Source organism: Gaetbulibacter sp. S0825 (assembly GCF_011777505.1).
In the GTDB taxonomy this organism is placed as follows: domain Bacteria; phylum Bacteroidota; class Bacteroidia; order Flavobacteriales; family Flavobacteriaceae; genus Pontimicrobium.
In genome coordinates, this window is sequence record NZ_JAATJT010000002.1 from 1 (window position 1) to 115,343 (window position 115,343).

A 115,343-nucleotide genomic window follows, 5' to 3' on the forward strand; every position below is an offset into this window, starting at 1 on the left:
TACTACAATCGTGGAAGAGTAGGTCGCCGCCTTTTTTGTACTGACGATAATGTCAGTATTTGTAAAACCCTTACTATTATAGTAAGGGTTTTTTTTATGCCGTTTTGTAAGGGAAAACTAAATATTAGACTAATACATCAATAATTTTTTTATTCAACCTAATTACTTATTTTAGATTTATGAATATTATCATTCAATCTTCCATTTATACTTTAAGCAAATCAAAACAACTTTTATGCTCCCTTTCAAATGAGGATTTAAGTAATCACTCAGTTTCTCCTTATTATTCATGTATAGGTTCACATATTAGACATATTTTGGATTTTTATGACTGCATTATTGATGGAGTAGATAATGCAACAATTGATCTTACTCAAAGAAAAAGAGATGAACGAATGCATACTGATTGCAATTATACACTTAGCCATGTTGAACGAATCATTGACACGCTAAAAAGATTTGACAATTACAGCTTTACTAAACATTATGTGGTTTGTGATGATTTGGGTATAGGAAAGGTTGATATTATGTACACATTAGGTGCAGTACTTGCGCAAGCAAATAGTCATGCAATTCACCATTATGCAATAATAAGTTATATTCTTGATAGATTAGAAATTCCAATGAAAGATGAAAGTTTTGGATATAATCCAACAACACCTAGACAGATAGTTAGTTAGTTAGATTTATTGCTATCAAACATACTGTTCATAATTGTTTGAAGACCTTTGAATGCAAAAAATATAGCTCCAACGCAAATAACAAAACTTATAATCAGAATTGGAATATAAAGAGGCTTTTCTTTATTGGTTGTTGCAATATAAAATAATGTAGGTCCAGTAAACATCATAACTAAAGAAATAGCCATTTTTTTTAAACCTTTTCCTAATACCTCTTTATTTGTTCTTTTAGTTTCCATTCTTATATGCTTTTATAGATGCTCTTACGCTTTGATACTTATCAAGCAGTTTAGATGCTTCTTCAGCGGTAATATTCAATTCATTCATGACCATTTTTACTCCTCTATCAACTAGCTTGTTATTACTCAATTGCATATCAACCATTTTGTTTCCTTTTACTTTTCCCAATTGAATCATAGTAGCAGTAGTAATCATATTTAACACTAATTTTTGAGCTGTTCCAGCTTTCATTCTTGAACTTCCAGTTACAAACTCTGGACCAACAATCACTTCAATAGGACATTTTGCTGTTTGTGATAATGGACTATTATGATTACAAGTAATACATCCAGTTATAATATGATTTTTATTGCATTCTTCAAGAGCCGAAATAACATAAGGTGTTGTACCTGAAGCAGCAATACCAACTACAACATCATTACTTGTAATATGATATTCTTGTAGATCTTTCCAACCTTGAGTAGTGGAATCTTCTGCAAATTCTACAGCTTTTCTAATAGCAGTATCTCCTCCAGCTATAAGTCCTACAACTAGTTCATGAGAAACTCCAAAAGTAGGAGGACATTCACTTGCATCAACAATACCTAAGCGACCACTTGTACCAGCACCAATATAAAATAAACGTCCCCCAGATTTTAATTTGCCAATCACTTGTTCAATCAGTGCTTCAATTTGTGGCAATGCTTTTTCAATAGCAAAAGGAACGGTTTTATCTTCATTATTTATGTTGGTGAGTAATTCTGAAACACTCATCTTTTCAAGATGATTATAGTTAGAATCTTGCTCTGTTGTTTTTGTGAAATCCATTCATCAAAAATAAACAATTTGAGTAGAGTTATTCAACTATATAAATAATTTCATCAACTTCTGATAGTCTAAAATATCCAAAAGGGAAATTGTCTGGATTGGTTTCATTTATACAATTTCCTCTAACTGTTGCTGGTGTTGTTTCAAAAGGACCGCCACCTTCTTCACTATTTTGCTGTAATAGGATAAACATATATTCGTAGAAAGCTTCAGAAATACCATGATTTTTTATAGTTACTTCATGACCTGTGGTTAAATCTTCTTCCGTGTAAAAACCAAAAATTTGGTTTCCATTCGTAAATTCATCATTATATACTTCAAGTGTGGGGTAAGCTGTAAAATTATTACTAAACTCAAAGAAATAGTAATTATCTTCATTTTCAGGGTCTGAATAATATGCCTTTAATTCGGTTTCTTCTCCAGAAAAGCCTCCATCATTTTTTTGTTCAACATAATCAATTGGTACTACAGATTTTAAAGATTCTGTACCTGAATATGTTTCGCCTTTATAATTTATCACAAGAGTATACTCAGCATTTAAAACTGGAATAAACGTATTGTTCTTATAAATTCCAGTTACGCCATCTTCAATGAAGATAAATTCGTTTCCGTTGGTATCGAAAACCGAAACTTGTGCATTATTTGCAGGTGGTGTTTGTATATCGTAAAATGGTGTAGATAATGATAGCTTTATTTCCTGTTCATTTCCGCTAGTTTCTTTGACCCAATTTATTGAAGCTTCAATTATTAATTTAGGTTGTGATGTATTTAAATCTAAATCAATTACATCTTCACATGAATATATTGTTATGCCTATAAGTATTAATATTAGCTTTCTCATGATTTAAAATTTAAAGTTATAAGAAACAGATGGAATGATTCCAAAAAGGGATAGTTTTAATGCTTCATTAGCACCAGTTGTTCTATTTTCTCTAAAGCTAATGGATGAAGCATTTTTTCTATTATATGCATTATACAATCCAAAAACCCATTCGCTTTGCCATTTTTTATCGGAATTTGACTTAGGAATATACTTTGCTGATACATCTAGCCTATGATACGTTGGAATCCTACTTGAATTTCTCGCTTCATATATTGGTATAGATATACCATTATACTCATATTGTCCATTAGGGAATGTTGCTGGTAATCCAGTTTGAAACAAAAAATTTGAGCTAAAACTCCATTTATCGGTTAGTTTATACGATGCTGTTATGGAGATATCATGGGTTTTGTCGTAAGGCGTATTGTACCACAATCCGTTATTAATCCCTATTTCCTCAGGAGTTTTACCTTTTGTTTGTTGTTCAGATTTTGATAAAGTATAAGCTATCCATCCTTGAAAATCACCTTCATTTTTTCTAAACAACACTTCTAAACCATATGCTCGTGCTTTACCATTTAGAATAACTTGTTCAATGGCATTATTGGCAATTAAATCTGCTCCATCTATATAATCAATTCTATTTTTTATGGTTTTGTAGAATGTTTCTATTTCTAGATTATAGGTATTATCATTTATAGTTTTAAAATATCCTAAAGCGAATTGATGCAATATTTGAGGCTTGACATATTTTCCGCTGGGAGTCCAAACATCTAAAGGTGTAGGAGAACTTGTGTTTGATAACAAATGCAAGTACTGACTCATTTTATTATAGCTCATTTTTACAGAACTTTGCTCGTTTAACTGATACGCCAATGCAAGTCGTGGCTCTAAATTGGCAAACGATTTAATTACATCACTTCGTTTGTAACTTTCAGTACCAATTGGTTCTGCTTTTTCGTAAATTTTGAGTTCAGGATTAAAAATTAATGGATTATCATTTTGATATACGTTTAGTTCGTCTTGACCTAATCTTGTAAACGAACTTAAGCGCAATCCATAACTTAATGCCAATTTATCGGTTACTTGGTGTTCTGCATCAACATATATAGCATTTTCAAAGGCATATTTATCAATGAGTTTAAATGGGTTAATTCCAGAAGTTTCTGTTGTTGGTTTAATATCTCCTGGATTGAATTTATAATAAATGCTATTTAACCCATATTGTAACTTAAAATTATTGGATATATAGTGCTTTAAGTCGTATTTGACATTAAAATTTCTTATACCAGATGTCCAATCAAACTCCACAAAATTCAACTTTAAATCGTAGTCATAATCTGAATAGATAAGTGATAAGTTTGAGAATAATTTATCAGAAAACAAATGATTCCATCTAAAATTTATAACGGCGTTGCCATACGCATTTTCAAAACTGTCAGAAATATTAAATACATCTCTACCAAAATAGCCTGACAAATAAATATTATTTCTATCGTTCAATCTATAGCTCAATTTTGTATTTAAATCGTAGAAATAGGCAATGTTATCAATGTCAAAAAGAGGTAAAAATAAATGCGCATAACTGCTTCTACCACCTAGTAAAAACGACCCTTTTTCCTTTTTAAGTGGTCCTTCAGCCAGCAATCTACTAGATACTAACCCAATACCGCCATTCATTTTAAATTCATTACTATTTCCTTCTTTTTGATAGATATCTAAAACTGATGAAACCCTTCCGCCATATTTGGCAGGGATACCGCCTTTATAGAGCTTAATGTCTTTTATAGCATCAGGATTAAACACCGAAAACAAGCCAAATAAATGAGATGAATTAAATATAGTAGCTTCATCTAACAGAATTAAATTTTGGTCAGCGGCTCCACCACGAACATTAAAGCCAGAAGCACCTTCGCCAGCAGTTGTTACTCCTGGAAGCAAAGTAATTGACTTGATTAAATCTACTTCACCAAGCACCACAGGAATTTGTTTGATAGTATTGATTGATAGCGAGTTCAAACTCATTTGTGGCTTCCTAATGTTGAGTTTTTCAACATCTTCAACAATTACTATTTCATCTAAGCTTTGACTGTCTTCTACTAATTTAAAGCTTAAGGTTTGGTCTTTATCTAAATTTATGGTTTGTACAATACTTTTAAAACCTAAATAACTTATTTGAAACTCATAAATCCCTTTATCTAAAGTAATGGAGTAGAATCCATATTCGTTGCTAGTTGTTCCAGTTTGTAGCGAAGGAATAATGATATTGGCACCAATAAGTGTTTCGTTGCTACTCTCATCGGTTATAACACCACTCAAAGTAAACTTTTCTTGTGATATGACGCTTATAGGTAATAATAGTAGTATAAGAAATAAACTATTTTTATAGAATGAATTCATTAGCAATTTTGATAAAAAATATAAAAGCTCTTTAGTTTTTAAAGAGCTTTTACAATATGTCTAACATTATTTTAAAAACATTAAACAAATATAATTATTTATATAGATATTTACTAACTTTTTATAATTTTATTAAGAGTATGACTTGGTCTCATAGCTTGAGAAACTAATATTTCATTTGGCTCGTAATATCCATCTATATTTACTGGAGCACCTTGAATTTTATTTAGTTCATCAACAATGGTAACTTCATTGTTTGTTAATTCTTGGGCAGTTTTTGTAAACTCATTCTTTAGTTCAATATCAGTATTTTGATTTGCAAGTTCTTGTGCCCAATACATTGCTAAATAAAAATGACTTCCTCTATTGTCTAATTCGCCAGCTTTTCTCGATGGCCCTTTTTTGTTTTCCAATAATTTCTCAGTAGCATAATCTAGTGTATCGGCTAATACTTTAGCTTTTGGATTATTTGTTGTTTCTGATAAGTGTTCTAACGACACAGCTAAAGCTAAAAATTCACCTAGCGAGTCCCAACGTAAATGATTTTCTTCTACAAATTGTTGTACGTGCTTAGGAGCTGAACCTCCAGCACCAGTTTCAAATAAACCTCCACCATTCATTAATGGCACAATTGAGAGCATTTTTGCACTTGTACCAAGTTCTAAAATTGGAAATAAATCGGTTAAATAATCACGTAACACATTACCAGAAACAGAAATGGTGTCTTTACCGCTCTTCATTCTTTTTAGGGTGAATTGTGTAGCTTTAATAGGCGACAAAATTTGAATATCTAAACCACTAGTATCGTGGTTTGGCAAATACATTTGTACTTTTTTAATTAATTCGGCATCATGAGCTCTGTCTTCATCTAACCAGAAAACCGCTGGTGCATTTGTAGCTCTGGCTCTTGATACAGCTAATTTTATCCAATCTTGAATTGGCGCATCTTTCACTTGGCACATACGCCAAATGTCACCAGCTTCAACTGTATGTTCTATCAATATATTTCCGTTCGAGTCAACAACTCTAACTGTTCCATTTGAATCAATTTCAAATGTTTTATCGTGAGAACCATATTCTTCAGCTTTTTGCGCCATCAATCCAACATTTGGCACTGTCCCCATGGTTGTTGGGTCAAAGGCTCCATGTTCTCTGCAAAAATCAATAGTTGCTGTATAAATTCCTGCATAACTACTGTCTGGAATCACTGCTTTAGTATCTTGCGATTTTCCTTGTGCATTCCACATTTGACCAGAATTTCTAATCATTGCTGGCATAGAAGCATCTATAATCACATCACTTGGCACGTGCAAATTAGTAATTCCTTTGTCGGAATTAACCATTGCTAAATCTGGATTGTTTTTGTAACAAGCATCAATATCTTTAAGAATTTCATTGCGTTTTTCTTCTGAAACTTCAGCTAAGTTCGCCAACAAATTTCCAAATCCATTATTAACATCAACGCCAATTTCATCTAAAGTTTCGGCATGCTTTTCAAACAGGTCTTTAAAGAATACACGAACTGCGTGACCAAAAATAATTGGATCAGAAACCTTCATCATGGTTGCTTTCATGTGTAAAGAAAACAATACATCTTTGCCTTTAGCATCCAGTACTTGAGCTTCTAAAAAGCGTAATAATGCTTTTTTTTGCATCACAGCTGCATCGATAATTTCACCTGCTTGTAATGCTAAATTTTCTTTTAAAATGGTCGTTTTTCCATTAGCATCAGTATGTTCAATGTTGACTGTTGTTGCTTCGGAAAGCGTTACTGATTTTTCATTGTGGCAAAAATCACCCTCTGTCATTGTTGATACATGCGACTTAGAGTTTGAGCTCCATTTTCCCATAGAGTGTGGATTCTTTTTAGCGTAATTCTTTACTGCTTTAGGCGCACGTCTATCTGAATTCCCTTCTCTAAGCACAGGGTTTACAGCACTTCCTTTAATTTTACCGTATCTAGTTTTAATTGATTTCTCCTCATCATTTTCTGGCTCATCAGGATAATCAGGTAAGGCATAACCTTTTGATTGTAGTTCTTTAATAGCACCTTTTAACTGTGGAATGGAGGCACTAATATTTGGTAATTTAATAATGTTTGCTTCTGGCTTTTTTACTAACTCACCTAATTCTGCCAAAGCATCATTTTGTTTTTGATTTTCGGTAAGAAAATCAGGAAAGTTAGCCAAAATTCTTCCAGCTAATGAAATATCTTTTGTTTCTATAGAAATGTTTGACGACTTTGTAAACGCTTTAACAATTGGTAAAAAAGAATAAGTTGCCAATGCTGGAGCTTCGTCAGTTTTTGTATAAATTATTTTCGACATAGAGTTCGAGTTTAATAGTTATTGAAGGTAAAAAAGAACATTCAAATGCTGTCCGTTTTTTCAGTAAGCGAATATACAAAATTTGAAGCTTAAAGCTGAGTGATATTAGGGCAACTCATAGCAATAATGCTATATTTTATGGCATTTATAAAAAACGTATCTTTTTTTAAGGATTTCGTAAAATTCACTTATAAAAGTTATTCAATTATAATTTGATGTTCAGATAAAAGTCCTTGAATATTATGTTTTGAGAATTTTGCTCCTTTCATTTTATTACTACTTGGGCAAAAACTAAAATCATAAGCTGTAGTAAAGTCTACTGACTCTAAGATGGCATTATCAAATACAGTATTCTTTAAATTACAATTATCAAACTGTGATTTTGATAAGTCTGCTTCGGTAAAGTCTGCTTGCTGTAAACTACAATCTTTAAATTTAGTGCCAACCAACTTTAAATTAATAAATACAGCTAGATCTAAATTACAATTAACGAAGCTTACCGAAAGTAGAAACTCGTTGCACTCATAAAAAGGCATACCTACAAGTTTACAATCTGTAAATGTTGCATCTTTAAAAGTCGTTTCTTTTAATTTGGTATTGGTAAGGTTGCAATTAATAAATTCACACTCCAAAAATTGTAATGTCGACAAATAGGAAGATTCAAAATTACAGTTAATAAATGTACAACCATCGTATTCGGCTTTCTCTAAGCCAGTTTTTGTGTAATCTTGATTACTGAATGTTTTGTCTAGAATAAGTGGAAGCATGGTGCATAAATATAATGCGAAGATATCATTTTTAAGTAAATGGTATATATAACAAAAGCCATATCACTTAGAAATTAATCTATGTTGACATGGCTTTCTTAAAACAGTTTCACATGACCTATTTAACATTGCTGCTAACTTCAATTAAACATCACTTATGTTTGCCTAATCTTTTCAATTCAAGTGTTACCATTTCAAAGAAACATTCTAAATGTAACTTTCAAAATGTATTGACCTGTTACTAAATGTTTCCAGATAATTGTTTTTCTTGATGCTTTATCAATTATATCTCATTTGCATGGTACATAACCTTTAAAGCATTGCTTCCTATTTTAGACATCACTTTCGATTCTTCTATTTTCGGAAACTTTCAATTTTATTAGTTTACTGTCTGCATAACAAACAGTCCTATTTAAAACATCATGATTTATAAAACCCTACATGCATACACATGTTGTCTCAAAATCTCAAAAAACAATTAAAATAAAGAACGTTACTTTACCAAACTAAAGGTATTACTTTCGTAATAATAGCATCAATTTTCATGATGTTTCCCTTAACTCTAATGCTAATTTAAAATAAGATTTCATTTTTGCAAATTTTTCAAGCATTTAGATATCAACCTGTTATAAACTATGGTTATGAACAATTGTTAACAACGAAAAAGCCTTGACAATTAATTGTCAAGGCTTTTATAGATTTTAAAAAGAAAGTGAGACTATCGTCTGCTCTCTTTAATTCTTGCTTTTTTACCAGTAAGACCTCTAAAGTAGAATATTCTTGCTCTACGAACACTACCTTTTTTGTTGATCTCAATTTTTTGTAATGCTGGTAAGTTAACTGGGAAGATACGCTCTACACCAATTGTTCCAGACATTTTTCTAATTGTAAAGGTTTCAGAACTTCCTGTTCCTCTGCGTTGTAAAACTACACCTCTAAAGAACTGTGTACGTACTTTTTCACCTTCTCTAATTTCGTAAAACACTGTAATAGTGTCACCAGCTGAAAATTCTGGTAAGTCTTTTCTTGTTACAAATTCGTCTTGTACAAATTTTACTAAAGATTCCATTTTGATCTTTTTAATAGTTGTCTCGAAACAACGTTCACGATTATCGCCAGAGGTTGACCCGAAATTGGCTGCAAATATACATAAAAAGTAAGAAGTAAAAAGTGAAAAGTGAAAAGTTTTTAATTTACTCTTCTAGTAAGTCTGGTCGTCGCTCTTTAGTACGTTTGTACGCTTGTTCTTCGCGCCATTTTTCTATTTCAGGAAAGTTACCACTAAGCAACACTTCTGGAACTTTCATGCCTTTATACTCTCTTGGTTTGGTGTAAATAGGAGGTGCTAACAAATTATCTTGAAACGAATCGGTTAGGGCAGATGTTTCGTTACCTAACACACCAGGAATTAATCGTATTACGGCATCGCATAACACAGCTGCTCCAAGTTCGCCACCAGACAAGACATAATCGCCAATAGAAATTTCACGAGTTATAAAATGGTCTCGTACACGTTGGTCCACACCTTTATAATGTCCGCAAAGGATAATAATGTTTTCTTTTAATGATATTTGGTTGGCAATACCTTGATTTAAGGTTTCGCCATCTGGTGTCATATAAATAACTTCGTCATAATCTCTCTCAGATTTTAGTTTGCTTATGCATTTATCAATAGGCTCTACCATCATCACCATACCTGCGCCACCACCAAATTGTGTGTCGTCCACACTTTTATAATTACCAGTTGTGTAATCCCTAAGATTATGAAAATGTACTTCTACCAAACCAGCTTCTATGGCACGTTTTAAAATAGAGGCTTCAAACGGGCTTTTAAGTAATTCGGGTAAAACGGTGATAATGTCTATTCGCATATTGCAAAGATGCAATTATTCATTTAGAAAGAAAAGTGTTATTTTTTGTTAAGATTTGCTAATGCAGGGCTATGTGAAGCCACGTTTTGGATTTTAAAAGTAAGCAATTTATTGCATACTTTTAGAATACAAATTAAACGTGGACAGGTTGCATATAGCTATTGATATGTACAGTTTTCCTGGATGGCACCAAAATGTGAATATTAGTTATATACCTATTTCATACGGCGTATGCAATCTGACATAGCCCTGCGATGATGTACATATCTCAAGTTGTGGGAATTGGAGCGTAGCGACAATGTAGCAACTTGAGTTCACCTTTTGGTGAATTGTACATCATCGGTCTAGTGTATGATTTCGTTGCGTGTTTAAGCACTAAAGTTAGCAAATAAATCACAGATAGAAAGTCCGCGAGGACTTTCGTAAGTAGGCTATAACTAGCAATGAATTATACACGTTGTTGTGCTTTCGTTATTTAATTTATTCTTTTTCAAGAATTGATAATATTTTATCTGACGATATTATTAATTCTCCATAAAAATTTTCTAAAGCAACACACTGGTAATATCTCGAAACCAAAAGTGACTCCAAGGTTTTATCCTTTAGAAGTTTAACATCATCAATCGAAGATGTCGGTCTTGGGTCATCCTTGTAAAATGACGCTATAAATTCCCATTCATTATCCTTCTGAAAAATATCAGGATATTCTGTATTTATATAAGGTTCATATTTGCTTTGGATTTGCGTATTTGAAATATGTTCTCTTTCTTCAGTCCTTTCTATTAAAGCGTAATAATTCAGAACAGCATTTCTTAATTCGGTATTTAAGGAAGGTATTTCATTGGATTGGGTGATTGTTTCAATTCCATTAGTATTTGGGCTAAATTGAAATTCTCGAACTAACAATACCAAATATTTCTTCATCGAATTATTGACAGGTATTATAGTTTTTATTTGTGCCATTGAAGAGTCAGCACATTTTATGTTTTCAGTCATATTTTCTTTTAAATTTTGAAGTTGGACTTGGTCTTCAATTAAATTCTGTTTGAGTATTTCAAGATGACTGTTTATTGACTTATCCATTTTATTTTGTTCATTCCAATTATTAATCTGTAATGCAATGAGGATTCCAATAACAACAAGAATAATCTCTCCAATAGCATATTTAAAATACTTTCCAGTTTTTCCTTCTGAAAGTAAATTTTGTCTAATTTTTCTAAAGAATTTAATCATTGGTTATCGGTTTGTCATAATGAAGCACAATGCGATAATATGCAACGTTTCAATGCTTTATATCAGTCGTTAGCGAAGTTATTGTTTTTTTTGTTTAAAATCAATACGTAATTATGCGTATGTGGTTAGTTGTTTGTCCAAAACAAATGTAAGTCAGGGTCTTTTTTAAATCTAACCCGCTGGTATAAATGTTGTGCAGGACTCCTGACTTGGGTTTTAAAGCCAATTTCATATTGCCAAATAGCTTGATAAGTATCACCAAATGGAGAGTTTACCCAAACCAATGCTAAAATAGTAGCACCTAATAATAAAAGCCCACTAAAACTTTCAATTTTAACGAGCTTTTGAAAAGGTGTGAGAATGGTGCTTTTTATCATTGTCTTTATAAGGATTAAGGTTTTCTAGACTAAGTTAGTTTTTTTTTGGTTCTGAAAGCATCTGTCTCTTTTTTTCTAAAAAATCTTTTTCCAGTAAATTGGTTACAGTTGCAAGTGCTTTATCAATTTGTATTAATGCTTTCTCCAACTGATTGGCATTTATGTAATAGTCTGAAAGTGTTCCATAATATAAGTATGCTCGTTGTTGAAAATCATCAGGTGAGATTTGGTCAAGATAGGTTTTGGCTGTTATGTAATCTTGCTGTTGCATGCACACAACTGCCATGGTAAGGATATGCGATGGCATAGGTTTTAAATCGTGTAATTTTTGATACCAAATTAGTATTTTATTCCAATTGGTGTCTTCAAAACTACTGGCACGTATATGCTCAGAGGCAATGGTAGCTTCGTAGTGATAACAAGAGAGTTCTAAATTTTCTACGGCTTTATTCATCATCATATTCCCTAATTCAATTAACGGAAAATACCATTGCGTCCTGTCCTGATGTTTTAAATCGAGGAGCTCGTTATTGGTATTAATTTTTGCGCTCAAGCGTGCAGAGTGAAAACACATTAATGCATACAATGCATAGCTTGCAGAGGTTCTTGTGTGTTTATTTTTTAGTAGCAGTTTGCATAAACGCATGGCTTCACCACATAAGTCTTGACGAATCAGTTCTTCTTTGTTGTTGGAGTGGAAGCCTTCGTTAAAAATTAGGTAGAGTACTTCCATAACGCTTTCCAATCGGTTTGGTAAAGCTTTGCCTTGAGGGATATTAAATTTTAATTGTGATTTTTGTATGGCAGTTCGCGCTCTAAATAGTCGCTTTTTAATGGTGTCTTCTTTAGTAAGTAGTGCAGAGGATATTTCTTTGATGCTAAACCCAGATACTGTTTTTAGTGCAAACGAAATACGATCTGTAGAGTTTAAATCTGGATGACAGGCTGTAAATATCATACGAAGCTGCGCATCTTCAATTTCGGTATCTAAAAAGAGCTTGTTAATTGCTATAGTGACTGTTCCTTTGTGTATTTCTGGTAAATAAGTTTTCTCTTTTTTAAGTTTTCTCAAAATATCAATGACTCTGTTTTTTGCGGATTTAGTAAGCCACGCTTCAGGGTTTTCAGGTTGTTGTAATCGCCAAGAGATGCTAGCTTTTATGAAGGTGTCTTGAACAGCATCTTCAATAATATTTAGATTTGAGAGTCCGAAAATTCGAGTAAGAACAGAGACCATCTTCCCACTGTGATGGCGAAATAGATGGTCTATGTACTTTGATTCCATTAATTGTCGAATACCATGATTTCGCGAATCTCGACAGTGTTTCCTAAATCGTAATCAGGAAAGTCTTTGGCTATTTCTTGCACTTCATCAAAATCTTTTGCTTGGATTAGATAGAATCCACCAACGATTTCCTTCACTTCGGCAGATGTTAAGTCGGTTACTGTACGATTTTTGCCAACGATACGTCTTATTTGAGGAGTTAAAGCTTCACCACCTCTAAGGATGCCAGCTTTTTCCATTTTGTCTCCCCAAGTAAACCATTTCTGCATTCGGTTTTGCATATCTTCAGGCGATAACCCTAGATCAACATATTCTTTTCCAACAAAAAGCATCATAAAATTTTTCATAATTGTAAGTTTTTTAATTGTTATATATCTATAAGACGTTTGTAGAATTAAAAAGGAGACATTGTTTATTTGTTTTTTTATTTATCTAAAATCATTTGTCCAAAATAAATGTAAGTCTGAATCTTTTTTAAACCCAACTCGCTGGTATAAATGTTGTGCAGGATTCGTGACTTCGGTTTGAATACCTAAGCCTTTATAACCCTTTTCAATGCATAAATTTTTAGCGGCTTGAATGAGTTGTTGACCAACACCCTTGTTTCTAATACTCGCATCTACATATAAATCGTTTAATAAATAGATGGGTTGCATAGAAACCGAAGAGAATAAAGGGTATAATTGTGTAAACCCTACGGCTTTATTATTTAAATAAGCGATGTAAATAACAGATTCGTTATTCTTAATTCTATTAGTTAAAAACGCTTTAGCTTTGTCGAGGTTAGCGTCTTGTTTGTAGAACTGTCTATAACCATCAAATAAAGGTACTAAGTCGTCGAGGTGCTTTAAGGTAGCTTTAGTTATTTCCATAAAAAAAATCTGTAAAACGAATTTACAGATTTTATATTAAACATTGTTATTAAGTACTTCAATGCTTGGACAGTGCAAAGCATGACTTGTTCGGGAAAATCGAAGTGATAAATTAACTAACGCCTTTTTGTTTGTTAATTTCGTCTTGTAATTGTCTGCGTACTTTTTGTTCTCTTTCTAAAGCTACTCGACGGTGTTCTTCAAATTCGGTTTCTACCTCTGTAAGTGCGTTTTTAGCAGATTTTGTTATGGAATTACTGTTTTTAAATTTATAAATAAAAACTAGTAAAAAAGTTAACAAACCTGCAATAATAGACCACATTAGTATATTGTAACTGGTTTTACTCATTTGCATACCAAATAGCGACATGCTGTCTTTTTCGGTATTTGTAACAGACAATGCGTTTTGCGTTTTTTCAAGATTGGTTTTTAACTCGTCTATTTCTTTTTGCTGTGCAGTTACAGTATTTCTTGTAGTGTTTAATTTTCCTTCAAGCGTATTTAAAGAGTCAATGGTATGGGCTTGTAGTGTTAATAACATACTACGCTTTACAGCTTCATAAGATTGTCCATTTGTACCTTTGAAATTACCTGATTTTCTAAGTAAAAATTCAAACTGTTGGTCTATGGTACCTTCGTTAATAGATTCTGTTTGCTCTTGAGCCTGAAGTGTAAAGGCGAATGCGGTAAGTAAAGTAAAAAAAGTAACCTTTAAAGTTTTCATTGTTATGGTTGATTTGTGTGGTTGTTTGTAAAGATAAAAAAATAAATTTTTAAGCCTCACAAATTTGTGAGGCTTAAATATATACGATTATAACAAAAAAATAGATGTTTTATTATACTAATAATAAGTAAAACGTCTCACTTTTGAAATGTGTTTTGCTAGCCTAATTACTTGGTGGCTGTAACCATATTCGTTATCGTACCAAATATAGAGTATGACATTTTTACCGTCAGCTCTTACAATAGTTGCTTTGCTATCGTAAATTGAAGGAGCAGAACTTCCAACAATATCACTAGAGACTAACTCGTCACTTAATTCGTATTTAATTTGCTCAACTAAGTCGCCTTCTAAGGCATATTTTTTAACCACAGAGTTTACACCATCGATAGATGTTGCATTTTCTAACTCAAGATTTAAAATTGCCAAAGAACCGTTTGGTACAGGAACTCTAATAGCATTAGATGTTAGTTTACCTTCAAGATTTGGTAATGCTTTTGCTACTGCACTTCCAGCGCCAGTTTCGGTAATTACCATGTTAAGTGCTGCGGCTCTTCCTCGTCTGTATTTTTTATGAAAATTATCGACTAGGTTTTGGTCGTTAGTGTAAGCATGAATGGTTTCTAAGTGTCCACTTTTTACACCAAAAGAGTCTTCCATAACTTTTAAAATAGGTGTTATGGCATTGGTTGTACATGATGCTGCTGAAAAAATATCAATCTTTTCTGGGCTATTCTCAAATTGATTAACACCATGAACAATATTAGGCACTCCTTTACCAGGAGCTGTTAATAATACTTTATCTACACCTTTTGCTTTTAAGTGACGACCAAGCGCTTCTTTATCTCTAAACGCACCAGTATTGTCAATTACCAAAGCATTGTTAATGCCATAAGCTGTGTAATCAATATCTTCAGGTGCATTAGCCGAAATAATATTAACGGTTGTGCCATTAATTATTAAAGCTTGACTTTTTAAATCAACTGTTACAGTTCCAAGAAAGTCTCCATGAACTGAATCGTTACGTAATAATGATGCTCTTTTTTCTAAAACAGTTTCATTAATCTCACCTCTTGTTACAATGGCTCTTAAACGAAGTTGGCTACCTTTACCAGTTTTAGTCATTAATTCTCGTGCTACCAATCTACCAATACGACCAAATCCATAAAGGATAACGTCTTTAGGTTCGATAGCATTATTTTTACTGGCATCTTTTAATTTGTCAGCAACAAAAGCAATGGCATTACTGTACTTATCATCTTCTAAATGATATTCATAAGTCAATTTACCAATATCTAATTTAGCTGGTGGAATGTCTAATGTTTTAATTGCTTGAGCAATTTCTACAGAATCAAAAACAGAAATTGGTTTTTGTACAAATTCTCCAGCATATTCATGAAGATTAAGTATTTCGCTAACATTTCTGTCTATTAATGGGTTTCTAAAAAGCACTAATTCGATAGACTTGTCGTACCAAAGGTCACTTATTATTTTAATAAATTCTACGGTAGCTCTTCTACGATCTGCTTGAAATGCTAACTCTTTCTCATAAGTTTCATTAAAACTCATTGTAATGTGGTTTAGTGTGTTGTTAAATTTTTTGCAAAAATAGGATATTTCAAACGTTTTCGTAGCCAATTTTTGCAAAAAAATAAAACCCTCAAATCCAATAATTTAGATGAGGGTTTTATTCTCTGTTTAATTAAAAATTATCTAAACCTATAGTTTACTTTTTCACCGTTATTTTTAACAATTTCTATTTTATAAATTTTTTCTGAATATTTTGACATTACCGAATTTACATCATCGATAGAGTTTATTTTAACACCATTTATTGCAGTTACAATACTACCATTATCTACACCATCTGCTTTCCACTCGTCAATATAACTACCACTTAAATCAGTAATTTTTAAACCGTAATCAACCTTCATTTTTTTTAGGTCACTTTTAGAGGCTTCTTTTAAAGTTCCAATTATAGGAACTCTAACAGAAGTTAACTTAGCTAAGGTAACTGGTAGCGTTTTTTCATTGCCATCTCTTACAACAGTTACATAGACAACATCATTAGGGCTTTTAGTGTTTAAAAAACCTTTTAAATCTGAGAATTTTGAAATCTTTACATTGTCTAATTGTTTAATAATATCGCCCTCCTTTATACCAGCTTTTTTTGCGCCAGAATCTTCTTCAACAGTACTTACATAAAAACCTTCGGTATCATTAACACCCAGTTCTTTTGCACTTGCGCTATTTAGTGAGCCACCAGTAACACCTAAAATTCCATTTTGTACATTACCAAACTCCATAATATCTTCAACAACTTTTTTGGCAATATTACTTGGTACTGCAAAGGAATATCCAACATAAGAACCCGTTTGAGATGTAATGGCTGTGTTAATTCCAATAAGGTCGCCATTGGTATTTACTAAAGCGCCTCCAGAATTTCCAGGGTTAACAGCTGCGTCAGTTTGAATAAATGATTGTGCTTGATTACCACCACCAGTTAGGTCACGCGATTTAGCACTTATAATTCCTGCAGTTACTGTAGATGTTAAATTAAAAGGATTTCCAACTGCTAAAACCCACTCGCCAACTTTAGAGTTGTCACTATCTCCAAATGTGGTGTAAGGCAGCTCTTCATCGGCTTCAATTTTCAAAAGGGCAATATCTGTTTTTGGGTCAGTGCCTAATAGTTCCGCTTCATACGATTTATTATTGTTTAAAGTAATAGTTATGTTTTCGGCACCATCAATAACATGATTGTTAGTGATAATCATTCCATCAGAAGAGATAATTACACCTGAACCCATACCGACTTGAGGTCTTTGCGAGCGTCTTCCAAAAAATAAATCTTCAAAACTCATCGCTCCAGAACTTGTTGTCGTGTTTCGTACGTGCACTACCGAATGGACTGTTTTTTCGGCAGCTGTAGTGAAATCAATAGCTTCACCAGCAGCTAAATTAGTATTAACAGTTTTATAGTTTACTGGAATAGTAAAAGGAGAGGTGTCGATTTGCTGGTGAGCTACACTCTCATCTTTTTCAATAAACAGTTTGTAGGTTCCTAATGTAAGAGCTCCACCAAGAGCTGATACTAAAACAAGTGTAAAAATCTTTTTCATGATCTTCGTGTATTATTTAAAATTGTTTTACGATTTGATAACGATTAAAATTAATAAAATATTGAAAATTGAAACTCATTTTAACTAATTTTTGTATCATTTTTAACGATGATTTAACAACATAAAAAACTGTTTAATATTTCTATCTTTGTCATTCAAAATGAAACATACATTTTATAAATATCAAGGTACAGGAAATGATTTTGTGATTATAGATAATCGTGAAGGCATTTTTGATAAAGAAGACACTAAATTGGTAGCCAATTTGTGTGATAGGCGTTTTGGTATTGGAGCCGATGGGTTAATACTCTTGGAAAATCACGAAGACTTAGATTTTAAAATGGTGTATTACAACTCTGATGGCAACGAAAGTACCATGTGTGGAAATGGAGGACGTTGTTTAGTAGCATTTGCAAAAGAGATTGGCGTTATAGATAATGAAGCTACCTTTTTAGCAATTGATGGTTTGCATCATGCTAAAATTGAAGGTAATATTGTAAAGCTTCAAATGCAAGACGTATCAGGTATTAAGATGTATGATAAACACGTTTTTCTAGATACTGGGTCACCGCATCATGTTGAGGTCCGTGAAAATATTGACAAGATTGATATTAAAAAAGAGGGTGCCTCGATTAGGTATGGACAACCTTATTACGAAGAAGGAGCTAACGTTAATTTTGTAGAGAAAATTGAAGACTCAATTTTTTCCGTGAGGACATACGAAAGAGGGGTGGAAGGAGAAACATTTTCTTGCGGTACAGGAGTAACAGCGGTTGGAATTGCTATGAATGCAACAGGTGTGACTAAGAATAACCTTATCATTTTACAAACAAAAGGAGGGAAGTTAAAAGTATCTTTTAAGCAAGAGGGTCAACAATATAAAGATGTATGGTTAATTGGACCAGCTATTTTGGTTTATAAAGGGGAAATTGCATGGTAACTTTAAAAGGCGAACATATATTTTTAAGAGCTTTAGAGCCTGAGGATCTCGATTTTATTTATGAGATAGAAAACAATCAAGATATTTGGGAAATAAGTAATACAATGACACCTTATTCTCGATTTTTAATTAAACAATATCTAGAGAATGCTCATAAAGATATATTTGAAGTAAAGCAACTGCGTCTTGTTATCTCGACTTTTGAGAATAATACTATTGGGTTGATAGATATTTTTGATTTTGACTTTCATAATAAACGTGCAGGAATAGGTGTTTTAATTAAGGATTCAATTAACAGAGGTAAAGGTTATGGAGCTGAAGCATTACGATTATTAATTGATTATTGTTTTGCACATTTAAACCTTCATCAGTTGTATTGTAATATTTCAGAAGATAATGAAGCGAGCATAAAGCTTTTTAAACGTCATAATTTCAAAGAAATAGGACTCAAAAAAGACTGGAATATTGTAAATGGAGCTTATAAAAATGAATATTTGTTTCAACTAATAAATAACTAATGTATTTTAAAAAAATCTTACTTGCTATTGCATTAATTGGTTTAGTAATAGCTGCATATTTTGCATATTATGTGTATTCGGCAATGTTTGTACCCAATACGGCCTTTAATAACAATGAAGCTTATGTGTATATTGAATCTGACACAGATTATAATAAGGTAAGAGAAAGTCTAATACCATTACTTAAAGACATAAATACATTTGATGCACTTGCTAATCGAAAAAAATATACAACTAATGTTAAAGCTGGTAAGTATATTATTAAGAAAGACATGACCAATAATGATATTATTAATTCCATAAGAAGTAATAATATTCCAGTAAAGGTGTCTTTTAACAATCAAAATTCGTTAGAGCTTTTAGCAGGGAGAATTGCTAAACAGATTGAAGCAGACAGTACCTCACTTTTAGAAGTGTTTAATGATTCAAATTTTTTAGAGAAGAATGGTTTTAATGAAGCTACAGCATTAGGGATGTATATTCCTAATAGTTATGAGTTTTTCTGGAATACTTCAGCCGAGAGTTTTAGGGATAGAATGCTCACAGAGTATAATAAGTTTTGGAACGACACAAGGTTGGAAAAAGCTCGTAAAGCCAACTTAAACCCAGATGAGGTAGTGGCACTAGCTTCAATTGTACAAGAAGAATCCAAACAAAAAAGCGAACAACCAAGAATTGCAGGTGTTTACATTAATAGATTAAAAAATAATTGGCCTTTACAAGCAGACCCAACATTAAAGTTTGCTGCTTATAAATTACCTAAATACCAAGGTACATTAATTAAACGCGTACTTAATGTACACAAAGAAATAAACTCACCCTATAATACATATAAGAATGTTGGTTTGCCACCAGGATTAATTGCAATGCCAGATATTTCTGCTATTGATGCGGTATTGAATTTTGAAACCCACAATTATTTCTACTTTGCTGCCGATGCTAAAAAACCAGGGTTCCATAAGTTTGCTAGAACTTTGTCTCAGCATAATCAAAATGCAAGAGAGTATCAGCGTTATTTATCGCAACAAGGTATAAGACGTTAGGTTTTGATTCATAAAATTAAACTCTTTTTACTATTATTTTTTATAGGTATATCTGGTTTTGGTCAACAATTAAACACGTTTCTCAAGCCAAGTGATACTTTAAATATTAAAAGAAGAAATGCGGTAGTCGTTTCTGAAACTGCTTTAGGAGCTTCGGCATTGATTGGTCTAAATGCATTGTGGTATAAAGATTATGACCGTTCTAAATTTCATACCATAAACGATTTGGATGAATGGATGCAAATGGATAAAATTGGCCATGCATTTTCATCTTATCAATTGGCTAGAGTAGGAGCAGATGTTTTTAATTGGAGCGGTGTAAGTAAAAAAGACCAGCTTATTTATGGTGCTACATTTGGATTTACGTTTCTGTCGGCTGTCGAAATTTTTGACGGTTTTTCTAAAGAATGGGGTTTTTCTTGGTCAGATATTGGAGCTAACGCGCTTGGAACAGGATTGTATATTGGTCAAGAATTACTTTGGGAAGAACAGCGTTTGCAATTAAAATATTCATTTCACCAAACTCCTTATGCTGCAATGCGTCCTGAAAGATTGGGCAATTCCTTCATAGAACAAATGTTTAAAGATTATAATGGTCAAACCTATTGGTTAAGTGCGAATTTAGATGCCTTTTTTAAGGAGGCGAACTTCCCTAAGTGGTTGAACATTGCAATTGGATATAGCGCAAACGGCATGTTAACTGGTGAAAATGAACCTGTTAATAATATGTTTACAAGTCAAGATAGATATCGGCAGTTTTATTTAAGTTTTGATGTAAATTTGACCAATATTAATACAAAATCCAGGGTTTTAAAAACCATTTTTTCTGTATTAAATGTTATAAAAGTACCGCTCCCTACAATCGAGTTTAATAGCAAAAATAAGGCTGTATTTCATCTTTTGCTCCATTAAGAAATACACTTAAACGAGTAATTTTGAAAATATCAAGAATTTGTGTAATTTTGCACGCTGAAATTTTGAGTATATAAATGAATCATTTTGCCCTCGTAAATTTTAAATTATGTATAAAGGATTAGTAGCATATTCGATTATTCCAGTTGTAGTGTTTTTAGCATTTTTTACTGCTTTTGAAACTACATATATTTTGGACGAAGAGATGTATTCGATTGAAGGCTTAGAGCTTGCTTACAATTCTCCCAGTAAAGCACCTAAAATTGAAACCCCTAAAAAAGTAGACTATTATTTACCAACCCTTGGAAAATGTTTTGTTGGCTTTAAAGAAGCATTGGCTTTTAAGGAGTCTAGAGGAAATTACTTTTCTGTAAACACTTTTGGTTATATGGGTAAATATCAATTTGGCAGAAACACACTCAAGCTTATTGGTATTTATAACACTAATAATTTTTTGAATACCCCTGAACTTCAGGAAAAAGCTTTTATTGCAAATGCTATGCGTAACAAGTGGATATTGCGTCGTGATATTAAACGTTTTGTTGGAAAAACTATCGATGGTGTTTTAGTGACTGAATCTGGAATTCTTGCTGCAGCACATTTAGCAGGTCCTGGAAGTGTTAAAAAGTATTTGCGAAGTTATGGAGCAATTGGTTTTGCAGATGCTTATGGAACTACCATAAGAAATTACATGAAAAAGTTTTCTGGTTACGATACATCTTTTATAGAAGCAGATAAAAAAGCAAAAGCTACTTTACTTTAATCTTTGTGTATTATAAATATTGCTGGCCTTTTATGAAGGTCAATATTTGCTAATTTCCACTCACTTACCATTTTGGTTTTTATATACTCGGTTGCCAATGTAATATCACAAGCAATGCACACTCTAGTGTTTTTGTTTAGAGATGAGCAAATGTCCTCTAACATTTTATTGTTTCTATAAGGTGTTTCAATAAATATTTGTGATTGGTTTTGCTCAAAAGATATACGCTCTAACTTTTTTAAGCTAGCCTTACGTTCGTGTTTATCTATAGGTAAATAACCATTAAAAGTAAAACTTTGCCCATTCATTCCGGAACTCATTAATGCTAGCAATATAGAGGAAGGTCCAACTAGAGGTACAACTTGAATGTCCTTTTCATGAGCAATTTTAACAACATCGGCTCCAGGATCGGCTATTCCTGGACAACCAGCTTCAGACAATAACCCAACAGGTTTTCCTTCCATGCATGCATTTAGAAAATCTGGTAGTTCGTTTTCTTCAGTATATTTATTTAGTATATGAATCTTAAGTGATTGTTGAGATTTTCCAGAACTAATTTTTTTAATAAAACGTCTTGCAGTTTTTTCATTTTCAACGATGTAATCATCAACTTGTTCAATTATTTTTTTTATGGAAATAGGCAGTACTTCTAAAGGCTGATTTTCGCCTAATCTGGTCGGAATTAAATATAGTTTTCCTTTGACTTCACTCATGTATTAATTAATTATTAGCTTAATATTTGAAAGTAGACTATTCGCTTTAAAAACAGATACAATATACAATCCTGAAGCTAGATTTTTGGTTGAAACTGGAATAATATGATTAGAAAAATTACTTAAAGTCTTAATATGTTTACCAGTAAAATCATAAAAAGCAATCGAGAAAGGAATTTCATTCTCATCAAAAACAAAAAACACTTCTTCCCTTGCTGGATTAGGATACATTAAGTAGCTAAACCCTACGTCATTAGTTTCAATGATACCATCACAATTTTCATCTATGTCATTATTTGGAATTTCGGTAGCAATAGGATTTATATTTGGGTTTGTATCATCGCAATCGGTATTATCACTAACATAGCCAATAGGTTGAGTTGTGGCAGTTTGACTTACATCAGGATTTCCAAAAGTATCATTATCAGCATCTTCGTACCAAGTTTTTAAATCAAAGCCATCACAGTTTTCATCTATGTTATTATCTGGAATTTCTGTGACGTTCGGATTTATATTTGGGTTTGTGTCGTCACAATCAGTATTATCAGCGACATAGCCATTTGGCTGGCTGGCAGCTGTTTGACTTACATTAGGATTTCCAAAGGTATCATTGTCGGCATCTTCATACCATATTAACTCATCTAAACCGTCACAATTTTCATCAATGTTGTTATTCGGGATTTCAGTAGCGTTCGGATTTATATTAGGGTTTGTGTCATCACAATCGGTATTATCACTAACATAGCCGCTAGGTTGAGTTGTAGCTGTTTGGCTTACATCTGGATTTCCAAAAGTATCATTATCAGCATCTTCGTACCAGGTTTTTAAATCAAAGCCATCACAGTCTTCGTCAATGTTGTTATCTGGAATTTCTGTAGCGTTAGGGTTTATATTTGGGTTTCTATCGTCACAGTCGGTATTATCGGCAACATAGCCGCTAGGTTGAGTTGTAGCTGTTTGGCTTACATTAGGATTTCCAAAGGTGTCGTTGTCGGCATCTTCATACCAAGTAGAATTAGAAGTGTCTGTATCAATAATTCTATAGATTGTACCAGAATTTAAGCCAGCAATATAAAGTTCGCCATTAATATCTTCACCAAAAGCAACCCAACGATTCCCATTAAATTGGTCGCTAAATGACATATTCCATGAACTTCCGCTGTTTTGTAAAAAACCAATTTCGTCACTGCAATAATCTGCAAAAAAGTATAGTCCAGAAAAATTTGGAAACTGAGAACCTCTGTATCGATAGCCACCAGTTATGGAGCATTTAAAATTTCCACTATTTGAATGTGAATATTCGCCAACAGGGAAGGTAAGTGTGCTTGCATCTGGACATCCAGTATCGTTAAATGTGTTATTTCCTTCATAGCAACGCCACCCATAATTTAAACCAGCAGCTGTAGGAGCAGCCATATTAATTTCTTCATATTCGCCTTGACCAACATCTGCAATCCAAATATCTCCAGTTTGGCTATCAAAAGAGAATTTCCATGGATTTCTTAACCCATAAGCCCAAATTTCATCAAGTGTATTGACATCACCATCGTTATAGAAAGGATTATCGCTTGGAATTGCGTAATTATTTCCATTAGCTGTGTTGTTCACATCAATCCTTATCATTTTTCCTAGTAATGTACTAAGGTTTTGAGCTCTATTTTCGGGATCTCCACCTGCACCTCCATCTCCAGAAGCAATATATAAATAGCCATCTGGACCAAAAGCCATATCGCCTCCATTATGGTTACTGTATGGTTGTGCAATATTAAGGAGGGGTAGCTCGGAACTTGAGTTTGCAATATTTGCATCTGAAATGCTAACTTCAAACCTAGAAACTACAGTGTCCCCATTATTATTAATATAATTAACGTAAAAAAAACCATTGTTACTGTAGTTGGGATGAAATGCTAAACCAAGCAATCCTCTTTCGTCTCCACCACCACTAATATCAATAACAAGGTTGTTAATGTCTAAAAAAGGTGTCGCATTTACAGAACCATTGGTATTAACAATTCTAATATAGCCTCTTTGTTCAACAACAAAAAGTCTGTCATCGCCTGCATTTTTAATATTTACAGGCATATCTAGTCCTGTGGCAAAGCTTTGTATATCTATTGTTTGGGAAAAAGAATAGGTAAAAAAGAATAAACAAAAGCTTAATATAAATGTATTTTTACTTTTCATAGCGTACTTTGTTTAATAAATGTACGAATAAAAAGGTAGAATTAGATGTAATAATTACTTGATAATTAGCTTGTTTTGAGATTTCTCACCTTTATTTGTAATAGTTTCAATGACATATATTCCCGAAGAAATATTTGCAAATTCTATTTTTGCTGTTGTTGAATTAATGGTTTCTATTGTTGCGCCAATCTTTTGTCCTTGAAGATTAATAGCGTTTACTTCTTTTAAAGATGTTGCTTTGTTAAAATTTAAAGCCACAACATTGTCTTCTGTTGGATTAGGTATAATGCTAAACTTATAATTTAAATTCGTTGAAGTAGTCGACATGGTATTTGCTTTAATCTTGTATACTTGACCATTATTGCTTAACGGGTTGCTGACCACAAATAACTCACCATTGTTATCTTCAGCAAAAGCGACCCAGCGTCTACTACTAAATGTTGTTGGATGATTAGTTCTATTCCAACCTCCACTGCCATCTGGCGTTATCATAAATATTTCCCCACTGCACCAATCTCCGGCAAAATAGGTGCCAATTAGATTGGGATATGCGGACCCTCTATAGCGATAGCCACCAGCAACAGAACATCTAAATTTTCCATCACTTTCAAAATGGTTATACTCATGAGCTGCAAACTCTAAATTACCAATAGGTGGACAACCACCACTCATATTAAATTCAGAAGAACCTTCGTAACATCTCCAGCCATAGTTTAAACCAGGGACATTACCTGCGTTTAAATTTATTTCTTCAATATCTTCTTGACCAACATCGCCAATCCATAAATCACCATTGGCGCTATCAAACGAAAATTTCGCAGGGTTTCTAAAGCCATATAGCCATATTTCTGCTAATGTATTTGGATCGTCTGTTGGTGTTTCAACAAATGGATTTCCTGCAGGAATGCTATAGTTGTTTCCGTATGTATTTCCATTTGTAGGATTGTCAACATCAATACGAAGAATTTTACCGTGAATCTCAGCTAAATTCTGAGAACGATTATCAGGATCTCCTTGATCTGTTCCACCATCACCTTTAGAAATGTATAAATAACCATCTGACCCAAAAGCCATATCGCCTCCATGGTGTGCATCGTAAGGATGCGGAATATTCATTATCACTAACTCTGAATTGACATCGGCAATATCTGGATTTGCACTTACAGAAAATCTAGAAATTATATTGTTACCAACTTGGTCAATGTAATTCACATAAAAGTAACCATTGCTAGAATAGTTTGGATGAAAAACCATGCTTAACAAACCTCTTTCCCATTCTACCTGGTAATTATCGTAAACCAAAGCATCAATGTCTAGAAAAGGTGTTGATGGTGTGGTGCCGTCAGATTTTATAATCCAAATAAACCCATCTTGTTCTAAAACAAACATTCTACTGTCTCCAGCATTTGCAATATTTGTTGGGTAATTAAAAGTTGGTCCAAATGCTTCCAGAGAAATAGTTTGAGCATTTAAAGGCAATGAAACAAGACAAAGCATTACTAATGCAGTTGAGTAGAGTTTTTTCATGTTAGGGTGTAATTAGATTTCTAAATTACATTATTCATGAAATATTTTTTAATACTTTAATGTATATTCTATCACAGGCTTGATTTAATAGTTGAAATACATTTTCGAAACCCGAATCACCTCCATAATAAGGATCTGGAACATTAATTAATTCATTATCTAGCTCATTTAGAATCAATTCTACTTTTTTTTTATCACCATCATTTCGAGCTAAGGCTATGATATTTTTATAGTTAGAAGTGTCCATAACATAGATGAAATTAAACTCGTCAAAATCTGATACTTTGAATTGCCTTCCTCTTTGATTTGTAATATCGATACCGTGTTTTTTAGCAACTTCAATCGATCTTTTATCTGGAAGTTCTCCAATATGATAATTGCTGGTTCCAGCAGATTCAACTATAAAATTATGTTTTGGGAATTTATGCTTTAAAATGCCTTCGGCTAATGGGGATCGACATATATTGCCTAAACATACCATTAGAATTTTTGTCATTTTTAAGTATTTATAATGAAAGCTTTTTTGAAAGGTCCTCTACGTATTTTCTAAATTGCTTATCGGTAGAAGATAAATTATCAACAGTTTTACAAGCGTGTAATACAGTAGCATGATCACGCTTACCAATTTGTGAGCCAATACTTGCTAAAGATGCTTTTGTAAATTTTTTGGCAAAGAACATCGCTAATTGTCTTGCTTGTACGATATGTCTTTTTCTAGTTTTAGATTGAAGTGTATCCACATCCATTTGGAAATAATCTGATACTACTTTCTGGATATAATCTATAGAAACCTCACGTTTTGTATTCTTTACAAACTTCTCAACAATATCCTTTGCAAGTCCTAAAGTAATCTCTTTTTTATTAAAAGATGATTGAGCAATTAATGAAATTATTGCACCCTCAAGCTCTCTAACATTCGTTTTAATATTCTTAGCAACGTAATCTATAATGTCATCAGGCATTTCTACACCATCTCTATATAGTTTGTTTTTAAGAATTGAGACTCTAGTTTCAAAATCTGGGTTTTGTAACTCAGCTGAAAGTCCCCATTTGAACCTTGATAATAAGCGTTGCTCAATATCTTGCATATCTACAGGCGCTTTATCACTTGTTAAAATAACTTGCTTGCCATTTTGGTGTAGATGATTAAAAATATGGAAGAATACATCTTGAGTCCCTGTTTTTCCAGAAAGGAATTGCACATCGTCAATAATAAGTACATCTATTAATTGATAGAAATGTATAAAATCATTTCTATTATTCTTTTTAACCGAATCAATATATTGTTGTGTAAATTTTTCAGCTGAAATATATAAAACCGTTTTTTCTGGGTATTTATCTTTTATATCAACACCAATAGCGTGAGCCAAATGAGTTTTTCCTAAACCAACGCCACCAAAAATCAGTAATGGATTGAATGATGTGCCTCCAGGCTTGTTAGCTACTGCTAAACCAGCATTTCTTGCTAATCTGTTAGAATCGCCTTCTAGAAAATTTTCAAAGCTGTAGTTAGGGTTTAATTGAGATTCAATCTTAACATTTCTAATTCCAGGAATCACAAATGGATTTTTAAGCTCAGGGCTTTTATTATTAAAAGGTACATCTACATCTTGCGATTTTAGACCTCCTCTGTTTGAACTAGGTATTTTCTCAGTGAATGGTTGTTTGTTGCCATAAGTGTTTTCCATTTTTATGACATAAACCAATTTTGCGCTTTCGCCAAGTTCTTTGGTTAAGGCAACTTTTAATATTTTTACATAATGTTCTTCTAGCCATTCATAGAAAAACTTACTAGGAACTTGGATGCTTAAGGCATTTTCAGTTAGCTTAACTGCAGAAATTGGTTCAAACCATGTTTTGTATGCTTGCGGTTGAATGTTATCCTTTATGAATTCAAGACAGTTATTCCATACCGATTGCGCAGTTACACTCATTATCCTTTGTAAAATTAATAGTTTGTTAGTTGGTTGGTAGAAAATTAAAGAATAGGGGTTTTCTCTGTTTGTTTTCTACACGACAAATATGTGAACAAAATTCTAAAAAAAAAAATAGATGTCTATTGAATTTTCAGTTTTTTTTTCGCATGTTTAAATCCGCATGAAAATACAAAATTATTTTTAAAACATCCTCTTATATTTTATGAAAAGCTACGAGACAAAAATTCGTATTAGATATGGTGAGACAGACCAAATGGGTGTTGTCTATCATGGTAATTATTCAAACTTTTTAGAGATAGGAAGGATAGAGTGGCTGAGGTCTCTTGGTGTGTCTTATAAGCAGATGGAGCTAGACGGAATCATGCTTCCGGTGATTTCGTTATCTTTAAAATATAAAAAATCGGCGTGTTATGATGACGTGATTTGTGTAAAAACAATTTTAAAAAAATCTCCAACAGCAACGATAGAATTTGATTATGAAATCACAAATGAGGCAGGAGAAATTTTAACTTTAGGGAACACAATTTTGGCTTTTATTAATATGAAGACGAATCGCCCTACAAGATGCCCAAAATTTATTTTAGACAAACTGCAAAATTAATCGTTAAACTCACTTATCTTAACCTCAAATATTTGGTTAAAAACATTAAAAATTGCTTTTGCTTCTTTTTTTCTTACCGAAATATGAATTTGACAATCTAATTCTAGTTTTTGATTGACAATTTTTAACTGTTTTTCTTTTATAACTCTCATCACTTTGTCCATATTTTTATAATCAAACTTAATGAGGTAATCTATATTTATTGTTTTTGTCACAATTTTTGAACTCTCTAGAGCAAGTTGAGCAGAAGTCTTATAAGCGTTTATCAAGCCTCCAACGCCTAGTTTTACACCTCCAAAATATCTAACAACCACAACAAGCACATTAGTAACATCAAACGATTGTATTTGTCCATAAATTGGCATTCCTGCGCTGTTATTTGGTTCGCCATCATCATTAGCTCTGTAGGAAATGTTTTGGGTGCCAATTTGATATGCATAGCACCAATGTCTTGCCGAATGGTGTTGTTTTTTTAGTTTTTCTATTATTGACTTAACTTCTTCTTCTGAAGTCACAGGAAAAGCATATCCAAAAAACTTGCTATTCTTGTCTTTAAAAAGCACTTCTTGCGATGGCCTTGTGATTGTTTTATATGTGTCGTTTATTTCCAACTTACGCCAAAGTTACTAATAGAATGGAAACAATTGCTAAACTTATACCTATCCAATTCTTTTTTGATATGGATTCTCTAAACAAGAACAAGCCTACAAGTGTTGATACCATTACTATAGCAACATTATTAACTGTAAATAGTGTTGAGCTTTCTAAGCCTTTAAATTGTAATGCTTTTAATAAGAAAACAATGGAATAGTAATTAATGATGCCTAGAATAATACCACCTATGACATTTTTTATTTCAAATTTAATGGATTGTTTTATTGTGTTATATACTAAGATAAGTAAACCAATAATTGCTGCACACCCAAATATGGTTGCTGAAAATATTGGAATACCATTTTTAGGCACATATGTTGTTTCAAGATATTTTATGGAGGCATCAATAACTCCAGAACCTAAGAAGAGTATAAAAGGAAGGAATATTCCTTGCCTAAGACTAATGGATGATTTGGCTTTTATTGCTGTAAGATAGACTGCAATAAGCGCTAAAATAATTCCAAATACTTTCTGAAAACCAACACTCTCATTATAAACATATAATCCAAAAATAACTGGAATAACCACACTCATTTTACTAGCAACTGAAGCTACCGATAACCCATTGCGTTGAGCGGTTAATGCCATTAAGTTAAAAACAGAGATAAATAGAAAGCCTAATAATATAGCGCCTAAAAACCATTTTGAGTTAAAAATTTCAGATGTATTTATTGGAGATTTATAGCTAATAAGTCCGCAAATGCAAGCAGTTACGTAATTAGCAACAATTGCTTGAAACGTATTTATTCTAAAACGATTAAATAGCTTGAATACCACAAAAATTGCAGTTGATGCTAGAATGCTGAGTAAGAGATATATCAAAATAAATGCTTCTTAATGGAAAATAAATGGATGATATCATCTTTTTCTGGAATCAAATTCCAAGTATGAATGCCTAGTTTTGATGCTGACTCTGTGTTTTCTTTTAAATCATCAATAAATAAACATTCATTTGGATGTAAGTTGTTTTCATTTAAAACAAATTCATAAATAGATGGACTGGGCTTGCTTAAATGAATTTCTTGTGATAAATAAAATTTGTTAAAACAATTTTTAAACTTTTCATAACGCGGCAAACTCATGTTCTCGATAACCTGTTCAATATGTAAATCGTTGGTATTACTTAGTAAAATAAGGTTGTATGTGTTTTTAGAAGCAAGGTTTTCAATAAATTGAAGTCGATGCTCTGGAAAATCAAGAATAATACTATTCCAAGCTTTTATAAAATCTTGAGTGGCGATACTTGGAAATTTCTTATTGAAATAGTCAATTAATTCGTCAGTTGAAATCAATCCTTTTTCATATTCTGAAGCTATATGATACATGTCTAAACTTATAGCTTCGGGTATTCCTAAGCTAATGAGCTCTCTTTTAATGGCTGGTTTATCTAAATTGATAAATACATCGCCAAAATCGAATATAATGGTTTTAATTATTGACATATATTTTTAATGTATCATCGAGTATTTGTTTTTCTGAAATCAAATTTCCTGCAAAAACGGGGGCTTTTATACCTTCTTTAAATGTGTTCTTGCCAGTAAATACTCTGGCCTCATCCCAAAGACCCGAATTAATAAAAAGCTTCAAGGTTTTTGCACCTCCTTCAATAATTACAGAGTTGATATCTGCTTCATATAACTTATTGCAAATTCCTTTGGCTGAGTTGTCGTTAATTATTAAGGTTTTAGCTTTGTTATCAAATACTTTAAATTCTTTTGAGAGTATATTGTGTTTATCTAAAACAATGCGAATCGGATTCTTTCCATCCCAATCTCTTGTGGTTAAACTTGGGTTGTCTTCTAATACAGTATTTGTGCCAACTAAAATGGCTTGTTCTTCAGCTCGCCATTTGTGAACCAATTGCCTCGAGTGTGTATTGGTTATCCAAACAGGTTGTTTTTCTTTTTTATGTAATGGAGCAATAAACCCATCAGCAGTTTCTGCCCACTTTAATATAATATAAGGACGTTTTTTATTGTGAAATGTAAAAAAACGTTTGTGGTGCTCTTTACATTCCTCCTCTAAAACACCAACTTTAACATTGCAATCAGCTGCTTTAAGTTTAGCAATACCCTTTCCTGCAACTTTTTCATTATCATCGAGACAGCCAATAACTATATTTGGAATGCCATGTTCAATAATCAAATTACTGCAAGGAGGCGTTTTTCCAAAATGAGAGCAAGGTTCTAATGTGACATATAAAGTGGCTTCTTTTAAAAGCGATGTATCCTTGACTGAGTTAATGGCATTCACTTCTGCATGAGCACCACCATAAGGACATGTAAAGCCTTCTCCAATAATTGTTGAGTTGTAAACAATCACACAACCAACCATTGGATTTGGTGCAGTTGTGCCTAATCCATTTTTAGCAATCTCTATACAGCGAGATATGTATTTTTCGTGTATCTTCACATCACAAAAATACTATTAAATAATCGGTAATTATAACATGATTATTAGAGAAATAAAACCCGAAGATAATCTCTCAATAGAAGCAATTATGACCAATTGTTTTAAAGAGTATGGTTTGCCAGTTTCTGGTTCTTCACTTGAAGATGAAGACGTTAAAAGCATGTATGAAGGTTTTCAAGGAGAAAGAGCTGTTTATTATGTTGTTGAAGAACAAGGAAAAGTACTAGGTGGAGGAGGTGTTAAGCAATTGCAAGGAGCAGCAAAAGATACTTGCGAATTGCAAAAAATGTATTTTCATCCTGACGCTCGTGGAAAAGGTTTTGGTAAGAAGATGTTTGATTTGTGCATGAAAGCAGCAAAAGAGTTTAATTATAAATATTGCTATCTCGAATCAGCTTCGCAACTTAAATCTGCTATCAAATTATATGAGAAAAACGGCTTTAAACACTTAGATAAACCATTGGGGAATACAGGTCACGTTATTTGTGGTGTATACATGCTTAAAAAACTACTATGATACTAAAATCATTACGAACTTATTTTAACAACGCGCTTTTAGGTTATTACCCTGAAACTGAAATCGAGTCGTTTTTTCACTTACTTTCAGAGAGAATATTAAAGCTAAAGCGCATAGATATTTCTCAAAGTTTATATGCTGTTGTTTCTGGTAAGAAATACGATAAGTTTGAAAAAGCTATAGATAGACTAAAAAAATACGAGCCCATTCAATATATACTTGGTGATACTGAGTTTTATGGATTAATAATTAAAGTAAATCCTTCAGTATTAATCCCCAGACCAGAAACCGAAGAACTTGTTGATTGGATTATTAAAGATTGTAAAGACAAGAAGAGTATTTCCATTTTAGATATAGGAACAGGAAGTGGTTGTATTGCTATAGCACTATCTAAGAATTTACCAAATGCTTCCATAGTAGCATTAGATGTTAGTAGCGACGCTTTAAAAATAGCTAAGCAAAATGCCATAGATAATGAAGTTGAAATTGAATTTGTCGAAGCAGATATTTTAGATTGGGATTCTACCAATATGCAATTTGATGTTATTGTATCTAATCCACCTTATGTTCGTGAGCTTGAAAAACAAATGATGAGCGCAAATGTATTAGACCACGAGCCACATTTAGCATTATTTGTTGAAGATGATGATGCCTTATTGTTTTACAGAAAAATCACCGATGTAGCTGCTAATATTTTGAAGCCAAATGGTCAATTGTATTTTGAAATAAATGAAAACTTAGGCGAAAGCACCAAAGAATTACTGACAGAGAAAAGTTTTAACGAGATAGAATTAAAAAGAGATTTTTTTGAGAAAGATCGAATGATTAAAGCCATAAAATCATGAATGATTTAAAAGCTATAGCTGTATTTTGTGCGAGTAGTGAAGGAAATGATACTAAAATAATTTCTGAAGCTGAAACATTAGGAAAAACTTTGGCAAACGAAAATATTACTTTAGTCTATGGTGCTGCAAAAATTGGTATCATGGGAAAAATTGCCCAGGCATCATTGGACAATCATGGAAAAGTGATTGGGGTAATTCCAGAGTTCTTAAAACTAAAAGAGGTCGTGCATTTAGGGTTGACAGAACTAATAACCACAGACAATATGCACGAACGTAAACTGAAAATGCATGAGCTGTCGGACGGATTCATTACGCTTCCTGGAGGTTTTGGTACGTTAGAAGAATTGTTTGAAATTATTACTTGGGCACAATTAGGCTTGCACCAAAAACCAATTGGTTTATTAAACATCAATGGTTTTTATAATGATTTGATAAGCATGTTGGAAACCATGGTTGCTAAAGGACTACTAAAAATGGCAAATTTTAAGCTATTGATTGTTGAAGATGATATTAATAGGTTGCTCGATAAAATGAGACACTATAAACGGCAACCTGTTCCTAAGTGGTTAAAAGCTGATAGAACTTAGTTTATAAAATTATTCAATGTTTTAATCTTCAAATCGTTTAAGGTTTCGGCTTCTGTTGTAAAGTCAATTTCTAGAATTTTATTTGGTAGTAAATCAAAGAAGTTATCACTAAAATGACCTTTTTCTTTAGTAAAAAGAAATACATCCTTTTGTAGAGTAGAGCTAGATAGTTTTACCTTAAATCCAGATGAAGTTTTTGTAATTTCTTTAGTTATTTCTGCTTGTTGAAGTTTTAAGTCTTTAGGCTTTGCTAAAAAATATGTTGAGGTTGTATTGTTGAAGCTCGATACGAGAACAGCATTCTTTTTGTCAATGCCTTCTAGATTTAGTTCATGCATTAAATCGCTACTGTTTTCTAAAGCAGTTACTTCTTTTGAAAATGACCACAATTCTTTTCCAGAGAAATCAATCAATTTTAAATGAAGCGTATCGGTTACAGTTAGATTGTCATTAATAACAAATGTTTTAAGCACATTATCTTTAATCGTTGGAGACACTAGCACATTCTCAAAACTCTTTTTAGCCTTGTAATGTAATGCTTTCCAGTTTCCAAAAAAGTCTATGCTAGACCATGAAATAGATGGCCAACAATCATTTAATTGCCAAAACAAAGTTCCCATATTATAAGGTTTTGCACGTCGTTGTGCTTCGAGTCCCTTAGTAATGCCATAGGCTTGAACTACCTGACTCATGTAAACGTAATCTTCAGCTTGAGTTGGGACAGGAAAATCACGCTGCATGTACTCATCAATTAACTGAAATCCTCGAACATGTTTTTGATGATTTTTAAACCCTTCTGAAGTAATCTCTAAGGAATCACTTTGGTTGATATAATTAATCACCTCATAACTTGGAAACGATTGCATTCCGAATTCACTCATAAATCTTGGTACACGCTCTTCCAAATGCTCAAAAGGATAGCCATCATGCCAAATCCACCAATCGTGAGCGTCACCTTCAAATTCGTATTTCGGATTGCCGCGTCCATATTTTGGAGACGATTCCCAATAATATGTATCAGTTAATTTAGCGACTGTATTCGGTAAAATAGAATCAAACACCTTTAAATAATTACTCCAAATCTCTTCTTTTTCAGATTCTGAACGACCATCTTGCCAACCCCAACGATGCCAACCTTCACTATTTTCATTATTGCCACACCACAATGCAATACTTGCGTGATTTCTTAGGCGTTTTAGATTGTCAATGGCTTCTTGTTGTACATTTTGCAAATAGTCTTTATCTCCAGGATACATGGCACAGGCAAACATAAAATCTTGCCAAACTAAAATGCCCTTTTTGTCGCATAGGTCATAAAAGATATCATTCTCATAAATACCTCCTCCCCAAACTCGCAGCATATTCATGTTGGCATCAACTGCATCGTCAAGCAATTTTTCATAATGAGCATCTGTGACTTTGTTTTGCATGCTATTTTGCGGAATATAATTGGCTCCTTTAGCATACACAGGAACATCATTGACTTTAAAATAAAACGATTCGCCAACGCTATCTTTTTTGGTGACGAGTTCTATTGTTCTTAAGCCTATTTTTGTGGAGATGCTGTCTAAAATGGCATTTCCTTTTTTAACTACAACTTTAATATCATACAAATATGGTTCTCCTAAATTGTGAGGCCACCAACGTTTAGGGTTTTTGATTAGAAGCCTTGTAGCCCAAGTATGGCCTTTTAAAACTTCACTTGAAGTTTTGTAAAGGAGGTCATTTATATATATATTATATGTTAAAGACTTATCTAGTTCTATGGAGGAGATTTTCTTAATATCCAATACTAAATCAGCAATAGAATCATTTAATTTCAATTGCTTTACATAAAAATCATCAATCTTAAAATCATTCCAAGCCACCAATTTCACAGGTCGCCAAATTCCGCTAGTATTTAATTTTGGTCCCCAATCCCAACCATATTGAAACTGCGCTTTTCTGGTAAAAATACGGTTGCCTTCTGGTAGAGAATAACCTAGCTTTGCTTTTTCTTGTTCTTCAAATTTCGTAGTGTTCTCAAATAAAATTCGTAATATATTCTCAGTTTTCAATAATGGTTTCACATCAACTTGAAATTCACGAAAGGCATTGTTGGTTTTTAAAATTAAACTGTCATTTAAAAATATAGAAGCATAGGTATCTAGACCTTTAAAATTAAGTTCTATATTTTGCTTTTGAAGTGTTTTCTTATCCACTGAAAAGGTGGTTTTATATTCCCAATCGGTTTCCGAAATCCATTGTAAATCGTGCTCATTGTTTCCAATAAAAGGATTTTCAATAAGGTTATTTTCTAATAAATCGGAATGCACATTACCTGGAACAGTAGCAGAATTCCAATTGGAGTCAGTTACTTTTTTGAATTCCCAATTGTTGTGTAACTCAATTGTTTGAGGGACATCATGCTTGGTTTGACAACTCAAACAAACGAGAATTAAGAGTAATAGACTATATCTCATCTAAAAGGGCTTTGATTTTTTTTGTGTCAGAATAGGTGAGTGATGTTGAAAATAATGAGCCATTACATTCTATTTCTGTTGAAGCAGAAGCATGAATTTCATTAAAACCAACTTCTTTAAACAGTTTGGCGTTTTTAGAGTTAATGCCACTTCCTGCTAAAATAGTTATCCTTCCATTTGCTTGTTCTTGCAATTGTTTTAGGAGATTTAATCCTTTTTCTGCTGAGGTTTCCAAGCCGGAATTAAGTATTCTATCAACACCTAAGGCGATTAATTGTTCTAAGGAGTTTTTAGGGTCTTTAACACAATCAAAAGCACGATGGAATGTAAACTGCAATGGCCTAGAAAGTTCTAACAATTCTTTGGTTCTTTCTATATCAATCGTATTGTCTTTATTTAAAATACCAGAAACGATTCCAGCACAACCTAAATTTTTGCATAGTTGAATATCTTGTTTCATGATGTCAAATTCTTCTTCTGTATAGACAAAATTTCCACTTCTTGGTCTGATTAATACAAACACAGGAATAGAAAGGGTATCTGTGACTTGTTTTAATAAACCATAACTTGGTGTTATACCACCAACTGACAATTCTTGACATAACTCTATACGATGTGCTCCTGCTTCTTGAGCATTTTTGGCGGATTGATAGGAGTTGGTACAGATTTCTAAAAGCATGTTAATTCACAATTATTTCATCAATAAACGTCCAAGCTTTGTTACCAGCACCTTGTTTGCCTTCTGGAATGATGCCATAGTTTGGGATTTTTAAAGTGATAGCCTTGATTTTTACATTCATATCTTCTGGGATTGATAATTCATAATCGAGAATTAAAACCTTATCATTATGTTGACTGTTTAAAGAAACTTTATTTGAAAGAAAAGAATCATCGTCTAGCTCAAAAATAAAGTGTATTTCCTTTGGCGCATAAATCCACTGCCCATTCCCATTATGAAATCTTGTTTCAATTGAATTAACTTCTATTTCTTCACCTAAATCAATGGTAATCTCGATATCTTCTCCCCAAAACCCTAACCATTCCTTGTCGCCATAACGTGAATCACTTCCGGAAATGCCATTGACTAATCCTGCTGCTCCACTTCCTGGATAGGATTTGTGTGGTTCTTTGTTTATGGTAATCTTTTTTCCAACGGCTTTATGCAAATTAATATCCTGAGAAAATGTAGTTCCTAATTTTTTATCTGAATTAAATACAGATGCTTTTATACTGACACTTTCAGTAATTGTAATAGGTTTAGTATAGGCTTCTGAATTTATAGTTGGCTCTGAGCCATCTAAAGTAAACCGAATCGTTTTACCACTGGTTAAGGTTTGTAATTGATAGCTCAATCCATTATCATCAGAAAGTAACTCGCCTTCAATTTCATACAAATGATTTGCATAATTAATGTTTAAAGCATCCAATCTTTTGTGAAAATTTTCAACGCGTTTTACAAAATCTGCATAGTTTTTATTTTCCTGTTTCGACCAAACCACCTCACTCATAGCAAGTATGCGTGGAAACGCCATGTATTCGACATGTTCTGAAGTTTTCATATACTCTGTCCAAATATTGCCTTGAGCACCAAGTACATATTTTGATTCCTCTTCGTTAAGTTCCTCAGGAATAGGATTAAAACTGTACACTTTTTCTAAGGGTAGGAAACCACCAATAGCAATGGGTTCGTTGTCATTTTCGCTTTGATAATAGTCAAAATAACAATGCGATGTTGGTGTCATAATCACATTATGATGTTGTTTTGCTGCTTCAATAGCTCCATTTATGCCTCGCCAAGACATGACTGTGGCATTTGGAGCTAAGCCACCTTCTAAAATTTCATCCCAACCAATAATTTGTCTTCCTTTACCATTTAAGTATTTTTCGATTCTAGAAATAAAATAACTCTGCAATTCGTGTTCGTCTTTTAAGCCTTCCTTTTTAATAAGAGCCTGACAATGGTCGCAATTTTCCCATCTCGTTTTTGGAGCTTCATCGCCACCAATATGGATGTATTCACTTGGGAATAAAGCTAAAACTTCATCTAACACATCTTCTAAAAAGGTAAATGTTTCCTCTTTTGGACAGTAAATTTCTTCATAAACGCCCCACTTTGTTACAACTCCAACCTGTTCTCCAGTACAACCTAATTCAGAATAGGCTGCAATGGCAGCTTGTGCGTGTCCAGGTAATTCAATTTCTGGAATCACTGTTACAAAACGGTTCTGTGCATAAGCAACGATGTCTTTAACTTCTTCTTGCGTATAAAAACCACCATATTTTTTGCCATCAAATTGATGTGGTTGGTCGCTGTAATGTCCAATTAAGGTTTCATTTCTAAAGGCAGCAACTTCTTGAAGTTTTGGATATTTTTTTATTTCAATACGCCAACCTTGGTCTTCGGTTAAATGCCAATGAAAGGTGTTCATTTTTAACATAGCTAAGGCATCAATATATTTTTTGATAAAATCTACCGAAAACATATGTCTGCCAACATCTAGATGCATGCCACGATATATGAATTTAGGTTCATCCTTAATAGTTGTACATGGTATTATAACTTCATCATCTTGAAAAGTGCCATTTTCGAATTGAGGTGGTAGAAGTTGTCTTAATGATTGTACCGCATAAAAAGCACCTTGGTCTGTTTTTGCTTTGATTTCTATGGTGTTAGGAAGGATTTCAAGCGAATAACCTTCATCTGTAAGAGCATCATCCTTAATAAAGGAAATTTGGTTACTACCTTCCATTGAAATGTCGCTACCTTCTTCTATATATGATTTTAAAAATTCACCAGAAACTTTAAAATTTTCATCATAATTAATACCTGTAGAACTATTTAGAACGAATTGACCATTGTTGATTTTTTTTTCTGATGGTTGCGGAATTATTAAAACGTCTGAGGTTAATGTTTCTTCTTCTTTGCAGTTGAATAAAATGCTCATAAAAAGCAGAGCAACGAGTATTTTCTTGTAATGCATTTTAGTATATTAGATGCTTTAAATATAGCCTAAAAAGATAACTTTTTCTTAAATTATTTAATGGATATTCAACAACAAATAAAAACACTAAGCGAAGAACTTCGTCAGCATAACTATAATTACTATGTGCTTGATAACCCTACCATAAGTGATTACGAATTTGATATAAAGTTAAAGAAGCTTCAAGAACTTGAAGCTAAACATCCAGAATTTGCTGAAGCGGATTCTCCTACAAAACGTGTTGGAGGTGAAGTGACTAAAAACTTTGAGACTGTTGTTCATGAACACCGAATGTATTCATTGGATAATTCGTATTCCAAAGAGGACTTATTAGATTGGGAAACACGTATCAAAAAAATGATTGATGGTGATGTGCAATACGTATGTGAACTAAAATATGATGGCGCATCTATTAGTTTAACTTATGAAAATGGGGCTTTATTAAAAGCTGTAACTCGCGGAGATGGAACTCAAGGCGATAATGTGACTGCTAATATCAAGACGATTAAGTCAGTGCCTTTAAAATTAAAAGGGAATTATCCACCAAAATTTGATATACGTGGTGAAATCGTGTTGCCATTTGAAGGCTTCAACAAAATGAATGAAGAACGTATAGAAATTGGAGAAGAACCATACAGAAATCCAAGAAATACAGCATCAGGAAGTTTGAAATTACAAGATAGTGCTGAAGTGGCTAAACGACCTTTAGAATGTTTGTTATATAATATTACAGGCTCTAATTTAGGAATTAACACACAGTTTGAAAGCTTAGAACTTGCAAGGCAAATTGGTTTTAAAGTTCCTAATGCTGCAAAACTGGTCAACTCCATTGATGAAGTTTTAGAGTTTATTGACTATTGGAATGTACACAGACATGATTTGCCATATGAAACAGATGGTGTTGTGATTAAGGTGAATAATCTGCAACAACAAGAAGAGCTTGGTTATACGGCTAAAGCACCACGTTGGGCCATGGCTTATAAGTTTAAAGCAGAACAAGTTTCAACACGATTAAATGAGATTACTTATCAAGTTGGTCGTACAGGAGCTATTACACCAGTTGCCAATCTTGAGCCTGTTGAATTAGCAGGAACTACTGTAAAAAGGGCATCACTGCACAATGCAGACCAAATTGTAAAATTGGATATTAGAGTAGGAGATGAGGTGTTTGTTGAAAAGGGAGGGGAGATTATCCCTAAAATAATTGCTGTAGATTTAACCAAACGACCAGCAGATTCTCAACCAACACAATATATAACACAATGTCCAGAATGCAATACCGAATTGGTACGACAAGAAGGCGAAGCACAACATTATTGTCCGAATTATAATGGTTGTAAGACACAAATTATTGGAAGAATTCAGCATTTTATTTCCAGAAAAGCTATGGATATTGAAGGTTTAGGAGGAGAAACTGTTGCCTTGTTGGTTAATGAAGGTTTGATATCTAATTATTCTGATTTGTATGAATTGACTAAAGAGGAAGTTATGCCATTAGAACGAATGGCAGAAAAAAGTGCTGAGAACTTAGTAAATGGAATTGAGGCGTCTAAACAAATTCCTTTTGAGCGTGTGCTATTTGCATTAGGAATACGCTATGTTGGTGAAACCGTAGCTAAGAAGTTAGCTAAGCATTATAAAAACATTGAAGCTTTATCACAAGCTACTATGATAGATTTAGTAACTGTTGATGAAATTGGTAATAGAATAGCTGAAAGTGTTGTTGACTTTTTTACTTCTGAAGAAAATAGGCATATAATAGATAGATTAAGAGGATTTGGATTGCAATTGTCTCTATCTGAGGATGTTTTAGCAAATCAAACCGAAAAATTAAAAGGTCAAACCTTTGTTGTTTCGGGAGTATTTGAATCCGTTTCCCGTGCCGAATTAAAGAAGTTTATTGAGGATAATGGAGGTAAGGTGTCCTCATCAATATCTTCAAAAACATCTTATTTAGTTGCTGGAGATAAAATGGGACCAAGTAAACGTGAAAAAGCTGAAGGTTTAAATATTCCTATAATTAATGAAAAAGACTTCTTACAGTTAATTATTTAGAACAATTATAAATAAAGCTTTTTATCGATAAAAAGCATGTTTTATACGTTCAATTGTAATATTTTGTTATATTTGTCTGACAAATAGATCCCAAATCTATATGCAAAAGACAAAACTACTATTAGGCGTTATAATAGTGCTTACTATTACATTTCTTGGTTTCCAAATTTTTGGATTGCAGGATGCTGGTAATTTAGTTAGGCCTTTATTATTGCCATTATTAACAATTTTGTATTGTATATCTAACAAATGCAAGAAATCTTACTTCTTCTATTTTTTGATATTATATTCTATTTCGGAGTTTTCAGGAGTCTTTTTTCCTTTAGCCGAAAACTCTATTTTAATTGATAATATTCTTTATTATGGAGGAAACTTATTATATATAGCTGCTTATTGTTGTTTAAGTGTTGGTATATTAAAAACAATGAATTTGCATAGCATATTTAATCGCTTTCCTTTTCATATCATTATATTAATCGCTTTAGATATCTATAGCATTATATTGGTTACCGATACAGCTTATCAAAGTGATTTTTTGTACGGTATTATTGATTATTTAATTGAATTACTTTACAATACGTCAATTATGTTCTTGTTAACTGTAGCATTGATAAATTATATAAGCAGGGATTCCAAAAAAGCAATGAACTTGTTGTTAGGAGCTATTTGTATTGTGTTTTCTGAAGTAATTCAAGTAGCCTATTTCTACGTTTCTGAGAAAAACATATTGAGTATTGTTTACTCAATTTTGCTGGTTTTTGCATTTTGCTTTTTCTACATTCAATCTAGTATGAGTTATATGAAAGCCAAAAAATACGAAGTGCTTGAAAAATTAAAAGCTTAATTTTTTGCCTATTATAGGAATTTCTTTTCGATACATATAAAGCACAATTGCAGACAAAATAAAAGTAACAACAGCAGTAATAAATAGCAAACCTCCATCATTTTTCACTTCAATACCTAATTGTATTAAATGCATCATTATAGCTCCACCAATAAGCCCAAGTGTTAATAATGCTCCAGCCCAAACAGTTTTAGGAATTAATAATAAAATACCAGCAATAAGTTCTAAGATGCCTATTCCAATTCTTCCATATGGCTCTAAACCAACGGTTTCAAAAATATAAACACTGTCTTCGTGCGCAGTAAATTTAAAACGCAGTGTTTGAATTAGAATAACTGCAATAACTATTCTTAAGATTAAAGGAATATGTTTTTTCATAATTATAAGTGTAAAGTCTTTTTAGACGACTAAAAACAAAACACTTACAATTAGAACGAAATTAAACGATTATTGTAGTACCATCTGCCGATTTATTTTTATCGCTATCAAAGTAAAAATCTATTTTACCTAAATATAAACCATAACAACCCACTTGATTAACTAATACATTTTTGCCAACACTATTTTTTTCAATAGTTGGTTTAGGTAAAAAAGTATGTGTATGCCCTCCAATGATAAGGTCAATGTCTTTTGTGGCTCTGGCAAGTGTTAAATCTGATGGTTTATTAGGGTTATTTCTGTAATTATACCCTAAATGTGATAAGCAAATTACTAAATCACAGCCTTCTTCTTCTTTAAGGATACGGCTCATATCTTGAGCAATTTCTGTAGGGTTAAGATATACAGTTTCTTTATATAAATCTTTAGTTACTAAGCCATCCAATTCAATTCCTAAACCAAAAACACCAATTTTGATACCATCCTTAACAAACGTTTTATAAGGTTTCACATGCGTGTTTAAATTGGTGTTGGAGAAATCGTAATTAGCAGAAATAAAGTCGAATTTAGCATGAGGTAATTGTGCATATAAACCATCAATACCGTTATCAAAATCATGGTTTCCAATTGTCGCTGCATCATATTTAAGCATGCTCATGAGTTTAAATTCAAGTTCACCTCCATAATAATTAAAGTAAGGGGTTCCTTGAAAAATATCGCCTGCATCAAGTAATAAAGTGTTAGGATTTTCTGTTCTTATTCTTTCAACCAAACTAGCTCTTCTTGCAACACCTCCTTTATTAGCATTTCTACCATCATCAGGGCCAAAAGGATCAATATGACTGTGAACATCGTTAGTATGTAGAATGGTAATTTTTTTCTGAGTAGTACTATTAAATGACGATAATGTTAGACCTCCTAATCCAATTAGTGCGGTACTTGCTGCTGTTTGCTGTAAAAAATCTCTTCGTTTCATTTTGGCTAATTGGTTTTAATAAATCTGTTGTCAGCTCTTAAATCAAGAGTATCTACTTTTTTGAAATAATCTATAAGTACGTTTCTAATTTTATAGTCAAGGGTATGTAATGAATCACCTTCTCTAAAAAAGCTCATATTATCACCACCATTATATAAATAGTCGTTTGTAGCTACATAATACGTTTTGTTGTCCTCTATCACTTCTCCATTAACATTAGCTTCTAATAATTCAAAATCAACATTTAATTTTATACTCATACCCGAAATTGGGTGTGCTCGTTTAGCTTTTTGGAGGTAGTTAATCATCTTTTTTACTGAAGTTCCTTTTAATCCAGTAACAACCACACTGTTTTCAAATGGCATAATTTGGTAAGCGGTTCTGCTTGTTACATCTCCTTTTGACAGAATAGACCTAATACCACCATGATTTAACATAACAATGTCAATATTGTTTCCTGTTCGGGTTTTAAATACTGGACCTGCCATTTCTTTAACAGCATCTGCCATAAAATTACCTATGGCAGTATTTAATTCGCCATCGTTTTTAGTATAAGTATCAACAGAGTAGGCTATAACACTATCTAAATCGTTATTTACATGCTCTCTAAATGGTTTAATGAAATTTTCAATGTCTTGATTTCCAGAAAGTGAGTCGTTTATTTCAATCCTTTCTCCTTCAATTCTAGTAAGATGCATTTCCTGCTTACATGACGTTATTAAGACTAACGTTAGTAAGATTATAAAATATTTCTTCTTCATTAATATTTTGTGTTAATTCTGTTACAACTTCTTACAAATATGTTATTTGTGTCACAAATGCTTTGAAAGAATATGATTCTTATAGTTTTAATCTTGTTGGTTTACTACATTTGTATAAACGCATAAATATAAATGTTTTTAAAACGATTTAAAGAAAAATCAAACCAAAAATATATTAACAATATATTAAATTCAAGGAGTGTTGTTGTAGATTCTCGAAAGATAGAATCGTTAGGTATTGTACTTTCTTTTGATGAATTTAATAATTATGAAGCGTTTAAAAGCCTCTTTAAAGAACTGAGTATATTAGAGAATAAAGTAAAATTTATCGCTTTTATTACAGATGAAAAATTAACACCAAATAGTTGGGATGCCTATTTTAATCCCAAAAATTTTGGTTGGAAAGGTAAAATTGAAAATGTGGAACTTGAAGAATTTGTAAATACAGAATTTGATGCACTTATTAGTTATTATAAACAAGATTGTTTAGAGTTGAATTTGGTAACGGCATTATCCAAAGCAAATTTTAAAATTGGTATTTCAGGAAATGATGAACGACTTCATGATTTTATAATAGATGTTACAACAGATCAAATAGAGCTTTTTAAAATGGAATTAATTAAATATTTAAAAGTACTTAATAAAATATAATGAGCACATTAATAGGAACAGGAGTTGCTCTGGTAACGCCTTTTAAAGATGATTTAAGTGTTGACCATGAGGCACTTTCAAATATTGTAAAATTCAATATTGATAATGACACTAATTATTTAGTGATAAGCGGAACTACTGGAGAAAGTGTGACAATTTCTAAACAAGAAAAGCTCGATATAATCACAACTGTTAAAAAAACCAATGCTGGAAAGTTACCCTTGGTTTTAGGTATTGGTGGTAATAATACAACAGCAGTAATTGACGAAATTAAGAATACAGATTTATCAGATTTTGCAGCTATATTGTCTGTAGCACCTTATTACAGTAAGCCAACTCAAGAAGGGTTCTATCAGCATTTCAGAGCTATTTCGCAAGTTTGCCCAATTCCAATTATATTATATAACGTACCTGGACGTACAGCTAAAAATATGTTACCAGAAACCACCTTACGATTAGCCAAGGATTTTGATAATATTGTTGCAGTAAAGGAAGCTGGAAATAATCAGCAACAGTATTTAGAGCTTTTGAAAGATAAACCAAAAGACTTTTTGATAATTTCTGGTGATGACGATTTAGCATTAGGAGTCACTCTAGCAGGAGGTTCAGGAGTTATTTCGGTATTAGGACAAGCATTTCCTAAAGATTTTTCAAGAATGATACAATTAGGCTTAGAAGGAAAAGCAGCCGAAGCTTACCAATTGCACAAGAGGTTTATTAAAATTACCAACTTAATATTCGAGGAAAACAACCCTGCAGGTATTAAAGCGGTTTTAGAAACCTTGAACTTGTGCAAAGACATAGTTAGATTGCCTTTGGTGCCAGCTACTAAAGATTTAAAACATAGAATTAATAATTACGTAGAACAGTATTAAATTACTTAAAAGTTAAATATTACTTAAACCTTATTCAATAGGGAAATGTCGTTATATTTTAGCTCAAAATAATTGTTTTTAAAATACGTTATAAATGTTTACTTTTGCATTCTGTTTAAAATCTATGAAAAGACTTGTTTACATATTTATTATCGCTATAATATTTAGTTCTTGTAGCGAATTTCAAAAAGCCATAAAATCTGAAGACATTGCTGTTAAGTTTTCAATGGGAACAGAACTTTATGATGCTGGTAAGTATAGAAAAGCACTACGTTTGTTTGAGCAAATTGCTCCTAAATACAGAGGAAAACCTCAAGCGCAAAAGTTAATGTTCATGAAAGCCATGGCACATTACAATGTTGGTGATTATTATACTTCAAATTATGAAATGGAGCGTTTTGTGAACTCATACCCAGAAAGTGAAAAAGCTGAAGAAATAGCTTTTTTGGGAGCAAAAAGTTACTATCACCTTCCTCCAATTTACAGTAAAGAACAAAAAGAAACGGTTGAAGCGATAGAAAAAGTACAAACATTTATAAACACGTATCCAAATTCAACATACTTAGAAGAAGCCAATAAAATGGTTAAAGAACTAGATTTTAAGTTGGAAAAGAAAGCATACGAAATTGCAAAACAATATCACACTTTAGGACCTCATAATAGAGATTTTGAAGCTGCTATAAAAGCTTTCGATAACTTTATACTAGATTATCCAGGAGCTACTCATAAAGAAAAAGCAATGTTTTACCGTTTAGACTCAGCTTATAAATTAGCTGTAAATAGTGTGGAATATAAAAAGAAAGAAAGAATAAACACAGCAATAGAATATTACTATTCGTTTAAAAATAGATTTGCAAGTTCAGAGTTTATCGAAAAGGCAAATGAAATGAATGCAGAATTAGTAGAATTACAAAAACAATACGAAAACAAAGGTTAATTATATAAAGATGGATTTAAAGAAAGTAAATGCTCCAGTAAACACAGAGACGTACAATAGAAATGAAATTGATTCGCCTACTGGTAATATTTATGAAGCAATTTCTGTTATTGCTAGAAGAGCAGAACAAATAAATACTGAGATAAGAAAAGAACTTATCGATAAGTTGGAAGAGTTTGCTACATACAATGACAGTTTAGAAGAAATCTTCGAAAACAAAGAACAAATTGAGGTATCAAAATTTTACGAAAAATTACCTAAGCCTCATGCATTAGCTGTTCAAGAATGGCTAAACGAAAAGATTTACTACAGAAATACTGAGCAAGATTCTCAAGAATAATTAGTGATGTCTATTTTAAGTGGCAAGAATATACTTCTAGGCATAACTGCTGGTATTGCCGCTTATAAAACAGCGTCATTAGTAAGATTATTTATAAAAGCAGGCGCGCATGTTAAAGTGGTCATGACGCCTGCTTCTAAAGACTTCATTACCCCTTTAACCTTATCAACATTATCCAAAAACCCTGTTATCACTTCGTTTACAAATGACGAAGATGAAAACGACGTATGGAATAACCATGTGGAGTTAGGCTTGTGGGCAGACTTGTTTTTAATTGCTCCAGCTACAGCTAATACACTTTCTAAAATGGCTTCAGGTAACAGCGATAACATGCTTTTAGCAACCTATTTATCAGCAAAGTGTCCAGTATATTTTGCACCAGCTATGGATTTGGATATGTACAAACATAAGTCTACTAAAAACTCATTAAAAAAACTTCAAAGCTTCGGGAATGTAATGATTCCAGCGACTAGCGGCGAATTAGCTAGCGGACTGGTTGGCGAAGGTAGAATGGCAGAACCAGAAGATATCGTTTCATTTATTGAAAACCATGTGCTTTCGGGACTTCCATTGCATCACAAAAAAGTATTAATTACCGCTGGACCAACGTATGAAGCTATTGATCCTGTTCGCTTTATTGGTAATCATTCAAGCGGAAAAATGGGTTTTGAAATTGCCAAAGCTGCATCACAGTTAGGAGCTGAGGTTATTTTAATTACTGGGCCAACACATCAAAAAGTTAACAGTAATTTGATTAAGGTTGTTCCTGTGACTAGTGCTCAAGAGATGTATAATGAAGTTCATAATAAATTTTCAGATTGCGATATTGCTATCTTATCAGCTGCAGTTGCAGATTATAAACCAAAATTTGTAGCCGATAAAAAAATAAAAAAGAAAGATTCTACGTTAACCATAGAGTTAGAAAAGACGAAAGATATATTAGGTTCATTAGGAAAAATAAAAGAAAAGCAACTATTAGTTGGGTTTGCTTTAGAAACAAATAATGAACTTGAAAATGCAATTGGAAAGCTAAAATCCAAGAATTTAGATTTAATTGTATTAAATTCGTTAAATGATGAAGGTGCTGGTTTTGGTGGTGCTACCAATAAAGTGACTATTATCGATAAGAATGAAAATAGTGTTAATTATGGCCTAAAATCTAAAGCCCAAGTTGCTATAGATATTATGCAAGAAATATTAAAACAATACCATGCGTAAACTACTACTTATAGCCTCAGTTTTTTGTTCGTTTGTTACAACATCTCAAGAGTTAAATTGCGATATTATTGTTAATGCACAACAAACTGGTAACGAAAATGTTCAGCTATTTAAAACTTTAGAAAATCAGTTAAAAGAGTTTGTAAATAATACAAAGTGGACAAGCAAGAATTTTTCTCAAAATGAGCAAATTAATTGTAGTATGGTCATAAACATAACTAGCTACAATAGTGATGTTTTCCAAGGCTCAATTCAAATAAGATCGTCAAGACCTATTTTTAACTCATCGTATAGTACACCAATTTATAATTTTAACGATAAAGATTTTTCGTTTAGGTATCAAGAGTTTCAAAACATAACCTACAACCCTAACCAATTTCAATCAAATTTAGTATCTGTTTTGGCATTTCATATTTATGTAATATTAGGTATGGATGCAGATTCTTTTGCATTAAATGGAGGAGATGAATATTACCAACAAGCAAGAACAATTTTAAGTTATTCTCAACAAAGTAATTTTAAGGGTTGGAAGCCAGAAGATGGTTTACAATCGAAGTTTGTGTTAATAGACAATTTGTTATCGCCAACATATAAAGAGTTTAGAAGTACATTATATAACTATCACATAGGAGGTTTAGATACGATGCATTTAAACCAAAAAAATGCAAAACAAAAAATTTCTGATGCCATTTCTGGGCTAGAAGCGATAAATAGAAGAAGACCAAGTTCGTTTATTATGCGCGTGTTTTTTGATGCTAAAGCAGAAGAGATTGAAAACATTTTTACCGATGGACCAAGCATTAGTATTACAGATTTGGTAGCATCTCTAACAAAGATGGCGCCTAACCACTCCAATAAATGGAGAAACATTAATTACTAAGCTCACATTACCATTTTATATTTAAATTTGTATATCATTTCTTGAAAGAGATAATGAAACTTTTTTAACCCTTAAAGTAATTATTTTTGCTAACAGCCTTATCTATAAAAAATTACGCTTTAATTGAAGATTTACAAATATCTTTCAATAATGGTTTAAGCATTATTACTGGTGAAACTGGTGCTGGAAAATCAATCCTTTTAGGAGGTTTATCTTTAATTTTAGGGAAGCGAGCAGACATTGGTAGCGTAAAAGATACTTCAAGAAAATGCGTGGTTGAAGCTACATTTGATATAGCTAATTACAACTTAAAGAAATTTTTTAAAGAGGAAGATTTAGATTACGAATCTGAAACAATTATAAGACGAGAAATTTTACCTTCTGGTAAGTCGAGAGCTTTTATTAATGATACACCAGTCAATTTAAATGTATTAGCACAATTAGGAGCTTTTTTAATAGATATTCACTCACAGCACCAAACCCTAGAATTGACGAATGACGACTTTCAATTTCAAATTATTGATGCTTTAGCTAATAATACTGAATTATTGGAAGGCTACAGTGCGGAACTAAAATCTTTTAATGCTATAAAAAACGAATTACAATCATTAAAACTTCAAAAGGCTGAAGCACTTAAAGAGTACGACTATAACTTATTTTTGTTTAATGAATTAGAAGAAGCACAATTAATATCAGGAGAATTTCAAGAATTAGAAAATGAGTATGAAACGTTAAATAATGTTGAAGAGATAAAGGAAGAATTACTATTATCAAATCAATTACTTAGTGAAGAGCAAATAGGAGTACTTAACAGTTTAACATTGCTAAAAAATAGCTTACAAAAACTGTCTAAATTGTCCAAAACGTATTCGGAACTGTTTAATAGAGTAAATAGTGCCTTAATAGAATTAGATGACGTATTTGGAGAGATTGAAAATGCTCAAGGAAATTTAGAAGCCAATCCCAATAGGCTAGAAGAAGTTAATGTAAAACTTCAAAAAATTCACAGCTTATTATTGAAACATTCAGCATCTGATATTGATGAATTAATTGCAATAAAAACGGAATTATCCAATAAAGTTTTTGCAACTGAAACTATTGATAGTCTAATTTCAGAAAAGGAAAACATTTTAAAGGCATTAGAACAATCACTTAATAAACTAGCTGAAGATTTACATAAAAAAAGGAATAAAGCTATTCCAGAATTGTCCAAACAGTTAGAGACTATACTTAAGGATCTTGGTATGGAAAATGCCAAATTCGACATTTCTGTTTTAAAAGAGAATGATTTTTACAACAATGGAAAAGACAAGCTAAGTCTCCTATTTACAGCAAATAAAGGAGGCGAATTTAGACCTTTAAAGAAAGCAGCTTCTGGTGGCGAATTATCAAGAATTATGCTGGCTGTAAAATCAATTTTGGCAAAGTATATTCAGTTACCGTCCATTATGTTTGATGAAATTGATACAGGTGTTTCAGGAGAAATCTCGAATAAAATGGCTGCAATTATGCAGCAAATGAGCAAATCTATGCAAGTGTTTACTATTACGCATTTACCACAGATTGCTGCAAAAGGCGATACGCATTTTAAGGTTTTTAAAGAAGATGTAGATAATAAAACCACTACACAAATGGTAAAATTAAATGCAGATGAACGCATTGTTGAAATTGCTCAAATGTTAGGCGGAAAGGAAATGTCAACATCTGCAATCGCACATGCTAAACAATTATTGAATTAATAGTATCTTTGTTAACTCAAACTAACTAAACATTACAAGATGTCATACAATTTATTAAAAGGAAAACGAGGAATTATATTTGGAGCATTAGACCCTAATTCTATTGCATGGAAAACAGCTGAAAGAGTTCATGAAGAAGGCGGGACATTTGTACTAACTAACGCGCCAATCGCGATGCGAATGGGGCAAATTAACGATTTAGCAGAAAAGACAGGCTCTGAAATCATTCCAGCAGATGCAACCTCACTTGAAGATTTACAAAATTTGGTTGAAAAATCCATGGAAGTTTTAGGAGGTAAATTAGATTTTGTATTGCATTCTATTGGTATGTCAGTCAATGTTAGAAAAGGAAGAGCTTACACAGACCAAAATTACGATTGGACTCAAAAAGGAACAGATGTTTCCGCTATGTCTTTTCATAAAGTCATGCAAACATTATATAAAAATGATGCTATGAACGAATGGGGAAGTATTGTAGCCTTAACTTATATGGCAGCACAACGAGTATTTCCTGATTATAATGATATGGCAGATAACAAGGCCTATTTAGAAAGTATTGCAAGAAGCTTTGGATACTTTTTTGGAAAGGATAAAAAAGTACGTGTAAACACTATTTCTCAATCACCTACCCCTACCACAGCTGGTAAAGGAGTTAAGGGATTTGATGGGTTTATAGCTTATGCCAATAAAATGTCACCCCTCGGTAATGCAACTGCTTTAGATTGTGCTAATTACACAGTTACTTTGTTTAGTGACTTAACAAAACGAGTAACACTCCAAAACTTATTTAATGATGGAGGATTCAGTAATATGGGAGTAAGCGATGCGGTTATGGATACGTTTATGGGAGAAGAGTAAGATTTATTTAAAATATTTTATTAAAGACCCTGATTTTCAGGGTCTTTTTTTGCTTTATTACTACCAGTCTTATTCTAAGCTTTTTGTCGAAATATAGAGCGTTGCTAATCGGTTTAACGTGAATTTTTTATCGTTTAACGAATAATAGTTTACAACTTCCCTTTTTTGTAGTAATATGCACTTGATTTTACCTTAATCAAATAAATATAAACTTAACAAAATTGTAATAGCATGAAAAAAATTACACTACTAGTCCTACTTATGGGGACATCTTTAATTTACGGACAAACTTATTTAAGCGAAGGTTTTGAAGGGTCTTTCCCACCAGCAGGTTGGGCGGATGTTGCTGGATCTGTGTCAGATCCAGGGAATAATTGGGCATTAAGTACTTCTGGAAATGCTAATCCCGATACTAGCGCTTCAAATTTTGGAAGTCAAGCTGCTTTTTTTAATGATTTTACTGGAACTAATGATAGATGGTTAGTTACTCCAGTAATTGATTTATCAGTTGGGGGTGTTGTATCGCCAGAGTTTACTTACTATGAAATGACTCAATATACGTTCTATGCTAATATTGGAGTATATTATTCTACTGATTATGCTGGAGATGCATCGACAGCTACTTGGGTGCCTATCAATGTTCCTGTTGATAAAGGAGCGGATGCGCAAGATTTATGGACCATTAGAGGTGCTTATGATTTATCAGCTTTAGTTGGGAATTCTAGTGTTTATATTGGTTTTAACTATCAAGGAAATGATGAATCAGAATGGTATATTGATGATGTTGTTGTTAGAGAAACCCCAACATGTGTTGAGCCTTCAGCTGCTTCAATTTCGAATATTATGTCTACTAGTGCAGATTTTTCTTGGACATCTGGTCCAGGTGGAATTGAGACACTTTGGGATGTTGAATTAGTTGATTTAACCGCTGGACAAACTCACGATGTAGATGGGGCAATAACTTCTACAGGAAGTAATCCTTATACGTTTACGTCTTTAACACCAGGGAATTCATATGCGGCTTATGTTAGAGCAGATTGTGGTGGTGGAGATAAAAGTATCTGGACTGGTCCTTATGCATTTTCACCAACAGCAAGTAACGATGATGTAGGTCAAGCACAAGTTGTAGTTCAAGACGTTAATACACCTCTTGTAACTGGTGCAACTGATATTTCGGGAACAATATCTGGAGCTAATAATGGAGCAGCCGTTGCTGGTACAAGTGGAGAAACTTGTTCTACCAGTATTACTGAAGTTGCACATTTTGACGTATGGTATGCCTTTGAAGCTAGAACAGATGGTGTTATGGTATCATTGGAAGCTAATTTTGATGCGGTATTAGTTTTATATTCAGGAACTCCGGGAAGTTTAGTACAAGTAAGTTGTGATGATGATGGAGGGAGTTCTCCATTAACGGAAGAGATTTCGGCTTCAGGTTTGTCTGCTGGAACAACATATTATATTAGAGTTCATAAATTTGATGCAGCTTCACCAGGAGACCCATCGTTTACATTAAACGTTTGGTCTTCTGAAACATTATCTAATGATGACGTTGAAGATAATGCGGTTGAGTTTAGATTATATCCAAACCCAGTACAAGACAAGCTTAATTTAAGAGCTCAAGATAATATCGAAAATGTATCTATTTATAATATGTTAGGTCAAGAGGTTTTACGTCAAGCACCTAATAAAAGTTCAAGTGAAGTAGATATGTCTGCTTTACAAGCTGGTTCTTACTTTGTAAAAGTTACTATAGACGGAGTAACTGAAACTAAGCAAGTGATAAAAAGATAATATCTTAATTATATAAAATTAAAAGCCTCGTTTTTCGAGGCTTTTTTTATGCACTATTTTTAGCAATTTAATATCTGTGCTTTCGTTACCTTTGCATCAATATGACTGGAAACAACATATCATTTATAATTCCAATTTATAATAGACCAGATGAAGCTAAAGAGCTTTTGCAAAGCTTTGCTGCTTTAGATGGAGACAAGGATTTTGAAATAGTTATTGTTGAAGATGGCTCTGAGATTAGTTCTGAGTTAGTTGTGCAAGAATATAAATCGCAATTAAACATTTCATATTATTTTAAGGAAAATTCTGGGCCTGGAGACTCTAGAAATTATGGAATGAAAAAGGCAACAGGGAGTTACTTCATCATTTTAGATTCTGATTGTGTATTGCCAAAACAATATTTAATTAAAGTTTTAAATAATTTAAACAATAATTATGTGGATTGCTTTGGTGGTCCTGATGCTGCTCACGACTCGTTTAGTAATATTCAAAAGGCAATAAATTTTGCAATGACCTCTTTTATATCTACTGGAGGTATAAGAGGTAAGGCGTCTAGTATTAACAAGTTTCAACCAAGAAGCTTCAATATGGGAATCTCTAAAAAAGCGTTTGAGGCTACAGGAGGTTTTGGTCGTATACACCCTGGAGAAGATCCAGATTTATCCATTAGATTATGGAAACTTGGTTTTGAAACAAGACTTATTACCGAAGCTTATGTGTATCATAAACGCAGAATATCATGGTCTAAATTTTATAAACAAGTCTATAAATTTGGCTCTGTAAGACCAATTTTAAACAAATGGCATCCTCATACAAAAAAAATAACCTATTGGTTTCCTACACTATTTTGCTTAGGGTTTGTTATATCTTTAGTAGCGTTATTTTTAGAAATAACATTGCTTATGTATTTGGTTTTTGGATATTTAGCTTTAAGCTTTATAATTGCAGTATTTAAGACCAAAAGCTTAGTTGTCGCAGTATTGTCGTTATTAGCAATATTAATTCAGTTTTTTGGCTATGGTTATGGGTTTTTAAAGTCGACTATAAAGCTTCAGTTTTCCAATGGGAAAGCTGAAGAATTATTTCCAAACTTGTTTTTTCGAGATATCTAATGAAAGTTTTTAAGCAAAGCATACTATCGTATTTTAAAAGTAAGAGACTTAATGTTTTCTTGCTGTTTATAGCGTTGGCTTTTTTGTTTTCTGTACTTTCAAAGTTATCTCAGCGATATACTCATAGTTTTACATTTAAAATCAATGCCATTAATGTACCAGAAGAACATGTTGTTTTAAACGATTCAACAAATACAATGACTATTGCTTTAACAACGTATGGGTTTAGGCATATTAAATACTATTTAAGGCAACCAGAAATAGATGTAGATTTTAAGGATTTGGAAAGAACAAAACCCCATTATAAATGGATTGAATCTAATGAGATATCAAAAATAATAAATCAGTTTGCTGCCAATATCACTGTGGAAAATATTACTCCTGATACTATCACTTTTAACTACGATGTTAACTCTGTAAAAATGGTGCCTGTTAAATTAGTGTCAAATATTAAATTTTCTGCTGGATATGATGTTATTGATACATATCAATTAGAACCAGATTCTATAAAAATAATTGGTCCAAAATCAATGACAGACTCTATTGTTGAGGTTAAAACAAAATCAATTGATTTAGAGAATGTTAATGCAGATATCGATCGCATTATTCAGCTAGACATACCAAAAGATTTAGATGAGATTAAAACACCTAAAAGCACAGTTAAAGTAAAAGGACAAGTAGAGAAGTTTACAGAAGGAACTATTGATGTGCCAGTCAATGTTATTAATATCCCTAAAAATGTTAAGATTAATTTTTACCCAAAAACAGTTCCAGTAATTTTTTATACGAGTTTAAGTAGCTTTAAATCTATTTCCTCAAATAGTTTTATTGTTCAATGTGATTTTAATACCATTAGAAATAATAGTACTTATTTAATTCCGAGTATTGTAAAACAGCCTGAAAAAATTAAATCAGCAAAGCTGAATGTAAAGCAAATTGAGTTTGTAATAATTAAGTAATATTAGTAATGAGCAAAATTATTGGATTAACTGGAGGGATTGGAAGTGGAAAAACAACCGTAGCTAATATGTTTTTTGAGTTGGGAGTTCCAGTATATATAGCAGATATTGAAGCTAAAAAGTTAATGAACAGGTCCAAAATAATTAAAAGAAAACTCGTAAAATTATTTGGAGATGATGCTTATATAGATAATGAATTAAACAAGCCTTTTATCGCTCAAAAAATATTTAGCAATAAGGATTTACTTGAAAAAATGAATGCTATTGTTCATCCAAAAGTTGCTACACATTTTAAACGCTGGGTAACGAAACAAACAGCACCTTATGTGATTAAAGAAGCTGCTATTTTGTTTGAAAATAATAACTATTTGCAATGTGATGCCATTATATTGGTTGTTGCTGACAAAGAAACTCGAATACAGCGTGTTATTAAAAGAGATAGTACTTCCAAGGCAAAAGTTAAAGCAATTATGGATAACCAATGGAGTGACGAAAAAAAGATGGAATTATCTCAATTTGTTATTAAAAACGTTACCTTATCAAATACACGAAAAGAGGTAGAAAATATTCACAAAAAGATACTCACTACCATTTGTGAATTTTAAATTTTAACATTTGTGTTAATGTAAGGTTAAATGGTATTCTATCTAAATGTTAAAATGTTAATTTTGAGTGATGGGTAAGAAAATGCTATTCGTCTTGTTAGTAATATTAATGAGTTTGTCACTTGTTGGAATTATTTTTGTACAGGCCTATTTTATTAACAATACGTTTAAAAATGAAGATGAGCAGTTTACATTTAATGTAAAGAAAGCACTTACCTATACATCAAATAAAGTGGTTGAGCTTGAATATGATTTATATGTAGAAAAGCTTGAAGAGATGTTAGCACAAGGCATTGTGCCAGATTCTACAACTATAAGTGGAATTATAGTTAGAAAACAATATGATAATGCAAATCAAATAATTGTTTACAATACAAGTGTTGTAGAAGAAAATTTTAAGATGCCATCGCTCTTTGACATGGGTTTAGATAGTTCTAGTTTTAGTATGTATACAGGGCTTGCAACTAAACAGGTTTTTAGTAATATTGATTTAGATAACGGTCTAACAATAGCACCATCGGAAACTACTAAAAATGTTTTTTCGCTAAATAAATTACAGTATGCAACTTTTGAAGCGCAATATAGAGAAGAAGCTAAAAACACACCTGTTCATTTACGGGTTACAAAAGAAACGATTGAAAAATTATTAAGTAAAAAGTTAACTGAAGATGGTATAGATATTAATTTTGAATATGCCATTTATCATAAAGACTTAGCAACAAAAGTGCAGTCTGCTAATTTTGAACCACAAAAATCTAAAACTATTGGAGTTCCAATTTTTTTAGACAATAATGATGAAAGTGAGTATAAGCTCTATATTAATTTTCCTGATAGAAATAAGTTTATTCTATCATCGATAGTTGGAATGGCAATACTTGCATTAGTATTTACAATCATTATAATTATTGCCTATTCAAGTGCCTTGTATCAATTGATAAAACAGCGTCAAATATCACAAATAAAGACCGATTTTATTAATAACATGACACATGAGTTTAAAACACCAATAGCAACAATAAATTTAGCTTTAGATGCCATACGGAATCCAAAAATTATTAATGATGAAGAAAAGGTAAAACGATACCTTGGAATGATAAAAGATGAAAACAAACGTATGCATGCACAAGTTGAAAATGTGCTTAGAATATCAAAACTAGAAAAGAACGAACTCAATATTAGTAAGGAACGTGTTGAACTACACGACTTAATGCATGATGCAATAATGCACATAGAATTAATTGTTGAGAGTAGAAATGGTTACGTGAAAACACATTTTGATGCTGTAAATTGTGATGTGCTAGCCAATGAAACCCACTTTACTAACGTTATAGTAAATATGTTGGATAATGCTGTGAAGTATTCTAACGATGAACCTAAAATAGATATATATACAGAGAATGTTGGAAATAACATTTTAATAAAGATACAAGATAAAGGTAACGGAATGTCGAAATCCGTTCAAAAAAGGGTGTTTGAGAAGTTTTATAGAGAGCACACAGGTGATGTACATAATGTTAAAGGCCATGGATTAGGTCTTGCATATGTAAAAAGAATAGTAGAAGATCATCAAGGTCACGTATCAGTAGAAAGCGAAAAAGGAAAGGGTAGTACCTTTATTATTAAACTACCATTAATATCATAAAATAGCTATGGAAGAGCAAAACAAAAAAATACTTTTAGTTGAAGATGATCCAAATTTTGGAACCGTGTTAAAAGACTATTTAAACATGAACGATTACGATGTAGTTCATGCTAAAAATGGTATGGAAGGATTTGAAAAATTTAAAAAAGACGATTACGATTTATGCATTCTCGATGTGATGATGCCATATAAAGATGGCTTTACATTGGCGAAAGAAATTCGTGAAAAAAATACCGATGTGCCAATAATTTTCTTGACTGCAAAAGCCATGAAAGAAGATGTCTTAAAAGGTTATAAAGTAGGAGCAGACGATTATTTAAATAAACCTTTTGATAGTGAAGTTCTATTAATGAAAATAAAGGCTATTATGCAACGTAAGGCTACAGATAGTGTTGCAGATAGTAAACAGTTTGAATTTCAAATAGGTGGTTTTCATCTAAACTCAAAACTTCGTTTTTTAAAATATAATGATGGTGAGCCTGTAAAACTATCACCAAAAGAAAATGAGTTATTACGTTTATTGGCTTTACATGAAAACGATTTAATGCCACGTGAGCTGGCTTTAACCAAAATATGGCGTGACGATAATTACTTTACTTCAAGAAGTATGGATGTGTACATTGCTAAACTTCGTAAGTATTTAAAATTAGATGAAAATGTCGAAATATTAAATATTCATGGTGAAGGTTTTAGACTAGTAGTCAATCAAAAAGCATAAGGAAATTATTTAAGTAGTTAATTTAAAATCTGCTATTTTGAGTTTTATCAAAATTTAGCAGATTTTTTTATGCTTAATACTTTTCAAAATCATCAATTGCAAAGGCATTTTTATATATTTTTTCATTAATGGTGTTGTCTTCATTAGAATCGTAATCTACCAATAATTTCCATAGATTATCCTCTTTTACCATTATTACGTGAAACTTGCCATAATACGATTGTTCGTTTGGTAACCCCTCATTTACAGTCAGTTTGTAAATGCCTCTTTCAGACGCTTTAGTATCATTACAAATACGTTCTAAGAACCTAAAAGATATTGTTTGAGGCGTTTTATTGGTTTTCCAACGAGAGGTATAACCATTTATGTAATCCGTTTTGTTTCTTATTAATTTTGAATTGCCTCCAACACGCACCAGTTCTTCTGCATGTAAGCTACCAAATAATTCGTGGTCAAAAGTTTCAAATGCTTTAGTGAAATTTGACCAAACTTGATTATTTATTTCATTTAAACATTTATTTTCTTGAGCTTGAATTTGTAAAGCAAAGACTATACAGACAAATGAGATAAAGGATTTTAAAGTTTTCATAAGTCAATTTGATTTTGTATTTGACTAATAATATAGTCAATATCTGTAAGGTAATCAAACCAAAGGGTCTCTTCATTTTTTTTAAACCAGGTTAATTGTCGTTTAGCAAAACGACGTGTATTTTTTTTAATTTCAGAAACTGCAAATTCTAAATCCCAGTCATCATCTAAATGCTTAAAAAGTTCTTTATATCCAACGGTGTTAAGTGCATTTAGGTGTTGGAAGTTTTTAAGGCTTTTTACTTCGTCTAATAAACCGTTAGTCATCATTGTGTCTACACGCTTATTAATACGTTCATAAATAATGCTTCTATCTGCTTTTAAGCCAACAGAAATAGTTTTAAAATTACGTGGTGTTTTGTCTTTGTTTAAAAATGAAGAATAGGGTTTTCCTGTACCAATGCATATTTCTAATGCTCGAATAACGCGATGAGGATTATCTATTGCAATTGAATTATAAGCTTTTTTATCTAAGTTTTTTAATTGCTTTTGAAGACTCTCAATTCCGTTTAATTCTAATTCTGTGTTAAGGCGTTTTCTAATTTTCGGGTCAACATCTGGAAAGTGGTCAAGCCCATTAATTATGGTATCGACATACAAGCCTGAGCCTCCAACCATAACTACAATATTATGTTTATTAAACAATCCATTCAAACATTCAATAGCATCTTTTTCAAAAGCACCAACGCTATAGTCTTCTTTTATGGATTTATGATGGATAAAGTGATGCGTAACTTGATTTAATTCTTCTTGAGTTGGAGCAGCTGTACCAATGTGCATTTCTTTAAAGAATTGTCTTGAATCTGCCGAAATAATCTCTGTATTAAAGTGTTTTGCGAGTTTAATACTTAAGGATGTTTTTCCAATAGCAGTTGGACCAATAACTGAAATAAGATATTTACTCATTTAATTTATTTCCGCAACTATGACAATATTCCGCATCATCCCTATGATTTTCAGTCATACAATATGGACAAGATTGCGTATTAGTGTGTACGTTGTGTTTATTTATTCTTACAACTTCAGCAGATACAATTCCAGTTGGTACAGCTAAAATTGCATAACCCATTAACATAATAAATGAAGAAATAAGCTGACCAAGAGCAGAGACAGGAGCGATATCGCCATATCCTACCGTTGTAAGTGTGACGATCGCCCAATAGACACTTCTTGGGATACTTGTAAAACCACTATCTTGGCCACTTTCTATTAGGTACATAATAGTACCGAGTATGATGCACAAAATAAAGACGAATAGTATAAAAACAGATATTTTTGCACGACTCGCCTTCATTGCTCTAGTGAGATTTGTCGATTCACCAATATATCTAGCCAATTTAAGTATTCTAAAAACTCTTAATAAACGTAATGCTCTTAATGCTACTAACGATTGTGAACCAATAAAGAAAAAAGATAAATATTTAGGAATGGTTGATAATAAATCAATAATACCAAAAAAACTAAATGCATATTTAAGAGGTTTTTTAACTGTTATAATTCTTGCAACATACTCTAACGAAAAGAGTATCGTTATTACCCATTCTGCTGAGTCTAAAAACTTATGATATTTGGAGTCAATGCTTTCAACGCTTTCTAGCATTACAAAAACAATACTTGCTATAATTACGATAAAAAGCACAATATTGAAGACCTTACCATTGGGTGTGTCGGCTTCATATAGTATTTCATGAAGTTTATGTCTCCAGCTTTTATTTGTATTGTTATCTGACAAGTTATTATTTTTTATAAATGTAGTAAAAGTTTATTGTTTTTTCTTTAGCGCTAATAGCGTCTTTGTTTGGGTGTTTACAATATTACTCATAAATTGCTTTAATGATATATAATAGCCAACTGAATATCTAGTTTTTTTAAGGTTTATTTTTAACGACATAGTTACTATGTTTCCATCGGTGCTTATAGCAAAAGTATAATCTCCTGCATTTTCTGGTAAAGTCATTTTTTTGCTTTGAGGAATTTCAGATAATTCATATTTATCTCCTAAATCTAATTGAAAATTGTACATGTAAGCCATTCTGTAACCAAAATCAATTGGGTAGGTTCTGTCTTGCAATTTAAATGGGTTTGTAGATATAAATTTATCTATGAAAGGGTCTAAATAAAGGGTTTCCGAAGTTGTTTCTAAATCTGGATATTCAATTTGAAATGATTCTTCAAACTTATCATTATTGATTGATTCATTTTTCACCTTATGTTCAATAACCTCCATTTCAACATGGTCGTTTTCAAAATCCTCTAAGTATCTTTTAGGGTTAGGGAAATAGTCTTTTTTCTTGCTTAGAGCAAAATAATTACTATATCTAGAGTTAATAGTGCCATTTAATATATTGTTTTCATTAAATTTTAAATCTACTTGGTATTGAATTAATGAAGAGCTTATACTTACAATATCTATCCATTTGCTACCTTTTTTAAGTGTTAATAACCTTCCGTAATCATTTAAACATCTAAAAGGTAGTTGACCAAAACTTAAATATTCGTCAGTAGCATCTAGCAAGTAAGGAACATCATCTATTGTTACTTGAGTTATTAAATAGTTAAAATCAGACAGTACAGGGTAGAGCGTAGTTGCAAATCCATTTTCTCTTGTCGATAATAATACAGGAGTAGACTCTATATTATTAGCAGTGAGTAAATTGTGCAATAATAAATTTATTTGAGATACATTTCCCGATTTGTTTTTTACTATGTCTTTTATGGATGCATCTGTAAATTTTAAATATTTTTCATTCCATGTATAATTTTCTTGAACAAAATTATAGATGTTTTTTGCCTTTGTTAATTTATCTTTTTCTTGAGAAATGGATGTACCTAAAAGCCCTTTTACATGGCTTTCTCTGTTAAATTGCTTCCCTATAGCTGGATGTGATTTTAGTTCTTTATCAACATCTTTCCAAGTTTTTGTAAACCTTTCTACAACACCATTAAAGCTTGTAGTTTTTTTTAATTCGTAGTCAATTCTAGATAAATAGTTTTTACTTGAAGTCATGTAATCTTCCTCGATAAATGCAGGAATGTTTTTCATGACATAAATAGAGTTTGTGCAATCTGCAGTTCCAGTATTTGTTAAGGCAATTCCACTTGCATTAGGGTTTAGGGATAAACATTTTTTTTCGATTGTACTTTCGTTTATATCTAGTTTTAAAACACCAACGAGTTTAATACCATACTCATAATTCCCTGGAATACTAGTATTATATTGGCTATAAAGCTTTGGGATATCATCCTGAAACTCCCATTCTTTATAATTAAACATAAATGGGGATTCTAGTCTATAGCTATAAGTTATAACGCTACCAGAAGAAATTTTAGGCAATGTAAATTTTACAATGGTATAGTTTTTATTATAAACCTCTCTAAAAACCTCACTATTTCTAATAGGCGTTTCTCTAATTTGCCCATTCTCTAAATTATGAGTTTTAGCAACTATTTTGGTGACTTTCTCTTCACGTCTTTTATCATCACTGTTATATAAATAAATTTCAACTGTAGATTCGTTTTCACCATCCTTATTAAGGATTTTTACTTTTTTTTCAATTTCGGTTATTAACTTATAAGTTTCTTTATGGACATAACTATTACCTTTTTCATAAATAACTAAGGCGTTTGCAGTAGTATCTTTAGCATAAACGTTTGTTTGTAAATCGCCCGTGGTTACCTCAATGTTTGATGAATTAAAATTACTTTGGGCATTTAACTGAAATATAAAAAGAAGGCTAAATAGGTTAAGAATTTGTTTCATGTTGTTTCTCTAAATTAATGATTTTTAATTTATGTCGTTTTCGTCTTAAATATGTTTGAATAATATGTTGCGAATCGCGATTATGCTCCATTGGAGTAATAATATTTTCCAACACCTTCAAGTTATTAATTTGATAATTAAGGTTGTAAAATCCAAAGCCCTTAAACATACCATTTTCAATTAATACTGCACTGCGCTCATCAACAACACGTCCTCTATCCGAAATTACCATGTTTTGTTTGTCAAACTTGTAATAATCAATAACATTTGAAACTTTTTTATTGTAGATTTCAAAAGGTTCTTCATCAATGCATGCACCAAAGCATTGTTTAATTGTATAATTAAAACAATTACTGCTGGTGTTGTGTAACCCTGTGAGTTTTTGACACAAATTGTGTTCATCTACTAAATTTGTAATAAAACTCTTGGCGCTTCGCATGTTAGAAAAAGTAATAATAGGTGTTCCTTTCCTATTTATGTTTGCAACCTTTAAATTAATATATCCACTGTCATCAGTATAGCTAAATAAACCATGAGAAAAGATGTTTTGCTTTAAGGCTCTATTGAAAAAAGGTTTATTTCTCTTAATTTCTTCACTTTCTTTTAACAATGCAACAAGTTCGCTTCCAGTATCTTCATAGGTTACTGTTGCTACTTGTAGTTGCATTTTTTTTGATTTTGGATTACTGCTTGTAAAATGCTGGTTAACGCGCTTTCTAATATTTTTACTTTTTCCAATATAAATAATATCCCCATTTTTATTGTGCATATAGTACACACCAGTAATAGAAGGAAGCGAATCTATAATATCCAACAATTTAGGCTCCATTTGGTATTTGGGTTCTAGCCTAATGGATTCTTTAATAATATTCTTGTTTAGATCTTTTGAAAGTAACATTTTAAACAACTTTACAGTTGCTTGAGCGTCACCAGCTGCTCTATGTCTATCGCTTACTGGAATTCCTAACGACCTTGTGAGTTTTCCAAGACTGTAAGAGTCTTCTTGAGGAATTAAATCTTTTGCAAGTTCAACAGTGCATAAGGTTTCTTTGCTAAAGTCAAAACCTAAACGTCTAAATTCGGTTCGTAATATGCGATAGTCAAATTTCGCATTGTGAGCCACTAGAATAGTGTCTTGGGTGATTTCTACAATACGCTTTGCGATTTCATAAAATTTTGGAGCGCTTCGTAACATATTACTATTAATACCTGTCAAATTAACTACAAAAGGTTGAATATCTCTCTCTGGATTAACAAGTGTAATAAATTGGTCTACAACTTCGTGACCGTCAAACTTATAGATGGCTATCTCGGTGATACCCTCTTCGTTGTACTTTCCTCCAGTCGTTTCTATGTCTAATATTGAATAAATAGGATTGTTTTTAATTTGAATAATTTCTCATTCCAAATATACTACTTCCAACTCGTACCATGGTACTTCCACAATCTACAGCAAGTTTATAGTCACCACTCATTCCCATAGAAATGGTCTCTAATTCACAATTTTTGGTGCTAATTCCTTTAAGAGAATTGAATATTTGGGTTAAAAGGTTGAACTCTTTCTTTAGCTGATTTTCATTATCTGTAAATGTTGCCATTCCCATCAAGCCAATAACTTTTATGTTTTTTAGCTCCGTAAACTCTTCAGAATTGAAAATTTCTTTGGCGTTTTGAGCAGTCATCCCAAACTTGGAATCTTCACTGGCTATTTTAATTTGCAACAAGCAATTTATAACTCTATTGTGTTTTAGTGCTTGTTTATTAATTTCTTTTAGGAGTTTAAAATTATCAACACCATGAATTAACGCCACAAACGATGCCATATATTTCACCTTGTTTCGTTGTACATGACCTATCATGTGCCATTCAATATCTTTTGGCATTAGCTCGTATTTCTCAACCATTTCCTGGATTTTGTTCTCCCCAAAAATGCGTTGACCAGCAGTATAAGCTTCCATAAGGTCACTTACTGGTTTGGTTTTGGAAACAGCTACTAGAGTAACATGCTCTGGGAGTTGAGATTTAATGTTGTTAAGGTTTGTAGAAATACTCATTTTATTATGAAAACTGTTTAGCCACTTTTTCGGCTTTTCTACTTTCAGAATAATCGTAAAATCCTTCACCAGATTTCACACCTAGTTTTCCTGCACTAACCATGTTTACTAATAGCGGACAAGGAGCATATTTCGGGTTTTTAAATCCGTCGTACATCACATTAAGAATAGATAAACATACATCTAAACCAATAAAATCTGCTAGTTGTAAAGGTCCCATAGGATGTGCCATACCAAGCTTCATAACGGTATCTATTTCTTGCACACCTGCAACTCCATTGTATAATGTTTCAATAGACTCGTTAAGCATTGGCATTAAGATTCTATTGGCAACAAATCCAGGATAGTCATTTACTTCTACTGGAATTTTACCAAGTGTGGTAGACATATCCATAATTAGTTTCGTTACCTCGTCACTTGTGTTGTAGCCGCGAATAATTTCTACCAATTTCATAATAGGTACAGGATTCATAAAATGCATTCCTATCACCATGTCTGGTCTTGAAGTAACTGCAGCAATTTGCGTGATAGAAATAGATGAGGTGTTAGTTGCAAGAATAGTGTCTTCTGGACATGCTTCATCCAGCTGCTTAAATATTTTTAACTTTAAGTCAATATTTTCGGTTGCTGCTTCTACTACTAAACCTGCATATTCAACACCTTCAGTGACACTTGTATAGGTTGAAATATTTGCTAATGTTTCTTCTTTTTGAGTTTCTGTGATTTTTTCTTTAGATACCATTCTATCTAAATTCTTGGTAATGGTATCAATTCCCTTTTTTAAAGCAGCATCGCTTATATCTATTAATTGAACTTTAAATCCGCTTTGTGCAAATGTATGAGCAATACCATTTCCCATGGTCCCAGCTCCAATTACTGCAACATTTTTCATTAATCTATTTATTTTTAATTAAAACAATTTATTATTTGATGAGCAACACGTAAAGCTTCTGTCCCATCTTCTAGTGTTACTATAGGTTTTGTATTTGTATTTATGGCATGAGCAAACGTCTCAAGTTCATCTAAAATCGCATTGTTGTTAGAAATTTGAGGATTATCAAAATAGATTTGTTTTTTTATGCCTTCAGCGTTTTGAAGAATCATATCGAAATCACCTGGATTTTCAGGTGCATCTTTCATTTTTACGACTTCGCATTTCTTCTCTAGGAAATCTACCGAGATATACGCGTCTTTTTGAAAGAATCGAGATTTGCGCATATTTTTTAATGATATTCTACTAGCAGTTAGGTTTGCAACACAGCCATTTTCAAATTCAATTCTAGCATTGGCAATATCTGGAGTTTCGCTAATGACAGATACACCACTTGCAGAAACGTGTTTCACTTTGGATTTTACCACGCTAAGAATAATATCAATATCATGAATCATCAAATCTAAAACCACAGGAACATCAGTCCCTCGAGGATTAAATTCCGCTAAACGATGTGTTTCTATAAACATAGGATTAACGATTTGATCTTTTATTGCTATAAAAGCTGGGTTAAATCGCTCTACATGCCCAACTTGCCCTCTTAAATTATGCTTTGCTAAAAGTTTACGAATTTCTTCAGCTTCTTCAACAGAATTGGTGATAGGTTTTTCGATAAAAACATGTTTGCCTTTAGCTATGGCTTTAAGTGCACAGTCGTAGTGTGATAGTGTCGGTGTGACAATGTCAACCATATCCACCGCTTCAATTAAAGCATCAATTGAGCTATAATATTTGTAACCAAATTCCGCTTCAACATTTTTAGCATTGGTCTTGTCGGCATCGTAAAACCCTACAAGCTCATATTTATCAGATTGGTTTAAAAGTCTTAAATGAATTTTTCCAAGGTGGCCTGCACCAAGTACACCAGCTTTTAGCATGTTTGTCGTTTTCAACAAAAATAAGATTTTTTATGCTTTTTTTAGAGGGATTCTTTATTTAAAATTTAATGATATTCTTGTTTTATATCACTAACATTTTGGCTAATTTTAGCAAGCAAAATTATTAGCATTGAAAGATACATTTAAGCATAAAGGACTACGTCAAAAACTTGTTGAAACTATAGCAGCCAAAGGTATAAAAGATGAAGCTGTATTAAAGGCCATAGGTAATATTCCACGGCATTTGTTTATGGATTCTGGGTTTTTAGACCATGCTTATCAAGACAAAGCGTTTCCTATTGCTGCCGACCAAACTATTTCTCAGCCATATACAGTCGCATTTCAAACAGAATTATTGCAGGTGAAAAGAGGTGATAAAATTCTAGAAATCGGTACTGGAAGTGGCTATCAAGCTGCTGTGCTTTGTGAGTTGGGTGCTAAAGTGTATAGTATTGAACGCCAGCAAGAACTTTTTAAAAAAACGAGTAAGTTTTTACCAAGATTAGGATACAGACCAAAAAAACTCATTTTTGGTGATGGCTATAAAGGGTTGCCTGAAGAAGCACCTTTTGACGGAATAGTTGTTACTGCAGGAGCGCCTTTTGTGCCTAAACCATTGTTAGCACAACTAAAAGTGGGAGGTAGGTTGGTGATTCCTGTTGGTGATGATGTACAAGTAATGACTTTGTATATAAGAAAAGGCGCAAAAGAATTTGAAAAACATGAATTAGGTGATTTTCGCTTTGTACCACTTTTAGAGGATAAAAATTAGTTGCTTTGTTGTATAATGACTAGGTGATTTCTAGAATAAATTGCTCAAGAAAAGTTATTAGTCCAACTTTTTTTGTTCTTGTGCAAATACTGGTTGTCATATATTTTTTATCAGCTTTCTGATCCCATAGCCCATAACCGATCTTGGTGTCCTGTTCGTGAGCATAGACTAAATATTTTTTTATTTAAAAAAAAGTTTTTTCCACAATCAGCTCCACCAGCAGTAGAAATTATTGTTATAGTATCTCTGAAATTGAAGTCTTTTTTTCCTTTATGTATATGTTTTATTTCAAAAATGAATTCGTAATGTATAAAGTCTTTAATTTTGTTTGAACCTGTTGTTTTCTCTTTGGTAATTACTTTGTTTATTTCAAGAACCTTGCCTGTAAAGATGAAGTCAGATTGATTTTGACCTTTTAAAATACCTACTCTAATACAGGAGCAAGCTAAGGATTTATGGATAGAAAATATAATAAAAAAAACTGCTAAAAAATATTTCATAATGTAAGTTATTCTAGTTTTTCAAAAATAATTTGATCTTTAGATTTAGAAAACTAACAATGAGTGAACTATACTTCTTGATTAGTTAACATCATGCAATTTATATTTAAATTAGGTTTTTCACCATCCTATAATCATCCATTACAAATCCATTACCAATATCCATAACTATGGAATCTATATTTTTGAAGCCTGATTTTTCGTAAGCTTTAATAGTATTTGTGTTATTCTTATTAACCGTTAACGAGATGGTTTTACATTGATAATTTTTGGCTTTTTCTTCAATAAAATTAAAAGCTGTTTTCCCTATTTTTTTGCCTCTAAATTCTTTAAGAAGATAGATTTTACTTAAAAAAAGATCGTCGTTATTCTTTTTAATTGATAAGTAGCCAACATTCTTATTTTCATGTTTAATGATGTAATATTCATAACCTTCAGTAGCCTGTTGCTGCATTGCTTCAGATGTTTGAAATTTTGCAACCATGTATTCTACTTGAGCCTTTCCAATAATAGGAATATAATGCTCATGCCAAACTATTTTTGCTAGTTTGGCAATTACATTAAAATGTTCTTTAGAATTTGCTAAAACAAAGTCTGTCATTAGTTTTTAAGTGCAGATTCATAGGCTGTAAATCCTCCAACTATTGGCAATGTTAATGAGGTTTCATCTAGTTTTATCGTAAGCTCAGTTCCTGGTTCAGGTTGTAAGGTAAACTCTTTGTCACTAGAAAAAATCATTAAACCTATTTGCTGACCTTTCTTAATAACTTGGTCATCAGGATTTAAGTCAAAAGTAACTGTGTAAAACTTTCCTTTTTGTAAAGGCTCGCTTTCTGTCAATGATTTATAATTTTGCGGATCTGCCCAACCACGATTAATTAGATTGTCGGTTATTTTAGCTCTTCTACCTTCTTGCCAAGGTAGTGACACTAACCAAACAGATAAGTTTGCAGCTGTTTTATTACTTGATAAAGTTACCGTGATTTTTGGTATACCAGAAATATGAACATCTTTACTAAATTTTGGTGTTACATACAACAAACGATGGTTTGTAATGTCTGCTTGTGCTAACCCTGAACCTGAGAATGAATAATTGTCCACTATAGTTTCAGTTGTTCTGGCTTTTAATTGAGTGCTTAAAGAGCCTTTTTTTGGAGCACCTGGGTTTAAAAAAAATGTTACATCTGAAGCCTCAGGATTTGGGTAATCTTTATATGCAGTAGGTTTATCTCGAGCATCATCTTCACGTACAATCCAAGCACGAGCATCGTTTTCAACACCATTATTTATACCGTGTAAATAGTGGGTAAACCAACGATTCATCATGGTCATTGGAGGTGGTCCACCATGACCGTTTTGATGATAATATATTTGAGTTGGTAATCCCATTTCTTTAGCTTTCTTGTAAATTCTATAGCTATGTTCTGGCATTACATTCCAGTCGTTAAATCCGTGAGACATTAATAAGGCAGCCTTCATTGGTGCCATGTCGTTTAAATAATCACGTCCTGCCCAAAACTCATTATAATCTCCAGTTTCTCTGTCCATACCGTTTTTCATTTCGGTATCGCGAACCATAGCATTACTATACTCTCTTTTAGATTTGAATATTTTAGTAGGCATATTAGCATCACTAACTTTTGTGTTTTTCATTGGCGTAAGTGGTTCTTCGCCACCGCTATGAATGAAGTCATAAAGTACATCGATATCTTCACCTAAATAACCACCTGGAGAACGTACTAATCCGTTAGAGCGATAGTAGTGATAATAAGATGTGTTAGGTGCTACTGGAATAATGGCTTCTAAACCATCCACACCTGTTGTAGCAGCTGCTAAAGGAATTGTTCCGTTATATGATGTTCCAGTCATTCCAACTTTTCCAGTTGACCAAAATGCTTGAACAGTTTCATTGCCATATGGTGTGGTGTATCCTTTTGCACGACCACATAACCATTCAACCACCGCTTTAGGTGCTAGACTTTCATTGTCACCACCAACTGTTGGTGAACCTTGTGATAATCCAGTACCAGGAGAGGATGAATGTACTACTATATAACCTCTAGGAACCCAAGTTTTTATTTGCGAATTCGAAATTATTGGACGCTTTCCAATTCTAGTAACTTCAGGGTTTACTCGAGGTTTTGGTGTTTCCCCCAATTCGTGTTTTACATTCCAAAGGATGCCTTCTCCTAAACCAGAGGTTCCTGCGTAATATGGGCTAGATTCGTAAACAACAGGGAGTTTTAAGCCTTCAGTATCGGTTTGTTTTGGTCTAGTTACTGCCACATGCATTCTATCGAGTTTGCCATCACCGTCAGTGTCAAATGAGGTTTCTACCCAAAGGTCGTGACGTATCCAATCATCTGGATTATTAAAAGCTTCAACAATTTGAGCTTCACCATCTTTAAAAACAGGCTTAGCTTTTTCTTGAGCTATCGCTGAAAAAACTAGCGATAGTGTTAATAGGAAAATGTATAAATCTTTTTTGAAAGTAACCTTCATTTTGTATTAATTTTTGTTTGGTAAATATTGTTTCGGAATAGGATTTTCTTCAGATTCCTGTACCCAATAGATATTAATTATCCACCATCTATTACCATCATTAAGTAACTGAATGCTATTAATGCCTCTCATAAATGGTTCTTTATCATTTTTGCTTCTGTAAGATTCGTAGGTGCTAAATACTTGTGTAATATTACCAAAAGTATCTACTTCTCGTTGTAATTCAATTTCATAAAAGCCATTTTCAACTAGAAAATTCCCAGAAGTATTTACATAATCATCAGGTGTCATAAAACGAGCACCTATTTTTCCTTCTCTATTTTTTCCTGATGGTATTAATTTTGCATCTGGATGAAACAGAAATCTGAATAAATCCCAGTCTCTAGCTTCTCCTTTTTCGCCTGAAATTACAGCATATAAAGTTTCAAGAGTGCTGTCTAGTGTTTTTACTTTTTTAGTGTATGTTTCATTGCTTTTTTGGGCAACCAAAGTGGTGCTGAAACAGAAAATAACTCCTAAAATGATTAGTTTTTTCATATTAATATGTTTTAGTTAATTGAATTTTATAACAAAATTCCTTTAAAGATAATAAGATAAAAGAAATACGATTATTATTACTTGAAGTTTTTCTTGATGCGGTCTAAGTTACGCTTGTTATCTCTATCTTTTATGGTGTCGCGTTTATCGTACAATTTTTTTCCTTTTGCTAAGCCAATTTCTAGTTTTGCAAAACCTTTGTCATTAATGAACAATCGCAAAGGAATGATGGTTAGACCAACATTTTTAACTTCTTTTTCAAGCTTTTTTAACTCACGTTTGTTTAAGAGTAGTTTTCTTGTCTCTTTTGGTCTGTGATTTATATAGTTTCCATATGCATACTCCTCAATAGTCATATTGACCACAAAAAGTTCACCTCGATCATTAAACTCACAAAAACTCTCGGCAATAGAGGCTTTGCTATTTCGTATAGATTTAATTTCGGTGCCTGTTAAAACGATTCCAGCAGTGTATTTGTCAAGAATTTCATATTCAAAACGCGCTTTTTTGTTTTGTATGTTTATATGTTTCTGCATGAAGTTCAAAACTACATATTTTATTATTTATAATAGTGTTATTAATTAGCTATTTTTGCGACAAAGCTTAATAAAAATACTAGAAATGAAGCGCATTTTATTTAGTCTTACTTTTATTTTAATTGTTACATCATGTAAACCTGAAAAAACATTAACTACTCAAGATATAGTTGATAAAACTATTATGGTTTCTGGTGGCGAAAAATTTAAAACATCTACCATTTCATTTGATTTTAGAGATATATATTATAAAGCAAATAGAAATAATGGCGTATACCAATATGAACGTGTTTTTAATGATTCTCTTGGAGAAATTAGAGATGTTTTATCTAACGACGGATTTAAAAGATATATTGATGAGACTAAAGTAGCGGTTGTGGATTCTATGACAGCTAAGTATACAAGATCTGTTAATTCAGTACACTATTTTTCAGTATTGCCCTTTGGGTTAAATGACGCAGCTGTTATTAAAGAACTTTTAGGCGAATCTAGTATAAAAGAAAAACTCTACTACAAAATAAAAGTATCATTCAACCAAGAAGGAGGAGGTGACGATTATGAAGATATTTTTGTGTATTGGATTAATAAGGAGAGTTTCAAAGTAGATTATTTAGCTTACTCTTATATGGATAGCCCAACGGAATTAGGTTTGAGATTTAGAGAAGCTTTTAATGAGCGTTATGTAAATGGTTTGAGATTTGTAGATTATAAAAATTATAAGCCAGAAGATGAAACTTTAGACTTATTTATCTTAGACTCTCTTTTTGATTCTGGAAAACTTAAACTACTTTCTAGGATAGAGAATGTAAATATTAAAGTTGACTAAGAGCTAATCAATAACCAAAAGCGTATCCGACTTTTCACCACTTGGAGAAATAGTTACGATATACAAGTTAGCGTTGTTGTTATCATCTATACTATCATATTTTTTAGCCCCTAAAACAGCATTTACAAAAGCAGGAGTAGTATTACTATGTCCAACTACAAGTACTGTTTTTCCTAATGTGTTATTAGCAAATTCTTCAGAAAATAATTGTCTTGGGTCATAAATAGTTACTTCTAGCCCCTTTTTTTCAGCAGTTGGTTGAGCAGTTTGTTTGGTGCGATTATAATTGGTAGAATAGACAGCGTCAAATTCAATGTTTTCTAAAACAAAACTCCATTTTGCAGCTCTTAAAAGTCCCTTTTGAATTAAATTAGGATCTTTGTTGGTCTTGTCGCTTCTATCTTTTTCGGCGTGACGAATAAAGTAATACGTTGTTGTTTTTTCGTTGCTTTTTGAGTCTTGAGCAAATGTTGGCAGAGTTAAAAGTAAAACAATGCAAAGTATAATAAGTCGTTTCATAGTATTGTTTATGTGTATTATCCCAAAGATAGAATAGTTTAGTAACTATCTTATTAATATTTAAAAAAAATCACTTTAATCTAGATAGTATTTTGCAATAATAAAAAAGAATAAAAACTACATTAATACTTAATCTATAAGGTAATTATTGTCGAATTAGTTATTTTTAGGGTTGGAAAAAAGAAAGTGGAAGGCATGACCTCAAATAAAATAAAATCACATAATAAGCGTAATGATGGTATTCCATTTGATGCTAATATATTTAAGGATATTAATATTAATAAAAGCGCTGTTGAAAGGCGTGCTGCAACTTTGAGTGGAAGACGCTCAGTAAAAAAGCAGTGGCAAGCAGCATGGTTGCTTAAAGCATTAAGTTGTATAGATTTAACCACACTTGCAGGCGATGATACTAGAAGTAATGTACATAGATTGTGTGCTAAAGCACAATCACCTGTAAGACACGATTTGTTAAAAGCTATGGAAATGGACGATGCCAATATTACTGTTGCCGCAGTTTGTGTGTATCATAATTTAATAGGAGATGCAGTTGAGGCATTGAGAGACAGTAAAATCCCTATTGCAGCAGTTTCCACAGGATTTCCAGCAGGAAATATTCCTTTAAAAGAAAAAATTAAACAAATAGAATTATCAGTAGCAGCTGGAGCCTCTGAAATAGATATTGTTGTAAGTAGAAATCTAGTTTTACAGTCTAATTGGAAAGCATTATATGATGAGGTTGCAGCATGCAGAAAAGCTTGTGGTGAAGCGCACATGAAAACCATTCTAGCCACAGGTGAAATACCTACCTATAGCAAAGTAGCCAAAGCAAGTTGGGTAAGTATGATGGCAGGATCTGACTTCATTAAAACAAGCACAGGAAAAGAAAGTATTAATGCCACAATTCCTGTGAGTCTTGTCATGATTAGAGCTATTAGAGAATATTATGAACTAACAGGTTATAAAGTAGGCTTTAAACCTGCAGGAGGAATCAGTAAAGCAAAACAAGCCTTAAATTGGTTGATTTTAATAAAAGAAGAATTAGGAGACGAATGGCTAAACTCTGAATTATTCCGATTTGGAGCAAGCAGTTTATTAGGAGATATAGAGCGTCAGTTAGAGCATTACGTTACAGGACGTTATTCGGCATCGTTTAGACACCCAATGGCATAAAATTTATACAATGAAGATTAAAGAGATATACGAAACAATGAGTTATGGTCCTGCACCTGAAAGTGCAGACGAAGCCATTCAGTTTTTAGAATCGCATAAAAGAGAATTTAAATTATTCATTAATGGAAAATGGGTAAAGCCTTCTTCTAATGAGTATTTTGAAACCATAAACCCTTGTACTAAAGAAGTGTTGGCTAAAATTTCTGAAGCTAACGAAACAGATGTAAATAAAGCAGTTACTGCTGCTAAAAAAGCATTGCCAGAATGGGTAAGTATTGGTCCTCACAAAAGAGCTAGATACTTATATGCTTTGGCTAGACAAATACAAAAACACTCTCGCCTTTTTGCGGTTTTAGAATCTTTAGATAATGGTAAACCAATAAGAGAAACCAGAGATATTGATATTCCTATCGTAGCAAGACATTTTTACCATCATGCTGGTTGGGCACAATTAAGAGATACCGAGTTAAAGGACTATAAAGAAGTAGGTGTTATAGGTCAAATCATTCCTTGGAATTTTCCATTAATGATGTTAGCTTGGAAAATTGCTCCAGCCATTGCTATGGGAAATACTGTCGTTTTAAAACCAGCTGAATATACACCTTTAACAGCTTTATTGTTTGCAGAAATTTGCCAGCAAATAGGGTTGCCAAATGGTGTTGTAAATATCATAACAGGACATGGTAAAACAGGTGCAACTCTTGTAGACCACAAAGAAGTGAATAAAATTGCATTTACGGGCTCCACCGAAGTTGGTAAAATTATTCGAAGAGCTACAGCTGGAACTGGTAAAAAGTTATCATTAGAGCTAGGAGGTAAGTCGCCTTTTATTGTCTTTGAAGATGCCGATTTAGATAGTGTTGTTGAAGGTGTGGTTGATGCTATTTGGTTTAATCAAGGTCAAGTTTGTTGTGCAGGGTCAAGGCTACTAGTACAAGAAAGTATTGCAGATAAACTTTATAAGAAGATTAAAGCTAGAATGGAAACCTTGCGTATAGGAAATGCACTTGATAAAAGTATTGATATGGGAGCTGTAGTGGCAAAGGTTCAATTAAAAATAATTACAGATTTGGTTAAGCAAGGTGTAGACGAAGGTAGCACGCTTTGGCAACCATCATGGACGTGTCCAAAAGTCGGTTATTATTATCCACCAACCTTATTTACAGATGTTACACCATCGTCAACCATAGCGCAGGAAGAAATTTTTGGACCAGTTTTAGTGGCTATGAGTTTTAGATCTCATAAAGAAGCTGTTAAGTTGGCAAATAATACACGTTATGGTTTAGCTTGTAGTATTTGGACGGAAAATATCAATTTAGCATTGGATATTGCGCCTCAAATTAAAGCTGGAACTGCTTGGATAAATTGCACCAACGTATTTGATGCTGCTGCAGGTTTTGGAGGCTATCGCGAATCAGGTTTTGGTAGAGAAGGAGGTATTGAAGGATTGTACGAATACCTCAAACCTAAAGTTGATGATTTACTTTCTGATAAGCCAATTAAAGTTGCTAAAAAGACTGCAGCAAAACCAAATAGTAATGGTCAACCTAATGGTATAGATAGAACTACAAAAATGTATATTGGAGGCAAACAAGCAAGACCAGATGGAGGTTACAGTACCGTTATTAAAAGCGAAAACGGTGATTATTTAGGTGAAGTATCTAAAGGAAATAGAAAAGATATAAGGAATGCAGTAGAAGCCGCACACTTAAATTCTAGTTGGGAAGGTAAAACAGGGCATGCTAAAGCTCAAGTATTATATTATATAGCTGAAAATCTTGCTATTAGGAGAGAAGAATTTGCGGACAGAATAGTACAAATGACCAATCAAAATATGGCTTCAGCATTAGAAGAAGTAGATGTGTCAATCGATAGAATTTACTACTATGCAGCCATGGCAGATAAATATGATGGTAAAGTACATCATACTATACATAGAAATGTAACCTTAGCAATGCCAGAAGCTATTGGTGTTATGGGTATTATTTGTCCAAATGAGTCATCTCTATTAGGATTTATTTCAACAGTTATTCCAGCGATTGCTATGGGTAACAACGTTGTAGTTGTTCCTTCAGAAAATATGCCATTTTCAGCGACCGATTTTTATCAAATTTTAGAAACATCTGATGTACCTGCAGGAACAGTAAATATTGTAACAGGTTCTAAGGATGAATTATCCCAAGTTTTAGCAAAACATGATGATGTAGATGGTATTTGGTATTTTGGGACTAAAGAAGGTTCTAAAAATATCGAATTATTGTCAGCAGATAATATGAAAAGAACTTGGGTAAATTATGGAAAACACAGAAATTGGTTAGACAAAACTCAAGGTGAGGGAACTACGTTCTTAAGAAAAGCAAGTCAAATAAAAAATATTTGGATTCCTTACGGAGAATAGATTAAACGAAATAATACAAGAGATGAGTAGTATTCATATAGAAGCTAAAGTTGGAGATATTGCAGAAACTGTATTGCTTCCTGGAGACCCTTTAAGGGCAAAATATGTAGCAGAAACCTACCTGAAAGATGTTGTTTGTTATAATAAAGTTAGAAACATGTTTGGTTTTACAGGGTACTATAATGGTAAAAAGGTCTCTGTTCAAGGAACTGGAATGGGAATGGGAAGCGCTTCCATATATATTCATGAATTAATTAACACCTATAATGCTAAAAACTTAATTAGGATAGGGACATGTGGCTCGATACAAGAAAATATTAATTTGGGTCAAGTGGTATTGGCAATGAGTGCTTCGGGAGATTCTGATGCTAATAGCTTGTATTTTGAAGGCATGCATTACGCAGCCACTGCTGATTTTGATTTATTGTTAAAGGCTTATGAAGCAGCACAAAAACTAAATATAAAAACCTATAAAGGCTCTGTGTTTAGTACTAATACTTTTTACGATGATATACCTAATAGATGGGGAAAATGGCAAAAACATGGAATTTTAGGTGTAGAAATGGAATCACAAATGTTATTTACACTAGCCAAAAGGTTTGATGTAAAAGCATTGTCTATACTTACAGTAAGTGATAACATTGTAACTGGTGAATCAACAAGTTCAAAAGAAAGAGAACAATCGTTTAACGATATGATGAAAATTGCTTTGGAACTAGCATAAAATTATATATTCTTTTGGTAAAATCTAACCAGAATTACTCTTGTAATTCTGGTTTTTTTGCATTTGCTAAATATATAGATAAGATTTTCTTAACTCAAGTATAAAAAAACACTTACAATGACTTCGGTCAGCTTTTAAGGATTATTTCGGATTTATTTTTGCTCAAAATTTAAACCAAATAATCATGAAAAAAACAATTTTAACATTATTAGTAGCTGTAGCATTTGTATTTAATATTCAAGCTCAAGAAGAAAGCCAAGGCTTTAAAGGAGCATGGTGGGGATTAGCAGCAGGTAGTTATACTAACACTGAAGGTTCTGACGCTGTATTTACTTTATTACCAGCTGTAGGTAATTTTATTTCTCCAACTGTAACTGTTGGTGGTGCTTTAGGTTACACAAACGCTATTGGAAATACTGATACTTTTATAGTAAAGCCATTGGCTAGAAAGTATTGGGGAGTTACCGATAAATTCTTCATTTTTGGTGAAGCAAACGTACCTTTATTATTTAATGAAAATTTTAACGGCTATGGATTTAACATCGAGCCAGGTATTGATTATTTTATTGGAGGTAAATGGACTATCGAAGCTAAATTTGGTAGATTTGGTTACAATGTAATTAAGCCAGATGGAGGAGATTCTGTAGGAACAACAAGTTTAGGATTTAATATGTTTGATAGCCAAACTCAAGAAGGTCTAGGTTCTGGTTTAACACTAGGATTAAAGTATATTTTCTAAGAATTTGTTAAAAATAAAAAAAGCCGCTAAAAGCGGCTTTTTTTATTTTATTGTACAGCCAAAACCGTAAATCCAGCTTTTCTAAGGAGTTTAATAACACCATATTCACCAGCTAAATGCCCAGCGCCAACACCAAAGAAAGTAGGTTGAGCTTTAGCATATTCTTCAATTCTTGGAATCCAATTGATATTTCTGTTTTTAAGTAAAATATCTTGATGTTTTGCTGTTGTTTTGTTGTTTTCATCATCCATCATATCTAACATAGCAGTAATGTTTTCTTCTTCATAAATTTTAAACATTTTTGCAAAAGTAGCTTTATCATAAGCTAAGTTATCTTTAGCCATTCTTATTAAGTCTGCGACTTGGTCTTCATAAGGTATAGTTTCAAATACTTGTAATTGATCTTCAATAGTTTCTAGACCGTAAACTTCTTCGTTTTGCTCTTTAGTGGCTTTCATTAATTCCAGTTCGAACGATTCCATTGGGCAATCCATCATTTTTGGATAAAGCATTGATGTTAAAAAAAATGGTTTAATATTTTGCATCATGTTTATGGACATTCCTGCTTGGTTCGTAAATAAAGAATCTATAGCTGAAAATTCTTCATCTGATACGTAATCCTTTAGAGTTTTTCCATCTTTCATGTACATGCCTCCCATCATTTTGCTTTGCATTGTTGGGTCGTCCATATCAAGTTCTAGAACCAGTTGAGTAGTTGCATCTAGAGCTTTTTTAATATCGCTGTCTAATGATGCATCACAGGTAATATGGATGGTTCCAAATAAATAAGATGGTTTTTCTAAACCATTTCCCGAAATTTCCCAAAGTGTTGAATTTTCCAGTTGTTGTGCTTTTGTAGCTGTAATTGAGAAAAAGACGCATAGCAAAAGTGACAATAAGTGTTTCATGAGGTTATTTTTAATTATGCTCTATAAGTAGTTTGTTTATATAAATTGTTACAAAAAAAAGCAACAATCATCGTTTTTTCGAATCATGTTGCTTTTCAACTAACCAACCAAATATAAGACTGTATATAAAACAAATTGTTACATCACTTTAACTAGATTAACTAGGTGTTAACATAGTTTTCGGAAAATTAAGCTACAATTTGTTGATTTATTATTTCTTCCATAATTTTTGCAGAGTGAGTAGTGCCAATTCTATCGGCTCCTACATCTATGTATTTTAATGATGTCTCAATATCTTTAATATCACCAGAAGCTTCAATTTTTGCTAGACCTTTAAGGGTTTTTTTAATCATTTTCACAGCTATAAAAGTTGCTCCGCTTTTTGAAAATCCAGTAGATGTTTTAATAAAATCTGCTTTAGCATCAATACATATTTGACAGATTCTAAGAATTTCATTTTTAGAAAGCTCGCTAATCTCAATAATTACTTTTAACGGTTTTTTACCTATGGCTAATTTCACATCGCGAATATCTTTGTAAACTCCAACATAATTCATTCCCTTAAGCATTCCTAGGTTTATAACCATATCAATTTCATCTGCACCATCTTCTATGGCTTTTTTAGCTTCCATCACTTTTGCTCTTGGAGAAGCGGTACCAAAAGGGAAACCTATAGTAGCACAAACTTTAACATCACTTTTAATTACATTATTTTTTGCAGTGAAAACGTTGCAACTATTTACACACACTGAATAAAGATTATGTTGCTTAGCCTCGTTGCATAATTGTATAATTTCTTTTTTAGTTGCTGTGGGCTTGAGTAGTGAGTGATTGAAATAGGCTTGGAGCTGCATAGAATTTTGTTTTAAGTTTACCCTTTATTTTATATACGGTGTGTTTTAAAAGATAGATTTCAATGCTTTAATATTTATGTTTTATTTAAGATTTTTGACTTAGAAACAGTGATCTTAAAAAAAAGCAACAATCATCATTTTTAATGAATCATGTTGCTTTTTCAACTAACCAACCAATTATGAAAATTCGTGAAAACGAAATTTACATTTCTTCTACCAAATCATTTTGGTTTCTAAATACCAGTTTATCATCAAATGCATCTAAAAGTATAATACTGTCTGTTGTTACAGTTCCAGCTAGTATTTCTTTACTTAAGGCATTTAAAACTTCTTTTTGAATGACTCTTTTAACAGGTCTTGCACCATACTCTGAATTGTATCCTTTTTCTGCTAAATACGTTATGGCTTCTTGTGTGGCATCAAAGGTAATACCTTGTTGTGTGACCATTTTTGTAACCGATTTTAACTGAAGCCCAACAATCTCCACAATATTTTCCTTTGTTAGAGGTGTAAACATAATAGTGTCATCAATCCTGTTTAAAAACTCTGGACGTACACTTTGTTTTAATAATGCCAATACATCAACCTTTGCAGCTTCAATCGCAGAATTTATATCTTTTGTTGCTTCAAATCTGTCATGAATAATACTGCTTCCCATATTCGATGTCATAATAATAATGGTGTTTTTAAAATCTGCAACACGGCCTTTATTATCTGTCAATCTCCCTTCATCTAACACTTGCAATAATATGTTAAACGTATCAGGGTGGGCTTTTTCTATTTCATCTAGTAACACTACAGAGTAAGGTTTTCTTCTAACCGCTTCTGTGAGTTGTCCACCTTCATCATAACCGACATATCCTGGAGGTGCACCTACTAATCTGCTCACAGCATGACGTTCTTGGTATTCGCTCATATCTATTCTTGTCATCGCATTTTCATCGTCAAATAAATATTCAGCTAATGCTTTAGCTAATTCGGTTTTACCAACTCCTGTGGTTCCTAAAAATAAGAAGGTTCCTATTGGTTTTTGCGGATTTTGTAAACCTGCACGACTACGTCTAACAGCATCACTTACAGCCACAATTGCTTCCTCTTGACCAACTACTCGTTTATGTAATTCATCTTCAAGTTTTAGTAACTTTTCACGATCGGATTGCAGCATTTTTGTTACAGGAATCCCTGTCCATTTGGCCACTACTTCGGCAATGTCTTCATAGGTTACTTCTTCTTTGATTAAGGAGTTTTCTTGTTGACTAGAAAGAATTGCCTGTTGCGCTTCAAGCGTTTCTTGAGCTTCTTTTATCTTTCCATATCTAATTTCGGCAACCTTACCATAATCGCCTTCACGCTCAGCACGTTCTGCTTCTAACTTAAAGTTTTCAATATCTTGTTTTGTGTTTTGAATATTGTCTACAATCTCTTTTTCACTTTTCCACTTAGCGTTTAGGTCGTTTCTAACTTCCTTTAAGTTTGCTAAATCCGATCTTAGTGATTTTAATTTAGATTCATCTTTTTCACGCTTAATCGCTTCAATCTCAATTTCTAATTGCATAATCTTTCTATCCAGAACATCTAATTCTTCTGGCTTAGAGTTTATCTCCATACGCAGTTTTGATGCAGCTTCGTCCATTAGGTCAATAGCCTTGTCTGGTAAAAATCGATTGGTAATATATCTAGTAGACAATTCTACTGCGCCAATAATAGCCTCGTCTTTAATACGTACTTTATGGTGTGTTTCATATTTTTCTTTAATACCTCTAAGAATAGAGATTGCACTTTCGGTATCTGGTTCGTCAACCATCACTTTTTGAAAACGACGCTCTAATGCCTTATCCTTTTCGAAATATTTTTGATATTCATCTAAGGTTGTTGCACCAATGGCACGTAATTCTCCTCTTGCCAAAGCTGGTTTTAAAATATTAGCAGCATCCATAGCACCTTGACCACCACCAGCACCAACAAGTGTATGGATTTCGTCTATAAATAATACGATATCTCCATCGCTAGTAGTTACCTCCTTAATAACTGCTTTTAAGCGCTCTTCAAACTCACCTTTGTATTTTGCACCAGCGATTAATGCTCCCATGTCTAGAGCGAATATTTGCTTGTCCTTGAGATTTTCAGGAATATCACCATCAATAATACGGTGTGCTAACCCCTCAGCAATAGCTGTTTTACCAGTTCCAGGTTCTCCAACCAAAATAGGGTTGTTTTTGGTACGACGTGATAAAATTTGAAGAATTCTTCGTATTTCCTCATCACGACCAATTACAGGATCTAATTTCCCGTCTTTTGCTAATTGGTTAAGATTTTTGGCATATTTATTTAAAGAATTATAGGTGTCTTCTTGACTTTGCGAGGTTACTCTATCACCTTTTCTTAATTCATCAATAGCAGCTTGTAAACCTTTTTCGGTAACACCTTGATCTTTTAGCATTTGTGCTATTTTACTTTTTGTTTTAAATATTCCAAGGATTAAATGCTCGATAGACACATAATCATCGTTCATTTTTTTAGCAATTATTGATGCTTCGTTTACCGCTTTTCCAGCATCGCGAGATAACATTATGTCGCTACCAGATACTTTTGGAAAACTATCTAGTTCCTTGTCTAAAATTTGTTGTAAAAGCGGAACGTTTACATTTAATTTTTTTAAAATGAATGGTACTACGTTTTCATCAACATCGAAAATAGCTTTAAAAATATGCTCGTTTTCTATTTGTTGATGCCCAAAACCTTGAGCAAGTTGTTGCGCTTGCTGTATGGCTTCTTGTGATTTTATTGTAAAATTATTTAAGTTCATTGTATGATATTTTTCTTTTCTGGTTAGTTTTGTTCAATAATCTTACCAATGCAATTTAAACGACATTTTGTCTGTAAGGATTAGTGATAATGCGACTTTTAGTCAGTTTGTAAGGTTAAATAATTAGAGCGACTTACATTTTATGGGAATATTTAAGAACATTTTTAAGCCTTCTGAACCAAAGGAAAAAAAATTACTGCCTTGGATTAATTTGAGTGCATTGCATCAATTAGATGATATTTTAGAAAAGTCTAAAACTAAAACGCAACTTATTTTCAAGCATTCCACACGTTGTGGAATTAGCCGAATGGTGATGAACCAATTTATCGATGCTTATAATATTGACGCTAATTTAGACTTGTATTATTTGGACTTACTAAACTTTAGAGACGTATCTAACGAAGTTGGTTTTAGGTTTCAAGTGATGCACGAATCACCTCAGTTACTCATAATTAAAAATGGTGTCGTGGTTGCCCATGCATCTCATGGTGCTATTAATGATTTGGATTTAAAATTATATATTAGTTAAAGTATTTATAAAGTATAAATTAGAATCACGAAAAGTATTTCTAAATTGATAGTTTTACTAAGACTATTAATAAAAATATTTTATGAAAAACAGAACCCTGTTTGTAATTATTGCTTTTTCTTTTTGTAGTACTATTATTTCTCAAGTTAAAGGAACAGAAATAAGTATTGGTACTAATTATATCATTTCTTCAAAAGTTTTAAATCAAGATAGAGACATCCAAGTTTACCTTCCAGATTCTTATAATTCATCAGAGCAAAATTATGATGTTTTGTATGTTTTAGATTCTCAATGGTATTTTTCTAGTGGTGTATCTGTACAAAAGGCGTTACGTACTCCTGGAGCAATTCCAGAAATGATTGTAGTAGGTATAAAAAACAGCAATCCTATGAGAAGAACATTATTTGGTGATGAAAGCGATAAATTTACTTCTTTTTTAAAAGAAGAAGTCATCCAATTTATAGATTCTAATTATAGAACAACAAAAGAGCGGATAATTTTTGGTTGGGAAGCAGCTGCATATTATATAAGTGAGCTAATTTTACAAGAAAAAAAATTATTTTCAGGAGCCATTATTACTGATGGGGGATTTGCATCTGAAGAAATAGTAAAAGGATTTTCATCACCCTCAAATGTTTATTTGTATATGGCTAATTCTAAAAAAGATATTTACTATGTAGGTTCATCTGATGCTTTTAATGAGATATTACTTAAATATAATCCCAAAAATCTAATTTGGAAATATGAATTGTTCAATAATGAAGTGCATGAAACCTTGGCTCATTTAACAATGTATAAAGGAATACGTTATTATTATCACAATTATGATTCGTTAGTTTTTGAGAGCTTAAAAGCATATGAAGATTTAGGAGGGATGCAGTATCTAAAAACATTTTTTACAGAAAGAGCAAAGCGTTTTGGAGGTGATGGTAACATTGATAATAGTACGAAAAACTCATTAATTTGGTTAGCATGGAATAGAGATAATTTTAAATATTTCAGTTATTTTATGGAAGAATTTAAAGATGTGTTATCTACTAAGAGATATGCGTCGGCTTATTGGCAAAATAGATTTGGTCAGTTTTATTTAAAACATAAAGATTATAAAAATGCTATTAAGTATTTTGAAAATGGAATTTCGACTTATCCAAACTCGACATTTGATGCTTCTATGAAAAAAGGACTAAAAGAAGCAAAAATTAATTAATACCTTATGGTTTAAAATATATCTTATGAAAAAAATTCTTCTAATAATTAGTTTTCTTTTTATTGCACAATTAAGTGCTCAAGAAAATAAGAATGATTTAATAATTGATTTAGTAAATAATAAGTTAGATGAGCTTTGGAAAGATTCAACAGCTCCAGGAATATCATTATCAATTGTATTGCCAGATGGAAAAGCAACGACATTAACAAGAGGTTATGCGAATATTGATAAGAAAACAGAAATGTCTCCTACTACTAAAATGCTTGGAGGAAGCACTGGAAAGGTGTTTTATTCGGTAGTGGCACTTCAATTAATTGAAGAAGGTATAATTAAACTCGATGAACCAATTTTTAATGCCATGTCAAACTATACTTGGTTTGAAAGGATACCCAATGCCAAAAATTTAACAGTTCGTTCATTGATGAGGCACGAAACAGGTATTCCTAGATATGTGTTTAGCGAAGCATTTCAAGTCGATATTTTGAAAGATGCAGATAGAGTTTGGAAGCCAGAAGACTTACTATCATATGTTTTTGATGCAAAACCAGAATTTGAAGTAGGAGCTAATTTTGCCTATTCAGACACAAATTACATTGTACTTTGCATGCTTATTGAGAAACTAACAGGAAATTCTATATATGATGAGGTACAAAAAAGAGTTTTAAATAAAGCTGGACTTAATAATGTAGTTCCTCAAACTAAAAGAATGTATAAAAATCTTGCTCAAGGTTATAATGCGGATGACGATCCATTTTTTCCAGGTGTACAATTTGATGAATCTGGTAAAAGTCGTTATAATTTACAATTTGAATGGGCTGGTGGAGGTCTTGTAATTACTACACATGATTTAGCAGTATTGGCAAAGAAAATATATGAAGGTAAAATGTTTGATCCTAAACTTCTTGATGAATACTTTAAAGGTATAGATGCTGGTAGGATGGGTGGTACTTGGGGATTAGGAGTTCATATTCGAGATACACCTAACGGTAAAGTATATGGACACAGCGGTTTTATGCCTGGATATGTCACAAACATGATGTATTATGCTAAGGATAAATTTTCAATTTGCTACCAACTAAATACTTCGGAAAGGGCAAAAACTTCTATTATGAGATATCTTCCATCTATTGGAAAGTTAATTAGCGAAGAATTAAATAAATAAATTAAAAAACTCCCAATAATTATTGGGAGTTTTTATTTAGTTTAATGCATAAGAATTAATAATTTTTTTGAGCTGCATTTTTAAATCTTCGCCTGTATCGTAAATCATTTGTTCTTCATTAGGAAATGGTACTGCACGTCTTTCTAGAAAAGGCATTAAATCTTTTTCTAAAGCTCTTCTATCTCCTCTAGATGTCGCATAAATATGCTCAAAAATAAACTCACTTGATAACGGGAAATTATCTAAGAGTTGTTTCGTGCTCAAATTAAAGAATTCTACGTTTCCAACAACTTGAGTTGCTTTAAACTGCTTAAATTCGTAGTATTCACAACGTATATTTTTTAATTTATCAACTTTAATAATTTTTCCAAGACTATCTTTTACTACTTGACCATCTTCGTCTAATAAGTTCTTTTTACCGTCTACAATTTGCTTTTCTTTTATAATTTGACGCTCTTTAATTTGCTCTGGAGAAATATTGATTTCTCTTAGCTTAACTTGCATATTATAGTCATAGTCAAGGTTATCTTGAGGTGTACCATGATATTCTACCCAAAAGTTATTAAGTCCATAACTACTAAAGTTTAGTAAATCGCTTTCAAGACGCTCAGGAATAACCTTTCTAGAGTCATTAATCATATCAACCAAAACAAAATCGGTGCCTTTATGGTGAGCTACGTCCATAAGCTGGCGCACATCTTTATAATTTGGATTTATATTTTCAATTTCACTTAAGTCATCATAAGCATATCTATAATCTAATTTGTTATTAGAATTTAATAGTGCTTTAGCGTTTTGATACAATTGCTCGGATGCATTATTCTTATAAGTTATTATTTGATTTGAATAATTTTGAAAATCGAATTTAGCTTCCTTGCCACTAACATACAGTGGAAGTAATGGCTTAATACGTTCTTGTCTGTTTTTTAAAACAACATAAGCATCGTATATACGCAGATAATTTTCTGGATTATTTTCTTTTTTTAAAAAATCGATATTTTGTAAATCACGCTGGGTAACTTTACCAAATGCTTCTTCAAGCATTAATATATAATCCGATTTTCTTTTTTTGTCTTTATTGGTCCTTAATTTACCAATAGCATCATTAATTGCTTGGTCATAATTTCCAATATTTAGACTTTTTTCAATTTGCTTACTGGTGCTACAAGAAAGCACAAAAAAAGTAATAACTATTAATAGTAGTAGTTTTTTCATCTGATATAAATTTGGGCAATTGAAACCTTTATTTCAACTGTGGTGCAAAATACATACGATATGGATTAAATGCAAATAAACACGATAAAATGTATAATTTATAAATATATCGTAGGAATAATCTTTAATTTCTTGTGCTTAACAGAAAAACTCCCAATGTAATTGGGAGTTTTTGTTTAACCTCTTAAACTATATGAATTAATAATCCGCTTAAGTTTTTGTTTTAAGTTTTCACCAGAGTCATATACCATTTGCGCATCTGTTGGAAAATGCATTTGCCTTTGGTTTACCAAAGTTCTGTCGTGATTGTTTAAAGCTCTTTTGTCGCCTCTAAACCTCGCATATCTGTTTTCAAATACAAATTCTGTATCAATTGGAAATGCATCCAACACTTGATTCGATTTTAGGTCTGTATATACAATATCTGCTAAAATTTGAGTCGATTTAAATTGACTAAACTCAGCCAATCGCGCTCTAATATTCACAATACGGTCAATTTTAATATCGTTACCTAGGCTATCTTTCATTACATTTCCGTCTTCATCTAGCTTATAATCCCAACCATCAACAATTTGCTTTTTTCTAATTAATTGTCGCTCTCTAATTTCTTCAGGCGAAATATTAATTTGCTTTAATTGTAATTGCATGGTATAATCGTAAGCAATAGTTTCGTTTTTCACAGAATGGTAAACTGTCCAAAATTGATTTAATCCGTAGGTATCAAAATCTAATAAATCTTGCTCTAAACGATGTGGAATAATTTGATGCGTCCTGTTTTCAATATTCACAATCACATAATCTATTCCTTTTTGATGTGCCTCGGTTAGTAATTCCCTAACTTCTTCAAAATTTGGATTAATACGTTCTATATATTTAAAAATACTATAGGCTTCTCTGGCATTATACTTATCATCAGAATCCAACAGGTCAATACCTTTATCTATTAAATAGTCAGATGCCTTGTATCTATAATCAACTAAATCATCGGTATAGTTATTAAATTCTAGATTTAAATATTTATTTCCAATTTTTAATGGAAGTACTGGCTTAATAGCTTCTTGACGTGCATCCAAATCGGCATAAATCTCATAAATAGTTTTATAATGCTCTGGATTGCCATCTTTTTTAAGACGCTCAATAATTTTTAAGTCACGCTCTACAACTTTGTAGTAAGCATCCTCTAGCAACACAACAAATTTTTCTTTTCGCTTTTTGTCTTTGTTGTTTTCAAGTTTCTTTAAAGCATTAGTAATGGCAACGTCGTAGTTGCCAGAGTGCAATTGCTTTTCAATTTGCTTTCTTCCACCACAAGATACTAGTACTGAAAGAAGGACTGTTAAGAGTAGTAATTTCTTCATAATCTTGTGTTTTTAATTGATTCATATCAATAGAATTTCAATTATGATGCCAAACAAAAAAATAACCTTCAATAAATAATATTGAAGGTTATAAGTAATTGTTCTATAATTGTTTACTATTTTTTCTTTTTTGAATTAAAAACAGGAAGTAATTCAGTTTTTACTTGACCAAACCCAATACGAACATCATCATTTTCACAATAACCACGCATAATCACAGTGTCATTATCATTAATAAATTTACGCTTTGTACCATCTTTCATTTTTATTGGTTTTTCACCTCGCCAAGTCAATTCTAGCATTGAGCCATAAGAATCTTCGGTAGGACCAGAAATAGTTCCGCTTCCCATCATATCTCCCGAATTAACAGGACATCCATTACTAGTATGATGTGTTAATTGTTGCGCCATATTCCAATACATATGCTTAAAGTTGGTGCGAGACACTACAGTTTCTTTGGCACCTTTTGGTTTTATAGCAGCTTCTAGATTAATATCAAAACTCTTTTTTCCTTTTGACACAAGGTATTGTAATGGTTTTGGATCTTGTTTTGGAGACTCTACCCTAAAAGGCTCTAATGCATCAAGCGTAACTATCCAAGGTGATATAGTAGAGGCGAAATTTTTTCCTAAAAAAGGACCTAATGGAACATATTCCCATTTTTGAATGTCTCGAGCGCTCCAATCATTAAATAATACTAACCCAAAAATATAGTCTTCTGCCTCCTCAATTGGAATAGGCTCTCCTAAATCATTGGCATCAGTCGTTATAAAAGCCATTTCCAATTCAAAATCTACTAATTTACTTGGTCCAAAAACAGGTTTGCTTGCGCCTTCAGGTAAAGTTTGTCCTTGAGGTCTATGTATTGGAATGTGAGTTGTTACTATAGAAGAGCTTCTTCCATGATATCCAACAGGTAAGTGTAACCAATTTGGCATTAATGCATTTTCCTTACCACGGAACATGGTTCCTACGTTTGTAGCATGTTCTTTACTAGCATAAAAATCAGTATAATCTCCTACTAATACAGGCATTTGCATTTCGATTTCATCTAGCCTAAAGCATACAATTTCTTTATGCTTTTTATTGTTTTTAAGTGTTTCGTTATCAGCATCAAAAATTTCGGCTATTCTATTTCTAACTGCTCTCCATGTTTTTCTCCCATCTGCAATAAAATCATTCAAAGTATCTTGAAGAAAGATATCATCAGTTAAAGGAATACCATCAAAATACCCTAATTGATGCAATGCTCCTAAATCTATGGCTGTGTCACCAATTCTTGTACCAATAGTGATAACATCTTCTCTTGTTAAAAAGACGCCGAAAGGTATATTTTGGATTGGGAAATCGGAATGTTTATTGACGTATAACCATGATGCTCTATTTGGGTCATTTGCTGATATAGACATAGTATATATTTTGATTGGTTTTTAATAAATGTTAGTTCAAACCTACATAATTTTTTAATAATAGATGTGATTTTTAAGTTAAAATGTAGGTTCAATCACACTTAATAAGTGGTTAATAAATTGCTAAGTAAATATATGTTTTTTACGCAATTAAACTAATGTATTTACTATTTTTGAGTTTAATAATCACATAATTAAAATTTATGCAACGCGATAAACAAATTTTTGAATTAATAGAAGCAGAAAAGGAACGCCAATTACACGGTATAGAATTAATAGCTTCAGAGAATTTTGTAAGCGAACAAGTAATGGAAGCTGCAGGATCTGTATTAACTAACAAATATGCTGAAGGATATCCTGGAAAACGCTATTACGGTGGCTGTGAAATTGTAGATGAAGTCGAGCAATTAGCCATTGATAGAGCCAAAACCTTATTTGGTGCAGAATATGTAAATGTACAACCACATTCTGGAAGTCAAGCAAATACAGCTGTTTTTTTTGCATGCCTAAACCCAGGTGATAAAATATTAGGCTTTGACTTATCTCACGGAGGACATTTAACTCATGGCTCTCCTGTAAATTTTTCAGGTAAATTATATAATCCTGTTTTTTATGGCGTAGACGAAGCTACTGGAGAATTGAATTATGATAAAATGGAAGCTATTGCAAAAGCAGAACAACCAAAATTGATTATTGCTGGAGCATCTGCGTATTCACGTGATATGGATTTTAAACGTTTTCGTGAAATCGCTGATAGCGTTGGAGCAATTTTAATGGCAGATATTTCACATCCAGCAGGATTGATTGCTAAAGGGATATTGAATGACCCTTTACCACATTGCCACGTTGTTACTACTACAACACACAAAACATTAAGAGGACCAAGAGGAGGGATGATTATGATGGGAAAAGATTTTGAAAACCCATTTGGTCTAACGTTAAAATCAGGGAAACCAAAAATGATGTCATCATTGTTAAACTCCGCGGTTTTCCCAGGGAATCAAGGTGGTCCATTAGAACATATTATTGCTGCTAAAGCCATTGCATTTGGTGAAGCATTGACAGACGATTTTATGCATTATACTTTACAAGTAAAGAAGAATGCCGATGCTATGGCAAAAGCTTTAGTTGATAAGGATTATCATATTATTTCTAATGGAACAGATAACCATATGATGCTCATTGACCTTAGAAATAAAAATATTACTGGAAAAGATGCAGAGCAAGCATTAGTAAAAGCTGATATCACAGTTAATAAGAATATGGTACCTTTTGACGATAAATCACCATTTGTAACTTCTGGTATTAGAATTGGTACACCAGCGATTACCACTAGAGGTATGAAAGAAGAAGATATGGCGCCAATTGTGGAGTTAATTGACGAAGTAATTATGAACTACGAAAACGAAGCTGTTTTAGAAGCTGTCAAAGAAAAAGTATTTGCTATGATGGCACATAGACCATTATTTGCTCAAAACGAATATCAAGCATAATAAATAAAAACGCCTGCAATCAGCAGGCTTTTTTTATTCTATTTTTCTAAAGGACCTTCCCAAATTACTTGTTCAATCATCCATTTGTCACCACGCTTAGAGAGTAAAACATAGTCAATTCCCCAATATGCAGTAATTTTAGCCGATGCAATAGTATTGCCAATGTCTAAGATTTCTACTTTTTTTGGTGCATCGTCTGCAGCAAATTCTTTTTTGTCTTTTACGTTTTTGGCAAAGGCTAAGGCTTTTTCAAATGACATATGACCTACTTGTCTATAATTATCAGAGTCTTTGTCTTTCCAGAATCCAAATTTATTTAAACTAGGTTGTAAGCTTTCTTTAAGTTTAGCTGTGTCACCTTCATAAAATCCTTCTAGATAATTCATACAGGCTTTTTCTACACCAGCTTTATTGGAGGTTTGTGCTTGGGATAAACTGAATGCTAATACACATAGCAATATTGTAATTGAACGTCTCATGAGTTTGTGTTTACTGTTTTTTTTGATTTTCAATGCCTTAAAGTAAATAAAAGCATGATATGTTATAGTTAAAAAGACGTTAATTGTCTTCAAACTCAACACTTTCGTAAGCCCCTAAATCTGGAGTGACACTTCTAGTAGTGTTTAGAATATCTGTTGATAAATTACCAAATACAATTCCAAAATTATCTACGGGAGAACCATTTGGAATTTTTAACTTGTTGTTATTTGGGTCTAGAAATCCTGGATCTTGATTAAAAATAACATTCTCGTATAATAAACTGTTATTAAAGTCGTACAAATCACCAGTAAAATTATTGTTTGAGTTATCGAATTTTATCAAACTATTGGTGAATTTAAAGTTGAAGTCATCAGCTGGGTCTCTGTCTAAAATCAACTCAGGGTTGTCATTTCCATAAACAATGCAGTTCGTGAAGTTAGCTTCATCTAATGGATTTGTGAATACAGTATTGTCTTCATCAATGATGAAATTATTCAGTAACACCGACGGGAACTGTCTAAAGCTATTGTTCCAATAGTTAGCAAAGGTTGTATGTACAAAGTTATAGGATCCTCCGTAAGTGCCAGCAAATGATGATTGTCCACTATTGTTTACCACAACATTTTCCCCATAAATAGAGGTGCCTCTACCTAAAATACCGAAATTACTGGAATTGTAAATTTGTGAATTTGTAAGTGTAAATTTTGTTGGGTCATCTTGATTTCCATCACTTAAAACGCCTATAGTGCCGTTTTTTATAGTAGCATGATTAATAACATTATCTACACTATTGTTGAATAGCCAAATAGTTTGCCACTGTCCAGGAATATCAGCAAAAGCAGGTTCTAATCGGTCACCTTCAAAAATCACTTCACCTTCCATAAGTTCTTGATCTAAACTTGGTACACCATTAACTTTTAGCGATGCTCCATCGGTAATTAACAAGCCAGAGTTGGCATGAAAATGTACTCTTGCACCAGATTCAACAGTGAGTGTTTTGCCATCAGCAACTGCTGCATAACCATAAATTACATAAGATTTCTCGTTGGTAAAAGTGAGTTCACTATCATCGAGAAAACGACCTTCAATTGTGGTTTCGTCCTCCATTCCATCACCATCTACATCAAAGGTGAGTGTTTCAGTTATATATTCGCCTTCAGAATTTAAAAAACGTTGCGGATAAATAAAATTGGCATCTTTTACAAGGGTTACCAATTCTACTTTTTGAAGGTTATCTCCAGAATCAAACTCAATAGCATCTGTATATAAAAATTGTGTTTGTGAAGCCGCTAAGTCTTGGATATCTATAGTAGTTTCAATAAAAATATACATACTGTCTTTTGCCAACATTTCAATATTTTCGAACACTTTACCAATAGCTTGGTTAGAACCTCCTTCAAGACCAGTAGTGCCATCAATAGTCATTCGGTAGTAAGAATTATAACCCTCACTGAGTTTTATTGACGGAATTATAATATCATCATTACTATTATTATAAACTTTTAAGTTGTAAGTACTTGAGCCAATATTGGTAAAAACAGTATCTAGATATACGGTGTCTTTTGAGAATTCTAGTGAGCCAGTACTTGCAGAAAATTCAAAATCTTTACGACAGGAACTCCAAAAAACGAGAATGGTTAGGCTAAGTATAAAATAAGATAGACGCTTCATGTTGTAAAAGTAAACTTTCAAACTATTTAATTCCAATTTTTGAGTTTAAAAAATAGTAGATAATTAAAAATATAACTTTTGATTCTATGAATTAGTATTTATTCGAATAAATCGGCTATTTCTTCAGTAATCCGAGTTGGACGATTTGTTGAAGTACTCAACAAACACCAAACAGTTTCCGCCTTCACAAGTAATGTAGTGTCCTTGTACATTTCTACAATACGAGTGGAAGTAACACCTTTAGATTTAGTGACATACGTTTTAATTAAAATCAGGTCATTTAAAAATGCTGGAGACTTATATTCTATAAAATGATTTACAACAACCCAAAAGAAAGAGTCTTTAATGTCTTGTGTTACATTTTTTTCCCAATGTGCTTTAGCAATATCTTGAATCCATTGTACATAACGTACATTGTTTACATGATTGAGTTCGTCTAAATCGTCTTTAGTAATTTTAATGCGTTGTTCATAAACCTGCATACAGTTTAGTTTTCAACAATTTCTATTTCAAAAAGTTTGTCCCAGTGTTTTCCTGTTACAAATATTGTTTTAGTATCTGGATTGTAGGCGATGCCATTTAAAACATCTAATGTTGGATGTTGCTTTACTTTTTTCTTTAATGATGAAAAGTTAAGCAAACCTTCTACGGCACCATTTTTAGGGTTAATTATAGCAACACCATCGTTTTGATAACTATTAGAATATATTTTGCCGTTAATCCATTCTAGTTCATTCAAATTTTCAACTTTTCCCTTGTTTCTATATACTTGAATATGGTCTTTTTCAACTAGAGTTTCTGGGTCTAAAATCCAAATATTTTCTGTACCATCACTTTTATAAAGTACTTTTCCATCATTGCAAAGCCCCCAGCCTTCTTTACTTTTTCCGTATTTAAAATTGCTCTTTTTCTCAAAAGTATTGACGTCATATACGAATCCAATACCACTTTGCCAAGTGAGCTGATAGATGTTATTATTTAAAATGGTAAGTCCTTCTCCGAAATATTCTTTTGCTAAATCAATATTTTCAAGCACTTCGCCCGTTTTGTAATTTACCTTTCTAAGCTTAGATTTTCCTAGTTGACCAGTACTTTCGTAAAGCTCTCCATTATAAAACTCCAGTCCCTGAGTATAAGAAGTAATATCGTGTGGATATTCGTTAATAATGTTGAAGGTATAGATTTTTGGAGCTTCACTGCTTAAAATAATAATATTGGTTGAAACAGTTTCATTTTTATCATTATAATAAACCGTTGCTTCAATAACCTGCTTTCCTAGTTTACTTCCGCTTAAATCTAGATTATTTTTAATTTTTTGATTGTTCATTTTGTAAACTACAGAATCAATTGCGTAATTCTTTGAGTTTTTAATGGATAGTGTTAAAGTTTCGCTATTAGAAATAGCGTTTTTAGTAGTATTGGTTTCGATTGAAAAGTTCTTCGATTTTTTTTCAGAATTACTACCACATGCAATCATTAATAGTGGTAATACTATGATAGTAAGAATTTTAAGGCAACGCATAGTTTTTGTTGAATTTTTTAGCAATTTATTTATTTAAATTCAGTAAAAAAAATCATTGCGCAACTATTAAAAGATTGTATCTTTGCACGAGGCAAGTCCTACACAACCAGCTCCTGTTGAATCCTCCAGGGCGGGAACGCAGCAAAGGTAAATGGTCGTAGCGGTGTGATGTAGGTAGCTTGCCTTTTTTTGTGCCATAAAGTTTCTTACTTTTGGTTGAATTAATCTTAAAAATTTTATGTCTAAAGTTGTTTTAATTACTGGAGGCTCCTCTGGAATAGGAAAATCTGTTGGAGAGTTTCTAAAAGGCAAAGGTTTTACTGTTTATGGTACTAGTAGAAATCCGCAAAATTATCCTGATAGTCAATTTCCAATTATTGCTTTAGACGTAACCGATAGTGATACTATTTTTAAATGCATTCAAGAAGTAATAAGTGAAGAAGGAAAAATTGATGTCCTTATCAATAATGCTGGAGCAGGAATAACTGGTCCCATAGAAGAAATTCCAGAAGCGGAAATCAAGCGAAATTTCGACACTAACTTTTTTGGACCAATAAATGTCATTAAAGCCGTATTGCCACAAATGCGTGCACAGAATTCGGGACTTATAATAAATGTAACATCTATAGCTGGTTATATGGGATTGCCTTACAGAGGCGTTTATAGTGCAAGTAAAGGTGCTTTGGAGCTTATTACTGAAGCCTTCAGAATGGAAATTAAGGGTTTTAATATAAACATGACCAATGTCGCTCCAGGAGATTTCGCGACTAATATTGCTGCTGGACGATATCATGCGCCAGTAAATAGTAGTTCTCCTTATAAAGAATCTTATGGAAATACTTTAAAACTAATGGATGAGCATGTAGATAGTGGTCAAGACCCTTTATTAATGGCTAAAGCTATATTTAAAGTGATTAACTCTAAAAATCCTAAAGCACATTATAAAGTAGGAGAGTTTATGCAAAAATTCTCCATTGTATTAAAACGCATTCTTCCTGATAAGGTTTATGAAAAATTGTTGATGAATCATTATAAGTTATAGCATTTAAAAGTTGTTAATATGTTTTAATTAAAAAATAATTAGAAGCCTACCTAATATTGTAAATTCGCATCGAAATTTAACACAACTAAAACTACGTTTACAAACATGAAATTTTTTATTGATACAGCTAATTTAAGTCAGATAAAAGAAGCTCAAGACCTTGGTGTACTTGATGGTGTAACAACAAATCCATCATTAATGGCCAAAGAAGGTATTACAGGTCACGATAACATTTTAAAGCATTATGTAGATATCTGCAATATTGTTGATGGCGATGTAAGTGCTGAGGTGATTTCTACAGATTTTGAAGGGATGGTGAGAGAAGGAGAGGCTTTAGCAGAATTACACGACCAAATAGTTATTAAATTACCAATGATTAAAGATGGTATTAAGGCTTGCAAATATTTTTCGGAAAGAGGCATAAAAACTAATGTGACTCTAGTCTTTTCTCCTGGACAAGCATTGTTAGCTGCAAAGGCAGGAGCAACGTATGTGTCACCTTTTATTGGAAGGTTGGATGATATTTCTACAGATGGTTTAAACCTTATAGGAGAAATTAGACACATATACGATAACTATGCTTTCGAAACGCAAATTTTAGCTGCATCTGTTCGTCATACAATGCACGTTATTGATTGCGCTAAACTTGGAGCAGATGTTATGACAGGACCTTTAAGTTCAATTGAAGGCTTATTAAAACATCCTTTAACAGATATTGGTCTAGCTAAGTTTTTAGAAGATTATAAGAAAGGAAATTAAAATTCTACAATTATATAGATAATAAAAAAAAGCTACTTAGAAGTAGCTTTTTTTATTTTATCTCATCAAGTAAATCCTTAAAGTCACTTTTGAATAAATTAGCGTTAGAAGTGATAACATTATCTTTTCTATCAACAACAATCACTTTATTAATATATTGAATGGCTAATAATTTTTTGGCGATTTCAGGATTTCTAAATCGATATTCATTAGTGATATTAATATTGTTTTGTTTTAATAAGCGTTTCCAATTAGATTCATTATTAGAGTTTATATTTATGGATATGAAGTCAATATTAGGATATAGTTTTTTTAACTCTTTAACTTTGGCATGACTATTTTCAAAATGGTATTTATTAATACTACTCCAAAAATATAGAACTGTTGGTCTTTTGGTAATACTATTAAGTGTTGTAGCCTCATTTTTAAAGTTTAAAACCTCAACCTCAGGAAGCTTGTTTCCAGGACGCAACCTATTGAGTGTTTTGTATAGATTAGTTATATATACTTCATTTTGCCCGCTTGTGTTTTTCTTTAAAAAGGAATTATACATTGCTTCGGAATCCTCAAAAGATTTCGAATAATTTAAAAAATTCCTAGTTGGAAATTTTAAAAGAATGTTTTTCATCACTTCGCTTTCAACCATATCGTCAATTAATTCAAGCTTATTTAAGTGATATTTTATGTTAGTTCTTACTAATTTTTCTTCATTATTATCTTTAAAATACTTTTCCATGGCTAGATTGTTAAAATGTGGGAAAAGGAAATTAAAATATGGAAAAAACTCTTTTAGTTCTTCTTGATTATAATCAATATCATTTCTAAAATTAAAATACCCATCAGGAAGAGAGTCTAGAGGAAGAGGTTTGTTTGTACCAAAATATCTGTAAGGATAAATTTCTTTATCTCTATAATAACTGTAATCAATACCAGTTTGAGCAACATTAATAAAATAATCTGTTGGTTGGTATTTCTCTTTAAACGCATTTAGAGCTAGATATTTTTCTTCTTTAATAGAATCTAGTTTTGTAAGAAATATTTCTGGATTTAATTTTGATGATTGATAAACGAAATGTTCTTCTTTATCAAGTTTCAAAAACATATTTATTAAATAGTTGTTTTTCTTCGAGCCTTGACCAGAAAACACTAAAGATTCATCAAAATCAAGTGTGTTTAGCCTAATCATAATACTATCGTTTGGCTCAATAATTACTATTTGATATTCTCCACCATGATAAAAAGAATGTAGTCCAGGATCGAGTGTTTCTATTTGATAGGAAAAGCGATTGTTTTTGTCTAAGTATAGTGTGTCGATAGGAGAAGCATCTCTTAAAAGCGTGACAAAGTCATTATTAGGATTAATTATTTCACCACCAATAAAGGCTTGCCCACAAGTATTTTCATTGTTGTTGCAGCTCAAAAGCGTAGTAATGACTAGTAAAAGGACAATTAGTTGCTTCATAGTAAACATGCAATCTCAATCGAGATATTTTGCTTATTTCATTGCAAAAGTATGTCTTGCATACTAAAAGTGATGTTAAGGCGTTGTTAAAAGTTATTATCATTGCCATTTAATTGCTTGAATGGTTTGATTTTTCTACTTTTGCGCCAAACTTACAAGGTGCTTTATGTCAAGGAGTAAAACGCTTTAATTTATTGGTTTGTAAAGACCTTTTTTAACGATTAATAATCATCTGAGTAAATATAAAAATTAAAAAATGTTATCAGTTTCTAACTTATCGGTACAATTTGGTAAACGTGTTCTTTTTGATGAGGTAAACACTACTTTCAACAATGGGAATTGTTATGGGATTATTGGAGCAAATGGTGCAGGAAAATCCACGTTTTTAAAGATTTTAGCAGGTAAGCAAGACCCAACTTCGGGTCATGTGCATTTAGAGCCAGGGAAACGTATGTCTGTTTTAGAACAAGATCATAGTTTATACGACGAGTTTCCAGTTTTGGAGACTGTTTTAAGAGGCAACAAACCTTTGTTTAAAATCAAATCTGAAATTGATGCGCTTTATGCAGATTATTCAGATGAGAATGCCGAAAAAATTGGAGAATTACAAGTGCAATTTGAAGAAATGGATGGTTGGAATGCCGACAGTGATGCTGCAGCAATGTTGTCAAACTTAGGTATTAAAGAAGATTTGCATTATACTTTAATGAAAGACTTGGATGGAAAACAAAAAGTACGTGTGTTAATTGCACAAGCACTTTTTGGAAGTCCTGATGTACTGATTATGGATGAGCCTACCAACGATTTGGATTACGAAACTATTTCTTGGTTAGAGAATTTCTTGGCAAATTATGATAACTGTGTCATTGTGGTATCTCACGACAGACACTTTTTAGACGCCGTTTGTACACATATTTCTGATATAGATTTCGGAAAAATAAATCATTATTCAGGAAATTATTCTTTCTGGTATGAATCTTCTCAATTAGCAGCTAAACAGCACGCTCAGCAAAACAAAAAAGCTGAGGATAAGAAAAAGGAACTTGAAGAGTTTATTAGACGTTTTTCTGCCAACGTTGCCAAATCTAAACAAGCAACAAGTAGAAAGAAAATGATTGAGAAGTTAAATATTGCTGATATTAAGCGCTCTAGTCGTCGTTATCCAGCAATTATTTTTGAAAGAGATAGAGAAGCTGGTGACCAAATATTGAATATTGAAGGTTTAGCGGCATCATTAGATGGAGACACTTTGTTTAGCAATATAGATTTAAATCTTGCTAAAGGAGATAAAGTAGTAGTGTATTCTAAAGATTCTAGAGCTACAACAGCATTTTATCAAATTATTTCTGGAAATGAAAAACCAGATTCTGGAAAATTTGCTTGGGGAGTAACAACAACTCAATCTTATTTACCATTAGATAATAGTGCTTTTTTCGATAATAAATTGACTTTGGTCGATTGGTTACGTCAATGGGCAACTACTGAGGAAGAACGTGAAGAAGTATATGTTCGTGGCTTTTTAGGAAAGATGATTTTTAGTGGTGAGGAAGCTTTAAAAACTGCAGATGTCTTGTCTGGAGGTGAAAAAGTACGTTGCATGCTATCTAGAATGATGATGATGAGGGCTAATGTATTAATGCTTGATGAGCCTACTAATCATTTAGACCTAGAAAGTATTACGGCATTTAATAATTCTTTGAAGAACTTTAAAGGGACAGTGTTGTTTACAACACACGATCATGAATTTGCACAAACAGTTGCAAATCGTGTAATTGAATTAACGCCAAATGGTATTATAGACCGTTACACAACATTTGACGAGTATATGCAAAATCCTAAAATTAAGGAATTAAGAGAAAAAATGTATTCGGTTACAGCTTAATAAAAGACGTAATTTAAAATATAAAAGAGCCAAAAATCTTAGATTTTTGGCTCTTTTATATAAACAACTGTTAACTGTTACTGTTGACTAAAAACTAATTAAGCCTCCATTCCAGATAACGCAGCTTGAACGACAGGAACAGCTTTGTCTAATTCATCTTTATGTACATATACTTCTTGAAGTAAGTGACCACCGTAAATTTTTGGATCAAGACCTGATTCATTTTGCTCTTTAATAACTGGTGAAATACCTACCTCCTCCAGTTTTGATGTTATCAACTGCACAATTATCATGCTTCCTGTATATATTCTCGTATAATTTGATTCCATATAAATAAGTTTAAGATGTGTATCTTAAAGATACAAAAAAACAAATCAATTTGCTTATTTTTAGGACGATAAAAGTGACTAATTCTTACAGAAATTAATAATTAATTTTTTAAAACAATTTTAGTGAGTCAACTTAAGCAACAAATTTTAGACTTACAGACTAAGTCTCAATCTCTTGAGCCAAATGAAGCTCAAAGAAATACATATTTAAATAAGGTTAATGCTTATGCGAATTCATTCCTTAGTAAAATAGAATCTACTAAAGCCTTTAGTAGCGAGAAGGAAACACCACATGTTTTTAAGGTTACGGACAAAACTAAATCTATAGAAGAAATATTAGAGTTATATGCCAATGAAGTAGCAGCTAAAGGGATAAATGCTGCATCAGGAGGTCATTTAGGATATATTCCAGGTGGTGGTATTTATACATCTTCTTTAGCAGATTATTTGGCAGATGTCACTAACGAATATGTTGGAATGCATTATTCCTGTCCTGGTGGTGTTGCCATAGAGCATGAGTTGCTAAACTGGATGAAATCCATTTTTAATTTTCCAGAATCTGCTATTGGAAATTTGACATCTGGAGGCTCCATTGCTAATTTAATTGCTTTAACTGCTGCTCGAGATAAACACGGAATTAAAAACGCTGTCATTGAGAAAAGTGTTATCTATACAAGTCCTCAGGTACATCATTGTATACAAAAAGCACTTCGAATTATTGGGCTTGAAGATGTTCAAATCAGATATTTAGAGTTAGATGCATATTCGAGAATTATTGCTCCAGATTTAGAACAAAAAATCGAGAGTGATAAAAAGAAAGGTTTAAATCCTTTTGTAGTTATTGCGTCTGCTGGAACTACTGATACAGGAGCTATTGACCCACTACAAGACATTGGAAACATAGCAAAAGAGAATAACCTATGGTATCATGTAGATGCTGCTTATGGAGGCTTTTTTATTCTGATTGATAAAGTAAAAGAACGTTTCAAAGGCATAGAAATGGCAGATTCATTAGTGATTGATCCGCATAAAGGTCTGTTTCTTCCTTACGGACTTGGTGCTGTATTGGTAAAAGATAAAGAAGCGGTATATCATTCAAACCATTATCGAGCTAATTATATGCAAGATGCTATTGATGATGATATGCCAGTAAATCCTGCTGATGTCTCTCCAGAACTAACCAAGCATTTTAGAAGTTTACGAATGTGGTTGCCCTTGCAGTTACATGGAATAGAACCATTTGTCGCCTGTCTTGAAGAAAAGTTGTTATTAACTCATTACTTTAGAGAAGAATTAGTAAAAATTGGTTTTAAAGTTGGTCCAGAGCCAGATTTATCTGTGAGTTATTTTTGGTATCCAACCAATGATGCCAATGAAAATAGTTTTAATGAAAACCTCTTGAAAGAATTACATAACGATGGCGAAATATTTTTAAGTTCTACTTTAATAAATGGAAAGTTTGTAATCCGAATGGCTTTATTGTCATTTAGAACTAAATTAGAAACCATAGATAAAGCTATTGCTATGATAGAAAGAGGATTAACTAAAATAAATCAATCAGTTTAAAATGTAAACAGATGAAAACAAACTATTACTTATTATTAATCACATTAATAATATCAGCAAATATGGATGCACAAAACAAACGATTAAGAGATTATGGTATTGAAATAGGTGTTTTTAAAACTGGGAAGCTAAACGCTATAACAGATGTTGAAGGTGTAACCGTTGGTCACGAAACCATTATTGAAGGAAATAATGTGAGGACAGGTGTGACAGCTATTATACCACATCAAGGGAATATATTTCAGAACAAAGTTCCTGCAGCCATTTATATTGGAAATGGCTTCGGAAAATTAGCTGGCTACAGTCAGGTTAAAGAGTTAGGGAATATTGAAACACCAATAATTTTAACTAATACGTTGAGCGTTGCAGCAGCAACTGAAGGGCTTATAAGTTACACGTTAAACCAAGAAGAAAATAAAAATGTACGCTCGGTTAATTCAGTTGTTGGCGAAACCAATGATAGTTGGTTAAATGATATACAAGGACGTCATGTTAAAGAGCAACATGTTTTAAATGCTATTGCAAATGCCAAAGGAGGGAACGTAGTAGAGGGCAATGTTGGCGCAGGAACTGGAACTATTTGTTTTGGATACAAAGGAGGTATTGGGACATCTTCAAGAAAGCTTCCAGAATCTTTAGGTGGCTATACAGTAGGTGTATTAGTGCAAACAAATTTTGGTGGAGTTTTGGAGATTAATGGTGTGCCAATTGCTAAAGAACTTAATAAATATCCTTATCGAGATAAAATTTTAAATGATGCTGATGGTTCTTGTATGATTGTTGTTATGACTGACGCACCTTTAAATGCTAGAAATTTAGAGCGTTTGGCAAAACGTGCTATGCTCGGACTTGCAAAAACTGGAGGAATCGCCTCAAACGGTAGTGGTGATTACGTAATTGCGGTTTCAACAGCAAAGGAAAACTTAATTCCTTATCAAAGTGATTCAATGTTCAATGAAAAGAAGGAAGTAAGGAATGATGATATGTCACCATTATTTTTAGCAACGATAGAATCCACTGAAGAAGCTATTTTAAACTCATTATTTGCTGCAAAAACATTGACTGGACGTGATGAACATACAGTTGCATCTTTGCCAATAGACGGCGTTTTAGAAATAATGAAAAAGTATAATAAGCATTAGGATATGAATTTATTTAAAGAGATAAAAGAGTCATTAAGCGCAATTGAGCTAAAGCAATTAAAGCCAATTATAAAATATATTATTTTTCCAGCTATATTATTTTATTTTTTGTCATTTGTTATTTTAAAAAGGAGTGGTTTTGAAACAATGGAGATTATTAGAGATACCGCACAGATAACAAATGAATCTAGTTTTTTAGGATTTCTTTCTAATATTGGAATTTGGTTATGGGTTAGCTCAGCCGCAATTTGTTTCTTTGCTTTCTTTTCAAGAAAAGATTTAAAAAAAAATCACAGAGAGTTGCTTCTTCTTTCAGGTATGTTATCTCTTTTCTTAGCAATAGATGATTTTTTTATGATTCACGATCGTTATGTAAATCAATATATCTGCTATTTCTTTTATATAGTATTTGCTGCATTACTATTATTTAGGCAAAGAGCAACAATTTTGAAAATTAATCCTTTATCTTTTTTATTAATGGGGTTTTTTTTGATGTCATCCATAGGTACAGACGTAATTCAATTGTATTTGCCATTTGAATATGGTACAACTCAAATATTTGAAGAAGGTTTTAAGTTTTTAGGAGGGGCTATTTGGCTGTATTTTAATTATAGTGCAGGATCTTATAAAGAAACGGAGATATCTTAAGTGCTTTAAATACTATCAATTTTTTAAATAATTAGAAGTGAAAAACCTAGAATATCTTTTCCTACTATTAGCTTTATTTGCTGAAATTATTGGAACCGTTGGAGGTTTTGGGTCTTCTGTGTTTTTTGTTCCTGTTGCGAACTTTTATTTCGATTTTCAAACTGTACTTGGTATGACCGCTTTGTTTCACGTAGCTAGTAATTTGAGTAAGATAGCCATGTTTAAAAAAGGCATTGATAAAAAACTCATTACTTACATTGGTATTCCTGCTGTTATTTTTGTAATCGTTGGAGGTATTATTGCTAAATACCTAAATGAGTATTTATTGGAAATTGTTTTAGGTATTTTCTTAATAAGCTTAAGTTTGTTGTTTCTTATCAAGAAGAATTTAATTGTAAAACCCAATAAACGAGAAGCATTTCTTGGAGGAACGTTTTCAGGATTATTTGCTGGAATTTTAGGGACTGGAGGAGCTATTAGAGGATTAACAATGGCTGCTTTTAACCTTGAAAAAAACGCTTTTATAGCAACTTCAGCAATTATTGATTTCTTTGTAGATTTTAGCCGTAGTATTGTGTACTTTTTTAATGGGTTTATCACAAAAGAAATTCTAATTTACATTCCTTTTTTAGTAGTGATAAGTATTGTTGGTACTTATTTGGGTAAACTTTTGCTAAAAAGAATATCGCAAGATTCTTTTAAAAAAATGTCTTTATATCTAATTTTAATTATTGGAGTTGCAACGCTCTTTGCAGCTCTTTTGTAAGTTGTAAGAAAAAAATTAACGCAACTCAGCGCCAAGTTGCTTTTCAAAATTAGCTTGCAGTTTGTTCATGATTTTGTCAATCTGTTTATCAGTAAGTGTTTTGTGTTCATCTAGCAAAGTAAAACTCACTGCATAACTCTTTTTGCCTTTCGGTAAATTTTTGCCTTCGTAAACATCGAACAAATTCACATTTTTAAGCAATTGCTTTTCGGTTTGTTTTGCAATTTTATGAATGTCCTCAAACTGAACAGATTGGTCTAATAGCAAAGCAAAATCACGTCTAACTTCTGGATATTTAGGAATATCAGTAAAGGTGATTTTATTGCGTTTAGCCACTTCAAGAATGTTATCCCAATTAAAATCGGCAAACAATACCTCTTGTGAAATACCAAACGTTTTTAAAATGGACTTCTTCACAATACCAAAGTCTACCAACTTAGTTTTACCAAGGCCTAGACTTAAACCTTCGCTAAAGACATCATTTTTTATTGGAGATGTTCTTGCTCTTGAAATTCCTAATCGGTTTAAAACAGCATCCACACTACCTTTTAAATAAAAGAAATCACTTGCTTTGTTTTCTGCATTCCAGCGTTCAGCATTTTTATTTCCAGTTATTAATAAGCTAAGGTGTTTGTGTTCTTCACGAGTATCATTGTAATTATGATACGTCTTTCCAAATTCAAATAGCTTTAAACTTGTTTGACGTCTATTAATATTGTGAGCAATAGCCTCTAAGCCAGAGAATAATAACGATTGTCGTAATACAGATAAATCGGTGCTTAAAGGGTTTAGCATAGTTACATTGTGCTCCTCCTTTAAGTGTTCACTTAAATTAGCATACTTAGGTGTGGTTAAAGAATTTGCCATGATTTCATAAAACCCTTGCGACACCAATTGGTCACCAATTACATTTTGAACTTTATGGTCTTCAAATTTAGAAGAATTGGATATAGAAGCATTTAGTTTTTCAGTAATACCAATGTTATTATAGCCATACACACGCAAAATTTCTTCAATAATATCAGCTTCACGTTGTACATCGTTTCTGTATGCAGGAACGGTTAAACCTAATCCTGTTTCAGTAACGTTGTTAATGGTAATGTCTAACGACATAAGTATGCGTTTGATAATTTCGCGAGGAATCTCTTCGCCAATTAAATTTTCAGCATTTTCAAAACTTAATCGTACTTGAAAATCTTCAATTTTAACTGGATATTCATCAATCAAATCACTTGTAATTTCTCCTCCTGCTATTTCTGTGATTAATAGAGCTGCGCGTTTTAAAGCGTATTCTGTAATATTTGGGTCAATACCTCTTTCAAATCTAAACGAAGCATCAGTATTTAATGCATGACGTTTCGCAGATTTTCTAATAGATACAGGGTCGAAGTAGGCACTTTCTAAAAAGATACTTGTGGTTTCTTCGGTAACACCTGAATGAATACCGCCAAAAACACCAGCAATACACATTGGTGTTTCTTTACCATCGCAAATCATTAAATCTTCTTCGTGCAATTCACGTTCAACTTCATCAAGTGTGACAAACTTTGTACCTGCTGGAAGTGTTTTTACAATGATTTTCTTGCCAGAAATTTTATCGGCATCGAACGCATGTAAGGGTTGTCCTAACTCATGTAGCACATAATTGGTTGCATCTACTATATTATTAATTGGCGATAAGCCAATTGCTTTTAAACGATGCTGTAGCCAACTAGGAGATGCTGAAACTTTTAATCCAGAAATGGTTACACCACAATACCTTGGTGCTCTTGTTTTGTCTTGAACATCCACATCAATTTTAAGTACACGATTATCTACATGAAATGCACTTACAGAAGGTGTTATCAACTCTAAATTCACTTCTTGTTGAATTAATCCAGCTTTTAAATCGCGAGCGACACCAAAATGACTCATGGCATCAGCTCTATTAGGTGTTAATCCAATTTCAAAAACTTGGTCGTTTTCTATATCGAAAATATTGGCAGCAAGTGTTCCAACTTCTATGTTTTTATCAAGAATCATAATACCATCATGCGACGAGCCTAAACCTAGTTCATCTTCGGCACAAATCATACCATGACTTTCCTCTCCACGAATCTTCCCTTTTTTAATAGTCCAAGCCTCACCTTCTGCAGAGTATAGTGTTGTTCCAATAGTTGCTACTGGTACTTTTTGTCCAGCTGCAACATTTGGTGCTCCACAAACAATATGTAAAGGTTTATCTCCACCAACATCAACGGTTGTTACTTTTAATCTATCTGCATTTGGATGTTGTTCGCAAGTCAATACTTCACCTACAACAACGCCTTCTAAACCACCTTTAACCGATTGATAAGTATCAATTCCTTCAATTTCCAAACCTAAATCTGTTAAAAGTTCGCCAGTTTTTACGGCATCCCAATCTATATTAATGAATTGCTTTAACCAATTGTATGAAATCTTCATTTGTTCGTGTCTTTACAAGCGACAAACCTACATATTTTTTTTCATTTTTTATTGGTAAAAATGGATGAAATAAAAATATAAAGCAGGTTCACAAAGCCTTGTTTAACTAAATAGAAACCACCTGAGTAAATATAATAATAGTTGACTTTTAACTCTAGGTATTAGCTCATTTTTTTATGTGCATAATTTGTTGTTATTTCGAGTTGTATAACAAATTATTCAGGTATGCGATATAGTTTATTGGTATTGGTCTTATTATTGGTTTTGTCTTGTCAAGAGGAAACAGTTAAAACATTAGAAATTGGTACTTACAGAGGGAATTTAATAGCTCAAGATAATCAGGCTATGCCTTTTATGTTTGAAGTAACATCCAGCACGACTTTAAAAATATATAATGCGGAAGAAGTCATTGAAGTTGATGAAATTACTTATAAAAATGATTCTGTTTTTATAAAATTACCGTTTTTTAGAACGGAACTTAATGGCAAGTTTGATGGTAAAAACATTAAAGGACAATGGATTGATGCTGATAGAGATAGATATGTAGAATTTTATTCGGAATATGGAGTTGACAAACGATTTGATGATGAACCAACAAATAATGATGTTAATGTGTCTGGTGTTTGGGAAATGGAGTTTAATGACTATGGAAATATTTATCCTGCAAAAGCAGTTCTGGAGCAAAATGGTAACAAGGTTACAGGGAATATTAGAACACCAACTGGTGATTATCGTTTCTTGGAAGGTGTTGTAGCTGCTGATACTTTAAAGATTTCAACCTTTGATGCAGCTCATGCCTTTTTATTTAAAGCACATGTGACAGATTCTAGTATGGTTGGTGGGTTTTATTCAGGTAATCACTCATTAGAAACCTTTGTTGGTAAACCGAATCCGGATTTTGAGATGACTGATGCCTATACGCTCACTTTTATAAAGGAAGGCTACGATACGTTTAATTTTTCCTTCCCAGATTTAGAAGGGAATATGGTGTCGTTTACTGACGAACGTTTTAAAGATAAGGTTGTTTTAGTACAATTAATGGGTTCGTATTGCCCAAATTGTCTGGATGAAACTAAATTTTACTCAAAATTCTATGAAGCTAATAAGGATAAAGGTTTAGAGATTATAGCTTTGGCTTTTGAGAATGCCAAAACTGAAGAAAAAGCTATTAATGGTCTTAACCGAATGAAAGAACGTGTTGGTTTAAATTATGAGATTTTAATAGCACAAATTGGAACGAACGACAAAGGAAAAGCAAGTGAAAAAATGCCAATGCTAAACAAGGTTATGTCTTACCCAACTACTATTTATTTAGATAGAACAGGAAAAGTTAGAAAAATTCATACTGGTTTTAATGGACCAGCTACTGGTGATAAGCATATAAGCTTTCAAAAAGAATTCAACTCATTCATGGAGACCTTGTTGAGTGAGTAATTTTTTTATTACTCTTTCTAAGAAAAATTATACTGTAACCAATTAAAGTTAGTGAATACCCAAAAACTAATCTAAATGGTAATGGAATGATATGCCACAATATAAGTGTGGCAATAAAAATAATGGCTACGCCTATTTTTTCTTTTTTAAAGTCATTTAAACTCAAGATAAGCAAACCAAGATTAAAGATTTTAGAACTTGGCCCAATGCTAATAAAAGGCTTCCAAATAGATGGAACTTGTGAGATATGATTAGTAAACGCCATACGTGCTTCTTCAGTTGGGAAACTCCACCAAATAAAATCTAACACACACATTCCAATTATGCATGCAATACCAACAAGACTTATTGGTATGCCTATGCTACTAAAGATGCTTTTTGGAAAAAACACAACTTGGGGAATTAAAAAAACGGAGCCAACTAACAAAAACCAATGTGCAAAATCTATAGGTTTTTGACTATATACAAACTCATTGCCTTGTGCTAATAAAATTTGTCCAACTAAAAAAAAACCGAGTCCGATTAAAAAGAATATTTTATGTGTCATAGTAGTTATCGAATTTCGACTTTTTTTCTGATAAAGCCAAAACAATTATTAATTGAATGGAAATAGCACACTTAAGATATACACTACAAAAAACACTCTAAAAAGCATAAAAAACAGCATCGCAGCTAAAACTTTTACTAAACGTTCTAAAAACTTCACACCGTTAAAAAAACTCATGTTACTCCAAATAACATAAGACATTGTAACTAAAATAATTGCAGGAACTGGAATGCTATTTCCAGTAATTACATAAAAAGCAATAATTGTAAATAAGGTAAGGATAAGACCTGTAGAAAAATAGTAGAAGTTGACTGTTAAAAGCTCAGTAAAATTGTACTTGAGTTTTTTAAAGAGCACCAAAAAAGCCGCTGGAAAAATAAATATCATTGTAAGGTTGTGAATCAAGGAATATTGGGTTGCTAGAATATGATTCCAATGTGCCATACTGTTATTAACACTTTCGGATAAAAAAGGGAAACTTATAAAATCTGGTTGCTCGGTAAGTTCAGGATTTAAAAACCAATAATCCATAAATGCTTGTAAGGCGACAGCAATGATGAGGTATCTTACAGGGTTAGTAAATCGTTTTCTTTGTCCTGAAATAAAAGCTCTACCAACCATTCCTGGTTTGATAACTAAACTCCAAAAGGTGTAAAATAAGCCTTTGTGAATATTAAAGGCATTGTCTGCAAAGTCGTTTACTATGCCTTTAAACTGCAACCTGTTATTAGCAATGGCTCTTTGGCCACAGTTGGAACAATAGCTACCAGAGAAGTCAGTTTTGCAGTTTTTACAGGTGTTTTTCACTTGCTATTTATTTTTTAAAGAATTTCAACATTTAAAAACTCAATTATATTTTTAATTCTTTATTAATTAAGCTAACAATTGTATCTATTTCGGTCAACATATCTTTAAATTTATTTATAGATTCTTGTTCGGATATGCTTTTCCATCTATGAACTCCTTCGTAAACTAAAATTATCTCTCTCAGATTTTTATCAATATTTAAAAATTCTTTCATTTTAGGTTGACTGTTAAGTCGATTAGGCAACGTTGTTGATCCTAGTAACGGATTTAAATTTTGAATTATACTATTCTTTCCATCGTTTGTATATTTAGCTCTAAGAATCATGAGTTCTTGTTGGCGCTTTAAATCAATTAACTTGTTTCTTATGTTTGAAGGAATTAAACTAATATCACCACTATTCTGAAGTGTTTCTATAGTACTAGAATTGAATGAAAATGATGTTGATAATACGGGAAGTATAGAAATTTGTTTATATGCTTCAATGGGTGTAAGCATATCTTCTTCATAATAAGAGTTAGTATATGTTTCAAGATCTTTTAAGTAGTTCTCGAATTTTTCAATAATTTGATTAACAAAGATGACATCTTTGTTTAAATCGTCTTTTAACTGTACATAATACTCTTGAGTTTTTGAATCTAACTTTTGTTTTTCATTCCAATTATTAATGCTTAATGCGATAAGAATGCCTATTACGACTAGAATAATTTCGCCAATAGCATATTTAAGGTATTTGCCTGTTTTGTTTTCCATAAGGAGTGATTTACGTATATGACGAAAGAACTTTATCATAGTTTATTCTATGTTAATTTTTAAGTCAATTTCTTTAATTAATTTAGTGGCAGTTTTAAGTGCTATACTGTATGCTTGAAGAGTAGCTTCAAGATTTTGGCTATTTATTTTTATTGCTGTTAGCAAGGACTGGTCATTTAGAATTTGTGCATAATCAACAGGGTCTCCGTATTCGCCAAACGTCCAGTCTTTAAAATGTTTTCTAACATAAGGCAACCAAAAGTTTTCAAACTCAAATTTGTCATCAATGTTTTCTTGATGCACATGCGGAATGTCTCTTTCATAATACTGGGTTAGCAAAATTCTAAGTGATTTGTCAGTTAATGCTCCAAGATTTAATTCTTTTAATAATTCATAGCCTTTTGATGATGAAAACATAGTTTCAGCTAATAGAACATTACCTAAATCTAATCTTATTTCTTCATTAAAAACCGCTCTTTTTTCAAGAGCATCATAGATTCTTTTTTGAGCTTTAAAATGTGCTGTTCGTTGTTTTAATCTAAGATTTAGCTCCGCTTTGTCTTCAATTAAATCTTCTTTAATTTCAATTAAAACATTTGCAATGGTTCGAGCTTCTTTTCTAGCTTCATTCCAATTATTTATTTGTAACGCCATAAGAATACCTATAACGACAAGAACAATTTCACCAATAGCATATTTTAAGTATTTGCCTGTTTTGTTTTCGCTCATAAGGTTGTATCTAATTTGTCTAAAAAACTTAATCATTGTCTAAGCTATCTTTTTTCAATCTCATTTTCAATTAATTCTAATATACGATCAGCTTCGGCTTTGGTATCATTTACGATACCTATTCCATATTCATCTCTTGCTATTGCGTTTCGGAGGTAATTTCTGCCAATTGTAGATTCTGTAAGATTAATAAGATCTTGTTTTCTCTTGTCTGGGTTATCACGAAATGGTAAGGTTGATGATTCAAGGCCACGAAGTACATTAGTTTCAAAATTGTCGCTATAAAACCAAAAAGCTCCATCTTTTTCTGTTAATTCTCGATCCCATTCAATGAGATAATCATAGTGTGAAATATAAATATTGTAATAATTATTCACAGCTTTGTTTATTTCTGGAGTGCCTAGCATTTCTAAAAGCCCAGCACTCTTTATTTTTTGATACGTTTGATCTGATGTCCTATTGAGATTCCAAAATCCAGAAACAAGTGTTGTAATTGAGTCTACATCAAATTTTTTATAATCGTCATTCATTAAAATTTGACTATTATTAGCTTTGTCAAGCTCATAACCTTTAATATTATCTTCAAACAGAACAATGTCTGTTTCTAAATCTTTCTTTAGGCTTACTAAGTAATTATAAATTTGCTTTTCAGCAAGCCTTTTTTGATTCCAATTATTTACTTGTAAGGCTAGGAGAATACCTATCATAACTAATATGATTTCGCCAATTGCATATTTAAAGTATTTACCTGTTTTGTTTTCCATAAGAAGTGACTTTCTAATATGTCTAAAGAACTTAATCATTGGTTAGCTTTTATTTCTTTAATTCAGTTCTAATCAATGGTATTAACTCACTGATAGATGCTCTAATTCCAATAAGGTAATTATTGCCTGTAGACAACACGCCATAAACATCTTGACATTCAGCAACTAATTCTTCATAATATTCATAGAATTGATTTTTATCAGGTTGCTTTATAATATCAACTTCAAGATTAGAATTGTATTCAACAATAAATCCAATTTTTTTCCGAACGAGTGCACCAATACTATAATGGTATTTATTGTCAATTACGGCATCTACATTTTCATAGCGTTTATACTGAAAGTCGTAAAGATTAATAAGCAACGATTTTATTTCTGATGATTGTAATAAGTCCATACTGTTGTTTGAAGTTATTAAATTATAAACACCAGTCTTTGGAAAAAAGCTCATAACTCCTGAAAATATTTCTTCAATCATTTTATTCAAATCTTTTTGACTTAAATCCTTCACGTATTGGTCTGATGTACTTAAAATGAATTGTTTTTGTGTTTCCAAACTTTTAGTGAGCAAATTAATTATTCGCGTAACTTCTATAGAATCTTGTTCTAAAGAGGTTAGCAAATTTGTATAAACTTCAGTGGCCATTTTTTTAGATTTCCTATCTTCATTCCAATTATTTACTTGTAAGGCTAGGAGTATACCAATCATAACAAGAAGTATCTCGCCAATAGCATATTTAAAGTATTTGCCTGTTTTGTTTTCACTCATATGGTTATATCTTATTTTTCGGAAGAATTTTATCATGGCTTAGTTTATTGGAAAGATTAATTATTAGTTAATCTATAATCAAAGTCAGGTAAAGGCTTAATGTTTGATTGCGTTTTTGATAGCTCTTGATGAATATTCTCAACCAGATTAATAGACTCTTGTTTCATACCCTCTATATCTCTCAAAGCCTCTTTTGCATCATAATTTATATTTAAAATGTACGTTTTAGTAATAGGTAAATTAATAAATTCAAAAAGCTGTTTTTGAATGAGTTCTTCGCTTACTTTATCGAGCCCTTCAACCATATCGGTATTGAAATCTACAGCATTGGTCTCATTAAAATAATCAATTCTTTTTAAATATCTTCTCCAAAACCACTCAATACTTCTATTAAATGACATCACTGATATGTCAAAGTATTGGTTAATGGTTTTATTAAGCGAGTCATTGGCTGTGAGTTGAGTTAAGCCTTGATTTTTAATTTTTTCAAACGTATTTGCATTAACTTTAATATCAATATTTGCCATCAAAAATAAGTAACTTAAACTATCTGAATCTAAACGTCTTAAATCTTTTATTTTAAAAAGCGTTTCTTGATTTTTAATGCTCTCTTTAAGATTTTTTATAGCCCAATTAAATGTACTAATGTCTTCAGTAACTTCATCCATTAGCTCAAACATTAATGTTTGGCCATGTGCAAGTTGTTTTCTACCTTCATTCCAATTGTTAATTTGTAATGCGATAAGAATACCTATTACGACAAGTATAATTTCACCTATAGCATATTTAAAGTATTTACCAGTTTTGTTTTCACTCATGAGTTTGTAGCGTATTTTCCGAAAAAATTTAATCATTGACTATTCTTTTTTAATGTCTGGCTGTCCTTTTACCTTAAAGTCAAAAATATCATTACGAGCATAGTGACCTATCACATCAAAGTCTAGCTTGCTACGTTTAATAGCTTCTAAGTCCAATTCAGCAACAAGCACTCCAGCTTTATCAAATAAAGGCCCTTCTATGATGTTCCCTAAAGGAGATACAATTACTGAGCCTCCAGGACAAAAATTTTCGGATTGACCTACAACTTCATCTTTATACTTTTCAGGATACATTGAGGTGTTCATGTATTGATTGCAACCCAACACAAAGCAACGACCTTCTAAGGCTATTTGCTGCATGGTGGCTGTCCATTGCTCACGCGAATCTGCAGTTGGTGCAATATAAATTTCTACACCTTTTAAATACATACTCATTCGTGCTAATGGCATGTAGTTTTCCCAACAAATAAGGCCTCCAAGTTTACCAATTTTAGTGTCAAATGTTGTTAACGATTCTGCTCCAGCTTCAGCCCAAATCAAGCGCTCTGTTCCTGTAGGTTTAATTTTTCGGTGTACACCAAGTAAACCATGAGTAGGAGAGATGTAGAGCATTGAGCAATACAAACTTCCATTAGTTTGTTGTTTTTCGGTCACTCCAATCACTATGTAGATGTTTTGTTCTTTGGCTAAAGTTTCTAAGCGAATTAAGTCTTCGCTTTCTAAATCAAAACTATTGTTGTAGTAATCGGCATAATGTTGCCTGCCTTTATCTGTTCGACTTCCAATGGTTGCACCAAATGAAAATCCACGTGGATAGCCAGGAATAAATGATTCTGGGAATACAATAAGTTCGCAACCTTGTTTAGCATATTGCTTAGTAATGGTTTCTACTTTTTGTAATGTGGCTTCCTTGTTGAAAAACACAGGAGTATCTTGAACTACAGCAACTTTTATTATCATTTGTATTATTGACGTTTAATCATTCGTGCAGTAATAATGCGAATATCATTTATGGGTTTTCCGCTATCATTGGTTTGTGTTTTAGCAATACTATCTACTACATTCATACCTTCTATAACCTCTCCAAAAACCGTATAGTTTTGGTCAAGATGTGGAGTTCCTCCAACTGTTTTGTAAACTTCCCGATGAGCGTCTGGATAACTATATTTTTTCATTTTTTCAACTTCGATATCAGTCAATGAATCAATATTAAACAAATTGATTTTTTCTCTTAAAGTTTCAATTTTCAAGGTGTCAGCTTTAGTAAGATTTTCTTCCTCTTTTTGTCTTAATTTTTTAGATAAATTTATGTAGTTGTCTATTTCGGCTCTTATTTTTGGGCTGTTAATTACAGACTTATATGCTAATTGTTCATTAACTCTTTCTTCTTGAATGTTTAAAGTGCTGTCGTTATATGTGCCTCTTTGCACAATATAAAATTGTAATCCACTTGACAAAAGATCAGGATTGGATATGCCACCAGACCTTGCAGCAGCTAAAGCGCCTCGTTTATGAAATAAATTGGGTTTTATTTCTGCTTCAATAGTATAGTTTAATTCAGGGTCGCCACCACCACTATACATTTTACCAGGTTTAGTTGTTGGGTTTCCAGCTTGAATAACAAAATCCTCTATAATACGATGAAAAGCAATGCTATCATAGTATTTTTTATTAACTAATTTTATGAAGTTATTGCGATGTATTGGCGTATCGTCTGATAATCGTAAAATAATGGTTCCTAAATCGGTAACCATCTCTACATCTTTGTTTAAGTCGCTTTTCATCACGCCTTCTTCAATTTCTTTATCGCATGCTAGGATAAAAAGTAGAAAACAACCAGTAATAAATTTTTGATATAATTTCATAATATTAATCTTGAATTTCAACAATCATTTCAATTTCAACCGCAATGTTTCTTGGCAAAGAACCCATACCAACAGCAGCACGTGCATGTTTTGCTCGCTCGCCAAATACATCTACCATCAAATCTGAAAAGCCATTAATAACTTCTGGATGATTAGTAAATGAGCTATCAGCATTCACCATGCCTAACACTTTTACAATGCGTACTACTTTGTTGAGGTCACCAAGTTCATTTTTAAGTACTGAAAG

The 115,343-nt window shown here is 32.3% G+C and carries 112 protein-coding genes and 1 other RNA gene (1 of these 113 running past the window's edge); 45 read left to right on the forward strand and 68 right to left on the reverse strand.

Annotation, left to right across the window (positions count from 1 at the left end):
* Positions 1-179: 179 nt before the first annotated feature.
* Positions 180-680 (forward strand): hypothetical protein, encoded by a 501-nt coding sequence (locus HB672_RS07525; RefSeq protein WP_167610411.1) that lies wholly within the window; start codon positions 180-182, stop codon positions 678-680.
* Here the strand turns inward: HB672_RS07525 and HB672_RS07530 are convergent.
* The 16 genes from HB672_RS07530 to HB672_RS07605 all read right to left on the reverse strand — a co-directional run bounded on the left by HB672_RS07530 (position 677) and on the right by HB672_RS07605 (position 17,525).
* Entirely contained in the window at positions 677-919 is a 243-nt protein-coding gene (locus HB672_RS07530; protein ID WP_167610414.1) for a DUF6095 family protein, read from the reverse strand. The genes HB672_RS07525 and HB672_RS07530 overlap by 4 nt on opposite strands.
* On the reverse strand, positions 909-1,727 hold the full coding sequence (murQ, locus tag HB672_RS07535) for an N-acetylmuramic acid 6-phosphate etherase (RefSeq protein WP_167610417.1): 819 nt from the start codon (positions 1,725-1,727) through the stop codon (positions 909-911). Before murQ ends, HB672_RS07530 begins: the two co-directional genes overlap by 11 nt.
* Before the next feature lie 28 nt (positions 1,728-1,755).
* The gene (locus HB672_RS07540) at positions 1,756-2,568 is read right to left on the reverse strand and encodes a DUF4249 family protein (protein ID WP_167610420.1); all 813 of its coding nucleotides are present in this window, start codon (positions 2,566-2,568) and stop codon (positions 1,756-1,758) included.
* 3 nt (positions 2,569-2,571) lie between these two features.
* Positions 2,572-4,950, reverse strand: coding sequence for a TonB-dependent receptor (locus tag HB672_RS07545; protein ID WP_167610423.1), 2,379 nt, complete (start codon positions 4,948-4,950; stop codon positions 2,572-2,574).
* A 113-nt stretch (positions 4,951-5,063) separates the two neighbouring features.
* Complete coding sequence (locus tag HB672_RS07550; protein WP_167610426.1) at positions 5,064-7,277, reverse strand: NADP-dependent isocitrate dehydrogenase; 2,214 nt, start codon at positions 7,275-7,277, stop codon at positions 5,064-5,066.
* A 197-nt stretch (positions 7,278-7,474) separates the two neighbouring features.
* Positions 7,475-8,044, reverse strand: a complete 570-nt coding sequence (locus HB672_RS07555) for a pentapeptide repeat-containing protein (protein WP_167610429.1) — start codon at positions 8,042-8,044, stop codon at positions 7,475-7,477.
* Positions 8,045-8,762: 718 nt separating this feature from the next.
* The gene (gene rplS / locus HB672_RS07560; RefSeq protein ID WP_167610432.1) at positions 8,763-9,113 is read right to left on the reverse strand and encodes a 50S ribosomal protein L19; all 351 of its coding nucleotides are present in this window, start codon (positions 9,111-9,113) and stop codon (positions 8,763-8,765) included.
* Positions 9,114-9,237: 124 nt separating this feature from the next.
* Positions 9,238-9,915 carry a tRNA (guanosine(37)-N1)-methyltransferase TrmD gene (gene trmD / locus HB672_RS07565; protein WP_167610435.1) on the reverse strand — a complete coding sequence of 226 codons (678 nt, stop codon included), beginning with the start codon at positions 9,913-9,915 and terminating at the stop codon, positions 9,238-9,240.
* A 480-nt stretch (positions 9,916-10,395) separates the two neighbouring features.
* Positions 10,396-11,148, reverse strand: a complete 753-nt coding sequence (locus tag HB672_RS07570; protein WP_167610377.1) for a DUF6090 family protein — start codon at positions 11,146-11,148, stop codon at positions 10,396-10,398.
* Positions 11,149-11,273: 125 nt separating this feature from the next.
* Positions 11,274-11,525, reverse strand: a complete 252-nt coding sequence (locus HB672_RS07575) for a Na+/H+ antiporter NhaA (RefSeq protein ID WP_167610438.1) — start codon at positions 11,523-11,525, stop codon at positions 11,274-11,276.
* A gap of 34 nt (positions 11,526-11,559) precedes the next feature.
* Entirely contained in the window at positions 11,560-12,810 is a 1,251-nt protein-coding gene (locus HB672_RS07580; protein ID WP_167610441.1) for a sigma-70 family RNA polymerase sigma factor, read from the reverse strand.
* Positions 12,810-13,157, reverse strand: coding sequence for a YciI family protein (locus tag HB672_RS07585; protein WP_167610444.1), 348 nt, complete (start codon positions 13,155-13,157; stop codon positions 12,810-12,812). The genes HB672_RS07580 and HB672_RS07585 overlap by 1 nt, the downstream gene beginning before the upstream one ends.
* Before the next feature lie 81 nt (positions 13,158-13,238).
* Positions 13,239-13,682, reverse strand: a complete 444-nt coding sequence (locus tag HB672_RS07590) for a GNAT family N-acetyltransferase (RefSeq protein WP_167610447.1) — start codon at positions 13,680-13,682, stop codon at positions 13,239-13,241.
* Positions 13,683-13,794: 112 nt separating this feature from the next.
* On the reverse strand, positions 13,795-14,406 hold the full coding sequence (locus HB672_RS07595; RefSeq protein WP_167610450.1) for a tRNA (guanine-N1)-methyltransferase: 612 nt from the start codon (positions 14,404-14,406) through the stop codon (positions 13,795-13,797).
* A 117-nt stretch (positions 14,407-14,523) separates the two neighbouring features.
* Positions 14,524-15,972, reverse strand: a complete 1,449-nt coding sequence (locus tag HB672_RS07600; protein ID WP_167610452.1) for a glyceraldehyde-3-phosphate dehydrogenase — start codon at positions 15,970-15,972, stop codon at positions 14,524-14,526.
* A gap of 140 nt (positions 15,973-16,112) precedes the next feature.
* Positions 16,113-17,525, reverse strand: coding sequence for a trypsin-like peptidase domain-containing protein (locus HB672_RS07605; protein WP_167610455.1), 1,413 nt, complete (start codon positions 17,523-17,525; stop codon positions 16,113-16,115).
* A 160-nt stretch (positions 17,526-17,685) separates the two neighbouring features.
* Between HB672_RS07605 and dapF the strand changes: the two genes are divergently transcribed.
* The 5 genes from dapF to HB672_RS07630 all read left to right on the forward strand — a co-directional run bounded on the left by dapF (position 17,686) and on the right by HB672_RS07630 (position 21,701).
* Positions 17,686-18,465 (forward strand): diaminopimelate epimerase, encoded by a 780-nt coding sequence (dapF, locus tag HB672_RS07610; RefSeq protein WP_167610459.1) that lies wholly within the window; start codon positions 17,686-17,688, stop codon positions 18,463-18,465.
* Positions 18,459-18,983 carry a GNAT family protein gene (locus HB672_RS07615; RefSeq protein WP_167610462.1) on the forward strand — a complete coding sequence of 175 codons (525 nt, stop codon included), beginning with the start codon at positions 18,459-18,461 and terminating at the stop codon, positions 18,981-18,983. Before dapF ends, HB672_RS07615 begins: the two co-directional genes overlap by 7 nt.
* Positions 18,983-20,026, forward strand: a complete 1,044-nt coding sequence (gene mltG, locus HB672_RS07620; RefSeq protein WP_167610465.1) for an endolytic transglycosylase MltG — start codon at positions 18,983-18,985, stop codon at positions 20,024-20,026. Before HB672_RS07615 ends, mltG begins: the two co-directional genes overlap by 1 nt.
* A gap of 3 nt (positions 20,027-20,029) precedes the next feature.
* The gene (locus HB672_RS07625) at positions 20,030-20,938 is read left to right on the forward strand and encodes a DUF2279 domain-containing protein (protein WP_167610468.1); all 909 of its coding nucleotides are present in this window, start codon (positions 20,030-20,032) and stop codon (positions 20,936-20,938) included.
* A gap of 109 nt (positions 20,939-21,047) precedes the next feature.
* Entirely contained in the window at positions 21,048-21,701 is a 654-nt protein-coding gene (locus HB672_RS07630; protein ID WP_167610471.1) for a peptidoglycan-binding protein LysM, read from the forward strand.
* Here HB672_RS07630 and HB672_RS07635 read toward each other — a convergent pair.
* Genes HB672_RS07635 through dnaA form a run of 5 tightly spaced genes read right to left on the reverse strand, consistent with a single transcriptional unit; the run spans position 21,698 to position 28,059 of the window.
* Positions 21,698-22,414, reverse strand: a complete 717-nt coding sequence (locus HB672_RS07635) for an SAM-dependent methyltransferase (RefSeq protein WP_167610474.1) — start codon at positions 22,412-22,414, stop codon at positions 21,698-21,700. The genes HB672_RS07630 and HB672_RS07635 overlap by 4 nt on opposite strands.
* Before the next feature lie 3 nt (positions 22,415-22,417).
* Positions 22,418-24,598: a PQQ-dependent sugar dehydrogenase gene (locus HB672_RS07640; RefSeq protein WP_167610477.1), complete on the reverse strand. Its 2,181-nt coding sequence runs from the start codon at positions 24,596-24,598 to the stop codon at positions 22,418-22,420.
* 54 nt (positions 24,599-24,652) lie between these two features.
* Positions 24,653-26,125, reverse strand: coding sequence for a PQQ-dependent sugar dehydrogenase (locus HB672_RS07645; RefSeq protein ID WP_167610480.1), 1,473 nt, complete (start codon positions 26,123-26,125; stop codon positions 24,653-24,655).
* A 34-nt stretch (positions 26,126-26,159) separates the two neighbouring features.
* Entirely contained in the window at positions 26,160-26,621 is a 462-nt protein-coding gene (locus HB672_RS07650; protein WP_167610483.1) for a low molecular weight protein-tyrosine-phosphatase, read from the reverse strand.
* A gap of 10 nt (positions 26,622-26,631) precedes the next feature.
* Positions 26,632-28,059, reverse strand: a complete 1,428-nt coding sequence (dnaA, locus tag HB672_RS07655; protein WP_167610486.1) for a chromosomal replication initiator protein DnaA — start codon at positions 28,057-28,059, stop codon at positions 26,632-26,634.
* Between the two features lie 205 nt (positions 28,060-28,264).
* On the opposite strand from dnaA, the gene HB672_RS07660 reads away from it, so the two are divergent.
* Complete coding sequence (locus HB672_RS07660) at positions 28,265-28,663, forward strand: thioesterase family protein (RefSeq protein ID WP_167610489.1); 399 nt, start codon at positions 28,265-28,267, stop codon at positions 28,661-28,663.
* Here the strand turns inward: HB672_RS07660 and HB672_RS07665 are convergent.
* The 4 genes from HB672_RS07665 to ribD are packed head-to-tail and all read right to left on the reverse strand — an operon-like array spanning position 28,660 to position 31,729.
* Positions 28,660-29,274, reverse strand: a complete 615-nt coding sequence (locus HB672_RS07665; protein ID WP_167610492.1) for a YigZ family protein — start codon at positions 29,272-29,274, stop codon at positions 28,660-28,662. The two genes, HB672_RS07660 and HB672_RS07665, sit on opposite strands and share 4 nt — an antisense overlap.
* A 1-nt stretch (position 29,275) precedes the next feature.
* Positions 29,276-30,139 (reverse strand): GRP family sugar transporter, encoded by an 864-nt coding sequence (locus HB672_RS07670; RefSeq protein WP_167610496.1) that lies wholly within the window; start codon positions 30,137-30,139, stop codon positions 29,276-29,278.
* On the reverse strand, positions 30,136-30,759 hold the full coding sequence (locus HB672_RS07675; RefSeq protein WP_208864197.1) for an HAD family phosphatase: 624 nt from the start codon (positions 30,757-30,759) through the stop codon (positions 30,136-30,138). Before HB672_RS07675 ends, HB672_RS07670 begins: the two co-directional genes overlap by 4 nt.
* Complete coding sequence (gene ribD / locus HB672_RS07680; RefSeq protein ID WP_167610499.1) at positions 30,746-31,729, reverse strand: bifunctional diaminohydroxyphosphoribosylaminopyrimidine deaminase/5-amino-6-(5-phosphoribosylamino)uracil reductase RibD; 984 nt, start codon at positions 31,727-31,729, stop codon at positions 30,746-30,748. The genes HB672_RS07675 and ribD overlap by 14 nt, the downstream gene beginning before the upstream one ends.
* A gap of 37 nt (positions 31,730-31,766) precedes the next feature.
* On the opposite strand from ribD, the gene HB672_RS07685 reads away from it, so the two are divergent.
* From HB672_RS07685 to HB672_RS07695, 3 genes are read left to right on the forward strand one after another with little or no spacing between them, the layout of a single operon-like run.
* Positions 31,767-32,246: a GNAT family N-acetyltransferase gene (locus HB672_RS07685; protein ID WP_167610501.1), complete on the forward strand. Its 480-nt coding sequence runs from the start codon at positions 31,767-31,769 to the stop codon at positions 32,244-32,246.
* Positions 32,243-33,091 carry a peptide chain release factor N(5)-glutamine methyltransferase gene (gene prmC, locus HB672_RS07690; protein WP_167610504.1) on the forward strand — a complete coding sequence of 283 codons (849 nt, stop codon included), beginning with the start codon at positions 32,243-32,245 and terminating at the stop codon, positions 33,089-33,091. Before HB672_RS07685 ends, prmC begins: the two co-directional genes overlap by 4 nt.
* A complete protein-coding gene (locus HB672_RS07695; protein WP_167610508.1) occupies positions 33,088-33,678 on the forward strand; it encodes a TIGR00730 family Rossman fold protein in 591 nt (196 codons plus the stop codon). The genes prmC and HB672_RS07695 overlap by 4 nt, the downstream gene beginning before the upstream one ends.
* Here the strand turns inward: HB672_RS07695 and HB672_RS07700 are convergent.
* The 3 genes from HB672_RS07700 to HB672_RS07710 are packed head-to-tail and all read right to left on the reverse strand — an operon-like array spanning position 33,675 to position 39,085.
* Entirely contained in the window at positions 33,675-36,104 is a 2,430-nt protein-coding gene (locus tag HB672_RS07700; protein ID WP_244306593.1) for a glycoside hydrolase family 2 protein, read from the reverse strand. The two genes, HB672_RS07695 and HB672_RS07700, sit on opposite strands and share 4 nt — an antisense overlap.
* Before the next feature lie 25 nt (positions 36,105-36,129).
* Positions 36,130-36,819, reverse strand: a complete 690-nt coding sequence (locus tag HB672_RS07705; protein WP_167610514.1) for a copper homeostasis protein CutC — start codon at positions 36,817-36,819, stop codon at positions 36,130-36,132.
* A gap of 1 nt (position 36,820) precedes the next feature.
* Positions 36,821-39,085, reverse strand: coding sequence for a family 20 glycosylhydrolase (locus tag HB672_RS07710; protein ID WP_244306594.1), 2,265 nt, complete (start codon positions 39,083-39,085; stop codon positions 36,821-36,823).
* A gap of 96 nt (positions 39,086-39,181) precedes the next feature.
* On the opposite strand from HB672_RS07710, the gene ligA reads away from it, so the two are divergent.
* Both ligA and HB672_RS07720 read left to right on the forward strand, forming a co-directional pair.
* Positions 39,182-41,176 carry an NAD-dependent DNA ligase LigA gene (gene ligA, locus HB672_RS07715; protein WP_167610521.1) on the forward strand — a complete coding sequence of 665 codons (1,995 nt, stop codon included), beginning with the start codon at positions 39,182-39,184 and terminating at the stop codon, positions 41,174-41,176.
* 100 nt (positions 41,177-41,276) lie between these two features.
* On the forward strand, positions 41,277-42,020 hold the full coding sequence (locus HB672_RS07720; RefSeq protein WP_167610523.1) for a hypothetical protein: 744 nt from the start codon (positions 41,277-41,279) through the stop codon (positions 42,018-42,020).
* Here the strand turns inward: HB672_RS07720 and HB672_RS07725 are convergent.
* The 3 genes from HB672_RS07725 to HB672_RS07735 all read right to left on the reverse strand — a co-directional run bounded on the left by HB672_RS07725 (position 42,009) and on the right by HB672_RS07735 (position 44,135).
* Positions 42,009-42,398: a DoxX family protein gene (locus HB672_RS07725; RefSeq protein ID WP_167610525.1), complete on the reverse strand. Its 390-nt coding sequence runs from the start codon at positions 42,396-42,398 to the stop codon at positions 42,009-42,011. The genes HB672_RS07720 and HB672_RS07725 overlap by 12 nt on opposite strands.
* Positions 42,399-42,459: 61 nt before the next feature.
* The gene (locus HB672_RS07730) at positions 42,460-43,374 is read right to left on the reverse strand and encodes a metallophosphatase (protein ID WP_167610528.1); all 915 of its coding nucleotides are present in this window, start codon (positions 43,372-43,374) and stop codon (positions 42,460-42,462) included.
* 5 nt (positions 43,375-43,379) lie between these two features.
* Positions 43,380-44,135 carry a 5'-nucleotidase gene (locus HB672_RS07735; RefSeq protein WP_167610531.1) on the reverse strand — a complete coding sequence of 252 codons (756 nt, stop codon included), beginning with the start codon at positions 44,133-44,135 and terminating at the stop codon, positions 43,380-43,382.
* 132 nt (positions 44,136-44,267) lie between these two features.
* On the opposite strand from HB672_RS07735, the gene HB672_RS07740 reads away from it, so the two are divergent.
* The 14 genes from HB672_RS07740 (at position 44,268) to HB672_RS07805 (ending at position 58,463) form a co-directional block, all read left to right on the forward strand.
* Complete coding sequence (locus tag HB672_RS07740) at positions 44,268-44,786, forward strand: hypothetical protein (RefSeq protein ID WP_167610534.1); 519 nt, start codon at positions 44,268-44,270, stop codon at positions 44,784-44,786.
* A complete protein-coding gene (gene dapA / locus HB672_RS07745) occupies positions 44,786-45,661 on the forward strand; it encodes a 4-hydroxy-tetrahydrodipicolinate synthase (protein ID WP_167610537.1) in 876 nt (291 codons plus the stop codon). Before HB672_RS07740 ends, dapA begins: the two co-directional genes overlap by 1 nt.
* A 124-nt stretch (positions 45,662-45,785) precedes the next feature.
* On the forward strand, positions 45,786-46,598 hold the full coding sequence (bamD, locus tag HB672_RS07750; protein ID WP_167610540.1) for an outer membrane protein assembly factor BamD: 813 nt from the start codon (positions 45,786-45,788) through the stop codon (positions 46,596-46,598).
* Between the two features lie 10 nt (positions 46,599-46,608).
* Positions 46,609-46,938 (forward strand): DNA-directed RNA polymerase subunit omega, encoded by a 330-nt coding sequence (locus HB672_RS07755; protein WP_167610542.1) that lies wholly within the window; start codon positions 46,609-46,611, stop codon positions 46,936-46,938.
* 6 nt (positions 46,939-46,944) lie between these two features.
* The gene (gene coaBC, locus HB672_RS07760) at positions 46,945-48,156 is read left to right on the forward strand and encodes a bifunctional phosphopantothenoylcysteine decarboxylase/phosphopantothenate--cysteine ligase CoaBC (RefSeq protein ID WP_167610545.1); all 1,212 of its coding nucleotides are present in this window, start codon (positions 46,945-46,947) and stop codon (positions 48,154-48,156) included.
* On the forward strand, positions 48,149-49,036 hold the full coding sequence (locus HB672_RS07765; RefSeq protein ID WP_167610548.1) for a DUF4835 family protein: 888 nt from the start codon (positions 48,149-48,151) through the stop codon (positions 49,034-49,036). Before coaBC ends, HB672_RS07765 begins: the two co-directional genes overlap by 8 nt.
* 86 nt (positions 49,037-49,122) lie before the next feature.
* Complete coding sequence (gene recN, locus HB672_RS07770) at positions 49,123-50,775, forward strand: DNA repair protein RecN (protein ID WP_167610551.1); 1,653 nt, start codon at positions 49,123-49,125, stop codon at positions 50,773-50,775.
* 39 nt (positions 50,776-50,814) lie between these two features.
* A complete protein-coding gene (locus tag HB672_RS07775; protein ID WP_167610554.1) occupies positions 50,815-51,633 on the forward strand; it encodes an SDR family oxidoreductase in 819 nt (272 codons plus the stop codon).
* A gap of 231 nt (positions 51,634-51,864) precedes the next feature.
* Positions 51,865-53,427, forward strand: coding sequence for a choice-of-anchor J domain-containing protein (locus HB672_RS07780; protein WP_167610557.1), 1,563 nt, complete (start codon positions 51,865-51,867; stop codon positions 53,425-53,427).
* 101 nt (positions 53,428-53,528) lie between these two features.
* The gene (locus tag HB672_RS07785; protein ID WP_167610560.1) at positions 53,529-54,539 is read left to right on the forward strand and encodes a glycosyltransferase; all 1,011 of its coding nucleotides are present in this window, start codon (positions 53,529-53,531) and stop codon (positions 54,537-54,539) included.
* Entirely contained in the window at positions 54,539-55,498 is a 960-nt protein-coding gene (locus HB672_RS07790; RefSeq protein WP_167610563.1) for a YbbR-like domain-containing protein, read from the forward strand. Before HB672_RS07785 ends, HB672_RS07790 begins: the two co-directional genes overlap by 1 nt.
* Before the next feature lie 8 nt (positions 55,499-55,506).
* Positions 55,507-56,103, forward strand: coding sequence for a dephospho-CoA kinase (gene coaE, locus HB672_RS07795; RefSeq protein ID WP_167610566.1), 597 nt, complete (start codon positions 55,507-55,509; stop codon positions 56,101-56,103).
* A gap of 70 nt (positions 56,104-56,173) precedes the next feature.
* Positions 56,174-57,745 carry a HAMP domain-containing sensor histidine kinase gene (locus HB672_RS07800; RefSeq protein ID WP_244306595.1) on the forward strand — a complete coding sequence of 524 codons (1,572 nt, stop codon included), beginning with the start codon at positions 56,174-56,176 and terminating at the stop codon, positions 57,743-57,745.
* A gap of 7 nt (positions 57,746-57,752) precedes the next feature.
* The gene (locus HB672_RS07805) at positions 57,753-58,463 is read left to right on the forward strand and encodes a response regulator transcription factor (protein ID WP_167610569.1); all 711 of its coding nucleotides are present in this window, start codon (positions 57,753-57,755) and stop codon (positions 58,461-58,463) included.
* Positions 58,464-58,536: 73 nt separating this feature from the next.
* On the opposite strand, the gene HB672_RS07810 is transcribed toward HB672_RS07805, so the two are convergent.
* From HB672_RS07810 to HB672_RS07845, 8 genes are read right to left on the reverse strand one after another with little or no spacing between them, the layout of a single operon-like run.
* Positions 58,537-59,052, reverse strand: coding sequence for a nuclear transport factor 2 family protein (locus HB672_RS07810; protein ID WP_167610572.1), 516 nt, complete (start codon positions 59,050-59,052; stop codon positions 58,537-58,539).
* On the reverse strand, positions 59,049-59,957 hold the full coding sequence (gene miaA, locus HB672_RS07815; protein WP_167610575.1) for a tRNA (adenosine(37)-N6)-dimethylallyltransferase MiaA: 909 nt from the start codon (positions 59,955-59,957) through the stop codon (positions 59,049-59,051). Before miaA ends, HB672_RS07810 begins: the two co-directional genes overlap by 4 nt.
* On the reverse strand, positions 59,950-60,783 hold the full coding sequence (locus HB672_RS07820; RefSeq protein WP_167610578.1) for an ion transporter: 834 nt from the start codon (positions 60,781-60,783) through the stop codon (positions 59,950-59,952). The genes miaA and HB672_RS07820 overlap by 8 nt, the downstream gene beginning before the upstream one ends.
* A 30-nt stretch (positions 60,784-60,813) precedes the next feature.
* The gene (locus HB672_RS07825; protein WP_167610581.1) at positions 60,814-62,811 is read right to left on the reverse strand and encodes a DUF3857 domain-containing protein; all 1,998 of its coding nucleotides are present in this window, start codon (positions 62,809-62,811) and stop codon (positions 60,814-60,816) included.
* Positions 62,795-64,183 (reverse strand): exonuclease domain-containing protein, encoded by a 1,389-nt coding sequence (locus HB672_RS07830; RefSeq protein WP_167612445.1) that lies wholly within the window; start codon positions 64,181-64,183, stop codon positions 62,795-62,797. Before HB672_RS07830 ends, HB672_RS07825 begins: the two co-directional genes overlap by 17 nt.
* A 10-nt stretch (positions 64,184-64,193) precedes the next feature.
* Entirely contained in the window at positions 64,194-64,865 is a 672-nt protein-coding gene (locus HB672_RS07835; protein ID WP_167610584.1) for a YggS family pyridoxal phosphate-dependent enzyme, read from the reverse strand.
* 4 nt (positions 64,866-64,869) lie between these two features.
* Positions 64,870-65,757: a 3-hydroxybutyryl-CoA dehydrogenase gene (locus tag HB672_RS07840; protein ID WP_167610587.1), complete on the reverse strand. Its 888-nt coding sequence runs from the start codon at positions 65,755-65,757 to the stop codon at positions 64,870-64,872.
* Positions 65,758-65,771: 14 nt separating this feature from the next.
* Positions 65,772-66,734, reverse strand: coding sequence for a Gfo/Idh/MocA family oxidoreductase (locus HB672_RS07845; RefSeq protein ID WP_167612448.1), 963 nt, complete (start codon positions 66,732-66,734; stop codon positions 65,772-65,774).
* A 130-nt stretch (positions 66,735-66,864) separates the two neighbouring features.
* On the opposite strand from HB672_RS07845, the gene HB672_RS07850 reads away from it, so the two are divergent.
* The gene (locus tag HB672_RS07850; RefSeq protein ID WP_167610590.1) at positions 66,865-67,506 is read left to right on the forward strand and encodes a protein-L-isoaspartate(D-aspartate) O-methyltransferase; all 642 of its coding nucleotides are present in this window, start codon (positions 66,865-66,867) and stop codon (positions 67,504-67,506) included.
* Positions 67,507-67,616: 110 nt separating this feature from the next.
* On the opposite strand, the gene HB672_RS07855 is transcribed toward HB672_RS07850, so the two are convergent.
* The 5 genes from HB672_RS07855 to smpB form a co-directional block, all read right to left on the reverse strand.
* On the reverse strand, positions 67,617-68,006 hold the full coding sequence (locus tag HB672_RS07855) for a hypothetical protein (protein ID WP_167610593.1): 390 nt from the start codon (positions 68,004-68,006) through the stop codon (positions 67,617-67,619).
* A gap of 106 nt (positions 68,007-68,112) precedes the next feature.
* A complete protein-coding gene (locus HB672_RS07860) occupies positions 68,113-68,607 on the reverse strand; it encodes a GNAT family N-acetyltransferase (RefSeq protein WP_167610596.1) in 495 nt (164 codons plus the stop codon).
* Complete coding sequence (locus HB672_RS07865) at positions 68,607-70,508, reverse strand: Xaa-Pro dipeptidyl-peptidase (protein WP_167610599.1); 1,902 nt, start codon at positions 70,506-70,508, stop codon at positions 68,607-68,609. The genes HB672_RS07860 and HB672_RS07865 overlap by 1 nt, the downstream gene beginning before the upstream one ends.
* A gap of 6 nt (positions 70,509-70,514) precedes the next feature.
* The gene (locus tag HB672_RS07870) at positions 70,515-71,045 is read right to left on the reverse strand and encodes a hypothetical protein (protein ID WP_167610602.1); all 531 of its coding nucleotides are present in this window, start codon (positions 71,043-71,045) and stop codon (positions 70,515-70,517) included.
* A 77-nt stretch (positions 71,046-71,122) separates the two neighbouring features.
* Complete coding sequence (gene smpB / locus HB672_RS07875; RefSeq protein ID WP_167610607.1) at positions 71,123-71,581, reverse strand: SsrA-binding protein SmpB; 459 nt, start codon at positions 71,579-71,581, stop codon at positions 71,123-71,125.
* Between the two features lie 85 nt (positions 71,582-71,666).
* Here smpB and HB672_RS07880 point away from each other — a divergent pair, with 85 nt between their 5' ends.
* Positions 71,667-72,407, forward strand: a complete 741-nt coding sequence (locus tag HB672_RS07880) for a DUF6503 family protein (protein WP_167610609.1) — start codon at positions 71,667-71,669, stop codon at positions 72,405-72,407.
* 3 nt (positions 72,408-72,410) lie between these two features.
* Here the strand turns inward: HB672_RS07880 and HB672_RS07885 are convergent, their stop codons facing one another.
* The gene (locus tag HB672_RS07885; protein ID WP_167610612.1) at positions 72,411-72,926 is read right to left on the reverse strand and encodes a phosphoglycerate mutase family protein; all 516 of its coding nucleotides are present in this window, start codon (positions 72,924-72,926) and stop codon (positions 72,411-72,413) included.
* A 195-nt stretch (positions 72,927-73,121) separates the two neighbouring features.
* Between HB672_RS07885 and deoC (HB672_RS07890) the strand changes: the two genes are divergently transcribed.
* The 4 genes from deoC (HB672_RS07890) (at position 73,122) to HB672_RS07905 (ending at position 77,957) form a co-directional block, all read left to right on the forward strand.
* Positions 73,122-74,096: a deoxyribose-phosphate aldolase gene (deoC, locus tag HB672_RS07890; protein WP_167610615.1), complete on the forward strand. Its 975-nt coding sequence runs from the start codon at positions 73,122-73,124 to the stop codon at positions 74,094-74,096.
* A gap of 10 nt (positions 74,097-74,106) precedes the next feature.
* Positions 74,107-76,494 (forward strand): aldehyde dehydrogenase family protein, encoded by a 2,388-nt coding sequence (locus HB672_RS07895; RefSeq protein ID WP_167610618.1) that lies wholly within the window; start codon positions 74,107-74,109, stop codon positions 76,492-76,494.
* A 22-nt stretch (positions 76,495-76,516) separates the two neighbouring features.
* Entirely contained in the window at positions 76,517-77,218 is a 702-nt protein-coding gene (gene deoD / locus HB672_RS07900) for a purine-nucleoside phosphorylase (protein WP_167610621.1), read from the forward strand.
* 184 nt (positions 77,219-77,402) lie between these two features.
* The gene (locus HB672_RS07905) at positions 77,403-77,957 is read left to right on the forward strand and encodes a hypothetical protein (protein WP_167610624.1); all 555 of its coding nucleotides are present in this window, start codon (positions 77,403-77,405) and stop codon (positions 77,955-77,957) included.
* Positions 77,958-78,004: 47 nt separating this feature from the next.
* On the opposite strand, the gene HB672_RS07910 is transcribed toward HB672_RS07905, so the two are convergent.
* The 3 genes from HB672_RS07910 to clpB all read right to left on the reverse strand — a co-directional run bounded on the left by HB672_RS07910 (position 78,005) and on the right by clpB (position 82,525).
* Positions 78,005-78,865, reverse strand: coding sequence for a TraB/GumN family protein (locus HB672_RS07910; RefSeq protein WP_167610627.1), 861 nt, complete (start codon positions 78,863-78,865; stop codon positions 78,005-78,007).
* A 188-nt stretch (positions 78,866-79,053) separates the two neighbouring features.
* Entirely contained in the window at positions 79,054-79,719 is a 666-nt protein-coding gene (gene deoC / locus HB672_RS07915) for a deoxyribose-phosphate aldolase (protein WP_167610630.1), read from the reverse strand.
* A 202-nt stretch (positions 79,720-79,921) separates the two neighbouring features.
* Positions 79,922-82,525 (reverse strand): ATP-dependent chaperone ClpB, encoded by a 2,604-nt coding sequence (gene clpB, locus HB672_RS07920; protein ID WP_167610633.1) that lies wholly within the window; start codon positions 82,523-82,525, stop codon positions 79,922-79,924.
* Positions 82,526-82,667: 142 nt separating this feature from the next.
* On the opposite strand from clpB, the gene ytxJ reads away from it, so the two are divergent.
* The 3 genes from ytxJ (at position 82,668) to HB672_RS07935 (ending at position 85,423) form a co-directional block, all read left to right on the forward strand.
* Positions 82,668-83,054: a bacillithiol system redox-active protein YtxJ gene (gene ytxJ, locus HB672_RS07925; protein ID WP_167610636.1), complete on the forward strand. Its 387-nt coding sequence runs from the start codon at positions 82,668-82,670 to the stop codon at positions 83,052-83,054.
* An 82-nt stretch (positions 83,055-83,136) separates the two neighbouring features.
* The gene (locus HB672_RS07930; protein ID WP_167610639.1) at positions 83,137-84,261 is read left to right on the forward strand and encodes an alpha/beta hydrolase-fold protein; all 1,125 of its coding nucleotides are present in this window, start codon (positions 83,137-83,139) and stop codon (positions 84,259-84,261) included.
* A gap of 25 nt (positions 84,262-84,286) precedes the next feature.
* The gene (locus tag HB672_RS07935) at positions 84,287-85,423 is read left to right on the forward strand and encodes a serine hydrolase domain-containing protein (protein WP_167610642.1); all 1,137 of its coding nucleotides are present in this window, start codon (positions 84,287-84,289) and stop codon (positions 85,421-85,423) included.
* Between the two features lie 36 nt (positions 85,424-85,459).
* On the opposite strand, the gene HB672_RS07940 is transcribed toward HB672_RS07935, so the two are convergent.
* From HB672_RS07940 to fahA, 3 genes are all read right to left on the reverse strand, one after another.
* Entirely contained in the window at positions 85,460-86,638 is a 1,179-nt protein-coding gene (locus HB672_RS07940; RefSeq protein ID WP_167610645.1) for a hypothetical protein, read from the reverse strand.
* Positions 86,639-86,814: 176 nt separating this feature from the next.
* Positions 86,815-87,996, reverse strand: coding sequence for a hypothetical protein (locus tag HB672_RS07945; RefSeq protein ID WP_244306596.1), 1,182 nt, complete (start codon positions 87,994-87,996; stop codon positions 86,815-86,817).
* A gap of 116 nt (positions 87,997-88,112) precedes the next feature.
* Complete coding sequence (fahA, locus tag HB672_RS07950) at positions 88,113-89,405, reverse strand: fumarylacetoacetase (protein WP_167610648.1); 1,293 nt, start codon at positions 89,403-89,405, stop codon at positions 88,113-88,115.
* Between the two features lie 203 nt (positions 89,406-89,608).
* Between fahA and glyA the strand changes: the two genes are divergently transcribed.
* A complete protein-coding gene (glyA, locus tag HB672_RS07955) occupies positions 89,609-90,898 on the forward strand; it encodes a serine hydroxymethyltransferase (protein WP_167610651.1) in 1,290 nt (429 codons plus the stop codon).
* 38 nt (positions 90,899-90,936) lie between these two features.
* Here the strand turns inward: glyA and HB672_RS07960 are convergent, their stop codons facing one another.
* The 4 genes from HB672_RS07960 to HB672_RS07975 form a co-directional block, all read right to left on the reverse strand.
* Entirely contained in the window at positions 90,937-91,377 is a 441-nt protein-coding gene (locus HB672_RS07960; protein ID WP_167610654.1) for a nuclear transport factor 2 family protein, read from the reverse strand.
* A gap of 79 nt (positions 91,378-91,456) precedes the next feature.
* Positions 91,457-93,049: a hypothetical protein gene (locus HB672_RS07965; protein WP_167610657.1), complete on the reverse strand. Its 1,593-nt coding sequence runs from the start codon at positions 93,047-93,049 to the stop codon at positions 91,457-91,459.
* 98 nt (positions 93,050-93,147) lie between these two features.
* On the reverse strand, positions 93,148-93,531 hold the full coding sequence (locus HB672_RS07970) for a thioesterase family protein (RefSeq protein ID WP_167610660.1): 384 nt from the start codon (positions 93,529-93,531) through the stop codon (positions 93,148-93,150).
* Between the two features lie 5 nt (positions 93,532-93,536).
* A complete protein-coding gene (locus HB672_RS07975) occupies positions 93,537-94,571 on the reverse strand; it encodes a glutaminyl-peptide cyclotransferase (protein ID WP_167610663.1) in 1,035 nt (344 codons plus the stop codon).
* Positions 94,572-94,660: 89 nt separating this feature from the next.
* Here HB672_RS07975 and ffs point away from each other — a divergent pair.
* The 3 genes from ffs (at position 94,661) to fsa (ending at position 96,372) form a co-directional block, all read left to right on the forward strand.
* Positions 94,661-94,759, forward strand: an RNA gene (gene ffs / locus HB672_RS07980) — signal recognition particle sRNA small type.
* 50 nt (positions 94,760-94,809) lie between these two features.
* Positions 94,810-95,613 (forward strand): SDR family oxidoreductase, encoded by an 804-nt coding sequence (locus tag HB672_RS07985; RefSeq protein WP_167610666.1) that lies wholly within the window; start codon positions 94,810-94,812, stop codon positions 95,611-95,613.
* 105 nt (positions 95,614-95,718) lie between these two features.
* Positions 95,719-96,372, forward strand: coding sequence for a fructose-6-phosphate aldolase (fsa, locus tag HB672_RS07990; RefSeq protein WP_167610669.1), 654 nt, complete (start codon positions 95,719-95,721; stop codon positions 96,370-96,372).
* A 52-nt stretch (positions 96,373-96,424) separates the two neighbouring features.
* Here fsa and HB672_RS07995 read toward each other — a convergent pair whose 3' ends face one another.
* Complete coding sequence (locus HB672_RS07995; RefSeq protein ID WP_167610672.1) at positions 96,425-97,834, reverse strand: thioredoxin-like domain-containing protein; 1,410 nt, start codon at positions 97,832-97,834, stop codon at positions 96,425-96,427.
* Between the two features lie 256 nt (positions 97,835-98,090).
* On the opposite strand from HB672_RS07995, the gene HB672_RS08000 reads away from it, so the two are divergent.
* Positions 98,091-99,716: an ATP-binding cassette domain-containing protein gene (locus tag HB672_RS08000; RefSeq protein ID WP_167610676.1), complete on the forward strand. Its 1,626-nt coding sequence runs from the start codon at positions 98,091-98,093 to the stop codon at positions 99,714-99,716.
* A gap of 98 nt (positions 99,717-99,814) precedes the next feature.
* On the opposite strand, the gene HB672_RS08005 is transcribed toward HB672_RS08000, so the two are convergent.
* Positions 99,815-100,045 carry a DUF2007 domain-containing protein gene (locus HB672_RS08005; RefSeq protein ID WP_167610679.1) on the reverse strand — a complete coding sequence of 77 codons (231 nt, stop codon included), beginning with the start codon at positions 100,043-100,045 and terminating at the stop codon, positions 99,815-99,817.
* A gap of 123 nt (positions 100,046-100,168) precedes the next feature.
* On the opposite strand from HB672_RS08005, the gene HB672_RS08010 reads away from it, so the two are divergent.
* From HB672_RS08010 to HB672_RS08025, 4 genes are read left to right on the forward strand one after another with little or no spacing between them, the layout of a single operon-like run.
* Positions 100,169-101,611 (forward strand): aminotransferase class V-fold PLP-dependent enzyme, encoded by a 1,443-nt coding sequence (locus tag HB672_RS08010; RefSeq protein ID WP_167610682.1) that lies wholly within the window; start codon positions 100,169-100,171, stop codon positions 101,609-101,611.
* Positions 101,612-101,622: 11 nt separating this feature from the next.
* Positions 101,623-102,753: a P1 family peptidase gene (locus HB672_RS08015; protein ID WP_167610685.1), complete on the forward strand. Its 1,131-nt coding sequence runs from the start codon at positions 101,623-101,625 to the stop codon at positions 102,751-102,753.
* A 3-nt stretch (positions 102,754-102,756) separates the two neighbouring features.
* A complete protein-coding gene (locus tag HB672_RS08020) occupies positions 102,757-103,401 on the forward strand; it encodes an oxidase (RefSeq protein WP_167610688.1) in 645 nt (214 codons plus the stop codon).
* Positions 103,402-103,438: 37 nt separating this feature from the next.
* The gene (locus HB672_RS08025) at positions 103,439-104,167 is read left to right on the forward strand and encodes a sulfite exporter TauE/SafE family protein (protein WP_167610691.1); all 729 of its coding nucleotides are present in this window, start codon (positions 103,439-103,441) and stop codon (positions 104,165-104,167) included.
* A 15-nt stretch (positions 104,168-104,182) separates the two neighbouring features.
* On the opposite strand, the gene pheT is transcribed toward HB672_RS08025, so the two are convergent.
* Positions 104,183-106,612, reverse strand: coding sequence for a phenylalanine--tRNA ligase subunit beta (pheT, locus tag HB672_RS08030; RefSeq protein WP_167610694.1), 2,430 nt, complete (start codon positions 106,610-106,612; stop codon positions 104,183-104,185).
* A 225-nt stretch (positions 106,613-106,837) separates the two neighbouring features.
* On the opposite strand from pheT, the gene HB672_RS08035 reads away from it, so the two are divergent.
* Positions 106,838-108,046 (forward strand): TlpA disulfide reductase family protein, encoded by a 1,209-nt coding sequence (locus tag HB672_RS08035; RefSeq protein WP_167610697.1) that lies wholly within the window; start codon positions 106,838-106,840, stop codon positions 108,044-108,046.
* On the opposite strand, the gene HB672_RS08040 is transcribed toward HB672_RS08035, so the two are convergent.
* The 10 genes in view from HB672_RS08040 to HB672_RS08085 are tightly spaced (at most 56 nt apart) and all read right to left on the reverse strand, a layout consistent with a single transcriptional unit that may run on beyond the window.
* Positions 108,021-108,593: a hypothetical protein gene (locus HB672_RS08040; RefSeq protein WP_167610700.1), complete on the reverse strand. Its 573-nt coding sequence runs from the start codon at positions 108,591-108,593 to the stop codon at positions 108,021-108,023. The two genes, HB672_RS08035 and HB672_RS08040, sit on opposite strands and share 26 nt — an antisense overlap.
* 48 nt (positions 108,594-108,641) lie before the next feature.
* Entirely contained in the window at positions 108,642-109,400 is a 759-nt protein-coding gene (locus HB672_RS08045; protein ID WP_167610703.1) for a DUF3667 domain-containing protein, read from the reverse strand.
* A gap of 43 nt (positions 109,401-109,443) precedes the next feature.
* Positions 109,444-110,151 (reverse strand): DUF6090 family protein, encoded by a 708-nt coding sequence (locus tag HB672_RS08050; protein ID WP_167610380.1) that lies wholly within the window; start codon positions 110,149-110,151, stop codon positions 109,444-109,446.
* A 42-nt stretch (positions 110,152-110,193) separates the two neighbouring features.
* Positions 110,194-110,880 carry a DUF6090 family protein gene (locus tag HB672_RS08055; protein WP_167610384.1) on the reverse strand — a complete coding sequence of 229 codons (687 nt, stop codon included), beginning with the start codon at positions 110,878-110,880 and terminating at the stop codon, positions 110,194-110,196.
* Between the two features lie 44 nt (positions 110,881-110,924).
* The gene (locus HB672_RS08060; protein WP_167610388.1) at positions 110,925-111,683 is read right to left on the reverse strand and encodes a DUF6090 family protein; all 759 of its coding nucleotides are present in this window, start codon (positions 111,681-111,683) and stop codon (positions 110,925-110,927) included.
* 10 nt (positions 111,684-111,693) lie between these two features.
* Positions 111,694-112,413, reverse strand: coding sequence for a DUF6090 family protein (locus HB672_RS08065; protein ID WP_167610390.1), 720 nt, complete (start codon positions 112,411-112,413; stop codon positions 111,694-111,696).
* A gap of 56 nt (positions 112,414-112,469) precedes the next feature.
* Positions 112,470-113,231 (reverse strand): DUF6090 family protein, encoded by a 762-nt coding sequence (locus HB672_RS08070; protein WP_167610393.1) that lies wholly within the window; start codon positions 113,229-113,231, stop codon positions 112,470-112,472.
* 39 nt (positions 113,232-113,270) lie between these two features.
* Entirely contained in the window at positions 113,271-114,191 is a 921-nt protein-coding gene (locus HB672_RS08075; protein ID WP_167610706.1) for a carbon-nitrogen hydrolase family protein, read from the reverse strand.
* Positions 114,192-114,196: 5 nt separating this feature from the next.
* Positions 114,197-115,096: a peptidylprolyl isomerase gene (locus tag HB672_RS08080; RefSeq protein WP_167610709.1), complete on the reverse strand. Its 900-nt coding sequence runs from the start codon at positions 115,094-115,096 to the stop codon at positions 114,197-114,199.
* A gap of 4 nt (positions 115,097-115,100) precedes the next feature.
* Positions 115,101-115,343, reverse strand: the end of a protein-coding gene (locus HB672_RS08085) for a RidA family protein (protein ID WP_167610713.1). It continues 309 nt past the right edge of the window; the window shows 243 of its 552 coding nt (coding positions 310-552); its start codon lies beyond the right edge, outside the window; the stop codon is at positions 115,101-115,103.

Excerpts from the sequence above, each read along its gene's own strand:
- HB672_RS07525 (WP_167610411.1), top strand. The coding sequence starts at position 180 with ATGAATATTATCATTCAATCTTCCATTTATACTTTAAGCAAATCAAAA.
- HB672_RS07530 (WP_167610414.1), bottom strand. The coding sequence starts at position 919 with ATGGAAACTAAAAGAACAAATAAAGAGGTATTAGGAAAAGGTTTAAAA.
- murQ (WP_167610417.1), bottom strand. The coding sequence starts at position 1,727 with ATGGATTTCACAAAAACAACAGAGCAAGATTCTAACTATAATCATCTT.
- HB672_RS07540 (WP_167610420.1), bottom strand. The coding sequence starts at position 2,568 with ATGAGAAAGCTAATATTAATACTTATAGGCATAACAATATATTCATGT.
- HB672_RS07545 (WP_167610423.1), bottom strand. The coding sequence starts at position 4,950 with ATGAATTCATTCTATAAAAATAGTTTATTTCTTATACTACTATTATTA.
- HB672_RS07550 (WP_167610426.1), bottom strand. The coding sequence starts at position 7,277 with ATGTCGAAAATAATTTATACAAAAACTGACGAAGCTCCAGCATTGGCA.
- HB672_RS07555 (WP_167610429.1), bottom strand. The coding sequence starts at position 8,044 with ATGCTTCCACTTATTCTAGACAAAACATTCAGTAATCAAGATTACACA.
- rplS (WP_167610432.1), bottom strand. The coding sequence starts at position 9,113 with ATGGAATCTTTAGTAAAATTTGTACAAGACGAATTTGTAACAAGAAAA.
- trmD (WP_167610435.1), bottom strand. The coding sequence starts at position 9,915 with ATGCGAATAGACATTATCACCGTTTTACCCGAATTACTTAAAAGCCCG.
- HB672_RS07570 (WP_167610377.1), bottom strand. The coding sequence starts at position 11,148 with ATGATTAAATTCTTTAGAAAAATTAGACAAAATTTACTTTCAGAAGGA.
- HB672_RS07575 (WP_167610438.1), bottom strand. The coding sequence starts at position 11,525 with ATGATAAAAAGCACCATTCTCACACCTTTTCAAAAGCTCGTTAAAATT.
- HB672_RS07580 (WP_167610441.1), bottom strand. The coding sequence starts at position 12,810 with ATGGAATCAAAGTACATAGACCATCTATTTCGCCATCACAGTGGGAAG.
- HB672_RS07585 (WP_167610444.1), bottom strand. The coding sequence starts at position 13,157 with ATGAAAAATTTTATGATGCTTTTTGTTGGAAAAGAATATGTTGATCTA.
- HB672_RS07590 (WP_167610447.1), bottom strand. The coding sequence starts at position 13,682 with ATGGAAATAACTAAAGCTACCTTAAAGCACCTCGACGACTTAGTACCT.
- HB672_RS07595 (WP_167610450.1), bottom strand. The coding sequence starts at position 14,406 with ATGAAAACTTTAAAGGTTACTTTTTTTACTTTACTTACCGCATTCGCC.
- HB672_RS07600 (WP_167610452.1), bottom strand. The coding sequence starts at position 15,972 with ATGAGTTTTAATGAAACTTATGAGAAAGAGTTAGCATTTCAAGCAGAT.
- HB672_RS07605 (WP_167610455.1), bottom strand. The coding sequence starts at position 17,525 with ATGAAAAAGATTTTTACACTTGTTTTAGTATCAGCTCTTGGTGGAGCT.
- dapF (WP_167610459.1), top strand. The coding sequence starts at position 17,686 with ATGAAACATACATTTTATAAATATCAAGGTACAGGAAATGATTTTGTG.
- HB672_RS07615 (WP_167610462.1), top strand. The coding sequence starts at position 18,459 with ATGGTAACTTTAAAAGGCGAACATATATTTTTAAGAGCTTTAGAGCCT.
- mltG (WP_167610465.1), top strand. The coding sequence starts at position 18,983 with ATGTATTTTAAAAAAATCTTACTTGCTATTGCATTAATTGGTTTAGTA.
- HB672_RS07630 (WP_167610471.1), top strand. The coding sequence starts at position 21,048 with ATGTATAAAGGATTAGTAGCATATTCGATTATTCCAGTTGTAGTGTTT.
- HB672_RS07635 (WP_167610474.1), bottom strand. The coding sequence starts at position 22,414 with ATGAGTGAAGTCAAAGGAAAACTATATTTAATTCCGACCAGATTAGGC.
- HB672_RS07640 (WP_167610477.1), bottom strand. The coding sequence starts at position 24,598 with ATGAAAAGTAAAAATACATTTATATTAAGCTTTTGTTTATTCTTTTTT.
- HB672_RS07645 (WP_167610480.1), bottom strand. The coding sequence starts at position 26,125 with ATGAAAAAACTCTACTCAACTGCATTAGTAATGCTTTGTCTTGTTTCA.
- HB672_RS07650 (WP_167610483.1), bottom strand. The coding sequence starts at position 26,621 with ATGACAAAAATTCTAATGGTATGTTTAGGCAATATATGTCGATCCCCA.
- dnaA (WP_167610486.1), bottom strand. The coding sequence starts at position 28,059 with ATGAGTGTAACTGCGCAATCGGTATGGAATAACTGTCTTGAATTCATA.
- HB672_RS07660 (WP_167610489.1), top strand. The coding sequence starts at position 28,265 with ATGAAAAGCTACGAGACAAAAATTCGTATTAGATATGGTGAGACAGAC.
- HB672_RS07675 (WP_208864197.1), bottom strand. The coding sequence starts at position 30,759 with ATGTCAATAATTAAAACCATTATATTCGATTTTGGCGATGTATTTATC.
- HB672_RS07685 (WP_167610501.1), top strand. The coding sequence starts at position 31,767 with ATGATTATTAGAGAAATAAAACCCGAAGATAATCTCTCAATAGAAGCA.
- prmC (WP_167610504.1), top strand. The coding sequence starts at position 32,243 with ATGATACTAAAATCATTACGAACTTATTTTAACAACGCGCTTTTAGGT.
- HB672_RS07695 (WP_167610508.1), top strand. The coding sequence starts at position 33,088 with ATGAATGATTTAAAAGCTATAGCTGTATTTTGTGCGAGTAGTGAAGGA.
- HB672_RS07705 (WP_167610514.1), bottom strand. The coding sequence starts at position 36,819 with ATGCTTTTAGAAATCTGTACCAACTCCTATCAATCCGCCAAAAATGCT.
- HB672_RS07710 (WP_244306594.1), bottom strand. The coding sequence starts at position 39,085 with ATGAGCATTTTATTCAACTGCAAAGAAGAAGAAACATTAACCTCAGAC.
- ligA (WP_167610521.1), top strand. The coding sequence starts at position 39,182 with ATGGATATTCAACAACAAATAAAAACACTAAGCGAAGAACTTCGTCAG.
- HB672_RS07720 (WP_167610523.1), top strand. The coding sequence starts at position 41,277 with ATGCAAAAGACAAAACTACTATTAGGCGTTATAATAGTGCTTACTATT.
- HB672_RS07725 (WP_167610525.1), bottom strand. The coding sequence starts at position 42,398 with ATGAAAAAACATATTCCTTTAATCTTAAGAATAGTTATTGCAGTTATT.
- HB672_RS07730 (WP_167610528.1), bottom strand. The coding sequence starts at position 43,374 with ATGAAACGAAGAGATTTTTTACAGCAAACAGCAGCAAGTACCGCACTA.
- HB672_RS07735 (WP_167610531.1), bottom strand. The coding sequence starts at position 44,135 with ATGAAGAAGAAATATTTTATAATCTTACTAACGTTAGTCTTAATAACG.
- HB672_RS07740 (WP_167610534.1), top strand. The coding sequence starts at position 44,268 with ATGTTTTTAAAACGATTTAAAGAAAAATCAAACCAAAAATATATTAAC.
- dapA (WP_167610537.1), top strand. The coding sequence starts at position 44,786 with ATGAGCACATTAATAGGAACAGGAGTTGCTCTGGTAACGCCTTTTAAA.
- bamD (WP_167610540.1), top strand. The coding sequence starts at position 45,786 with ATGAAAAGACTTGTTTACATATTTATTATCGCTATAATATTTAGTTCT.
- HB672_RS07755 (WP_167610542.1), top strand. The coding sequence starts at position 46,609 with ATGGATTTAAAGAAAGTAAATGCTCCAGTAAACACAGAGACGTACAAT.
- coaBC (WP_167610545.1), top strand. The coding sequence starts at position 46,945 with ATGTCTATTTTAAGTGGCAAGAATATACTTCTAGGCATAACTGCTGGT.
- HB672_RS07765 (WP_167610548.1), top strand. The coding sequence starts at position 48,149 with ATGCGTAAACTACTACTTATAGCCTCAGTTTTTTGTTCGTTTGTTACA.
- HB672_RS07775 (WP_167610554.1), top strand. The coding sequence starts at position 50,815 with ATGTCATACAATTTATTAAAAGGAAAACGAGGAATTATATTTGGAGCA.
- HB672_RS07780 (WP_167610557.1), top strand. The coding sequence starts at position 51,865 with ATGAAAAAAATTACACTACTAGTCCTACTTATGGGGACATCTTTAATT.
- HB672_RS07785 (WP_167610560.1), top strand. The coding sequence starts at position 53,529 with ATGACTGGAAACAACATATCATTTATAATTCCAATTTATAATAGACCA.
- HB672_RS07790 (WP_167610563.1), top strand. The coding sequence starts at position 54,539 with ATGAAAGTTTTTAAGCAAAGCATACTATCGTATTTTAAAAGTAAGAGA.
- coaE (WP_167610566.1), top strand. The coding sequence starts at position 55,507 with ATGAGCAAAATTATTGGATTAACTGGAGGGATTGGAAGTGGAAAAACA.
- HB672_RS07800 (WP_244306595.1), top strand. The coding sequence starts at position 56,174 with ATGGGTAAGAAAATGCTATTCGTCTTGTTAGTAATATTAATGAGTTTG.
- HB672_RS07805 (WP_167610569.1), top strand. The coding sequence starts at position 57,753 with ATGGAAGAGCAAAACAAAAAAATACTTTTAGTTGAAGATGATCCAAAT.
- HB672_RS07810 (WP_167610572.1), bottom strand. The coding sequence starts at position 59,052 with ATGAAAACTTTAAAATCCTTTATCTCATTTGTCTGTATAGTCTTTGCT.
- miaA (WP_167610575.1), bottom strand. The coding sequence starts at position 59,957 with ATGAGTAAATATCTTATTTCAGTTATTGGTCCAACTGCTATTGGAAAA.
- HB672_RS07825 (WP_167610581.1), bottom strand. The coding sequence starts at position 62,811 with ATGAAACAAATTCTTAACCTATTTAGCCTTCTTTTTATATTTCAGTTA.
- HB672_RS07835 (WP_167610584.1), bottom strand. The coding sequence starts at position 64,865 with ATGAGTATTTCTACAAACCTTAACAACATTAAATCTCAACTCCCAGAG.
- HB672_RS07840 (WP_167610587.1), bottom strand. The coding sequence starts at position 65,757 with ATGAAAAATGTTGCAGTAATTGGAGCTGGGACCATGGGAAATGGTATT.
- HB672_RS07845 (WP_167612448.1), bottom strand. The coding sequence starts at position 66,734 with ATGCTAAAAGCTGGTGTACTTGGTGCAGGCCACCTTGGAAAAATTCAT.
- HB672_RS07855 (WP_167610593.1), bottom strand. The coding sequence starts at position 68,006 with ATGAAATATTTTTTAGCAGTTTTTTTTATTATATTTTCTATCCATAAA.
- HB672_RS07860 (WP_167610596.1), bottom strand. The coding sequence starts at position 68,607 with ATGACAGACTTTGTTTTAGCAAATTCTAAAGAACATTTTAATGTAATT.
- HB672_RS07865 (WP_167610599.1), bottom strand. The coding sequence starts at position 70,508 with ATGAAGGTTACTTTCAAAAAAGATTTATACATTTTCCTATTAACACTA.
- HB672_RS07870 (WP_167610602.1), bottom strand. The coding sequence starts at position 71,045 with ATGAAAAAACTAATCATTTTAGGAGTTATTTTCTGTTTCAGCACCACT.
- smpB (WP_167610607.1), bottom strand. The coding sequence starts at position 71,581 with ATGCAGAAACATATAAACATACAAAACAAAAAAGCGCGTTTTGAATAT.
- HB672_RS07880 (WP_167610609.1), top strand. The coding sequence starts at position 71,667 with ATGAAGCGCATTTTATTTAGTCTTACTTTTATTTTAATTGTTACATCA.
- HB672_RS07885 (WP_167610612.1), bottom strand. The coding sequence starts at position 72,926 with ATGAAACGACTTATTATACTTTGCATTGTTTTACTTTTAACTCTGCCA.
- deoC (WP_167610615.1), top strand. The coding sequence starts at position 73,122 with ATGACCTCAAATAAAATAAAATCACATAATAAGCGTAATGATGGTATT.
- HB672_RS07895 (WP_167610618.1), top strand. The coding sequence starts at position 74,107 with ATGAAGATTAAAGAGATATACGAAACAATGAGTTATGGTCCTGCACCT.
- deoD (WP_167610621.1), top strand. The coding sequence starts at position 76,517 with ATGAGTAGTATTCATATAGAAGCTAAAGTTGGAGATATTGCAGAAACT.
- HB672_RS07905 (WP_167610624.1), top strand. The coding sequence starts at position 77,403 with ATGAAAAAAACAATTTTAACATTATTAGTAGCTGTAGCATTTGTATTT.
- HB672_RS07910 (WP_167610627.1), bottom strand. The coding sequence starts at position 78,865 with ATGAAACACTTATTGTCACTTTTGCTATGCGTCTTTTTCTCAATTACA.
- deoC (WP_167610630.1), bottom strand. The coding sequence starts at position 79,719 with ATGCAGCTCCAAGCCTATTTCAATCACTCACTACTCAAGCCCACAGCA.
- clpB (WP_167610633.1), bottom strand. The coding sequence starts at position 82,525 with ATGAACTTAAATAATTTTACAATAAAATCACAAGAAGCCATACAGCAA.
- ytxJ (WP_167610636.1), top strand. The coding sequence starts at position 82,668 with ATGGGAATATTTAAGAACATTTTTAAGCCTTCTGAACCAAAGGAAAAA.
- HB672_RS07930 (WP_167610639.1), top strand. The coding sequence starts at position 83,137 with ATGAAAAACAGAACCCTGTTTGTAATTATTGCTTTTTCTTTTTGTAGT.
- HB672_RS07935 (WP_167610642.1), top strand. The coding sequence starts at position 84,287 with ATGAAAAAAATTCTTCTAATAATTAGTTTTCTTTTTATTGCACAATTA.
- HB672_RS07940 (WP_167610645.1), bottom strand. The coding sequence starts at position 86,638 with ATGAAAAAACTACTACTATTAATAGTTATTACTTTTTTTGTGCTTTCT.
- HB672_RS07945 (WP_244306596.1), bottom strand. The coding sequence starts at position 87,996 with ATGAAGAAATTACTACTCTTAACAGTCCTTCTTTCAGTACTAGTATCT.
- fahA (WP_167610648.1), bottom strand. The coding sequence starts at position 89,405 with ATGTCTATATCAGCAAATGACCCAAATAGAGCATCATGGTTATACGTC.
- glyA (WP_167610651.1), top strand. The coding sequence starts at position 89,609 with ATGCAACGCGATAAACAAATTTTTGAATTAATAGAAGCAGAAAAGGAA.
- HB672_RS07960 (WP_167610654.1), bottom strand. The coding sequence starts at position 91,377 with ATGAGACGTTCAATTACAATATTGCTATGTGTATTAGCATTCAGTTTA.
- HB672_RS07965 (WP_167610657.1), bottom strand. The coding sequence starts at position 93,049 with ATGAAGCGTCTATCTTATTTTATACTTAGCCTAACCATTCTCGTTTTT.
- HB672_RS07970 (WP_167610660.1), bottom strand. The coding sequence starts at position 93,531 with ATGCAGGTTTATGAACAACGCATTAAAATTACTAAAGACGATTTAGAC.
- HB672_RS07975 (WP_167610663.1), bottom strand. The coding sequence starts at position 94,571 with ATGCGTTGCCTTAAAATTCTTACTATCATAGTATTACCACTATTAATG.
- HB672_RS07985 (WP_167610666.1), top strand. The coding sequence starts at position 94,810 with ATGTCTAAAGTTGTTTTAATTACTGGAGGCTCCTCTGGAATAGGAAAA.
- fsa (WP_167610669.1), top strand. The coding sequence starts at position 95,719 with ATGAAATTTTTTATTGATACAGCTAATTTAAGTCAGATAAAAGAAGCT.
- HB672_RS07995 (WP_167610672.1), bottom strand. The coding sequence starts at position 97,834 with ATGAAGCAACTAATTGTCCTTTTACTAGTCATTACTACGCTTTTGAGC.
- HB672_RS08000 (WP_167610676.1), top strand. The coding sequence starts at position 98,091 with ATGTTATCAGTTTCTAACTTATCGGTACAATTTGGTAAACGTGTTCTT.
- HB672_RS08005 (WP_167610679.1), bottom strand. The coding sequence starts at position 100,045 with ATGGAATCAAATTATACGAGAATATATACAGGAAGCATGATAATTGTG.
- HB672_RS08015 (WP_167610685.1), top strand. The coding sequence starts at position 101,623 with ATGAAAACAAACTATTACTTATTATTAATCACATTAATAATATCAGCA.
- HB672_RS08020 (WP_167610688.1), top strand. The coding sequence starts at position 102,757 with ATGAATTTATTTAAAGAGATAAAAGAGTCATTAAGCGCAATTGAGCTA.
- pheT (WP_167610694.1), bottom strand. The coding sequence starts at position 106,612 with ATGAAGATTTCATACAATTGGTTAAAGCAATTCATTAATATAGATTGG.
- HB672_RS08035 (WP_167610697.1), top strand. The coding sequence starts at position 106,838 with ATGCGATATAGTTTATTGGTATTGGTCTTATTATTGGTTTTGTCTTGT.
- HB672_RS08040 (WP_167610700.1), bottom strand. The coding sequence starts at position 108,593 with ATGACACATAAAATATTCTTTTTAATCGGACTCGGTTTTTTTTTAGTT.
- HB672_RS08050 (WP_167610380.1), bottom strand. The coding sequence starts at position 110,151 with ATGGAAAACAAAACAGGCAAATACCTTAAATATGCTATTGGCGAAATT.
- HB672_RS08055 (WP_167610384.1), bottom strand. The coding sequence starts at position 110,880 with ATGAGCGAAAACAAAACAGGCAAATACTTAAAATATGCTATTGGTGAA.
- HB672_RS08060 (WP_167610388.1), bottom strand. The coding sequence starts at position 111,683 with ATGATTAAGTTCTTTAGACATATTAGAAAGTCACTTCTTATGGAAAAC.
- HB672_RS08065 (WP_167610390.1), bottom strand. The coding sequence starts at position 112,413 with ATGAGTGAAAACAAAACAGGCAAATACTTTAAATATGCTATTGGCGAG.
- HB672_RS08070 (WP_167610393.1), bottom strand. The coding sequence starts at position 113,231 with ATGAGTGAAAACAAAACTGGTAAATACTTTAAATATGCTATAGGTGAA.
- HB672_RS08075 (WP_167610706.1), bottom strand. The coding sequence starts at position 114,191 with ATGATAATAAAAGTTGCTGTAGTTCAAGATACTCCTGTGTTTTTCAAC.
- HB672_RS08080 (WP_167610709.1), bottom strand. The coding sequence starts at position 115,096 with ATGAAATTATATCAAAAATTTATTACTGGTTGTTTTCTACTTTTTATC.